Raw genomic sequence first — 115,343 nt, forward strand, 5'->3', positions numbered from 1 at the left:
TCTAATGAACGCTTTGAACCGCTTGTCATGAGTTGGATATAATCGATAATCAAGACATCTAGACCATGTTGTCGTTTGAGACGCCTTGCACGGGCGGCCAATTGTGCAAGGGATACACCCCCCGTTTGATCAATATAAAGAGGGATTGTTTGTAAGGAACGCATTGCGTAAATGATGTTGGTAAATTGCTCTTCTGAGATATTACCACGACGCATATCAGAAGAAGAAACCTTTATTTGTTCTGAGATAATACGAGTTGCAAGCTGTTCTGTTGACATCTCAAGTGAGAAGAAACCAACAATGCCCCCTTCATTTTCTTGGCTGTTATCATGACGCTTACAAGCATTGGCAATATTAAAAGCAATATTGGTCGCCAGAGAGGTTTTCCCCATTCCAGGGCGTCCAGCTATGATAATCAAATCGGATGGCTGTAGCCCTCCCATTTTCTCATCAAGGGTTTTGATATGGGTAGCTATCCCAGAAAGCTGTGAGGAACGCTTTTTTGCAGCGCTTGCCATGTTAAGTGCTTTTGCAATGGCTGTATCAAAGTTTTCAAACCCACCCCCATATTTCCCTTTTTCGGCGAGCTCAAATAACTGATTTTCAATCGTTTCAATTTGTTGGGTAGGCGTGAGCTCTACAGGAGCATCAAAAGCTGTATTGGCAACTTCATTGCCAAGATTAATCAAAGACCGGCGGATAAAAAGATCGTAAATAACGCGTCCATAATCTTCAGTGTTAATAATAGTGACTGCCTCTGTGGCTAAGCGAACAACATACTGGTATACAGTAATATCTCCAACTTTTTCTTCCATTTGGATATAGGGCTTGATTGTAATGGGGTTTGCAAGATGACCATTTTGAATAATTTGTAAGACAATCTCAAAGATCTTTTGGTGTAGCGTTTCAAAAAAATGTTCTGCTTTGAGAAAGTCTGAAACGCGATCGAGTGCATTATTATTAATCAGGATTGCTCCAAGTAATGCCTGTTCCGCTTCAATATTATGGGGAAGTTGACGAAAAGAAGAAGCAAAATTATCTCTTGGATTTTCTGTTTTTAGCATGTTCAATGTTCTCATTGCTTTCTTTTCCCTTGTTTGGTGCCTCGAGTGTGATTTCTGTTGTGTATCCGCTTTGTTTTTCATAGCGGTGGGTGACGGTTGCGGCTTTCCATGGTCCATTGATTTGCCCACGAAACCCTTGCAATAAAAGAGGTTGATCCGCCATGATTTCAGGGCGTCCCTCAAGGGTCAAAGAACCACTCCCTACAGCACGACACAACCTGTCCGACTCGGAAGCAGCAACAGCTCGTGCTTCCTCCTCACAAGTGTAACAAGTCCGTAAACGCCGCACGGGACCGCTAAACCCTGTCTGATGCTTGACTTGGCATTGCTGCCCTTTTGAGCGATCAAAATAAGAAGCTTCAATGGTGCCATATTGCGTGCGTGGCTCTAATGTGAATTCCCAGTTGGAACAGTCGTGCTTATGGATGTCGAGTGCTGGTAAATTGTCCCCGCTTAAAAATAAAAACTTATGGTCTTTGATTAAAAAACGTGCCTGCATGCGGTCAGCAAGGCGGGTTAAAAAATCAACAGCCGATTGATCTGTACGAATCACATAAGGCAAAGTTTGTTTGGTAAATTGGGGACTGACCTTTGCTTGATAGCCATGGCGTTTGGCAAGTGTCTCAACAATCTCACCAACAGTTTTGTGGTCAAAATGTTCACTCACCTGTTCTTTGAGCTCTTTACGCATGGAGGCGCTTTTGCCACAAAGGCGCAAGATTTCTCCATCACTGCCACCACAACTGACCACTGACTCCACAACAAAACACCCCATAAAGGCACTGATGCTGTTCTCATAACCAAAGATCACCTGTAGCGCACTGTTGCTTGAGGGAACCTCTAAATCATTGCCACTATCGTCAAACTCTGCTTCAAATGTATCGGCTTCATTACCGGCATGGTCCGTAATCGTTGCGGTTAAGAGACGCTGGTAAAAAACCTCATGAACAGGTTTGTCTCCCACCTTGACCACAATAAAAGGGTGTGTACGCATTAATCCCATAACCGCTTCACCATGCTTTGAGGATTAGACAACACAAATTCAGGCAGCATGACCTTTAAGCCCCGTGGTAAAAACACACCATATTTGGCAATCTCTGGATTGGCTTCCAGTGTGGCTTCTAAATAGCCGTTTAGTCCCCCAACTTGAGAACGGTCCCCTAACACAGCCATGACATGGTGAAAGCAAAGGAGATCGAGGCTCATATCCTCTAGCTCTACAACAACATGTTTTTCTGGTATCTTCATAGAGTTTGTCCCTCTTGGTAATACCCCATTTGATATTGTCCCTCTTGGTATTGTCCTTGTGGTTTTCCGCCATTAAAAAAGGGCAAGAGCGTAATGGAATAGCGGATGCGCTGGGATTGACCAGAGCGACTGATATAGTCGTGGTCTTTATTGATCGTGGTGATTACTACGGATCCATGGAGAAGGACACTATAGGTCGTATCATTGATCCAACGAAGCATCTGGACAGGCTTTGCTCTTCGAATAGTTGTAGTGATGGCATCTATCGCTACCCGATCACCAAATTCTTCTGGAAACCAAACTCCATGAATGGTCTTTGCATCATTGCCATAGCCGGTAAATTGCAAACTGGGTGCCTTTCCAAAACGCTCCATACAAACCCATGAGGCAGAAAACTCTTCTTCAAAGGATTGGAAATTTAGCCAATCCACATAAAATTGATGCGGTCCTAACATCATCAAAGGATCTCTCATAGGCTCCCTCCCCTCATTCTGTTCCCCCATGCAGCGCATTGGCACGTGCCCGTTGAATGGCATGGGCAACCGCACGACCAGTGGCCATGGGTTCACGCGCCCCATTAACATGCACTGTGACGTTTTGATTGTGTGTGATGGGGGAACGGTCTTTGTCTCTTTGCTCTCTCGCAGATGAATTTACAGGAGAAGCCCCCGCAAATTGCACGATGGGTTGAATGGCTGTTTTGCCACCAATATAAGAAACAGCGAATATAGTGGATCCGCTAGCTTTAATATCGCCTTGTAAAAGGTCTTTCCCTCTACTCTTTTTGCTATCAAATCCTGATTTTACAATTCCTTGCTCTCTTTTTTATACTCAAAATTGCCTCTAAAACAGGATAGATTAATCGTAAAAAATATATAAAAGAAGCAAATTATAACATTTTTTCTTATCCTTCTTAATACAAAATAACTGTTAAGCTACAATACGCTAACATTTATCAGTCATAAGTCCAAAACATCATATAATGACGAAACAAATTCATAGAGTGAAGATTTTTCACTATCAACCGTTGTATTAATCTTTCCATAATGCATAAAAATGATGAAGCGGCCCTCGCCCTTTCCCTACTTTTAAAGCATCTGAGGCAGTTAAAGCGCCATGCAAATAATCTTTTGCTTGTTTAACAGCGCAATCCAAAGGTTGGGTAGGTAACAGAGCTGCAATGGCAGCAGAAATGGTACACCCTGTCCCATGATCATGAGTGGTTGAAAGACGAGAGGCTTCAAGTATAACAAGGTTTTCACAATCACAATAAAGATCTGGACTAGAACAATCGTAATTTTCTGTACTATTTTTGGTCAGCGTATTCAAATGTCCCCCTTTTAACAAAACTGCATGACACCCTAGCGCCAAGAGTCGTGGAGCATATTGATACATAGTCTCTAAAGACCATTGCACTTCACATCCCAATAACAATGCAGCTTCAGGCAAATTTGGCGTGATCAAAGTTGACATCGGCACAAGAACATCACGCATAATTTCAATTGCATCAGACTTTAAAAGAACATCACCACTTTTTGCAACCATAACCGGATCAAAAACAATGAAACGCGCTTTATGATAAGCAAGACGTTCTGCAATAACCTGTGCAATCTGAGCATTTGCAACCATACCAATTTTAACGGCATCAACATGAATATCCTCAAAAACAGAATCAATTTGATCTGCAACAAAAGAAGCATCTAATGCCTGAAAAGAACGCACACCCTGAGTATTTTGTGCAACAACAGCTGTAACCACACTCATACCATAAGTTTTCATAGCTGAAAAAACCTTCAAATCCGCCTGCATTCCAGCGCCACCAGAAGGATCTGTTCCCGCAATAGATAAAATCCGTGGAATAAAAAGTTTATCTTTTTGTAATTCCATCAACCTCTTTCCTTCTGTTTTTAAATATCGGAAAATGAGTTACCGAAAAATAGATGCTTGAAAAAATATAAAGAAGATGTTTTCTCACGTGAATTATATTATATACGAAGTCTTCTTATAGATATAAAATGGAAAATGTAGTGCTTATCCTTCGTTCTATTCTTTTTACGTTCGCTTTTTATACATCAACTTTCATACAAATGATTCTTTACGCTCCCGTTTATTTTTTAATGCCCCGCAAAAAGGCATGGATTGTTCCTAAAACATGGGCGCGCGTTACACTCTTTTTGCAAAAATACATCGCAGGCACAAGTTATGAGATTGAAGGTTTAGAAAATCTTCCCAAAGGACCCTATATCATTGCTCCAAAGCATCAATCGGCTTGGGAAACTTTCAGTCTTGTTCCTTATTTTGATGATCCCACTCTCATTTTAAAACGTGAATTGATGTGGATTCCATTGTTTGGCTGGTATATGGCAAAAACGCAAATTATCCCCATTAACCGCACAACACCCATCAAAGCCTTAAAAATGATTATACAAAAAGCAAAAGAGAAAGTAAAACAAGGGCGCCAAATCTTGATTTTTCCCGAAGGAACACGCCGACAACCCGGTCAAGAACCAGATTATAAGTCAGGAATTGTCGCGCTCTATAATGAATTAGGACTTCAAGTTGTTCCTATTGCACATAATGCGGGTTTATATTGGCCACGCAATAATTTTCGCCGCTATCCCGGAACAATTCGTGTCCGTATTCTTCCCCCGATAGAGGCTGGTTTAAGCAAACGTGATTTTCTAGATCAACTTGTCCAAAAAACTGAAAAAGCGTGTGATGAACTGCTTCTCTTAGCAGCTCAAGACCCTACCCCTCCTCCTATGCCACCATACGCTGTTCAGAAACTTCAAAAACTAAATCAACATGAAACAATGCACTGATTGATAAGAATAATGCATAACTTTGTATATTGAGCGGAGTATAGGGAACAAAAATATAAGAAAGATACTTCAAACTTTCTAATTTAAAATTGTAAAACACTTGTACATGATAAGAAATGATCAATGTGTAAATTTTTTTGAAAAAGAATTCTTCCTCTCTTTAAAATCATTTAAATAACATACATCTCATTGATTTATAACGATGTTTTAGCGTTATTCAACTTGAATGAGAACCCTGAACACCGTAAGATTTTCTCATTTCAAATCTATTCTAGGTTGAATCAATTAGAATCATTTTCTTACACATTACAAGCGGGGATATCTGTGTGAATAAAACGATACAAGAAAAGATTAAAATGCTTTTTACGAACCGTCTCAAGTGCCAAGGGCTATCCTAACAGGAGAGCAAGAAAAATGCATGATTATGCAGATTCATTCCTTTCTGAGAAATTCAATCCCTCCAAGAACCTGAAATCTTGTACAATCTTCATTATTTAAAAAGTATTTCTTGAGATACTTAAGTCATCAAACCAAATTCAAGGGGAAAATAAAAATGAGAATTGGTTTTTATCCCACAGACACAACGGATACAGCAATTAACCATCTTTCCTTCCTATCCTAGACTTAAATGCTTTGTGTGCTACATTAAAACAATTCTAAATAACGAATAAGAGGGAACTAGATTTAAATTAATGCGACGTCTCTTCTATAATTTATTTTTTTCTGTGATTTTGAGTTTATCCAGCGCTGTTGCTCTAGCGCAGCCTTTTATTTCTGTTGATGTTACAACGAGGCGTATCTTAAAACATAATCAAGCTTTTGAGCGTTGGTATCCTGCTTCCTTGACAAAATTAATGACCGCTTATGTTATTTTTCGTGCCATGAGCCGAGGGGAAGTTTCACCAAACAAACATATCACCATCAGCGAATACGCCGCAAAAGCTCCCTCATATCGTTCAGGCTATAAAGCTGGTTCTGTACTCACACTTGATACAGCCTTAAGTATCACCATGGTTAAATCTACCAATGATTTAGCCATTGCCATGAGTGAAGCTGTTGCGGGTTCACAGAAAGATTTTGTACGTAAAATGAATAGCGAAGCTAAACGTTTAGGCATGTTTGGCACCCATTTTGCGAACGCAAGTGGTTTACCAGATCCTCAAAACTACTCCACGGCACGCGATATTGCTCTTTTAGCCGTTCAAATACGTCGAGAATTTCCACAATATGCTCATTATTTTTCTATTCCAGCCATTGATTTTGGTAATAATCGAAAAATCCAACATAACTCAAACAACCTCATTGGCCGTTTTTATGGGATAGACGGTATGAAAACAGGCTTTATTTGTGCCTCTGGTTTTAATCTTGTTGCCTCAGCCACCCGCAATAAACGTACAATTATTGCTGTCATTCTAGGTGCTAACAACATAAGTGAAAGAGAAGAAAAAGCTGCACAACTTCTTGAAATAGGATTTTTGCACCAAGGAAGCCCCCAATTAACACTAGCAACATTAAAACCTTATGGGAGCAACATAACACAAGCCAACAATATGAGACAACAAACATGCACACCTGAAGCCATAAAAATGCATGCAAATTCATATGATGATCAAGGAAATATTATTCTCACCTCACCTTTTATCACTGCTCCACCTTCTTTTTCTCATCCTTTATCAGTACACCTCATTCGTACGCCACAAACACCTAAAATGACAGTAAAACCACTAAGAAAACCCTATATTCCGTATAAAAGGCACGCAAACCATTCTATAAAAAGCCATAAATCATAATCTACAATTAATTATAATACTTTGATTTATAATCATAATTAATTATTTTGTACCTTATGTCAAAACCACAAGTATTGTAAGATTCTCTCATTTCAAATCTGTATTTGTTGAATCAATAAAACCAGTCTCTTGCGCGCCACAAGGTGGATGAACATGTAGATAAAATAATTAAAACAAGGAATAAAAGTCCTTTCAAGAACCAAGAATTATCATAACATTGACGCTAAAAGTGTATAATATACCCACGTGCACCTACCTTTATAAGCGTAAAGATAGTGGTACAATGGATTTCATGGGGGATTAACCATTATATCCCTCACGGACATCATTATAAATTGCTTAGACATACTGAGATATATTTTTTAAAAACAAAACTATGATTGATGATTAACATGAAAATAAAGCGCATCCCTCTCACGCTTATTACGGGTTTTTTAGGCTCTGGCAAAACAACTTTGCTCAACCGTATGCTACAAGACCCTCTTCTAACAGAATGTGCTGTTATCATCAATGAATTCGGCGAAATCAGTATTGACCACCTTCTGGTTGAAAAAACGACAGAAGGAATTATTGAGCTTGCCAATGGTTGCTTATGCTGTAATTTACGCAGTGATCTCATCGACACATTAATTGATTTAATAAATCGCGTTCAGACAGGACAGATCAAACAACTCCATCATATTATCATTGAAACCACAGGGATGGCTGATCCCGCCCCTATTTTACAAATACTTTTAAGCCACCCATTGTTTATTCAAACATTGTCCATAAATGCTGTTCTTGCAACATTTGATACATTAAGTCCACTTTCCATATGTAAGCGCTATCCTGAAATATATAAACAATTAATATTTGCTGATAAAATCATTCTCACCAAAACAGATCTTAGAGACCCACAAACGCTTTCAGATGCACTCCTTAGCACACTTAAAACAATGAATCCTACAGCACAAATCATTGACGCCCATTCTAAAGATTTCTGTTCAAATCTATTAATAAATAACACATTATGGGATGAAAAAGTAGAAAATACAAAACTTAAACAAAATCTTACGACTACCCCACATGATCATACCCCCCATAAAACCATTCGTACCTTTTCACTAAACTGTGAGGGTCCTGTTGATTACGCCACAATTGAAGCTTTTTTAGATCTCCTACAAGAGCGTTATGGTACAAAATTATTACGTATTAAAGCAATTATCGCATTGCGTGATGACCCTTATCGCCCACTTGTATTACATGGCGTACAAACATTTTTTCATCCTCCCATAAGATTGCCGGCATGGCCAAAAGGAATAAAACAAACACGTTTTGTCATCATTGCCGATGGTGTTGAAAAAGACGCAATACAAAAGCTCCTCAATGCTTTTTTTAATAAACCAGCAATAGATACTGCAGACAAAACAGCTCTCTTAGAAAATCCTCTGGTCATTCCAGGAATAAAATTTTAATTTTTTCTCCCCTTCAATGATATAATATTAAATTCATTGGCACCACCATCTTTATGCTTTTAAAGAAGCAAACCGGCACCATTACACACTTTGCTAATTCCCAATGTTGAAACAAGCCCTTGGTACTTGAGACGGTTTGTAAAAAGCATTTTAGTCTTTCTTGCACAGTTTCACCCACGCGGTTATCCCCGCTTGTAACGTGCAAGAAAATGGTTTTAATTTATTCAACATGGAACGGCTTTGAAATGAGAGAATCTTATGGTATTCAGGGTTCTAATTTAACTTGAATAACACTAAATTATCATTATAAATAAAATTGTTATGATAAAAAATTTAATATCCATCAATCTGCAAACAGATTGTTTTCTCTCTAAATGCGCTTCATCTGCAAACCACTTCATGTGATTCATTTCACAGACAGATTGACCAAATTCTTGGTTCTAAAATATTCTGCTCAACTCTATATTTATTCAAGCTAATTGAAATCAAAATCCCTGTTAAGAAAAAAACCAAAATCAGACAGAGGCAATATCGCATTTTAAAATATGTGAATGTGTCTTATATAACAGCACGACAAGACAATATTTTACAGCATAAAAGAATAAAACTCTTTGAAAGAAATAAAAAGAGAGGTGCATTTTATGTTAACTTACTCTTCACTAAAAACGAAGATTGACACCAGTGCCTATGTGCAAACAATCCAACTTCTTTGAGAAAATTCCTCTTGGCTTCCCACTTCATATGATTTACTTACATTAAGGCTCTATGAAAAAACTCTGCACTTTAAGACTATTGACCACTCACTTAAACACCTTGTGTGCAAAGTTTTTGCATATCCTGTATCGCCATTATTAAGTGATAGTGTTTACGGTGCTGTAAGATACAATAACACTTACTGCATTAGAGAAACTGAATTTTTATCAATATCGCGATTAAAAACGTAACGTTTTTCATAAACCTCAACAGTTGGAGGTTGACGATTTTTTTCAAAAAAATCATAACCTTTCTTAAGCATAACCCAGAATTGATAATGAGGATTCTTGCTATGACGTGACATATTATCCTCGGTCATGCGGAAAGGAAAAGCCTGCAACTGAAACTCTCTTTGTCCTCCTTTAAAAGCATCCCGTGCAAACGCATAAATCTGAGCCATGTTCTTATCACTCATAGAATAACAACCTGCGGAAAAGCAAGAACCATGCACCATAAGATTGCTTCCTGTGCGACCATTTTCCTGATCATAAAGGTTAGGAAATCCTATATTAAAAGAGAGATAATATTTTGAATAAGGATTCATTTGGTTTGCGCTAATAGTATAAAAACCCTCTGGTGTCTGAAGATCCCCTTCTTTATATTTAGGTCCAAGCTTACCAGACCATTTGCAAATGCCATAGCGAGCAACCAAGATAAAAGGTCCTGAACGAGATTGCTTCCAAACTTCAGCAAGATTTTCTTCCTTAAAAAACCGCATCATAATCGGTGCATAGGGATCTATATCATACAGAACCATTCTATTTTTGATTTCTTGCGGCAACGGCTGCTCAACTTTAGCGCGAATAGAGGCTGGTAATCTTCCTTCACATGCTGTCAATAGTCCCATTACAAACAACACACACACAGCAAGGAATCTGCTAAATGTCATCGAATAAAACTCCAATCCAACACCCCTCACAAAAAATAACCTATGTTAGAGATCGACCAATTTGAAGGTATTTTTCCCTTCGCTCTTGTTTAAGCACTTGACCATCTTTTCCAGCCATAGCTTTTAAAGCCTCTGAAATAACATCACCCGTTGCATCAATGACAATCTCTTTGCCACGATGCGCTCCCCCTAAAGGTTCCGAAATAATGCCATCAATAATCTTTAAGCGATACAAATCTTGAGCGGTAATACGCATATTCATTGCAGCATCTTTTGCACGAGCTGGATCACGCCATAAGATAGAAGCTGCTCCTTCTGGTGAAATAACAGAGTAAATTGCGTGCTCCAACATATAAACTTTGTTGGCAGCCGCGATTGCTATCGCCCCTCCAGAACCGCCTTCTCCAATAACAACAGAAACCACAGGAACTTTCAAACGCAAAGTTGTAGCTGTTGATTGAGCAATTGCTTCCGCTTGCCCACGTTCTTCAGCGCTTACCCCAGGATAAGCACCTGCTGTATCAATAAAAGTGAGGAGTGGCAAACCAAAGCGGTCAGCCATTTCCATAATACGTACAGCTTTACGATAGCCTTCTGGACGCGCAGAACCAAAATTATAGCGCAAACGTGTTTGCGTATCGTGACCTTTCTCTTGACCAATATAAGCAACGGCCTCACCTTTAAAGCGTGCAAACCCCGCTTGAATAGCCTCATCTTCAGCAAACTTTCGATCTCCGGCCAAAGGCGTAACGTCACTCAATAGGCGTTTAGAATAGTCCATAAAATGGGGACGATCCGGATGACGAGCGACTTGTGTTTTTTGCCACGGCGATAATTTTTTATAAATATCGCGCAACGCTGTTTGGGAACGCGTTTCAAGACGAGCAATCTCGTCACTCATATCAAGACTGCCTTTTTCCTGAGAAATTTTTTTTAATTCAAGAATTTTCCCATCAAGATCAGCAACTGGTTTTTCAAAATCAAGATAATTATACATTTGTGTCAACTCATTCAGTGTCACTTATACACTTATAATTTGCTTTATAAAGTCTTTTTCAAAAACATCACCTTTTCTTTAACGAGCCTTTTGCTCATCGGCAAGTGGATGATGCTCATTGACTAAACGATAAAGTCCCTCTTCCAACACATGGGTATAAATCTGAGTGGTAGCAATATCAGAATGACCTAACAAATGTTGAACGGCACGCAAATCAGCACCATTTTGCAAAAGATGACTAGCAAAAGCATGACGCAACACATGGGGAGAAAAGCTATCACTTCCTATCCCTGCTCTTCTAGCGAGATTTTTCAACTCTCGTGCAACGACTTGACGAGCAATATATCCTGTCTCGGAATGCGCAGGAAAAAGATAAGAACTCGTAGCGTCCTTTCCCTGATCACGCAAATTTAACCACTGTGAAAGAACTTGGCATGCTTTTTTTGATAACAGCACCATTCGTTCTTTTTTGCCCTTACCACGAACCAAAACGCTGTATTCATTCCTTCGAACAGACTGAACCGGCAGACTCACCAACTCACTAATACGTAACCCTGTTGCATAAAGCATTTCAATCAATAGCTGAAGACGCAGTGCACGGAAATAACCTTTGGACCCATAGTCTGCTTGATTGACTTCTAACTCCGCAAAATCAAGCAATTTTATCACTGCATCTTCACTCATGATTTTGGGCAAAGGACGCCTCTGACGAGGTGCATCAATATCATGAGAGGGATCATCTGCTCTCAACCCTTCAGCATAAAGGAATTGATAAAACTGACGCAAAGTTGATAAACGGCGCGCTTGCGACGATGCCGCAAAACCAAAAGTATGCATAAGTGACAAAAGAGTAATTAAATCTTCTTTTTGTGCTGAAAAAAGCGAAACAGAGTGTGAAGACAATTCGTCTTGTGCCCACTGCAAATCATGCTGATAAGCCGCAAGCGTATGAGACGAAGCCCCTCTCTCCGCACTCATCATCTCAAGAAAATGATCTATCACAGCACCACTTTTCATTTCATTGATTCGCTTCCGTAGAAAGATTCCATGAATCCAAGGGAACATCAATGTACATATCCACAGTTACTGGTTCAACCCAAACCACAAGAGCACCCATTATAATGAAAAGAACAGAAAGCAAAATGAAAAGAATCATCAAAAATCTAGTCAATGTTGGCATAAGACAATAACCTACCCAAAAATATTCTATCTCGTATTATGCCTCACAAAGATTAACAGGAATTGACTTTAAGATGGATAAATGCCGAAATAAAGTTATGAAAAGCAATCGACAAAAACGCGTCCCCATAACACAAATAAAGAATCAGCTCTTATCGTCCCTTGATAAAAGAGCACTTGTCCTTGTTGGTCTTATGGGGGCAGGCAAATCAGTGATCGGAAAACGCGTCGCCACCATGCTTCGTTTACCTTTTTATGATTCTGACCAAGAAATTGAAAAAGCTGCACAAATGACAATCACGGAACTCTTTGAAATTTATGGTGAATCCGAATTTCGTGCTCTTGAACAGCGTGTTATTCTAAACCTCATGAAAAAAAGTCCCCTTGTTTTAGCAACAGGTGGTGGTGCCTACATAAATGAAAATATCCGAAAAGCCATTCACAAAAATGGTATATCCATATGGCTAAAAGTCGATCTTGATATCCTCATGCAACGTGTCTCAAAGCACCCAACACGTCCCCTGCTTCAAACAGCCAATCCTAAAGAAACCATGCAAAAACTCATGGAACAGCGTTATCCTATCTATGCAAAGGCAAACTTAACAATTAACAGTCATAAAGAAAGCCGTCATACCGTAGCACAAAATGTTATACGATCCGTACAGCACTACCTATACACAGAAATTAACAATAGGGATAACCAGCATGCAAACCAAAACCGTCACTGTTAAACTGGACAAACACTGTTACGATATCATCATTGGTCCGGGTCTGATTACACAAGCTACTTCACAAATTAAACATGCTCTTAATAAAAAAGATCCTCATCAAACGCGCTTGGCACTTGTTACAGATACAAATGTTGCTTCCCTTCATTTGGAGATATTGCAAGCAGAATTAACAAAAAATAAAATTCATACTGTCCCTATTATTGTAGAAGCGGGAGAACAATCAAAATCATTTTCAACCCTGCAAGTTGTTATCGATCAAATTCTTGCTGCACGCTTAGAAAGAGGCGACTGTGTTATTGCTTTTGGCGGTGGTGTCATTGGTGATCTAGCAGGATTTGCGGCAAGTATAATCCGCCGTGGCATGAACTTCATTCAAATGCCCACAACGCTTCTTGCACAAATTGATTCTTCTGTTGGTGGAAAAACGGGAATCAATAGCCAATATGGCAAAAATCTTATTGGTGCCTTTTATCAACCACAATGCGTTATTGCTGACACGTGTCTTCTTGATACCCTGCCACCGCGTGAATTTCGCGCTGGCTACGCAGAAATAGTAAAATACGGTCTCATTAACCAACCTGACTTTTTTGAGTGGCTTGAAAAAAATGGGCAGAAAATTTTCTCTAATGGCCCTATGCGAACAGAGGCCATTGTTCGCTCATGCCAATTTAAAGCTGCCATTGTAGCACGTGATGAGTACGAAACGGGAGAGCGCGCACTCTTAAATCTCGGCCATACATTTGGACACATGCTTGAAACAGCAACCGCTTATGACTCCAACCGTTTAATCCATGGCGAAAGTGTAGCAATTGGGATAATTCTAGCTCATCAATTCTCTGCTCAATTAAATTTAATAAGCCCCACGCTTACACAACGCATTGAAGCGCACTTCAAATCTATAGGATTGCCTACACAATTAAAGGATATCCCAGGGTCTCTACCAGATGCTGAAACTTTAATGACTCTCATTGCCCAAGATAAAAAAGTTTCGCAAAACAATTTGACTTTCATATTAACACGCGGACTTGGCCAATCATTTATTGCAAAAAATGTTTCACCAGATGCAGTTTTATCCTTTTTGGAACAAAAATTAACAGAAATTCGTTAATTCATATTGAATATAATTGATTCGTTTTTATACTTCTATTAAAGATTAAATATGATGATGTCTGCGTAGCTCAGTAGGATAGAGCACAGGATTCCTAAAGAAATTGGGCACTTTGAGGAGAAATCCTCAAAGTGAATCTGCTCAAATTCGGGGAAAGCTTCATGGGCGACTATATGCCAATCCCGAGCCAAGTCTCTTTTCAAATGAGAGAAAGGTGTAGAGGCTGAACGGGCAGCACCTAAAGAGCAAAAGCTTCAAGGTGAAGAGACAGTCCAGACCACAAACAGCCGATAAGGCTGGCGGTGAAAATCGAAGTGGTATGAATCCTGGGGTCGCAGGTTCGAATCCTGCCGTAGACACCATCGTATCAGTCAAATTATTCTTTGTGCACAATATTAGGAATATAGGGAAGCATCATGAAAAAAACTTTGCACATTTTAGGATTTTTCACCGCTTTAAGTTTATCACTCTTCAGCTCAAACAATAGCTTAGCTGGTTCTTTAATCATTGAAGTACCAGACAATCCAGAGCCCAAAACAGAGACCATTACCTATCAGTGTGAAACTGGAGCAGGTAAAGAGCGCATTGAGGCAGTCTATCTTAATGCTGATAATATTTCGTTGGTTGATTTCAAATGGAACGGTGACCGTGTCATTGCTGCTAATGTCATCGCGGCAACAGGAGCAAAATTTGCAGGAGCTCAGTATATCTGGTGGGAGAAGAACAAAGAAGTCACGCTTTATGACCTTGCTCAGGATCCAGAAGAAAAAAAACCTATCCTCTGTAAAGATGAGTCAACATTATTATTTTAAATAACACGGGAAATATTATGAAAAAAATTTCTTTTACTAAACAATTTTTCATTACTTTAAGTGTGCTCCTCCTCGGTTCAATTAATGCATTAGCAAGTTCTTTAGTCATTGAAGTACCAGATGATCCAGAACCAACAACAGAGACCGTCTCCTATCAATGCGATATGGGAACAAGCAAAGAGTATGTTGAAGCAACTTATTATAATGCTGGCAATATTGCGCTTGTTGATTTAAAATGGAACGGTAAGCGCATCGTTGGTTCTAATGTAATTGCCGCTTCTGGAGGAAAATATGTGGGTGGACAATACATTTGGTGGATAACTAAAAATGAAGCCATATTTTACGATCTTATTAATGATCCAAAAGAAGAAAAGCCCATCCACTGTGTAGAAGAAAAAAGCACAGAATAAGGAAGATTCTTACATTTCAAGAACCGCGCTGGCTCTCATCTCGTGATGTTCCTTCTGATGTGGGTAGCTTTTCCTCCGTTTGGTGTAATAAAAGAGCCAGCGGTTTTTCTGATTGTTTTTCTGAATGATGTCGATAAGCTGCTGTATGTGAAAGCAACATAGAAGCTACCGGTGCTGTTAAAAACAAAAAAAACATCAGCAACACTTCATGAAAAACAAAATAATGGTCCACAAATATTGAATAAAGAAATGAAGAAATAAGAATACTACCAACGCCCCAACTCGTACATACTGAAAGCATATGCAAACGCTTATAAAAATTGGAAAAACGCACCAAACCTATCGTTGCGATCAATGTCAATCCAGACCCTAATATTAAGAAAACTGTGATAGCAATAGCAACCACAAGCGATATATCATCTTTCATTCAATAATCTCCCCCCGCATAAGAAATTTGGCCAAAGCGATGCTTGAGACAGATCCCAACAATCCAATAATGAGAGCTGCGACAAAATAAGTGGTTGTTCCTGAACGAATATCGAATGTAAGAAACAAAAGAATAGTGGTTATATAAAGGGCATCCAAACCAACAATTCTATCCTGCGCCCGTGGACCACGAATCAACCGAAACAGCGCGAAAATCACCGCTAAACTTAAAAAAAACTGTGAAAAGAAAAGCCCCCAATAAAGAATCACCATACTCATAAAAAAATCTCCAAAAGCAATTGCTCATACCGTTGTTTGATCAACTGTTTGTAATCATATCCATTTTTTAAATTTAAGACATGAAGCAAAAGTTCACCCTTTTTACTATTATAGGCAACCCAAGCAGTTCCAGGGGTTGCCGAAAGGATGCATGCTAAAATAGCCAAAGCAGTGCGATTATGAAGCAGAAGAGGTACTACAATAAAACCAGATTTCTGCACTCGAGACCTTTTTGTTAAAACAAACCAAGCCACCGAAACATTTGAGAATATAGAATCTATAAATACTCGAAAAACGAGACGAAAAACCGCACTCCAGCTTTTAATAACAACCTTCTCCGGCTCCAGAAGCCGTATCATCCAACCACAAAACAAAGCGGTTAAAATCCCTAAAAGCAATTGCCCTAAACTAAAACCATTTAAAATAAGCCACATAAGGACAATGACACCACTGAAAAAAGGGGAAGGACAAAAACAATTCATTTACTTATCTCCCTATTTTCGAGAGAAAAATCCGTTAAAACGCTCCCAATATAGTTTTGAGGTTCATACAAAGTCTTAGCAGTTTCAGACATATAATGACTAACAGGACTGGCTACAATTGTTATAAGAAAACACAAAGCAAGGAGAACGGCAATAGGCGCAAATTCTATCACTTGCACACGAGGAATACGCCCTTCAAGAGAAACCCAAAAAGTTCGGATACCCGTTCGTGTCAATGCAATCAAAGCCGCAAAACCAGAGAGAGTGACAAAAACTACAAAAAGCCAATCTTGGTAAACCGGAAGAGAAGCAGAAAAATCCTCTCTACTGTGGTTTAAAATTGCCATGAACATCATAAATTTAGCAACAAAACCAGAAAAAGGTGGCAATCCAATAATCAAAATGGCACAGATACCAAAACAAGCTCCAAGAATTGCCAAGGTTACTGGAAAATAGATGCCAACTTCATCTTCTTCCTCCTCTTCATCGTCACCATACACCTCCATTGTGACAGCAAGAACATTAGCAGCCACATCTTGACAGCGTTCTACCAACTCTACCAAAAGAAAAAAAGCTCCCAGTGCTAAAGTTGAAGAAACAATATAAAAAAGTGCGCCTGCTGTCAGTGCTGCATTGCCTATCCCGATCGCAGCCAACAATGTGCCAGAAGAGACAAGAACGCTATAAGCTGCCAAACGCACCAAAACTTGGCTCGCCAATACTCCAATAAAACCAATAATCATAGTGGCAAGCCCACCATAAAACAAAACCGTATGACCAAAATGGTTAAAATATTCACTTTCAGGACCAAACCATAGCAACGTTAAACGTAAAATAATATAAATACCAACCTTGCTCAAAAGTGCAAAAGAAGCTCCAACAGGCGCTGCTGCTGCACTGTAAGTTGGCACCAACCAAAAATTAAGCGGCCACATACCCGCTTTAAGCAAAAAAGCAATACCTAAAAGTGCAACACCTATTTCGAACAAAACAATATCTGTAGAAGATATATATTTTATTTTAACAGCCAAATCGGCCATATTAAGAGTACCAACGACTCCATAAATGAGCGCTATACCAACTAAAAAAAATAATGAAGCAACAAGATTAACCACAACATAATGCAACCCTGCACGCACGCGTGTCTGACCAGAACCATGCAAAGCAAGCCCATAGGAAGCCGTTAACATAACTTCAAAAAACACAAATAAATTAAATAAATCGCCAGTCAAAAAAGCACCATTTATCCCCACCATAAAAAATTGCATTAGTGACTGAAAATGAGAACCAGCTTTATACCAATGAGCCCGCGCAAAAACCAACACGCTAGTCACCAACAAGCTGGAAAGTAAAAGCATCATAGCGCTTAAGCGATCAAGGACTAAAACAATTCCAAAAGAAGACGGCCAATTACCAAGTCGATAAACATCGCAAGCCGGTGCTATTTCAAGAGTACGTATAATCAATAAAATGGCAGTAACGACCAACAGTCCCGCAGAAGAAAGACTGATGAATGATTTAAGTCTTGCACGACGTTCATCATAAAAAAGAAGAAGTGCTCCAGTGATTAACGGCAAAAGAATAGGCAAAATAAGGAGATGATGCACTCCTATTTCCATTATTGCACCTCACGTCCATCAACGTGATCAGAACCCGTTAAACCACGTGAAACCAACAAGATAACTAAAAATAAAGCTGTTGTTGCAAAACCAATCACAATCGCAGTTAAAACCAAGGCTTGTGGAAGAGGATCGACATAATTAGCTGGATTAATAACAGTGGTAGGATCAACAATTGGAGCAGCATTACTACGCGGTCTACTCATTGAAAATATAAAAAGATTAACACCATAGGAGATCAAGGACAAACCAAGAATGACTTGAAAAGTACGTGGACGCAAAACAAGCCAAATACCTGATCCGACAAAAACACCGATACCCAAAGAAAGAACAATTTCCATTAATTTTCCTTCTCTTTTAAAATAGGTTTCTTACCGATTCGGTAACTCCTAATTGACTGGTGTGCAAGTGCAATTAAAATGAGAACAGTTGCTCCTAACACAAGAGAAAGCACACCAAAATCAAACAAAAAAGCAGATGCCATGGGAACTTTCCCAATTAACGGAAGATGAATATATCGAAAAAAGGATGTTAAAAAAGGATATCCAAAAAACCAAGAGCCCATCCCCGTTACGACTGACAATAATAAACCAAAGCCTATCCAACGCAAAGGTAAAACTCTCAAATGCGTTTCCACCCACCGAATATCGCGTGCAAGATATTGTAAAATAAATCCTATAGCCAAAGTAATACCACCGACAAATCCACCTCCTGGCAGATCATGCCCTCGCATGAATAAATAAATAGCAAAAGCGATAATAATTGGAAAGAGCCAACCCATAATAACAGCAGGAACAGCTAAATAATTCAATACTGTATCTCCCACATTTCGATTAGGCTGTGCTATATCAAAGGCTTTCTGGATACGTTGTTGAAAAGGCGCATCAATACTCTCAGGCGCAGGACGAAAACGTCGTAAGAGTGCAAAAACAGTAAGGGAAACAACACCCAAAACCACAATTTCTCCCATGGTATCAAAACCACGGAAATCAACCAATAACACATTCACAACATTGCGACCACCAGCATCTGAGTAAGCATGCGTTAGAAAAAAATCAGAAATCGTTGTACCTTGGGGACGTGTCATCACTGCAAAAGAAAGCCATGCTACACCAGCACCTCCTACAAGGGATATGATGAAATCACGGAAACGACGCAAGCGAACCCAAAAATGAACAGCAGCTGGCCTAGAGTCATGCAAACGTTTAGGCAACCACCGTAAACCAAGCAATAATAAAACGACTGTAACAACCTCAACAACCAATTGTGTTATTGCTAAATCAGGAGCAGAAAGCCATAAAAAGGTTGCACAAGTCATCAAACCAGCTCCCCCTAAAAGCATAAGTGAAGCAAGACGATGAAACTTTGCTCGCCAAGCAACTAAAAGCGCACATAATCCGCCAACCAGCCAAAGAGCGAGAAAAGGAATATCAAGTGGAAAAAGCGGTAATGTCCCCACTGGAATGAAACCATCGCACCAAAGTAAAAGACCAACAAAGGCAAAACAGACCCAAAAAATCCAATGCAATTGGATCTGCAAACGGCGTGTTGACAAAGCAGACTCCACCGCACGGGCCCATTTCCAAGAAATAATTACGAGAATGCGTTCAAAAATACGCGGTCCTTTTAAGTGACGGAAAAAAGGAGCCCCATCATCACAGGATAAAAAATAACGATGCCCAACAGCATAGAGCAATCCGCCCCCTAATAATGCAACAAAGCTCATCACTAATGGAGTGTTAAACCCATGCCAAACAGCCAAACTATAAGGAATTGTCATTGGTCCTAAAACAGACACGACCGCATTATCTAAAATAGGTCCTATTGTTAAATTAGGAAAAATACCAACCGCTAAACAAATAAACACCAAAAGCTCCATTGGTAAACGCATGAAATGCGGTGGTTCATGGGGAGTCTTGGGTAAATTGTCAGGCTTTGGTCCTAAAAAAACGCCATGAATAAAGCGTATAGAATAGGTCACACTAAACAGACTAGCTAGCGTTGCCACATAAGGCGCAATCCAATCGAGCCATGATTCCATATGCGTTTCAACAGCTTCAGCAAAAAACATCTCTTTCGATAAAAAACCATTCAACAAAGGAACCCCAGCCATCGCTGCACTCGCAACTAAAGCAAGAGTTGCTGTGATAGGCATAGAACGATAAAGCCCTGACAGTTTACGCATATCACGTGTTCCCGTCTCGTGATCAATAATGCCAGCAGCCATAAATAAAGAAGCTTTAAAAGTAGCATGATTGGCCATATGAAAGATCGCCGCAACACATGCAAGTGGACTACCAAGACTTAAAAGTGTTGTAATTAATCCAAGATGACTAATAGTCGAGTAAGCAAGCAGTCCTTTCAAGTCTTGCTGAAACATGGAAAAATAGGCACCTAGAAGAAGAGTTGAGAGTCCTGAAAAGCCAACCAGCCAAAACCAAGATTCTGTTCCAGAGAGCACAGGCCATAAACGAACAAGCAAAAACAATCCCGCTTTTACCATTGTTGCCGAATGCAAATAAGCCGATACGGGAGTTGGAGCAGCCATCGCGTTAGGTAGCCAAAAATGAAAGGGAAATTGCGCGCTTTTTGTTAACCCTCCCAATAAAATACAAATAAGGATAGGACTATAAAGAGAACTTGACCGGATCATATCTCCAGACTGTAGCACCTTATCCAAATCAAAACTGCCAACAGTATACCCAATCAATAAAACTCCAATAAAAAGAGCAAAGCCGCCAAAACCTGTGATCGTTAGAGCCATACGCGCACCCTCACGCGCACTTGCATTATGGTACCAATAGCCGATCAGCAAAAAAGAAAAAATACTGGTAAGTTCCCAGAAAACAACCAAAAAGACGAGATTACCTGATAAAACTATTCCTATCATTGATCCCATAAAGGCCAAAAAAAAGGAAAAAAAACGCGGTACAGAATCCGCTGGATCTATGTAATAACGTGAATAAATGACAACAAGCAGCCCAATCCCTGTAATAAGCAAGCAAAAAAGCCACGACAAACCATCTATGCGGAGAATCAAATCGCTTCCCCATTCTGGAAGCCAAGAAATATCTAAACGCACTATGTGGTTTCCGCGAACTTCCGGATAAAGCATTATTGTAAAAATAAGACAGAAAAGTGCGACAACCCCAGCAAACCACGCTTCATTATTTTTTGCTGTCGAACGAAAAAAGCCAATGACAGCACTTCCACCAAAGGGAAGCAAAACGAGCAATACCAACATTGCTTCCCGTGTTGTCATTCTTTAAACTCCATTTTACCTTAATATTTTGTCATCGACAAAACAAAAACTTATATTCTCACCCCCATTCCACACTTAATGATAATAAGATTTAATAAAACTTAAAAGCATTTAAAATTTTTAAAAAAACAATGCTTGCATGAAAATACTGCGCACCACACAATTCTTCTCTTTATTGTAAGAACAATAACGCTCACGACAAGAAGCAATTAAAATTTTATTTAATTTCTACCCTTTAAAAAAGCGTGATAAACACTGCCTACGCCCCCCATGAAAAGGCTGAAAACTATTATCATTTTTATTATAAGAGCGATAACGCGCAAGGCAAGATTCAATATGTTGTTTAAGCATCCATGGCTCTTTTTTTTCTAATTTTTCCGAAGAAGACGTTAAAAACACTTTTTTAGCATCTGGTACAACTTTTAATGATGCGCCTTTTGTGCTTAAGTGCGGTGATGTAATAAATGCCACTTCAGGATACCACCAATTATCACTGTATTTACGATAACCACGCCGATAATGACGATAACCTTTAAAACCATTAAGTTCTCTACGCCCCGTAAAAATCAAAGGCACCGAACTATCTTGGAGAGAGGTCTGAGTAACCAGTTTGGCTTTAGCATCACTCCTATTTTGCCCCCAATTAACAAGAGTGGTTGTTATAATGAAAAAACTGCTAACAAATACAAAAACTAAAGCATAATATAATTTTTTTTTCATACTCATAACAAAAAACTCAACATAATAAACAACAGTAATCACAGAAAGCCTTTCTCTTGCTGGACAGAAACAGATTCTTTTCTTAAGATTCTTTTTTCTTGAGACATTCTGTTACTCTTTGTACTAAACGTTGATCTTGGTAATAAGATCCTACAAAAAAGAATGAATAAATGATGATAAAAACCCCCTACTATCTTATAGACAAATCGAAACTCATCAAAAACATGCAAACAATTTCTCGTTTACGGGAAATGTCCGGAGCTAAAATTTTACTTGCTTTGAAATGTTTTGCCACATGGAGTGTTTTTGATTTAATGTCTGAGTTCATGGATGGAACCACATCATCATCCCTTTATGAACTGCGTTTAGGAAGAGAAAAATTTGGCAAAGAAACCCATGCTTATTCAGTGGCTTGGGCAGATGATGAAATTGATGAAGCCTGTGGTTATGCAGATAAAATCATCTTTAATTCCATCCAACAGCTTCAACGCTTTTCTGATGCAACAAAAACCATTCAAAGAGGTTTAAGGTTAAACCCAGGAATGAGCGCATCAAATTTTGATCTTGCCAACCCCTCTCGCCCTTTTAGCCGCTTAGGAGAAACAAACCAAAGCGCTATCAAAGAAGTTCTGCCTCTTATCAACGGATTGATGATCCATAACAATTGTGAAAATGCTGATTTTAATCTTTTTAACCAAATGCTTGGGTATATGGAAGAAAAATTTGCAGAACTTTTTTCTGCTGTTGACTGGATAAGCCTTGGCGGCGGAATCCATTTTACGGCTGAAAATTATCCTCTAGAAGCTTTCGCAAAACGCTTAAAACAATTTTCTAAAACTCATGGTGTCACTCTTTTTCTAGAACCAGGAGAAGCTGCTATTACCAAAAGCACCACATTAGAAGTCAGTGTTCTTGACACATTGTATAATGAAAAGAATCTAGCCATCGTTGATAGCTCAATTGAAGCACATATGCTTGATCTTTTAATTTATCGTGAGAATGCCAAATTAGAACCCAATCAAGGTCCACACGAAATTATGATTTGTGGAAAATCTTGTCTTGCCGGCGATATTTTTGGAACATTTCAATTTCAAAAACCTCTTAAAATAGGCGATAGACTGTCTTTTCAGGATGCAGCAGGTTATACAATGGTCAAGAAAAACTGGTTTAATGGCGTTACAATGCCTGCTATTGTTCTCAAAGAGTGCGATGGTACATTAACACTTCAACGCCAATTCAGCTATAGCGACTATCAGGAAAGCCTTTCATAAAGATAAACCATAAAAAACGTCATACAACAGTATTAAAAAGGGAGATGGACCTACAATGAAAAAAAATGTTCTCATTATTGGTGCTGGAGGTGTTGCACAAGTTGTTGCACACAAATGTGCTCAAAACAATGATATTCTTGGTGAAATTCATATTGCGTCACGAACACTCAAAAAATGTGAGGCCATCATTGCTTCTATTAAAGAAAAAAACACAATGAAAGAGCAAGGTGTTCTCAAAAGCCATTCGCTCAATGCCATGAATGTAGAAGAAACTATAAAGCTCATCCAAAAGACCAAATGCGAAATTGTCATTAATGTTGGTTCTGCCTTTCTTAATATGTCTGTTCTTTCAGCTTGTATTGAAACCAAATGCGCTTATATCGATACCGCAATTCATGAAGACCCATTGAAAATTTGTGAAACACCTCCTTGGTATAGCAATTATGAATGGCCTCGACGTCAAGAATGTGAAAAAGCTGGTATAACCGCTATTTTAGGAGCAGGTTTTGACCCAGGTGTAGTGAATGCTTATGCAGCATTAGCGCGCGATGATTATTTTGATAAAATCACAGATATTGATATTATTGATATTAATGCCGGAAATCATGGACGTTGGTTTGCTACAAATTTTGATCCAGAAATTAACTTCCGTGAATTTACAGGACAAGTATGGTCATGGCAAAATAAAAAATGGACTTCCAATAAAATGTTTGAAATCAGCCATGAATGGGATCTTCCCGTTGTGGGAAAACAAAAAGCCTATATGACAGGACATGATGAAATTCATTCACTTTCCAAAAATCTTGATGTAGAGAATGTCCGTTTCTGGATGGGATTTAGTGATCGTTATATCACTGTTTTTACGGTTCTAAAAAACCTCGGACTCTTATCGGAACAACCAATTAAAACGGCAGAAGGTCAAGAAGTTGTGCCCTTGAAAGTCGTGAAGGCCGTCTTACCCGACCCTTCCTCTCTCGCCCCAGACTACACAGGAAAAACCTGTATCGGAGATCTTATTAAAGGCGAAAAAGATGGAAACTCGAGAGAAATTTTTATCTATAATATAGCCGATCACAAACAAGCTTTTCATGAAACTGGGGCACAAGGCATTTCCTATACAGCTGGCGTACCAGCAGCCGCAACAGCTCTTCTTATTGCCACAGGCGAATGGGATGTTAAAACTATGGTCAATGTAGAAGAATTACCACCCCACCCTTTCCTTAAATATCTTGATCATATGGGCCTTCCCACTTTTATAAGAGAACAACAAGAGGATAAAAAATTACAATTTTAATACCTGTAGAAAGCATATACTTGATTTTTAAGTTATCACAAAACTGCCCAATGAAAACAAACTTAATATTCTCGTGTAATTATGGTTTTCAAAAAAATTTTAGCTATTCGTTATATTTTGGCAACATTGCGATTTCTTAGCAATCCTAAAGAAGAGACATAGCATCTTTTTAAGACATAGCGAGCAATGATCAAGAAAAACAGAGAAGAAAAAACTAATTTAATCACACTGTATAACTTGTCATTATCATCAAAAAGATAGTGTCATAAACAAAAGATATAAAAATACCGCTCTTTTAAAGAAGAGCGGTATTTTGTAGAATATTCAATTCCTCCCCTCTTCATCTTAAATGACAAAGATCCTTAACCTACACCAATCATTAAACAATTCAATTTCTTTGGGTGAATTCCTTTTGACTTCCCTCTTCATATATAACGTTTTGATTTATAACAATAAATCATCATTTTCAACTTGATTCATAACGCTGAATACTGTAAAATTCTCTTAATCACAAACTCTCTTACATTGAAGCAATTAAAATCTTTTGTCTGCACATCACAAACAAAGCGAGCGTGTGAGGTAAAATGATAAAAGAACAGAATAAAAATTCTCTTATGAAAACTCTCAAATAATAAAGAGCTTTAGCAATATTGAGAACTGAAAAAGTGTATTATCAATGTCAGCGTGTATTTTTACTAAACATAAAGATGATGGTGCACAATAGATCTTATAACAGTTTGAATGAATTTCATATATTTCAAGAGAAACTTTTACAGCTATACCATTCACGAACACCCTCGCGAAGTAGATTTGAGCATTTTGAAAGATGTTTTCTTAACACAAAGCACGCAGATAGGTTCAGAATCCTATCTTAAATATTTTATAACTGTATAAAAACTACCCCATATATAAAACTTTACATAGACGAAACACCACCGCTCTAAACGATAGTGCACAACAGAATAATCAATCAAAACTGCACAACAGATATCTAAAACAGTAATTATCGAAAAGCATACAACAAATGGAACATTTCAATACAATTGGTTATATTTTTTTTAAAGTTTTAAAATGTTGTTGTATGCTTCACTAATATTTTCTGCCTCATGTGCCTTTTAAAATGTACTTTTTAAAAGCTTTTTAAATATGAAGTGGTTTAGCAAATGTTGCCAAAGCTGCCTCACGCACGGCTTCTGATAAGGTAGGATGTGCATGGCAACAACGTCCCAGATCTTCTGATGAACCACCAAATTCCATTAAAACTGCAATTTCATGGATCATTTCACCAGCACCAAATCCAAGAATATGCCCCCCTAATACCCGATCTGTTTTTTTATCAGAAAGGATTTTAACGAACCCATCACTCTTTTGCATTGCACGTGCACGACCATTAGCCATAAAAGGAAATTTGCCAACATTATATTCAATGCCAGCAGTTTTTAGCTCTTCTTCTGTCCTTCCTACACTCGCAATTTCCGGCTGTGTATAAACAACACTAGGAATAACATCAAAATTAACATGTCCTTTTTGACCTGCCAAAATTTCTGCCACAGCAACGCCTTCTTCCTCTGCTTTATGTGCTAACATTGGTCCTTTTACGACATCACCAATTGCATAAATTCCTGGAACATTCGTCTGCCAATGAGCATCAATTGCAATAAATCCGCGTTCATCTAACTGAACACCAGCCTCTTGTAAGCCAAGCCCCTCTGTATAGGGAGAACGTCCAGTAGCAATAAGCACAACATCAGCCTCTAAAGTTTCAGATTCACCACCTTTGACAGATTCAAAGCTCACCTGAGCAGTTGAGCCAGATTGTGTAACAGCTGTCACCTTAGCACCCGTTTTATATTCAATCCCCTGTTTTTCCATTAATTTCTGAAATTGCCGTGAAACTTCACCATCCATTGAGCCCAAAACTTTATTAAGATACTCAATAATGGTCACCTTAGCACCTAAACGGCTCCAAACTGATCCAAGTTCTGAACCAATGACACCAGCACCTACTACAATCATATGCGTTGGTACTTTTTCAAGTGAGAGAGCTCCCGTAGAAGAAACAATAGTCTTTTCATCAATTTCAACATTCACCCCTGGAATGCCTGAACTCTCTGAACCGGTAGCAATAATAATATTTTTTGTTTCAATTGTTTGTTTATTACCATCTCTGGCAACAACTTCCACATGACCCGCACTCAAAATTTTGGCTGTCCCAAAAAAAGTATCAACTTTATTTTTTTTCATCAAAAAAGAAACACCACTCGTATTGGCTGTTACCACAGCTTTCTTATGAACCATCATTTGTTCAAGGTTAAGCTTAGATTTACCAATAGAAATACCAAGCGTTTCAAAACCATGCTGGGTTTCAGAAAACACTTCTGAAGCATGCAACAACGCTTTAGAAGGAATACAACCAACGTTGAGACATGTTCCTCCTAATGTTGTACGCTTTTCAATAATCGCTACTTTAAGTCCCAGTTGTGCCGCCTTTATTGCTGCTACATAACCACCTGGACCCGCTCCGATCACAGCCACATCATAAGACATCCGTTTCTCCTTTCATCCTGAAAACTGTATTTTACAAATCAAGAACAAGGCGTTCCGGATCTTCTAAGCTTTCCTTAACACGCACAAGGAAAGTCACAGCTTCTTGCCCATCCACAATACGGTGATCATAAGAAAGCGCTAAATACATCATGGGACGAATCACAACTTGTCCCTCAACAACCATTGCTCGCTCTTTAATCGCATGCATTCCCAAAATACCAGATTGTGGTGCATTCAAAATCGGTGTTGACATCAACGATCCATACACACCACCATTTGTAATGGTAAAAGTTCCGCCCTGCATATCAGAAACGGCTAATTTTCCATCACGCGCAAGACGTCCCAAACGACCAATCTCTTTTTCAATCTCTGCCAATGACATTTGATCTGCATCTCGCACTACTGGAACAACAAGCCCTTTATCCGTTCCAACAGCAATTCCAACATTGACATAGTTTTTATAAACAATATCTGTCCCATCAATCTCTGCATTAACAGCAGGAAGTTCTTTTAATGCATGACAAACAGCCTTGGTAAAAAAACCCATAAAACCAAGCTTAACGCCATGTTTCTTTTCAAAAAGATCCTTATAACGCTTGCGCAAATCCATCACCGCTGACATATCAACCTCATTAAATGTGGTTAACATTGCTGCTACATTTTGTGCATCTTTAAGACGGCGAGCAATTGTTTGACGCAATTTCGTCATACGAACCCGCTCTTCACGTGTTTCTTGGACAGGAGGTGCCGAAGAACTCGCCGCAGAAGAAGAGGGTGTAGGGGCATTTGTACTTTGTTTTAATCCACCAAGAACATCTTCTTTAAGAATTTGTCCACGTTTTCCAGAACCTGAAATATCGCTTTTTGCAACATTATTTTCAGCCATCAATTTTGCTGCTGAAGGAGAAGGAGGCATTGCACTGCTCAAAGCAGGCTTCTCCGATTCAGATGAAGCCGCTGGAACAAGTGTAGCAGAAGGTGAAAGTGATTGGGAGATACCAGCTTCTCCAGCTTTCACCACTCCTAAAAGAGCATTTACTTCAACCGTATCGCCTTCTTTTGCAATGATTTCAGATAATTTCCCAGCAACAGGAGAAGGAACTTCAACAGTTACCTTATCAGTTTCTAATTCAACCAAAGGCTCATCCATAGCGACAGCTTCGCCAAGTTTTTTAAACCATTTGCCAACCGTTGCTTCGGTAACCGATTCGCCCAAAGTAGGAACACGAATTTCAGTAGTCATAATATTTTTCCATACATCAGAGTAGTAATAAATTAAGAACCTAACGCGTCTTTAAGAAACGCAGCCAGTTGTTCAAGGTGTTTCACCATCAACCCAGAGGCCGGTGACGCACTCGCGGGACGTCCTGCATAACGAGCACGTGAATATTGCGCATTAATATGCGTCAAAACCCATTCCAAATAAGGCTCAATAAATGACCAAGCCCCCATGTTTTTTGGTTCCTCTTGGCACCAAAAAACTTCCGCCTGCAAAAAGCGCGATAACACATTCACCAAAACTTTTGCAGGGAAAGGATAAAGCTGTTCAACACGAAGGAGGTAAACATCATCAATACCCCTTTTTTCACGTTCTTCATAAAGATCGTAATAAACCTTACCAGTACAAAGAACGACACGGCGAATCTTATTATCTTTTTGCAACTTAATGACAGAATCTTTGAGACATTCTGCATCATCAAGCAACACACGACAGAAACTTGTTTCTGGCCCCATTTCATTGAGAAGAGAAACAGCTCGCTTATGACGTAAAAGTGATTTCGGTGTCATCAAAATCAATGGCTTCCGGAAATCACGCTTAATTTGTCGACGCAAAATATGAAAATAATTTGCAGGGGTTGTACAATTAGCAACCTGCATATTATCTTCCGCACAAAGTTGAAGAAACCGTTCTAAACGTGCAGAAGAATGCTCCGGCCCTTGCCCTTCAAAACCATGAGGCAATAAACACACAAGACCAGACATACGAAGCCACTTACGCTCTGCAGATGAAATAAATTGATCAAAAATGACCTGTGCACCATTAGAGAAATCACCAAATTGTGCTTCCCAAAGTGTTAATCCTCGTGGTTCAGCAAGAGAATATCCATATTCAAAACCAAGAACAGCTTCTTCAGAAAGCATAGAATTAACAACGTCATAAAGCGCTTGCCCCTTTTGTAAATGATTCAAAGGAATATAACGCGCCTCATTTTCTTGGTCATAAAGAACTGAATGACGTTGTGAAAAAGTTCCCCGTTCAACATCTTCACCGGAAAGACGAACCGGTGCTCCTTCCAAACAAAGTGAACCAAAAGCTAAAGCTTCAGCAGTTGCCCAGTCAACACCCTCACCGGTTTCAAAAATTTTAGCACGATTATTTAAAAAACGTTGAATGGTTTTGTGAACGTGAAAATCTGCCGGAATTTCAACAATTTTCTGACCAATTTCCTTTAAAGTTTTTAATTCAACACCAGTTGTTCTAGAATGCTGCTCATCAGAACTACTAAAAGCTTTGAGTCCCGTCCAGCTTCCATCAAGCCAATCAGCCTTATTAGGTTTATAAGAAGCACTTGCTTCAAGTTCACCTTCAAGCTTATCGCGCCATAATTTTTTTTGTTGCTCAATTTCTTCTGAAGTAACCATTCCTTCTGCTACTAATTGGTCACTATAAAGTTGAAGTGTTGTTTTATGATTACGTATTGCTTTATACATAAGCGGCTGCGTAAAGGAAGGTTCATCACCTTCATTATGCCCATAACGGCGATAACAAAACATATCAATAACCACTGGTTTATGGAAAATTTGGCGAAACTCTGTTGCTATTTTGGCAACAAAAACAACCGCCTCAGGATCATCACCATTCACATGGAAAATTGGTGCGTCAATCATTTTTGCGACATCTGATGGATAAGGCGAAGAACGTGAAAAACGTGGAGATGTTGTAAAACCAATCTGGTTATTGATAATAACATGAAGTGAGCCTGCAACACGATAACCTTTAAGACCTGAAAGACCAAAAGTTTCTTGGATAACGCCTTGTCCTGCAAAAGCGGCATCACCATGAATAAGCAATGGCATCACTTTTGAACGCTCACTTAATGGGAGTAAATCAGTATGCGCAGGTCCCATAAGTTGATCTTGTTTAGCACGTGCTTTTCCCATAACAACCGGATCAACAATCTCAAGATGAGATGGATTGGCCAACAGTGATAAATGAACTTTTTTACCATCAAAGTCCAGATCAGCGGTAGTTCCCAAATGATATTTAACATCACCGGATCCCTCCACATCATCAGGCTTGTAAGATCCCCCTTTGAATTCATGAAAAATAGCCCTATGCGGTTTGGCAAGAACTTGTGAAAGAACATTTAAACGACCACGATGTGCCATTCCTAAAATAACTTCCCTAACCCCCAAAGCACTACCACATTTGATAATCTGTTCAAGAGCGGGAATCAGCGCCTCACCACCATCGAGTCCAAAACGCTTTGTACCTTTATATTTAGTGTCTAAAAACTGTTCGAATCCCTCTGCCTGAATAAGCTTATTCAGAATAGCTTTCTTGTCTTGTTGTGTGAAAGAATTTTTTTTATCTCGCCCTTCAATGCGTTCTTGAAGCCATACTTTCTGAACCGGATCAGAAACATGCATATATTCCACACCGATTGTTGAACAATAGGTACGATTGAGAATCTCAAGCATTTGCGGAATAGTTGCATATTCCAACCCTAAAACATTATCAATAAAAATGGGACGCTCGTAATCAGCTGGAGTAAAACCATAAGCTTCTGGAGAAAGTTCCTTATAATCTTCTTGTTTTTCGGCCAATTGAAGAGGGTCAAGCTGCGCATGAAGATGTCCCCGTTCTCGAAACGCACGAATCATCATAATTGCATGAACGGAATCACGTGTTGCACGAATAATATCTTGTTTACTGGAAGTTTTTCCCTTTTGTGCAGCACCTGTTATTGCTTTTTCCTTTAATTTATCGCCAAGATATTTTTCAAGAGAAGACCAATCACCATCAAGAGCAGAAACCAATTCACCCTCTGCTTTTAATGGCCAATGATCACGCTGCCATGTTGCTCCTTCAGCATTTTTAAGAACATCTTCTTTATTATCATGAAGTCCTTCAAAAAAAGCACGCCACTGTGAATCAACACTGGTAGGATCTTTTTCATATTGAGCATAAAGTTGATCTATATAATCCGCATTCCCACCATAAAGAAATGATGTCTGTGCAAAAAGGCTATTTATTTCGTCCTGCCTTGCCATATACTTCTCCGGAACATTTATTCCGTCTCCTTATATCTCTTTTTGACCTTTAAATGCTTACAAACAAGCAGTGATTCGAACATTCAAAAAAGTTTTACCTTTTTATACTCAAGCTTTTTCACCTGAATCTAAGAACCTTTTCTTATTCAGGTGAAACTTTCTTTTAGCCTTTCAAAACTGACATCAAAGTCTTACCTATCTGTGATGGCGAAGAAGACACACGAATCCCTGCTGATTCCATTGCCGCAATTTTATCTTCTGCTCCACCTTTACCACCAGAAATAACAGCACCAGCATGTCCCATTGTACGTCCTGGAGGAGCCGTACGGCCAGCAATAAAGCCAACAACTGGCTTTTTACGACCTTTTCTTGCTTCATCTTGCAAAAACTGTGCTGCTTCTTCTTCAGCAGAACCACCAATCTCACCAATCATAACAATAGACTCGGTTTCATCATCCGCTAAAAACATTTCCAACACATCAATAAATTCAGTGCCCTTAACAGGATCGCCACCAATCCCTATAGCAGTCGTTTGTCCGAGACCTTCCTGACTCGTTTGAAAAACGGCTTCATAAGTTAAAGTTCCCGACCTCGAGACAACCCCAACAGAACCTTTTCTAAAAATAGAACCAGGCATAATACCAATTTTACATTCATTTGGTGTAAGAATACCGGGACAATTAGGACCAATAAGACGAGACTTTGAGTTTTCTAATCGCGCCTTCACTTTAACCATATCCATAACGGGAATACCTTCCGTAATACAGATAATTAAACGAATTTCAGCTTCAATAGCCTCTATAATAGCTGCCGCAGCCCCTACAGGAGGAACATAAATAACGGAAGCATCCGCGCCTGTTTTTTCTTTTGCTTCTGCAACATTAGCAAAGATAGGAAGAGTTTCACCTTTTGAACCTTCCCATGTTTCTCCACCCTTTTTAGGATTAACGCCACCAACCATTTGCGTACCATGATAAGCAAGCGCCTGTTCTGTATGAAATGTTCCTGTTTTTCCTGTAAGCCCTTGAACTAGAACTTTTGTCTCTTTATTCACAAGAATCGACATAGCTTAAGCTCCCTTCACGGCTGCAACAATTTTTTGGGCAGCATCATCTAAATCATCAGCAGGAATAACATTCAAACCACTCTCATTAATAATTGCTTTACCCTGCTCAACATTAGTGCCTTCAAGACGAACAACCAAGGGAACTTTTAAACCAACCTCACGAACAGCAGCAACCACACCTTCAGCAATGACATCACAACGCATAATACCACCAAAAATGTTAACCAAAATGCCCTTAACATTTGGATCGGCCGTAATAATCTTAAAAGCAGCTGTCACCTTTTCTTTTGATGCTCCACCACCAACATCCAAAAAATTCGCTGGCTCTGCTCCATAAAGCTTAATGATATCCATTGTTGCCATAGCAAGCCCAGCACCATTAACCATGCAACCAATCGTACCCTCAAGAGCAACATAAGCAAGATCATGCTTTGATGCTTCTATTTCCTTTGGATCTTCCTCTGAAAGATCGCGCAATTCTAAAATATCTGGATGACGAAACAGAGCATTATTATCAAAAGAAACTTTCGCATCAAGAACACGCAAATGACCATCTTTCATCACAATAAGCGGATTGATTTCTAAAAGGCTCATATCTTTTTCACAAAATGCCTTATAGAGAATCGGAAAAAGTTTTTCACCATCTTCTCGCGCACTACTTTGTAGTTTCAACGCATCACAAAGTCTTGCACAATCAGCAGAAGTAACACCCTCTCCAGCATCAATGGGAAGCGTGAATATTTTTTCTGGTGTCTCTTCAGCAACCGTTTCAATATCCATTCCCCCTTCTGTTGAAACAACAAAAGCAATTCGACCAACGCTACGATCAACCAAAAGTGAAAGATAAAGCTCTCGTTCAATATCGGCACCATCCTCAATGTAAAGGCGGTTGACCTGCTTACCTTCTGGACCAGTTTGTTTAGTTACCAAAGTTTTTCCAAGCATTTCTTGAACATTTGCGACAACTTCTTCAACAGATTGTGCAAGCCGAACACCACCCTTTGCATCAGGACCAAGTTCTTTAAACTTACCCTTACCACGACCACCAGCGTGTATCTGACTTTTAACCACATAGAGAGGTCCGGGCAATTTTTCCGCCCATTTTTCAGCTTGCTCTACAGAATAAACAGCGACACCATTTGCAATTGGTGCTCCATATTCATGAAGCAGACGTTTGGCCTGATACTCATGGATATTCATGCATTTGTCCTTTTCTTTTATGGATCTTATTAATCCTAAAGTTTTAATATTCTATACTTATTTTAATGAATTAAACCTTGTTCAATTTACTTGAGACTAGGTACAAGAGCAATACAAGCTTCACAAAGCTTTTTAACCGCATTTACTGAATGATCAAAAGCACCTCTTTCTTCCTTATCAAGATCAATTTCAATGACTCGTTCAACACCACCTGCACCAAGTACAACAGGAACACCAACGTAGGTATCATTAACCCCATATTCTCCTGAAAGATAAGCTGCAACAGGCACAACACGCTTAGTGTCCTTTAGATAAGCCTCAGCCATAGAAACAGCAGAAGCTGCTGGTGCATAATAAGCAGAACCTGTTTTTAACAAACCAACAATTTCTGCACCGCCATCACGGGTACGCTGGATAATTTGATCAATTCTTTCCTGTGTTGTCCAGCCCATCTTTACAAGATCAGGCAAAGAAATACCACCAACCGTTGAATAACGCACGAGAGGAACCATTGTATCACCGTGGCCCCCTAAAACAAACGCTGTCACATCTTTAATAGAGACCTTAAATTCTTCAGATAAGAAATGACGAAAACGCGCTGAATCAAGAACACCAGCCATCCCAACCACTTTATGTGTAGGGAGACCTGAAAATTTCTGCAATGCCCACACCATCGCATCAAGGGGATTGGTAATACAAATAACAAACGCTGAAGAAGCGTATTTTTTAATTCCAGCTCCAACTTGTTCCATAACCTTTAAATTAATGCCCAAAAGTTCATCACGGCTCATACCAGGTTTTCGCGCAACGCCTGCTGTTACAATAACAACATCAGCACCTTCAATTGCTTCATAAGCATTAGCACCTTTTAGACTGATATCAAAACCATCAACGGGAGAAGATTCGGCTATATCTAGAGCCTTACCTTGTGGCACACCTTCTGTAATATCAAATAAGACCACATCAGCAAGCTCTTTAAGCCCAATAATATGTGCTAAAGTACCACCAATCATACCTGAACCAATGAGAGCTATTTTTTTCCGTGCCATTTTATTTTTTCCTAACTTTTAGATAATTCAGCGCACACCCATCAGCGTCCGTATACTGAATATTTTTGACTTCAACCATATTCAAACAATATCATAAAAAGGAGTAAAGAAATGAAATTTACAAATTTATCTCCTTACAGAAACAACAACCCTCCGCTGAAACAACTATTAGAAAATTATCACGATGTATCGATAAAGTGAATTTAAAAAAAATACAACAGAATTATTATATTTCTTTAATTTCAAAAAGTTATTGTTTTTACAGTTTACGTAAAGGTAAAAGTATAATCAATGCTTCTTCTTCAAAAGAAAATGTTCTTCCCAAAGTTTTAAATAATCGTAGCTTTGCATTTCGAAAAGACGTGATTGTGTTCTTTGAAATTCAAATGTTTCCGTAATCTGCGCATGCCCTTTATACAAATCCCCTACCCCTGCGGCTGCCGACATAAACAACCGTATATGCCGCTCATAAAGAATATCAATAAGCAAAATAAACCGTTTTGTTTCATTGCGACATGTATCATCCATGACCGGTACATTATCAATAAAAATCGTATGATAATGCTCTCCTAATAACAAATATTCAGCCGCGGCCAAAGGCTTTGCACATAAATCCCCATAATCAAAACGAGCACATCCTGCACCAAAGCGCGGAATAGGAATAAAGCGCCCTTTTATAGAAAGCTCATCAGACATCTCCTTATGTCCTTGCAATACAAGTGCCCATGCTTGATCCATATATTCATTTGCTTGGACCCCCAACGGCGATACATACATCTGTTGTAGATTTGATTTTTCAAGGCGATAATCTGTTTTTGCATCAAGATTAACAACACGAACATATGCTTTCAAAACTTGAATAAAAGGCAAAAAGAGCTCACGATTCAAACCGTTACAATAAAGGTTATCCGGCGCCACATTTGAAGTCGCAATAAAGAAAATTCCTTTATCAAACAGAGCAGAAATAAGCCGCCCCAATACCATAGCATCAGCAATATCCGTTACACTAAACTCATCAAAACAAAGTACTTTTGCTTCTCGTACAAGATCTTCAGCAACAGCTAAAATAGGATTATCTTGTTTAAATTTTGTACACCCAGATGCTTGACGATAAGAATTAATACGCTCATGCACATCAGCCATAAAATCATTAAAATGGGCACGCTTTTTATGACCTTTAGGCAAACAAGAAAAGAACAAATCCATCAGCATGGTTTTGCCCCGTCCTACTTCACCATAAATATACAGTCCCTGAAAAAAACCTGTTTCATCTCCTTGTTTTACAACGCAAGAAATATTTTGTTTTTTCCTTTTAAATATTCTGTTAAAGAAAGAGCAAAATATCCAAGGCAAAGAATGAGAGATATTTTGTTCCGCAATTTTTTTTAATAAATGATCAAAATATTCTGTTATAGCTAATTGAGCGGGATCAAAACAAACCTCTCCTTTAGCGACAAGCTCCTTATAACGTGTTGAAACGAGAATCATCCAAAAAGCCTTTTTCAAACTGATCTCAATGAAAAATACAAATACTTTTCAAGAATCTGTCCGTCTAGTTTAGTTTATCATAAACGATCAAAAATGATTTAACGACTTAAAATAACGGGATGATCATCAAGTGTACGTCCCTCAAAACGATCAACATTTGAAGAATAAAGAACGAGGATAACACGTCCAGAGTTATTATAAAAATATAATCTTTTTCCTTTAACAGCCCACGATCTCACTTGGGAAGCAATTCCTGGACAGTGTAAAGGACCAGCACGGTACCCTTGTCCAAACTTTGTTTGTGGAGTTGCAATCCGGCAAACTTTTCCTCCCATAGAAAGATTCCATACCCCAGCAACACTTGCAGGAAATAAATCAGTGGCATTACTTGGCAATTCGAGACTAGCCATTCGTCCATCGCTCTGAGAATCTCCTTTTTCATACATCGTAGCATTTGCATCTTCAGATATCGACGAAGAAGTAGACGACAGATCAGACGCTTCTAATATTGTCATTTGTTGAGATGGATAAAAAACTTCTAATGCGTTACCATCGTCATTACCATCAAACCGTGTTGTTGAACATCCCCCTAAAAACATTACAGTTGATAGTGCAACGAAAAACGAAACTTTTGAAAACGCCATGTCTGTACTCTCTCCCACGACAATAAATAAGTTCACAAAAAAATTAAGCGAATATTTGTTATAGTTACAAAGATAAATTAACAAATTAAAAAAAACAGGTTAAAATCACTTATTTTAAAAGAAATAATTTATGTACCCAATTTTATATTTATTAAACACTAGAAATTTATAATATTTTCAGTCATATATCTTTTTATAAGTAATCATTAGAAATAGAGAAGTTTCATGAAAACGCCATTTAGCAAAATGGACGGTCTTGGAAATCAAATTATTGTTGTTGATATGCGTGAAAGCACATACGCTCTTACACCACAAGCAATCCTTGCTTTGTCGGCAGATCCTGAAATGCATTTTGATCAAATCATGGCTATCCACACACCAACCCAGAAAAAAACCGACTTCCGCATAGAAATATGGAATGCCGACGGATCAATGGCTAAAGCTTGTGGCAATGGTACCCGCTGTGTCATCGCATGGCTTAAAGATCACAATTTTGGTGAAAAATTTCATTTAGAAACTCCCGCTGGAATTATTGAAGGAAAATACCAAACCGATAATCTCATTTCTGTTGATATGGGATGCCCAAATTTCAGTGCAAAAGAGATGCCTGTTTCACGTGAAATAGTTGATACCAATCACGTAGAAATTATGGCTGGTCCCCTAAAAGACGCTTGTCTCATATCCATTGGCAATCTCCATGCTATCTTTTTTGTTGAAAATGATATTCAACATATTCCATTAGAAAAATATGGGCCAAAACTTGAACATGATCCCCTGTTTCCCGAACGGTGCAATATTTCCATTGCTTGCATAACGTCAAAGAAAAGTCTAAATTTACGTACATGGGAGCGAGGGGCAGGATTAACACAAGCATGTGGGAGTGCTGCTTGTGCAAGTGCAGTGGCCGCTTATCGTCGTGGACTTACAGAGCGCCATGTTGATGTAAATTTACCAAAGGGAACACTTAATATTTTTTACCGAGAAGACGATCATATTATCATGACAGGACCAATTAAATATCACTTTAGTGGTTTTTTAAGCCCTTTAACAGGGTGCTACAAAAAGGATCACTCCTGATGGCAATAGAAATTGTAACTTTTGGTTGTCGACTTAATAGCTACGAATCGGAAATCATTCGCAAAGAAAGTACTTCTTCAGGGCTAGATCAACTTAAAGATGGTGCTATTATCTTTAATACCTGTGCTGTCACTGCCGAAGCCGTACGACAAGCAAAACAAGCTATCCGCAAAGCAAGACGTGAAAATCCTCATGCGCGTATCATTGTAACAGGGTGTGCAGCCCAAACAGAAGCACAAAATTTTGCCTCAATGACAGAAGTAGATCTTGTTTTAGGAAACGAAGATAAACTTCACGCTCATTCTTATCGTCAACTTCCTGATTTTGGTATTAATCATTCTGAAAAGATGCATATCAATGACATTATGGAAGTACAAAAAATTGCTCCACATATGGTCAGTGCAATGCAAGAGCGCACCCGCGCTTTTGTACAGGTACAAAACGGATGCGATCACCGCTGTACATTTTGCATTATTCCTTATGGACGAGGACCATCTCGTTCAGTTCCCATGGGTGCTGTCATAGAACAAATTAAAAAGCTGATAGGTGGGGGTATCCAAGAAGTGGTCCTTACAGGTGTTGACCTTACAAGTTATGGCCACGATCTTCCTGGAAAAGCTACTCTAGGAAAATTAACTTCAGCTATTTTGCATCATGTCCCTGACTTAGCCCGATTACGCCTCTCATCTATTGACTCTATTGAAGCAGACGAAGAACTCATAAATCTTTTAGCTTATGAAACAAGAATCATGCCCTATTTGCATTTATCTTTGCAAGCAGGTGATAATATGATTTTAAAACGGATGAAACGGCGTCATCTGCGCGAACATGCCATTCAATTTTGCCAAGAGTTGCGTGCCAAACGTTCTACAATGGTTTATGGTGCCGACTTAATTGCTGGTTTTCCTACAGAAACAGAAGAGATGTTTCAAAATAGTCTTTCCTTAATCAAAGATTGTAATTTAACCCATCTCCATGTCTTTCCCTTTAGTCCAAGAGAAGGAACACCTGCCGCACGTATGCCACAAATCAACCGTAAAATAATTAAGCTGCGTGCTGAAAAATTGCGTAAAGTAGGTGATATGGCTTACAAAAAGCATCTTGCTCATTTACAAAACAGTCTACAAACAATTCTCGTTGAAAAAGATGAAATCGGACGAACAGAAGATTATACTCTTGTACAAGTTAAAGGTGCAAAAGCAGGAACAATTGTTCAAGCCCTTATCGTTGATCATGATGGCGATAAATTGATTGCTGTCCCTCCAAAATTAAACGCTGCTTGAGCAGGAGAATTCTTATGACTAAATCTTTTATAAAAAAAATATTCTCTTTTAACAAATCTCAAGAGCAAGAAATTGAACAACAGATTTCTATTCCTGATAAAAGCGATATAATAGAAGAAAATAAAGACAAAAATGAAAAGACAAAAAATAATCAAATCTCTATAAACACAGAAAAAGAAGAACAAACAAAAAATCCAGAGTCAATACTTACAAAATATGATGAAAAATCTCCATTTCTAGAATCCCATTCTGATAAAATTCCCTTTTCTGGTAAAATTATTGTCACAGACAACATCCGTGAAAAAAAGAATGAAGAAATTTTATCTGAACCTTCTGTTGAACAAAAAAAAACAGCGTGGTTTGGGCGCCTTAAAAAAGGCCTATCCCTTTCTTCACAACGCCTAAGCGGATCAATTGGCGATCTCTTTGTTAAAAGAAAACTTGATGAAGATACATTGCAAGAGCTCGAAGATATTCTTATCCAAGCTGACATAGGTGTAGAGACGGCAACACGCATCACAAATACTTTAGCTTCCAGTCGTTACGGAAAAAACCTCTCCCCAGATGATATTCATACTATTGTAGCTGATGAGGTCAAAAAAGTTCTGGAACCTGTTGCAATACCATTAGAACTTGATCTCAGCCATAAACCTCATGTTATTTTGCTGGTAGGTGTAAATGGCACTGGAAAAACGACAACTATTGGAAAACTTTCAGCCAAATTAACAGAAGGGGGATTAAAAGTTATGCTGGCAGCAGGTGATACTTTCCGAGCCGCTGCTATTGAGCAACTACACATTTGGGGTGAACGTACCAATTCTCCTGTTATTTCGACAAAATTGGGTGCAGATGCCGCCAGCTTAGCATTTGATGCTTATGAAAAAGCAAAAAAAACAAACAGTGATGTATTAATTATTGATACAGCAGGGCGTTTACAAAATAAATCTGAATTAATGGATGAGTTGGCAAAAATTATTCGTGTTTTAAAAAAACACACCCCCCAAGCACCCCACACAATCCTTCAAACTCTTGATGCAACAACCGGACAAAATGCACTCAACCAAGTGGACATTTTCCGTGATATTGCTGGTGTTAATGGTTTAGTTATGACAAAGCTAGATGGGACTGCACGAGGAGGAATTCTTGTCGCTATCGCAGCAAAATATAAATTACCCGTTTATTTTATCGGTATAGGAGAAGATATTGAAGACCTTCAACCCTTTTCTGCTTCTGACTTTGCCGAAACTATTGCAGGAAAACACGCATGAAACAGCCTTTATCTAATCCTAATTTACACAATAATTCTGAAAAAAAGATGAATAACAATAAAAAAAATTCTCTCTCACCAACACTTAAGTTTCTTTTGGAAATGGGTCCATTGGTTGCCTTCTTTTTTGCCAATTATAAGGGAGGATGGCTGATAAAAAACATTGGATTTTTTCAAAATTTTAGTAAGCCTATTTTCCCTGCAACAGCTATTTTTATGGTAGCTATTATTATTTCCCTAAGCTTATCATGGATCCTTGCAAGACAAATTCCTATTATGCCTCTTATTTCAGGAATATTTGTTTTAGTTTTTGGCTTTCTAACTCTCTGGCTTCATAATGAAACTTTCATAAAAATGAAACCAACAATCATTAATAGCTTATTTGCTTTTATACTTTTTGGTGGGATGTTTTTTAAAAAACCACTTTTACGTTATGCTCTTGATTCTACCTTAAAACTTGATGATTTAGGTTGGCAAAAACTTACCTATCGTTGGGCGTTTTTTTTCATTTTTCTTGCCATTTTGAATGAAATAATTTGGCGTAATTTTAGCGATAATTTCTGGACAAGTTTCAAAGTATTTGGCGTCATGCCTATAACAGTCCTTTTCATGCTTACCCAAATGCCTATAATTATAAAACATTCAAAAGGACTTTTTACAGAAGAGGACAAATCTGATTCTTAAAAAAATCATCACTACCGATTATTTTATAGATTCATCGCCAAACACTGTTCGGGAGAAAAAATATGTTGATTGAACAGTTTATTTGTCGAGAAAACAATTTCGGTGTACTCCTTCATGATGAAAAAAGTGGTATGACAGCTGCAATAGATGCTCCTGAAGGCAAAGCGATTCACAACGCCTTAAAGCGCCACAATTGGACACTTAACACTATTTTTGTAACTCATCATCATCACGACCATGTAGAAGCCCTATCAGAATTAAAACAAGTTTACAACACTACGGTTATCGGACCAGAAGCAGAAAAAGAAAAGATTGATCATCTTGATAAAACACTTCAACCTGATGAAAGTTTTTCTTTTGGCTCACACCTTCTTTTAGCTCTTTCAACACCTGGTCATACTCTAGGCGCATTATCTTACTATTTTCCTGAAAAGAATTTACTCTTTGCTGGAGATACACTTTTTTCATTGGGCTGTGGACGTCTTTTCGAAGGAACACCAGCACAAATGCTGAATTCTTTAAAAAAACTTCGTAAACTTCCTGATGAAACACTTCTTTATTGTGGACATGAATATACAAAAAATAACGCTCTTTTCGCACTAACAATTGACCCACATAATAAAAAACTCCACCAAAGAATAGAGGAAGTTTTTTTGCTACGTGCAAAAAACGCTATGACTTTACCAGTAACCTTAGGGCAAGAAAAAGCCACCAATCCCTTTCTCCGCTGGGATGATAGTGTATTGCGAAGAAACCTTGTAATGGAAGAAGAAACAGATGAAGAAGTTTTTGCTGAAATTCGAAGAAGAAAGGACAATTTTTAACCATGCGTAAGTTCGTATTACGTTTGTTCCTCCTTTTTCTTTTCGTGATACATATTCAACTAACAAGGGCAGAGGAAAAGGAAACAGATAATTCTTCTCTTATATCATCTCTCATTGCAAATTATCCCTTAACAGAAGATTTTCTTTTAAAGCTGGAAAAAATTGAAAAAGAATGTAAAAACTTACTTCCAGAAACAAAAAATAATCTTATAACTTATGATTCTAGTATCCACTCTAGTATTGAAAATTACACTACCTATATTTCTAGTAAACCAAAACTTGTAAATATTTTAAAAGAAAATAATATAACACCGAAAGATTTTGCTTCAGGAACCTTAGCTCTTAAAGAAATATCAGCGCTTCTCATATTTGTACCTGAAAAGGAATATTCTACTGAGAAAAATACTATATTTCTAAACAATCTTGAATTTGTTAAAAAACATTTTTACAAAGCGACAATTCTTTTAGATAGCTGTGAAAAACTCATTTTGAGCAACTAATCAGCTATGAGACATTAAAAAATATCATCCCATTAATCTAATAAAAAAGTACGTGCATTAAAAAAACACCGTGTTTTTACCATTCCTAATAATTGTTTTTATTTCGATTATATTTACAAATGTTTTTCTAAAAATAAAGAATAACAGACGGAAAAATATTTATTGAAATTCAAAAAAGAAAGGATAATTTTTCGTCATGTTTAAACTTCTATTGTGTTTTTTCTTCATTTTTCCTTTTGTATCATACGCTCAAGAAAAAAAACAAGAAATAGATGATCCTTCTTTTATACCGCCTTTCATTGCAAATTATCCCTTAACAGAAGATATTCTTTTAAAGCTGGAAAAAATCAAAGCAGAATGTAGAAATTTATCTTCAGAACCAGAACAAACAAATACAAAAAGTGATCTCAGTACTTATGATGATAATATTGAAAAATACGCTTCCTATATTTTTAATAATCCAAAACTTGTAAATATTTTAAAAGAAAATAATATAACACCGAAAGATTTTGTTGTTGCTCACCTAGCACTTCAAGCGACATTGTATGTACTTACTGATGAAGAAAATTCTACTTATGAAAAAAACTCTTTACCTGCAAGAAATATAGAATTTGCTAAAGAGCATATGTATAGAATAATAAAAATTTTAAAAGATAACTGTTAAAAAAATCTTTTTAGAACAATTGATTAACTTTGTAAACGCCGACAAATTTCATCTAATTGTTCTAATGAAGAGTAATGTATTTTTAAATCTCCACCTTTTTTACCATGTCGAATAATAACTTTCATTCCTATCACATCTGCAAGTAATTTTTCTAAAGATTTTGTTTCAGCATCTTTCTCCGTATTGGTACGCTTTTTAGTTTTAGGATTAGCTTGCTCATATGCAAGTATTTCTGTTTGACGTACTGAAAGCCCTTCACAAATAATTTTCTCAGCTAAATTTTGTGGATCATCAACGGTTATAAGACAACGTGCATGACCTGCAGAAAGTTGTCCATCAGTTAAGAATTGTTGTACTTTTTCTGGAAGTTTTAACAAACGAAGCGTATTTGCAACATGACTACGACTTTTTCCTATAACTTGCGCTAAATCTACTTGCGTATAATCATGTTCATTTAGAAGCATCTCATATCCCTTTGCTTCTTCGATAGGATTAAGATCTGCACGTTGAACATTTTCAATAATTGCCAATTCCAAAGCCGTTTTATCGTCCACATCACGAATAATAACGGGTAATTGACTTAAATTTGCACGTTGTGCTGCACGCCAGCGCCGTTCACCCGCAATCAATTCAAACCGATGAGGATGATCTCTTAAAGGCCTCACAATAACCGGTTGAACCACACCGTGTTGACGAATTGATTGTGTCAAATTATCAAGCTCTGTTTCAGTAAAATGACGCCGAGGATTGTGAGGATTACATGAAATAGATTCAATAGAAATAAATCGCTCAGAAAGACTACCGGATTCATTTAATTTATCAAAGCTTGATGAACGTGCAATATTGTTGTTTAAATTGATATCTCCAATCAATGCCGCTAATCCACGTCCTAGTCTTTTTTTTGATAGATCATCGTTCATAATTTTGCTCTTTGAGTTTTCTTACAAAAAATTTTACATTTTTAAGCAGCAGCACGTGCTTGTTTTTCACGTTGAATCATTTCTGATGCTAGACGCAAATAAGCTTGGCTCCCAGCACATTTAAGATCATAAAGCAATACAGGTTTGCCAAAAGAAGGCGCTTCTGATACTCTTACATTTCGTGGAATAACAGTACGATAAACTTTATCTCCCATAAAAGAACGTACATCTTCAACAACTTGATTTGAAAGGTTATTACGTCCATCATACATTGTTAGAACAATACCTTGGATCTCTAAAGATGGATTAAGTACGGATCGCACTTGTTTTACTGTTTCAAGTAATTGACTTAAACCTTCAAGTGCTAAAAATTCACACTGCATAGGCACTAAAACAGAATCCGCAGCCCCCATAGCATTAAGTGTTAAAAGATTAAGGGAGGGAGGACAATCAATTAAAATATAATTGAATTTTTTTTCCATTTCCGGATCATCATAGAGAGCTTTACGTAAGCGTTGTATGCGATCTTTTGATGAAGAAATTTCCATTTCCACACCTAAGAGATCAAGTGTAGAGGGAACTATATAAAGATTGGGTACGGCTGTTTTTAAAGCCGCCTGTGTAATTGAAACGCCCGAAACCAAAACATCATAAGAAGATAAAGGACGGCTATTACGATCAATCCCTAAACCTGTACTAGCATTACCTTGTGGATCAACATCCATAATAAGGACATTTTCACCAATAGCCGCTAAAGCTGTAGCAAGATTAATTGCTGTGGTTGTTTTTCCGACTCCACCCTTTTGGTTTGCAATAGCGATAATTCGTGTTTCGCTCATTTTGCTCTACCCTCTATATGATCGAATATGAGAAATTTCCAAAATAACAGAATTTTCATCAACTTTACTTTTATGTTTTAACAGATCAAAGTGCCAATTGGCAGAGGCATTTTTTATTTCTGTAGCGTAATCCCGACCTTTTTGCAAAAGAGCTATTGTTTTTTCTGTTAATAAAGGAAAAATGAGTTGTAAAAGAGTATCAAGCGGCGCTAATCCCCGTGCTGTTATAATATCAGATATGGGAATTTTTTGATATATATCTTCAATTCTAGCGTGATAAACCGTTGCTGGAAGATTAAGTTGAGCAATAACTGTTCGCAAAAAAGCAACTTTTTTCCCATTACTTTCAACAAGATTAATATGTCCTGCTTTTTTTTCTTTCAAAAAGATAGCAATCACAATTGCAGGAAAACCTCCTCCTGATCCTAAATCACACCAATGTAAAGAATGAGCATACAAAGGAAAAATTTGTGCTGAATCTAGAATATGTCGTGTCCATAGATCTGGTATAGTTGTAGCAGATATCAAATTAATATGTGCATTCCACTGAAGTATTAAAGACTCAAACTGAATTAAATTTTCCATCGTTTCACGTGAAACAGAAGGAACAATATTTAATAATTGTTGATATTTTTTTTCTGTAGAAAAATTCATTAAGCTGTTTTAGCCTTTTCACGTCGTTGACGTTGAATATGTGTAATAATAAGCGATAACGCGGCGGGTGTCATGCCATCAATTTTTTGTGCATCAGCAATTGAACGCGGCGACACTTCTTGAATTTTTGATTTAAGTTCATTTGAAAGACCTGAAATTGCCTGAACATCGAGAGAAGAAGGAATTTCTAAACGCTCATCTCTCTGAAGAGAGGCAATATCTTGTGCTTGTTTATCTAAATAAACCGCATATTGTGCTTCAATTTCTAAAGATTCTGCTGTTTTAGAATCAATTGTTTTTAATTGTGGCCAAAAATCTGAAAGACGCTCTAAGGTCATATGAGGATAAGCAAGAAAATCATAAGCCGAACGCCGAATTCCATCATGATTAACATGTAATCCATGAGCAGAAGCTTCATTGGGTGTTAAAAAAAGATTTTGACATATTGATCGTGCTTGATCAAGCCGTTGTTGTTTTTTCTGATAACATTCCCAACGTATTTTACTTACAATACCCCATTTTTGTGCCAAAGGTGTTAAACGCGTATCAGCATTATCAGATCGTAAAGATAAACGAAATTCAGCACGTGATGTAAACATCCTATAAGGTTCACAAACACCACGTGAAACCAAATCATCAATCATAACACCAATATAAGCAGTAGAACGACTTATAAGTATTTCATCTAATTTACCTACTTTACGTGCAGCATTTAATCCAGCTAAAAGTCCTTGTGCTGCTGCTTCCTCATATCCTGTTGTACCATTAATTTGGCCTGCTAAAAATAAACCTGGTAAAGAGCGTAATTCTAAGCTTCTCGTTAATTGTTGTGGATTAACAAAATCATATTCAATAGCATAACCAGGTTGCAAAACTATAGCATTTTCCAATCCTTCAATGGTTTTCAATAGAGAAATTTGTACATTTTCAGGAAGAGAAGTAGAAAGACCATTTGGATAAACAGTATTATCATTTAATCCTTCTGGTTCCAGAAAGATCTGATGTCCATCACGTTCTCCAAATTTCACAATTTTATCTTCAACAGAAGGACAATAACGTGGTCCTAACCCTTCAATATTTCCAGAATATAAAGCAGAGCGATAAATATTCTCGCGAATAATTTGATGTGTTTTCTCATTTGTACGTGTTATTGCACATTCAATTTGTGGTTGTTCAATTTTCTCTGTTAAAAGAGAAAAGGGTATGGGATTTTCATCTGCTTGTTGTTTTTGGAGAGCTTCCCAAGCAATTGTTTTTTTACTCAAACGAGCAGGGGTTCCTGTTTTTAATCGTCCAAGTTTTATATGATATTTTTTCAAATGTTCAGCAAGTTTTACACTTGACTGATCTCCCATACGACCAGCAGCCCATGTTTTATTACCAATATGAATAAAGCCATTTAAAAACGTACCTGTTGTTAAAACAACAGCACCAGAAAAAATTGTTCCTTGTTTTTTTAAAATAACACCTGATACACAATTATCTTTAACAACCAGATCAATAACTTCATCCTCAATAAGAGTAAGATTTTCTTGTTCTTTTAATAATTTTTGAATTGCTTTTTTATAAAGTTGTCTATCTGCCTGTGTCCGTGGTCCTCTTACTGCCGGTCCTTTACGTCTATTAAGTAGTCTAAACTGAATTCCAGCAGCATCCGCTGCTCTTCCCATAAGACCATCTAACGCATCTATTTCACGAACTAGATGCCCTTTTCCAAGTCCACCAATAGCAGGATTACACGACATTGTTCCCAGTGCTGATATTTTATGTGTAACAAGCGCTGTTTTGGCTCCTACACGTGCTGAAGCTGAAGCCGCTTCACAGCCAGCATGACCACCACCAACAATAACAACATCATATGATTGCATTTAATTCATTCCGTAGAAAATATTCTAAGGTTTCACGTGAAACAGGATATAAATTACATAATCTTTATAATCTGTCTATGAAATAATCAATGTTTCACGTGAATCATTATTTACCAACACAAAATTCTGAAAAAATAATATCAAGCAAATCTTCAACATCAATATCTCCTGTAATTTTCCCAAGAAAATCACTTGCACAACGGAGATGTTCTGCACGTAAACTGAGATCAAGGGAATGATAATTAAGAGAAAATTCAATCTCTTTAACAGCCTCCTTTAATAATTGAAGTTGCCTTTTACGTGCTGGAACAATATTTCCAATTTCAGAAGCACGATGATGACAAAATAATTCAAGTTCTTTTATAAAATAATCAAAATTTAAACCAGTTAATGCGGAAAATTGTATAGACCAACGCTGATCATTTTTTTCATAAAGATCAAGCTTATTGCCAACACACCATATTTCAGCCGATGTTTCTGGTAAATCAACTTGCTTAGGATTTCCTATATCATAAACCAAAATAACCAAATCAGCTTCCCTAACATGCTGTTTAGCAATTTCTATTCCCATCTGTTCTATTTTATTTTCTGTTTTTCTAAAACCAGCAGTATCGGTTAAAAAAACAGGTAAACCACCAAGAATAATTCTCATTTCTAAAGCATCACGGGTTGTTCCTGCTTCTTCCGTTACAATAGCAACAGATCTTCCTGAAAGACGATTCATAATGCTTGATTTTCCAGAATTTGGAGCACCAGCAATAACAATTTTTAATCCATCACGTAAAATACTCGCACGTTCTCCTTTAGTAATATATTCCCGAATAGAAGTACAAAGATCCTGAACATCTTTCCAAACTTTATCAGATATTGCGTTGGGAATATCTGCTTCATCAACAAAATCAAGTTCTGCCTCAATAAAAGCACGCGCCTTCATAAGCTTATGACGCCAATCACGATAAAGCGTCGTTAAATGTCCACTTGTACCCATAACAGCTAAACGCCGTTGGCTTTCCGTTTCTGCTTCTATTAAATCAGCAAGACCTTCTGCTTGAACAAGATCTAATTTTCCTTCCATAAAAGCACGACGTGAAAATTCACCTGCTTCTGCAATACGGCATCCAGAAAATGTCGACAATTCATCGAGAAAACGATTAACGACTGCTTTTCCTCCATGTAAATGGAATTCTGCACAATCTTCCCCCGTAAAACTATGAGGAGCAGGAAAAAAAACAGTTAAACCAGAATCTAAAAAACTACCATCACGAGCAGTAAGATTTCCATAATGCATAAAACGTGCTTTAGGTAAACGACCACAAAGCGTTTTAACTATATCCACAACATGAGGACCAGAAAGCCGAATGACTGCAACCCCTGAAGGTAACAATCCACTCGAAACAGCAAAGATTGTATCCACAGGTTTTATCCTAATAAAAACTTTAATGACTCTACGTATTCATTGAATCAAAAAATTCACTATTATTTTTTGTTTGCTTTAATTTATCAATCAAAAATTCAATTGCATCTGTTACATTCATAGATGCTAAAATACGACGAAGAACAAAAATTTTGTGTAAATCTTGTCGTTCTACCAGAAGTTCTTCCTTACGCGTTCCTGACTTTAAAATATCCATAGCAGGGAAAATACGTTTATCAGCAACTTTTCGATCAAGAACAATTTCCGAATTACCTGTTCCTTTAAATTCTTCAAAAATAACCTCATCCATACGACTTCCTGTATCAATCAAAGCCGTTGCAATAATGGTTAAAGATCCGCCTTCTTCAATATTACGTGCTGCACCAAAAAAACGCTTTGGACGCTGGAGGGCATTTGCATCCACACCACCTGTTAAAACTTTACCTGAAGAAGGAACAACTGTATTATATGCACGCCCAAGACGTGTAATAGAATCGAGAAGAATAACAACATCACGCCCATATTCAACAAGACGTTTGGCTTTTTCAATAACCATTTCTGCCACTTGTACGTGACGTATTGCAGGTTCATCAAAAGTAGAAGAAACCACTTCTCCTTTTACTGAACGCTGCATATCAGTAACTTCTTCTGGTCGTTCATCAATTAAAAGAACAATGAGATAACATTCAGGATGATTAGTGGTAATAGAATGAGCAATATTTTGAAGTAAAACTGTTTTTCCCGTCCGAGGAGGAGCTACAATTAACCCTCTTTGTCCTTTTCCCAATGGAGATATCAAATCAATCACGCGTGATGACATATCTTTCTCTGTAGGATCTTGTATTTCCATTTGGAAACGTTCATTTGAATAAAGAGGAGTAAGATTATCAAAGTGGATTTTATAACGAATCTTTTCAGGTTTTTCGAAATTAATTGTATTAATTTTAAGGAGAGCAAAATAACGTTCTCCCTCTTTTGGACTGCGTATGGGACCTTCAATTGTATCGCCTGTTTTTAAAGAAAACGACTGTATTTGTGCAGGTGAAAGATAAATATCATCAGGACCAGGAAGATAATTAGCATCAGCAGATCTCAAAAATCCAAATCCGTCTTGTAAAACTTCAACAACACCTTCTCCTATAATTTCAACGTCTTGTAGAGCAAGTTTTTTCAAGATAGCAAACATTAATTCTTGTTTGCGCATAAGGGAGGCATTTTCAACTTCTAATGTTTCAGCAAAAGAAACAAGCTCAACGGGATTTTTGCTTTTAAGTTCTTGTAGTTTCATTTTTTGCATGAAATATGCTCTTTGTAATTAAGGAGAAGATTGTTCTAAATAATTTATGGAAATTTATGAGTGAAATATTATTAAGAAAAAATATCCTACACTCAATTTTTTTAATCTGCAAGTACCATTTATATGAAATTTGTTCCTGTAATATTAAGTAATTATATGAAAAACTTGAAAAAATATAAAATCCAAATAGTATTTAATTATTTTAATAACAAAAATGTGAGTTAAGATTATAGCATTAATGAAATGCTATTCAAAAGTATTTTTTACAGAAATTTATATTAATAAATTTATATTAAAGAAAGGATTATTCTTATTTATAACTGTGTTTAGTGTGGATTATTATTTATCCTCAATTTTATCCACAAAAGGAACTGAAAAAAGAATAAAAATATCACTATCTTAAAGATATTATCCCCTCTTTTTTTATAAGAGGGATTAAATTATCACAAGCATTTAATTTGTGCATAAAAAAGGAGAATTTTTCATAAATTTTAGTTTTATAAAAAACGGTGAGGATATATACACATGTCTTAACAAGGAGTTAAAATTTTTGTGACAAAAGAAAAAAAATTCTTTCATTTACACATGCTTTCTGATGCAACAGGAGAAACATTAATTTCTGTTGGAAGAGCTGTAGCATCGCAATATGCAATGATTCAGGCAACAGAGCATATCTATCCTATGATTCGTAATAGAATACAGTTACAAAAAGCTCTTGATGAAATACAACAAGAACCAGGTATTGTTCTTTACACAATGATTGATGAAGAATTTAAACTTCTCCTTCAAAAAATGTGTAAAAAAATAAAAGTTCCCTGTATTGATATATTACATCCTGTTTTAAATGCTTTTCAGTCTTACCTTGGAATGCCAACACATTTACGTGCGAGCGCACAACATGATCTTAATGCGGATTATTTTCGCCGTATTGAGGCACTGGATTTTACAATAGAGCATGATGATGGACAGTCTTCCAGTAGCTTATCCGAAGCAGATGTGATTCTTGTGGGAATTTCAAGAACCTCTAAAACGCCAACAAGTATCTATTTAGCAAATCGCGGAATAAAAACGGCTAATATTCCTCTTATTCCTAATATTGATTTGCCAGAATCCCTTTTAGAGGCAAAAAATTCTTTAATTATTGGTTTAATTGCTTCAGCTGAAAGAATCTCACATATCCGCCAAAATCGAGATTTGGGAGAAAGTTTTGCTCTTGATAATTATACAAATCGTATCAACATAGCTGAAGAATTAATCCATGCAAAACGCATTTGCGAACGTTTTGGTTGGCCTATTATTGATGTCACAAGACGTTCTATTGAAGAAACTGCTGCTGCAATATTTGAACTGTTATCACGATTTCGTGAAGGAAATGAGAGAAAATTCTCATGAACGCAGATACGTTAATATTAGCATCTCTTAGTTTTTATCGTGCAAAATTATTAAAAAAAGCAGGCTTAAATTTTTCCATTGAAGGAGCTTCTTTTGATGAAAGAGAAGTAGAAAAAAAAGCAAAAGAAAAAACACCTAAAGAACTCAGCTGTTTTCTTGCGAGCGCAAAAGCAAAAAATGTTTCAGACCGTTTTCCTGATGCTTTCGTTATTGGTTGTGATCAAGTTCTTGATTTTGAAGGTCAAGTTTTTCACAAAGCAACAAATATAAAAGAAGCACATCAACGTTTATGTGAATTATCAGGAAAAACCCATTCTCTTCATAGTGCGGTAGCTTTATTTAAAAATGGTCAAAAAATTTGGGTTGAAGCTTTTAGTGCACATATGTCCGTCCGTTTACTCTCATCAGAATTTATTGAACGTTATTTAGCACGCGTAGGAAAAGATGTTTTAAACAGCGTGGGAGTATATCAAATTGAAGGAGAAGGAATTCATCTCTTTGAAAAAATTGAAGGAGATTTTTTTACCATTGTTGGTTTACCTTTACTGCCTCTACTCATAAAACTGCGTCACTTAGGAATTATTGATGGTTGACTTAACAATAAAAAAAACAAATTATCCGCGTGCTTTTGTTGTTGGTTCTCCAATTCATCATTCAAAATCGCCAAAAATTCACAATTTTTGGCTTAAACAATATGGTTTACAAGGAGAATATATTGCACAAGAAGTAACATCTGAAGAATTCAGTCATTTTATTGCGTCTTTACAAAAAATAGGCTTTTGTGGAGGAAATGTTACTTTGCCTTATAAACAGGAAGCTTTTCGTTTAGCAGATTATAAAGATGAGAGAGCAACAATGATTGGTGCTGTTAATACACTTTGGTATGAAGGAGATAAGCTTTGTGCCACGAATAGTGATGCCTATGGTTTTAGCGCTAATCTTGATGATTTTGCATCTGATTGGGGAGGGGAAACAGCTCTTGTTTTTGGAGCAGGTGGTGCCGCACGCGCTATCATATATGCCTTAAAAAAACGCGGATTTGAACAGATTTATCTGATTAACCGTACAAAACAACGTGCTGATAATTTAGCTCAGCATTTTGGAAAAATCATTAAAGTTTACGATTGGCATAAAATCCATGAAATACTTCATCAAGTTGATTTGATTGTTAATACAACCTCTATTGGTATAAAAAGTCCAGAAGAAAAAAGTGATTCTTTTTTTTGCGATTTTCATAAAGCAAAAAAAACGGCGTTAGTAACAGATATTATTTATACACCATTGATAACTCCTTTTTTACAACAGGCAAAGGCTTGTGATCTCAAGACGGTTGATGGGCTTGGGATGCTTCTACATCAGGCTGTTATAGGGTTTGAACAGTGGTTTGGAATAAGACCACAGGTAACAAAAGCTTTACGGACAGCTATTTTAGAGGATATGAGTGAAAAAAGAGAATGAAGATCATAGGATTAACGGGATCAATTGCTATGGGAAAATCAACAGTTGCTGATTTTTTCAAGCAAGCGGGTATTTCTGTTTTTAGTGCTGATGAAGCAGTAAAACAGCTTTATAAAAGTGAGCCAGCTTTGTCATTCATAGAGCGTATTTTTCCTGGTGTTGTTGAAAACGGTGAAGTTAACCGTTTGAAACTTTCTGAAATTTTGATTGATGATAAAGAAAAATTACAAACATTAGAAAAAATAATTCATCCTTTGGTGCAAGAAAAAGAAAGGGAATTTATTGATATAGCGCGTGAACAAGGGAAAAAATTCGTTATTCTTGATATTCCACTTTTGTTTGAAAAAAATGGTGAAAGTCGTGTGGATAGCGTTATTGTTGTTTCTGCTCCACCAGAAATACAAAAAGAACGTGTCATGATTCGCCAAGGTATGAATGAGAAAAAATTTGCCTTTATCAATGCTCAACAAATGCCAGATGAAAAAAAACGAGAACGTGCTGATTTTATTATTGATACAGGGAAAGATTTAGAGAATACACGTCAACAGGTTTTTGATGTAATAAAAAAACTAAAGAATTGAAGTTATGCGGGAAATTATTTTTGATACAGAAACAACAGGTTTAGATAAAGAAAAAGATCGCATAATCGAAATTGGTTGTGTAGAAATGGTTGATCGTTATCTCACAGGACGCCAATTTCATGTTTATTTAAACCCTGAAGGCGTTATTATTCCTGATGAAGTTGTAGCAATTCACGGATTAACCAATGAACGCCTAAAAAACGAGAAAAGTTTTAGTGATATTGTTGATGAGTTTTTAGAATTTATCAAAGACGCGACAATGATTGCGCATAATGCGAGTTTTGATATTGGTTTTATTAATGCAGAATTAAAACGTGTCAACAAACCGCTTATCAGTGTTGATAATATTCTTGATACACTGGCTATGGCGCGGCGTAAATTTCCTATGGGTCCTAATTCTCTTGATATTTTATGCAAACGTTTTGGAATTGATAACAGCCATCGTGTTCTTCATGGTGCTTTGCTTGATGCAGAGATTCTAGCCGATGTTTATATTGAGCTTATCGGTGGAAAACAAGGTGTATTGGGTTTTGATAACAGAAGGGGTGTTGATGAACATATCCAGAATGATAAAGATACATCTTATGCCGTTAAAATTCGCCCACAGGCTTTACCTTCAAGATTGAGTACGCAAGAAAAAAAGTTACACGCTGATTTTATCTACAAAATGGGTGAAAAAGCTCTGTGGAATAATTTCAAAATTCATGAATAACATCATCTTTTCTCTAAAAAAGTCACGATTGAAATTAAAGAATATAGATGTCAAAAAAAACGGTCGTTGTGGGGAGGGGAACACCACAACGACCCTGTCGCTACATCGTACCTCAGCTATCATAGGAGGAGCAAAATGAAAGCTATTAATCCTGTAACAGCAAAGAAAAGCTCTAGGTACTTAATATAAAGTGCAACGACTTCATGTCTTATGAAAAGAAAAAATGGCTTTTTAGAGGCAAAGTGAAAAAATATATAAGGACAAATTGTTTTTTTAGCTGAAATGGAGAAAAAATTGTAATGAAAGCAACAGATCATCTTTTTTTGGTTGACGGATCAGGCTATGTTTTTCGTGCTTATTATGCTTTGCCGCCTTTAAAACGTAAAAAGGATGGACTTCCTGTAGGAGCAGTAGCTGGTTTTTGCAATATGTTATGGAAATTACTATGTGATGCTCGTAATACAGCTACGGGTGTTGTTCCAACACATTTTGCTGTTATTTTTGATTATTCATCTGATACTTTTCGGAAACAAATTTATCCTGAATATAAAGCGAATCGCGCTGAACCTCCTGAAGATCTAATTCCTCAATTCGCGCTAATACGCCAAGCAACGAAGGCTTTTAATTTGCCTTGTATTGAAAAGGAAGGCTTTGAAGCGGATGATTTAATTGCTACCTATGCAAAATTTGCAACAAAGGTTGGGGCAAAAACAACCATTATTTCTTCTGATAAGGATCTTATGCAACTCGTAAATACGCATGTATCTTTGTATGATGGAATGAAAGATAAGCATATAGGTATCTCAGAAGTTATAGAAAAATGGGGTGTTGCGCCTGAAAAAATGATTGATTTACAAGCATTAATTGGAGATTCAACAGATAATGTACCGGGTATTCCAGGCATTGGTCCAAAAACTGCAGCTCAGTTATTAAATGAATTTGGTTCTCTTGATCTTTTATTGCAACGCGTAACAGAAATTAAACAAACAAAACGGCGTGAAAACATTCAAGCTTATAGAGAACAAGTTAAAATGTCTCGTGAACTTGTCAGGCTTAAAACAGATGTTCCTATAGATAATGATTTAGATGATTTTGTTTTGGAGCCACAAGATGGTCCACGTTTAATTTCTTTTTTGAAAGCGATGGAGTTTTCAACATTAACGCGTCGCGTGGCAGAGGCAACGTCATGCGATGCAGCTGTTATTGACGCACTTGATATAGATGTTGAATGGGAAAAACTAAGCCCCAGGCATGATTCTGAGATCAAGAATACTGAGCACGCATCTCTTCATAGTTTTTCTGAAAATTCTCCACAAGTTTTTGCACAAAAACGTAAAGATCAAGCGCTGACTCAAAAAATTACAAGAGCTACTTATACAACAATTCTTGATGAGAAAATTTTAAAAGAGTGGTTATCACAAGCACAGGAGCAGGGTTTTTTCGCTTTTGATACTAAAACAACATCTCTTGATCCGATGCAAGCAAAGCTTGTTGGTTTTTCACTCGCATTACAGCCGGAAAAAGCAGCTTATATACCTCTTGAACATTTTGATGAAGGAGAAGAGGACCTTTTGAGGGGCGGGCGCATTGCCTCACAGATTGAGGCCCGAAAAGCTTTAGCACTTTTAAAACCGATATTAGAAGATTCAGCGGTGTTAAAAATTGGTCATAATATAAAATATGATTGGTTGGTGATGAAGCAATACGACATTATGATAAGCTCTTTTGACGACACCATGCTTTTATCATATGCTTTTGATGCTGGAACTTTAACCCATAATATGGATGATTTGTCTGAACGTTGGCTTGAGCATAAACCAATTGCCTATAAAGATTTAACGCATAACGGAAAAAAAATTACTTCTTTTGCACAAGTAGATTTAAAACAAGCAACCCTTTATGCGGCGGAAGATGCTGATATAAAGCTGCGCCTTTGGCAAGTATTGAAACCGCAACTTGTTGCTCGTGGGATGACAAAAATTTATGAGCGTCTTGATCGACCCCTTGTAAAAGTTCTTGCAAGAATGGAAGAACGGGGGATTCTTATTGATCGGCAGATTTTATTGCGTCTTTCTGGAGAGTTGGCACAAGCTGCTTTGATTCTAGAAGAGGAAATTTATAAACAAGCTGATGAAAAGTTTAATCTTGCTTCGCCAAAGCAATTAGGTGATATCCTTTTTGGCAAAATGGGATTGCTCGGAGGTGTTAAGACCAAGGGTGGTCAATGGTCAACTTCTGCACAAACCTTAGAAGAGTTGGCTGCTGAAGGTCATATTTTACCGCGTAAAATTATTGAGTGGCGTCAACTTGCAAAGCTAAAATCTACCTATACAGACGCTTTGCCTTCTTATATTTTTCCAAAAACAGGGCGTGTTCATACGAATTATTCTTTGGCAATAACATCAACAGGTCGGTTATCATCATCAGAGCCAAATTTGCAAAATATTCCAGTGCGAACTGCTGAAGGACGTAAAATTCGAACAGCTTTTATTGCTCCCAAAGGACATGTATTGCTTTCTGCTGATTATAGTCAGATTGAATTGCGCATTCTTGCACATATTGCGGATATAAAAGCATTAAAAGAAGCTTTTGCTAAAGGGCATGATATTCACGCTATAACGGCATCACAAATGTTTGGCGTTGCAATAGAGGGAATGCATTCGGATATACGACGGCGTGCAAAAGCGATTAATTTTGGTATTATTTATGGTATTTCAGCTTTTGGATTAGCCAATCAATTGGGAATTTCACGCCAAGAAGCGGGTCGTTATATTCAACTGTATTTTGAAAGATTTCCAGGAATTAAAGATTATATGGAGAAAACTAAAATCTTTGCACGTGAAAATGGTTATGTAGAAACAATTTTTGGACGTCGTATCCATTATCCAGAAATAAAAGCAAAGAATGTAAAAATTCGTTCTCTTAATGAGCGAGCAGCTATCAATGCTCCAATTCAAGGTTCTGCGGCCGATATCATTCGCCGCGCTATGATACATATGGAAGATGCTTTAAAAGAAGAAAAACTATCAGCAAAAATGTTGCTGCAAGTGCATGATGAACTGATTTTTGAAGTACCAGAAGAAGAAAGTAAAAAAACCATGACTGTTGTTAAAAATGTTATGGAAAATGCTACAATACCGGTTCTATCTTTATCTGTACCGCTTGAAGTAAAAGTCATGACGGCTCAAAATTGGGATGAGGCACATTAATTTTTTTATTTATTTTTAAGAATGTTGATTGCGTTAGAAAGATTAAGATAGGCTTTGATAGGCAAATGATCTGAAGCAATGCGTGCAAGTGGTGAATAATGATTTTCAATACTTGTTACCAATTGGTGGGGAAAAGAAAAAACTCTATCAAGGGCTAACAAAGGAAAACGAGAGGGAAAGCTTGGTACAACTTCAAAAGTGCTATCAAAATAGGGAGAAAAATGATTTAAAGATGAGCCTTTTCCCATTCGCCATTCATTAAAATCTCCTATGAGGAGTGTAGGCATAAGGGGGCGTTTTTGGAAAATTTCAAGGAGCATTTTTGTTTGTTGTTTACGAGAGTAACGTAATAAGCCAAAATGAGCCGCAATAATACGAATAGGGCCTGCTTCCATTTCCAACTCTACAACTACAGCCCCACGTGGTTCAATACTAGGAAGAGTGACTTGTAAAGTATCACGTACATATCCCTTTCGCAAAAAAAGAGCATTCCCATGCCAACCATGGCCATGAGGTGACATAGTATTAAGAGGTACAGGAATCAAACCGGTTTCAGCTTTTAATAGCTGAAGATTAATCAAACCGATGCGTTCCCCAAAACGTTTATCTGCTTCTTGAAGAGCAAGAATATCAACTTGTAATTCAGTAATAACACGGACAATTCTTGTAGGATTAAAAACTTTATCAACACCTACACATTTATGCACATTATAGGAAGCAACGGTCAGATCATAATTACTATTTTGATTGACAATGTTTGATTGATGATGAGAGCGGCTATGAATTGTATTTAAAAAGGAGCTATGGAGTTTTTGTTGGATAAAACCGGTAAACCAAGGGAATTTTTGCTTATAAGGGATTTTTGTCATTTTGCGAAAAGAATAGTTTCTAAGAAGCAGAGGGTAAAGATTTACACTAAAAACAAAAGAACCTTGTTTCTTTTAGAAACAAGGTTCTTTAATTAAGTAATGATTTTTGCAATCAATCACGGTTTGAGCCAAGAAACTGTAGCAAGAAGACAAACATATTGATGAAATCAAGATAAAGATTCAGCGCGCCCATAATAACTTTACGTCCTCTGGTATCGCTTTCATCTCCTTCATAATACATCAACTTAATGCTCTGGGTGTCGTAGGCTGTTAAACCAGCAAAGATAAAAACACCAATCACAGAGATAGCAAACTGCAAAGCGCTTGATCCAAGAAAAATGTTCACAATCATGGAAAGCAACAAGCCGATCAATCCAATGAATAAGAATGAACCGATTGCTGTGAGATCACGCTTTGTTGTGTATCCATAAAGTGAAAGAGCTCCAAAAGTTGCGGCGGAAATGACAAAGGTTTGCACAACACTTTCTGTCGTATAGCGCAAAACGATTGAAGACAGTGAAAGACCAACCAGAGCAGCATAACCAAAAAAGAGACTACGAGCAGCATTTGTGCTCAATGTATTAATTTTAAAACTGAGAAATAAGACTGCTATGAGTGGTGCAAACATAACAATATAAGAGAATGGCGATGTATAAAATGTTACTCCAAATGGTGTTAGATAAACACTGCTATTGATTTGAGCTGCTGCTTGGCTCATATCTGTTGTCGTTGCTAATGATACAATTGCATAAGCGGCAGCAGCTGTAATAAGCAAACCAATGGCCATTGCATTGTAGACACCCAACATATAGTCGCGTAATCCCTGATCAATTGATGCATCGGCATGAGAAGCAGGTGCCGAACGTAAATCTTTAAAATTAGCCATAATATAAAATCCTTTAGCATATGTTCTGTCAGGTATAGGGCTTTAAAGGTGTCTCTGTCATTACACAGATAAGCTTGGTATAAGCCTTAATTGGGCAAATACAAAAACCCTTAAGAATCACTGACAGAATTCCAGCATATATGCTCTTATTATGGAGATTTATTTAAAAATTACAAGAGATTTATATGAAGAAGGAACCTTACAAATTGGTAAGGAAATAGTTCATTTTAATAAAAAATATTTCCATTTTTTGCCATATTTTTGCAAGATAAAAAGACTATACTTAAAAACTTTTCTATTTTCACAGAAACTATGTAATACAATCCCTTATAAAATATTCACTATTTTTGCGTTTATGAGAAGAGCGGCAAGTATCATCACACTATTTCAACCTCCAATATTGCATCTGTTTTGCACGGTTATAAGAGCTATTGAATTGGATTTTTTATAATATATTGATGTATAATGATAAATTGTCTTTTTGAATGCTAAATGATACTCCGAATATCGCAAGATTCTCTGGTTGAAAATCTGTTCATATTAAATCAATCAAGATTATTGATTTGCTTGTGTCTTGCAAGAGACATGGTTTTAATGGATTCAACATGAACAGATTCCAAATAAAAGAGATTTAGAATAGTAAGGGCTTTTATTCAATATGAAAAACGGTAATTTATATTTATAATCAATATGTTGCTTTAACAAGACACCATTGAAAATAGTTGAAAAAATGTTTTTTATTAAACAATATATAAAATAAAAAAGGAGAGTTTTTAAACGAAGCACTTAAGAAAGGCTCTGTAAAATCGATATCTGTAAAAACTAAAAAACATACGAAAAGCAATTGTTCTAATCAAATAAACAGAACTTCGAATGCTGTGAAATGTCTCCTCAAAAATTGTGATGTAGGACACATGGATAAAAAATATTGATTCTATTTGAGTTCATTTCTTTTGCACTAACTAAGTGTAGAAATGTAAAGTTGAAAAGAAAGTAAGATCTTATAGTCCCATGAAGAGAAACACGTGAAATGACGAGCAACAAGAATTGATTAAGAGAAATCAATGCGTAATCAGACTTGTGATGGTCAATAATCTCTGTTTTCTAAGGCACTGAACATATCAGTGAGAAGATGTACTATTGGAATGACGCCTTGCTTTCATCCAAGTACGCAATTCTTCAATAAGGATGGCAATAACACCGAGAGTGATAAAACTATCTGCAAGGTTGAAAATAGCAAAATAAAAAATATCATCAATATGAAAAAGTATATAATCAGTGACATGATGAAAGCGAATACGATCAATGAGATTGCCGATGGCTCCCCCAATAATAAGAATAAGGCCAAAGCGCATTAAAGACTTATTATATTCAGTATTTTTCCATAACCATAGAAGAAAGATAATCACAATGATCGTGATGGCGATGATTCCCCACTGAGAAAAGGAAGAAAAAAACGAAAATGCAATGCCAGAATTGCGCACATGATAAAGGGAAAGAAAAGGAATAAGCGAAATTTCTGTTCCTAAAGGCATATTGTGCATAACCCAGTATTTGACAGCTTGATCAAGTACTACTGTAAAAGCCAAGCCCAAGAGAAGAAAAGGGAGTGATTTACGAATCATGTTTTTCCTCACATGGTTCCAGTATTAAATAGGGGCGACGGATTTCATAAAGCATAACAGCTGTTGCTACAGCTAGATTAAGCGAGTCTGCTCGTCCGCTTTGTGGAATACGCGTAAGTTTATCACACCGATTCGTAAGAAGATCTGATAATCCCTGTTTTTCATTCCCCATTAAAAGGATAATAGGGCCATTTTTGAAGTCAAGTGTGCGATAATCCAGAGAACCTTTGAGGTGTGTTCCAACAATCATACCTTTAAAGTGAGAAGACCAGTTTAAAAAGCCGTTTTCATCAAAACGATAAAGTGGTACAGAGAAAATAGATCCCATGGTTGCGCGGACTGTTTCAGGCGAGAAAGGGTCTGTTGTCTCGCCAATTAAAATAACACCTTTAGCACCTACAGCATCAGCGGTTCGAATAATGGTACCAAGGTTTCCAGGATCACGTACACGATCAAGCGCGATGTAAACATCTTTAATCTGCCCTTTTATCATTTCAAAAGAGTGCCATTTTTGCTTGAAAATACCAATAACTGTTTGTGGATTATCGCGTCGGGTAAGTGATTCCATAACCTTTTGTGAGGCTTTAATAACAAAACCACCGTTGGCTACAGCACGTGCGGCAGTATTTTCGATAGTAGCATTACCGATTTCACTTTTAGAAAAAATAAGCGTCTGTATTGTCCAGCCAAGATTGAGAGCATCAATGACCAATTTCAATCCTTCTGCCATGAAAAGACCTTCTCTATTACGGTTTTTCTTTTGGCTAAGTGCTTTAAGATTTTTTATGATGGGGTTGCTAAGAGAGGTAATTTCTTTCACTCTACCAGTTTTGGGTCTACACATATTCAAGCAATCCAACGGCTAAAAAGAGAAGTAGAAAGAGCACGTCCTGCAACTTCTTCACGCAAAATGAGTTCTCCTGATTCGACCGTACCACCAAGATTTACAAATGCATCACGCATTAAAGCATGAAGTGCAAAGAAGGAAGCACGAATAGAATAAGCTGTAAGGACAACAGAGAGCGGTTTATCAGAGAGAAGTTTACGACAATTTGTGATCATGGCGGGTAAATGATCAAACAGTTGCCAAATTTCACCATGGGGTCCACGCCCATAAGCAGGGGGATCAAGAAGAATCATATCATAGCTTTTTTTACGACGCAGTTCACGCTCGACAAATTTCATAGCATCATCGCAAATCCAGCGAATAGAATGATCTGGTAATCCTGCTCTTTCTTGATTAGCTTTTGCCCACGCAATGGCTTTTTTAGAAGCATCAACATGGGTAACATTCGCACCCGCTCGTGCTCCAATCAAAGAGGCAATACCTGTATAGCCAAAAAGATTCAACAATTTTATAGGGCGTTCGGCTTTAACAATTTGTTCTTCCATAGAGCGCCAATGGGCATCTTGTTCAGGAAAAACCCCCACATGACGAAAGGAAGTAAAACGGCCTAGAAAAGACAATCCATTCCAAGCAAGAACCCATGTTTCATCAAGTGGCTTTTTAGGAAAATGCCAACGCCCAACCCCTTCTTCATCAAGGTTTCCTGTGAAAATAGCATCAACATCAGCCCATTGTTTTTGTGGTAAAGCGGGTTTCCATAGTGCTTGACCTTCTGGTCGAATAATGCGGTAAGCTCCATAACGTTCTAATTTTTGTCCATGACCAGAATCAATGAGAGCATAGTTTTCGCTTATACCCGTTTCTAAAATAAGGGGCAGCTTTTCCTGCGGATATCTATTGTTATGGGAGAATTGAAAGCATTGTGCAGGCATGTTTTGTATCACGGTATATGAGGTATAAAAATATATTATAAAGCTCTTAAATGTTTCGTAAAAGTGCAAAAAAGCTAAAGTCAATTAAAACAATGTATAAAAAAAAAGAAAAAGAGCACTTTTAACTCTGTACTGAATATAGAATACAGAGAGAAAAGATTTCATTTAAATACCATTACACCAAATTTGTGATAGATGTTTTCAATTTTTCAATCTCGGCTTTACTTTTTTTGAGAGCTTTTTTGTATTTGTGATAGGAAAACCAACTGATCAGATTTCCTAATAAAATACCAAAACCAAAGAAAATAAAGAGCCATATAAAGAGGGGAGCATGATAAGTAAAACTTTCAGGATTTGCTCGAAAAGGATCAAGGGTTAACGGAACCATTTGACGATTAGCCACGATAAAAACAATCAAAACCGCTGCGAGAATCACACCGATACTTGTTAGAAGAATACGTTTAATTATCATAAGTTTCTCACTGATTAAGACGGTCGCGTAAATCCTTGCCAGTTTTAAAAAAAGGAATCCACTTTTCTTCAACAGAAACGGCTTCACCTGTTCGTGGGTTACGTCCATTACGGGCTGAACGGCTTTTTACAGAAAAAGCTCCAAATCCACGAAGTTCAACGCGATTGCCATTTGCAAGTGCTGTTGCAATTTCCTCAAAAATAGCGTTTACAATATTCTCCACATCCCGTTGAAAAAGATGCGGGTTATGACGAGCGATAATTTGTACAAGCTCTGATTTTACCACAATAGCCTCACTTTCACACAAAAAAATTTTGTAATTGTGCACTCCATGCATATTACAATATATAAACGGATAAAAGCAAAATAAAATCAAGAAAAAACAAATTGCAAGAAACAAAATTTGAAAATACCTTCTATAAAGGGTATACAGATTAAAAATGCGGAGGATTTAAGAGATCAGGAGAGTATGTCCGTACACAATCATTATAAAGCCTTTTCAACGCAATCATCTTTTGGAGATGTTTTAAAAAAAGCATCCCGTCATTCGCGTCGCATTAGCATATTAAAAATTTTTTTACCTCTCTTAGCGTTGATTTCAGCGCTGGTTTTTTGCTGGTTTACGTTTTTCTTGGTTCCCGTTACTTCTGATTCTATGCCTTTGAATAATGGAGAAAGTGGCGTGATGAATTTGACGATGCTCAATCCAAAATTAGAAGGGTATACGCGTGCTCATGAACCTTATTGGCTTAAAGCAGAAAAGGCATTTCAAGATCATACCCACGCTGGAATGATTGGGTTGCAAAACATTACAGCTAGAGCATTTATGGGCCAACAAAGACAGGTTTTTCTCGTCGCACAAGGGGGGGTTTACGATAACATTAATGGTTTTTTACAGTTGGATAAGCCATTCACGATTACGACGAATGATGGGATGATGGTACAATTTATGTCAGCTAGTATTAACTTATCCGAGGGACAGTTAAAAACAGATCAACGTGTTAATATTCAGCAAGCCGGTTTGAATCTTGCCGCAAACGCCTTACAAATTCGAGAAAAAGGAAAAAACATATATTTCCATGGTGGTGTGCATTTAGTGCTTCAAAAGCAATAACGCAATATCAATACAAATCTTTAAAGGATATTTATAAAGAGAAGTATGTGTATATACAAACAGAAGAATTGAAATAATGAAATCGTACAAAAGATGGATAGGTGTGATGTTAGCTTTTAGCATGGGAATGTTAGGAGAAGGAGCAGTTTTAGGATATGCTGAAGTGGCTCATTTTGGAATAAGTCTATCAAGCGATAAAGAACCGGTAGAACTTCATGCAGATTCTTTGGAAATACGTGATAAAGAAGGGATAGCGCTTTTTAAGGGTGATGTTTCAGTGGTACAAGGTAAACGTCTTTTAAAAACGGCAGAATTAGTTGTTTACTACGATAAAGCATATAAAGAAATTGATAAAAACAAGGAAGATACAAAGGCATCATCTGTTTCTTTATTTGGTTCGTCGAGTATACAAAAAATGGAAGCTTTAGGAAAAGTTTATATAAAAATTGCTACGCAAGTTGCTACGGGTGATAAAGGCGTTTTTGATGGAAAGTCAAAAATGATGAGTTTGACAGGGAATCATGTTGTGTTAACTGATGGTGACAATGTGGCAACGGGGTGCAAACTAACGGCAAATATGGAAAGCGGAAAGGCTTTTTTAGAAGGTTGTGAGACGCCTAAGAAAAAAGGTCGTGTTTCTATTATTTTAAAACAAAATCAAAAGAATGGCCATTAAGATTTCATGTTTGGAATCAAAAGAAAAAAACAGACCGATAGGTATAATCTTGAAAGTGAAGCTTCAAAAAATCCCTTAAAAGGGACCTTGATTGCCAGTAATTTGATTAAAGTTTATCGAGGAAGACGAACTGTTAATGGTGTTTCTTTTGGCATTCGTACGGGAGAAGCCGTTGGCATTTTAGGGCCCAATGGGGCAGGTAAAACAACTTGTTTTTATATGGTGACAGGGCTTATAAAATCTGATGGAGGATCCATTAAAATTGATGGATTTGATATTACGCATCTTCCGATGTATCGACGTGCGCGTTTAGGTATTGGATATCTTCCACAGGAAGCGTCTATTTTTCGTGGTCTTTCAGTAGAAAATAACATTAAAGCTGTTTTAGAGGTCGTTGAAAAAGATCGCCTTAAACAACGTGAAGAGTTAGATAGCCTTTTACATGAATTTAAAATTGATCATTTACGTAAAATGTCTGCACTTTCGTTATCTGGAGGTGAACGTCGGCGACTTGAAATTGCGCGCGCTTTAGCTTCTCGTCCCCATTTTATGTTACTTGATGAACCATTTGCAGGAATTGATCCTATCGCTATTTTCGATATTCAACAACTTATTCGTCATTTAACGAGGCGTGGCATTGGTGTTTTAATAACGGATCATAATGTGCGTGAGACATTAGGGCTTGTCGATCGCGCTTATATTATTCATACAGGGCGGGTGTTAGTTCACGGTTGTCCTAACGATATTATCAACAACGTTGATGTACGCAGAATTTATTTGGGAAATCAGTTTTCTCTTTGATTTTACAGCTTTCACGAGTTTCCATTTAAGTTTAACCAAACATTATTACTGAAAATTTCCTTATTTATGCCAAAACTTCTTTTATGACTATAACCTTAATGTTGTTATTGAGTGGTGAAAAAGGCTTCATCATTAGAGGTTAGTTTGTTGTTTTATAAGTTTAGCTTACTCATAATTGTATCATAGAAAAGATATCACTAGATTAACGTGATAATGAGTGATAAACGAAGCTCTCAATAAATGCGTGTGTTATTGAAAGGTAAGAGATATTTATCATATTTTTCTCTGTCGAATCAAAAAATATATCGATGATGCTGTTTTAGGTATTTTGATGGGAGCACCGGTTTATATATTGCGGTTATTCAATAGGAGTTGTCGTATTTTATTGGTTTATATCGCCTATTTGAAAATAGGAGCTTGGCTACAGATATCAGGCTAAATCTATAAATCTTTTAAAATAATCATTAAATTTCTAAAAATCTTTATATTCTTGTTATAAGTCGATGTTCAAGCTATACAGTAATTTTCAAAGTAAAGGTCCATTTTGCTCAGTATGCTTTTCATCTTAATTTAAGGGCTCATTGTTTAAAGAAAGAAAAACTCTGATGGCGGATTATACATCAACTCTTATGACAAGTTTAATAAGTTTATGAATAATGGCCTTTTCTAGAGTCGTAAGGAAATTAACTTTATGAACAACTTCATTTGTTTGGTTTCTCATGCCGTTAATGATGATCCGAATACTATTTATTATTGTTTTAGAAGTGATATGAGATGTATTGAGCCATCACCCATTATAAATTGAAAAGTAAAAACACATGCGATGTTGCGAAAAGTGAAAGAACATTAAGTATCTATAGCGTTTATAGGTTTATTGATGAGCATTTTAGCGTGTAAGAGGAAAATTAAAGTATGAATTTGAGTGAGTTAATAGCACCGGAAGCGATCATTCCGGCTCTTAAGGCTAATTCGAAAAAACAGGTTCTGCAAATTTTAGCCGAAAAAGCTTCCAAGCTAACAGGTCTTAGTGAGCATGTGATTTTTGATGTTGTTTTACAACGCGAGAAGCTTGGTTCAACGGGTTTGGGTGGAGGTATTGCGATTCCTCATGGAAAATTACCTGATATTAATCGGATCATTGGTATATTTGCACGTCTTGAAAGTCCTGTTGATTTTGAAGCTCTTGACGACGAACCTATAGATCTCGTTTTTCTCCTTTTAGCACCTGAAAATGCTGGTGCAGATCACTTAAAAGCTTTATCACAGATCGCACGTGTTTTGCGTCACACTGATGTTGTACAAAAGTTGCGCAGTACGCATAATGCCAATGCGCTTTATGCTTTATTGATTCAAACTTCAGAATCAAATGCAGCTTAAAAGTTATTATGAGCGTATAAATTGCGAGGTATGCACTACAGAGCGTAGGAAATAATATAATTTGCATCTTAAGACTAATAACAAAAGGTTATGTCATGAGATTTAAGAAAATTACTTCTAATTGAACCTTCTTTTTAAAGAGCAACCAACAAAAACGAAGGGCTTTTCCTTTCTTGTTCTCGTATATTAAAGCATCTAATTATTATGTTCGTGGATTCTTTTATCCTGTTATACTGTAAAAACACTATCATTTGAGATATGGTGAGATAAATTCTGTAAGTCTTCTTAATATATTAAGTGCTTTTAGAGTGCGTGGTAAATATTTTTAAACAGGACTTGTCTGTAGAGCCTTTAGTTAAGTGAATCACATGAGTGGGAAGAAAAGAGGAGATTGCTCGACAAGAATCCAAACTTTTTCAGTCCAGATTGGATTAAGAATCTTCGTCCTTTGAAAGCGGGAAAGAAATCAACAGAAAAGTTTATTTGTGCATTGAATTTTTTTGTAAGTTGAGTTTGAGTGTTTAGGGATAATATTTTAATGCTCAAGAAGAAATAAGAGATATATTGTATCTTCAGTATAGCAAGATATTGATTTTAAATATAATTCACTATTTCGCATGTTAGATGAGAGATCCGAATATTGTAAAATTCTCTCATTCCAAACTTGCTTATGTTGAATCAATCAAAACCATTTCCTTGCACGTTGTAAACGGAATTAGCGTGTGGATAAAAACTGTACAAGAAAGGGGTAAAAATGCTTCCTATGAATCGTCTCAAGTATCGAGAGTTGTAGCAAAACATTGGGAGCTGGAAAATAGTGTTATGGTGCCAGCTTTCTTCTTCACAAGTGGAGAGATCAACTATTTTATAGATATGATTTAGATGTCTGCTGTTGTATAGAGCTCATGCTAAAGAACAATTTTGTACGGTAAGAATGAAAATTATACCTTTAGGTTGGGTGAAAGAGTTTTTATGCATAGGAAGATTTATTTAAGTGTCTTTAATTGATTAAAATATTTCTTAAAAAACGGTAATGTTAGAACTGCTATAGAAAAAAGTTTTATATTTCTTTTTATAAATTACTTAGAAATAAGATAAGGAGACTTTCCCAAAGAATTCTTAAGAAGTTTTTTATAACAGAAAGAAAAATATCGTCTAATACATTAAAATAATACGATTAAGCTATTATAAGCTACTAAAATCATTTTAGAAATTAATAATTGGAGATGAAATATATAGGGAAATAAGATCAAAAGAAACAAAATTGTATGTGATTATTGAGATAGAATCTAAATTCTTTATGTTTTATTATTAATATCTTGATAATATTTTATTATTTTTACAAGGTCTTTTGAAGATTGAGAAAAAGTGTTATCGGGACGATATTGAATACGAAATATGAATGCACTATAATGAGTAAAAGATGGAGTATTCTGCGAACATAAATGTATTGAATGCATAAAGTCGAGAAGTGATATTCGTAAGGCGATTAAGCTTTTTTGCGGGGAGTCTGGGGTGTATTTTCAAAATTTTGCATCAGATTGCTTGTGATATAAAGAGTATGGTTTATTTCTTAACAGAGTGATGGTATATTTTCATCTCGTTTTGAAGTTCTATAGCTTAAAGAAATCGTTTTTTATACAAAAACGAAATAAGTAGCGCAAAATGAAGATATTATTTTTTAATGTGGTTATTGAATAAGAAGTTTATGTTTTGGTAACGATTAAAAGGTCACAATGAAACGTAGAAATCTATTTTGATTAGTGTGAAAATATTTCGCTTATTGAAGGAATTAGGACAATAATACATGAATATCGAGGAGTTTTTGTTGAATTTTTCCAATGAAGAAAATCTTGTTAGAGACTAAAGAAGTGAGCTAAATGAAGATGTTTGAAAAGACTGTTATTGCTGCATCTGTAATGGTTCTTGTTACAGCGGGAGTGGCATATGCACAAACGCCAAGCCGTTTAAATCAATTTGAAGCGTGGGGAGCCTATTCTTATAAATCGCCCAAAAATACGATTTGCTATGTGTTATCGGTACCTTTGAAGGCTCTTCCAACGACAGTTAATCATGGTGATAACTTTTTCTTGGTTACCAAGCGTTCTCATTCACCTATTTCGTTTGAACCGCAGTTTATGGCTGGTTATACCCTTCAAGAAGGGTCGAGAGTGACAGTGACCATTGGAGGTAAGGACTTTGATTTTTTCACGAAAGATTCCTCAGCTTGGCTGGCGTCATCAGAGCTAGAAAAGCAGCTTGTTTCTGCTATGCGTGCTGGAAGCAATATGACAGTGCAAGCGATATCAAAACGAGGAACGCATACCACTTATACTTATTCCTTAAAAGGGGTCACTGCTGCATTAAATGCAGCTCAAAAGTGCCATTAAGGTTTCGATAACTCTAAAATAGTGATGTGAATTGGAAAGCAATGGCCATTTCCTATGACCTTAGACCAGTTAGTTCATGTTTTGCACGAAAAACAGATAATGTGGTCGTGAAGGAGAGTTCTAAGCTCTCTTTAATTGGTTTGTCGCAAGATGAAATGATGCAAGCTTTAAAGACAGTTGGTGTACCAGAGCATCAAACGCGTATGCGTGTGCGTCAGCTTTGGCATTGGCTTTATGTGCGTGGTGTTTCAAATTTTGATGATATGCTGAATATTTCTAAAGCAATGCAAGAAACACTTAAGTGTCATTTCTCCATTGCGCGCCCAGAAATTGTTGGAGAACAAATATCAAAAGATGGTACGCGTAAATGGCTCTTACGTTTTCCTGCACGTGGAGCTGGAAGGCCTGTTGAAATTGAAACGGTTTATATCCCTGAAGAAGGACGTGGTACTTTATGTCTTTCGTCGCAAGTAGGGTGTACGTTAACCTGCTCTTTTTGTCATACGGGAACGCAGATACTTGTTCGCAATCTGACTGCAGAAGAAATTTTGGCACAGTTATTGGTTGCGCGTGATTGTTTGGGTGATTTTCCTGATAAGAATACTCCTGATGGGGCAATTGTTCCCATTGAAGGGCGCAAAATTACCAATATTGTTATGATGGGAATGGGAGAACCTCTTTATAATTTTGAAGCTGTTAAAAAAGCTTTATTGATTGCCTCTGATGGCGATGGACTTTCTTTATCAAAACGTCGAATTACGCTTTCAACTAGTGGAGTTGTTCCTGGAATTATCCGAACTGGAGAAGAAATTGGTGTTATGTTAGCAATTTCACTCCACGCAGTACACGATACACTAAGGGATATGCTTGTTCCCATTAATAAAAAATATCCGCTTGCTTTACTAATGGAGGCTTGCCGTAATTATCCTGGTCTTTCCAATGCAAAACGAATCACATTTGAATATGTTATGCTAAAAGATATCAATGATAGTTTAGATGATGCAAAGCGATTGATTCAGCTATTGAAAGGGATTCCTGCTAAGATCAATTTAATTCCTTTTAATCCGTGGCCAGGGAGTAACTATCAGTGTTCTGATTGGGATCAAATCGAGCGTTTTGCTGATGTCGTTAATCAAGCGGGTTATGCTTCTCCTATTCGGATACCGCGTGGACGCGATATTTTAGCTGCATGTGGACAGCTTAAATCGGCTTCAGAGCGCTTACGGAAATCTGAACGTTTACGACTTGAAAATGCCATTGGTCATTAGGTAACGCAATTTTCAGCGATATCGAGGCCTATACTTTTTTGTTTGTAATTTAATATCCAAACTTCATGCGATGGCATATGTGAGACAGAGATTAAGATGGATAAGTGCTAGACGAACAGTTTCAGCGTTTATATGCTAAATGGGGTAAGAGATTGTCTATAGTCTGTTTACATAATCTCTGAAATAAGAAGGAAACCTAATTTAGAGGGAATATGAGGTCTTAAGGATTATAACTAATTTCTACCTTATTATCATACTCGTTAATTCGGTTTTATGTCTTTTAAAAGCATCTACGGTAATATCTTTTAAAAAGTGGAGATTGTGCACTGCCTCATGCTTTTGTTTATTATTTTCTTAAATAAGATCACGCATCACAAGCAAAACAGAGGATCTAAAATATAAATACCATTGAGTTATCCATTGATATGTTTTTTAAGTATCTCTTAGTACACTCTTCATATCACGATAATGCTTGTGAGGAGTATAACAAAAAGCTTCTGTAAATGTATTGTACTCCTACACCTTTATGTTTAATAAAGGTGTAAATTGGTACCACCATTCTATTTTTCAGCTCCCAATGTTGTAACAGCTTTTAGTACTTGAGATAGTTTATAAGAGGTGTTTTTATTCTTTTCTTAGATAGTTTTTATCCATACAAAAACTCCAGCTTCTCTTGTGATGTACAAAGGAAAGGTATTGTTTTATTCAAAATAAACAGGTTTGAAATGAAAAAATCTTATAATATTTGTTTTTTTATTTAAATTAAAAGCGATACATTACACTTATAAATCAATGTTTTGTAACCACAAGGAGATGGAGGGCAAAGCTGGTAAAAGTACCTGCAATAAGCCAATCGAGAAAGCGAAGATAAAGAGGGTTCTGTTTAAGGATTTTGGTAAGTTTATGCGCTGTAAAAACGACTGAAATTGTAATGGGGAAAGAAATAGGAATATAAGAGAGTCCTAAAAAGAGCAGCTTTTGTGTTGCCATAGGATCATTTGCATTGATAAATTGTGGTAAGAATGTTGCGTTAAAGAGTATGACTTTAGGATTGAGAAGATTAATTCCAATACCAGCAAGATAGTTACGTTTAGAGCTTTGAGGTTTAGAAGATGTTGGTTCAAAGGAAAGTGTCGGGTTTCTCCTTAATGCTTGAAAGGCAAACCATAAAAGATAAAAGGCGCCAACAATTTTCAGAAAAACAAAAGCGTGTGGCGCAGCAAAAATAAGCGCTGATAAACCAAGTACTACAGCGGTAACCTGAATGGCAAATCCTGTTGCACTTCCCAAGGCGCACATAATTCCAGCTTTTTTGCTTTGTGTAATGGTTCGTCCTACAGAAAGCATCATATCAGGTCCTGGAATAAGTGCTAAAATCAACGATGCTAAAGCAAATTGTACAACAATAGACCACTCCGGTAGAAATGACACGTCAATCTCCTCTTATTTTTAAGTAATGTTCATTATTTATACTTTGAGGCGTCTTTATTTATGCTTTTTGAGTCTTTTTAATGTTGTTTAAAGAGAATTTATTTTTATATTTCTTGTGTCGTTTTAATTTTTTAGAAAAAAAGAACAATTCGTATAGAGCTTTAGAATGAAAAAGTGGAAAAGTATTAGAAAAGTTGTTTTGGCTTATTCGGGGGGATTGGATACGTCAATTATTCTCAAATGGTTACAAAGTACGCTAGGCGTTGAAGTTGTGACTTTTACAGCAGATTTGGGGCAGGGGGAAGAATTAGAGCTTGCTCGTCGTAAAGCTGAAATGCTAGGTGTTAAAGAAATCTACATTGAAGATTTGCGTGAAGAATTTGTGCGTGATTTTGTTTTTCCGATGTTTCGAGCCAATACCGTTTATGAAGGGACTTATCTTTTAGGAACATCAATTGCACGTCCACTTATTTCAAAACGTCTTATTGAAATTGCTAAGGAAACAGGGGCAGATGCCATTGCTCATGGAGCAACGGGCAAAGGCAATGATCAGGTACGCTTTGAACTTTCTGCTTATGCACTTAATCCTAATATAAAGATTATTGCTCCGTGGCGTGATTGGGATTTTAAGAGTCGGACAGATCTGTTTGAATTTGCGCGTATGCATCAAATTCCTGTAGAAAAAGATAAGCAAGGCGAAGCTCCTTTTTCAGTGGATGCAAATTTATTACATTCTTCATCAGAAGGAAAGATTTTAGAAAATCCAGCACTTCCTGCTCCTGAATATGTCCATATGCGTACTCTTTCGCCGGAAGATGCTCCAGATCAAGCAACCAGAATCACTCTTGGCTTTAAAAAAGGTGATGCTGTTTCAATCAATGGAAAAAATTTATCTCCTGCAACTTTACTTGCAGAACTAAATCATTATGGGCGGGATAATGGTATTGGTCGGTTGGATCTGGTAGAAAATCGCTTTGTAGGTATGAAATCGCGGGGTATTTATGAAACACCAGGGGGAACCATTCTTTTGACGGCTCACAGAGCGATAGAATCTTTAACGTTAGATCGTGGTGCAGCGCATTTGAAAGATGAATTGATGCCACGTTATGCAGAACTCATTTATTATGGATTTTGGTTTTCGCCGGAACGTAAGATGTTGCAGGCAGCGATTGATTTATCTCAAGAACATGTTGAAGGTGAAGTCACGTTAAAGCTTTATAAGGGGAATGTGATTGTTGAAGGGCGCCAAAGTAAAAAATCACTTTATTCTAGTGAGTTGGTAACTTTCGAGGATGATCAAGGTGTTTATGATCAAAGAGATGCGACTGGTTTTATTAAATTAAATGCTCTACGTTTGCGTACATTAGCAATGCGTCATCAAGGTGATAAAGAAAAGAAATAGAAAATTACGGTGACAAGTGTAATATGGATTAGTGCTTTTGTATGAAATGCCTAGTTTAAGCATTTTTCTGTCGGTTTTTACCGTTCTTTCGTTCAATACTAGAAGCTTATCTTCTGCGCTAATAAATATAATAAGCAAAACCCATGATAATAATAGCAAATGAAGGCTTCGATAATCAAAACAGGTCAATTTTGATTTATAATATTGAATGTTTTTGATTTTTATCAGAACAAAATATGTTTATAACGAGGGCGGTTTTTGTATAGTGACTTAAGAGTATAAAGAAATTTTCATCTTTTTGCTTGCTATTATTGACGAATAAATTCAAGAACCATACACCCTATTTTGAAAGAGTGTAATTTTTAGGATAAATAATGATGCGTGATCAGTGTGATACCCTCAACCTTACGCCTGAATTAAAAGATGCAGCTTCTCAATCGAGAACTTGGCCATTTGAAGAAGCACGTAAGATTATCAAACGGTATGAAAAAACGGGTTATCCAGACAGTGTGATATTTGAAACAGGTTATGGCCCTTCTGGTTTACCGCATATTGGAACTTTTGGGGAAGTTGCACGTACAACCATGGTGCGTCATGCATTTCATATTCTCACGGAGAATAAAGTAAAAACAAAATTACTTTGTTTTTCTGATGATATGGATGGTTTGCGCAAGGTTCCTGAGAATGTGCCTGATCGCGAGAGGATGGAACATTATCTTGGTCAACCGTTGAGCCGTGTACCCGACCCTTTTGGAGATGATTATCCTTCTTTTGGAGCGGCAAATAATGCGCGGTTACGGGCTTTCCTTGATCGTTTTGGTTTTGATTATGAATTTGCAAGTGCTACGGATTATTACAATTCCGGTCGTTTTGATGAAACACTTTTGAAAATCCTTGCCTGTTATGACAAGGTTATGGCAATTATTTTACCAACATTAGGTGAAGAACGGCAAGCGACCTATTCACTCTTTCTACCGATTTCTCCCTTTTCTGGAAAAGTATTACAGGTACCGATGATTGCGCGTAATGTTGAAAAAGGGACTGTCACTTATATTGAACCTGAAACAGGAGAAACCATAGAAACAGAGGTTACGGGGGGCAAAGTTAAGTGTCAGTGGAAGGTAGATTGGGCAATGCGTTGGACAGCACTTAGCATTGATTATGAAATGGCCGGAAAAGACCTTATCGATTCCACAAATCTTTCTTCTAAAATTTGTAAAATATTAGGTAGAACCCCCCCAGAAGGATTCAACTATGAGCTCTTTTTAGATGAGAAAGGGCAGAAAATTTCCAAATCCAAGGGAAATGGCTTAACCATTGATGAATGGCTTACTTATGCCCCAACAGAGAGTTTAGGGCTTTATATGTTTTCAAAACCTAAAACAGCAAAAAGGCTTTATTTTGATGTTATTCCTAAAGCTGTAGATGAATATTATGCTCATCTTTCTGCTTATGGTCGTCAAAAATGGCAAGAACGGCTCAGTAATCCTGTATGGCATATTCATAATGGTTGTCCACCGCAGGTTGATTTGCCTGTATCCTTTGCGATGCTTTTAAATTTGGTAAGTGCTTCAAATGCAGAGAATGCAGAAGTTCTTTGGGGTTTTATTTCTCGTTACGCTAAAGAAGCAAATGCACAAACTTATCCAGAACTTGATCAATTGGTGAAGTTTGCCATTAAATATTTTGATGTTTTTGTTAAACCAAACAAGAAATTTCGTATACCAGATGATAGCGAACGAGCAACATTAGCACAAATTGATGAAAAATTAGCTCATTTACCTGAAACTGTTGATGGCAACATATTACAAAATATGCTTCTTGATGTTGCAAGGTTAACGGAACGCTATCAAGATCATAGCAAAAAAAGCCCTGAAGGTGGGCCTGGTGTTTCTAATGTTTTTTTTCAAATGTTGTATGAAGTCCTTCTTGGACAAGAGCGAGGTCCACGATGGGGATCATTTATAGCGCTTTATGGGATTAATGAAATGCGTGCACTGATTGCTGAAACACTTGCACGTCCTGTGGAGGAATAATGGAACGAAGAGTGCAGGAAGTAAAGCGACGCCGTACATTTGCAATTATTGCTCACCCAGATGCGGGGAAAACAACATTAACAGAAAAGCTTTTATTGTTTGGTGGTGCTATTCAACTTGCAGGAGAAGTAAAAGCCAAAAAAGATCGTATTCAAACCCGTTCTGATTGGATGAAGATTGAGCGTGATCGTGGTATTTCCGTTGTGACTTCGGTGATGACGTTTGAATATGAAAATCATATTTTTAATCTCCTAGATACTCCAGGACATGAGGACTTTGCGGATGATACGTATCGCACTCTCACAGCTGTTGATAGTGCTGTTATGGTGTTGGATGGGGCCCGCGGGATTGAGCCTAGAACATTAAAATTGTTTGAAGTGTGTCGGATGCGGGATATTCCTATTGTTACTTTTATCAATAAAATGGATCGTGAGGCACGTGATCCTATAGAGCTTTTAGATGAAATTGAAGAAAAGCTTGCTCTTGATACCGCCCCCATAACATGGCCCATTGGGTCGGGTAAAGATTTTGTTGGGACCTATGACCTTCATCATAACCGTTTTCGCCAAAAAGATGATGAGATAACACAGCGGATCGTTTCAAATCCCAGTGAGGTTGTCCATTTACTTCCCCAATATCAACGTTCCACTTTTCTTGAAGGAGTAGAACTCGCTCAAAGTGTTTGCAAGAATTTTGATCTTCAAGCTTTCCGTGAAGGTCATATGACACCGGTTTATTTTGGTTCAGCTTTGCGAAATTTTGGTGTTCGTGATTTGATCAATGCGCTTATAGATTTTGGTCAAAGTCCTCGTGATCAAAGTGCAGATCAGCGCAATGTCATAGCAACTGAACCTAAAATGACGGGATTTGTTTTTAAAATTCAAGCGAATATGGACCCTAATCATCGTGATCGTATTGCATTTTTTCGGGTATGCTCGGGAACACTTGAACGTGGTATGAAAACAAAGTTGGTCCGAACAGGAAAACCGATGACACTTTCGGCTCCACAATTTTTCTTTGCGCGTTCGCGCCAAATTGCTGATCAAGCCTATGCTGGTGATATCGTAGGGATCCCTAATCATGGAACATTGCGTATCGGCGATACTTTGACTGAAGGAGAAGATATCCTCTTTAAGGGAGTACCAAATTTTGCACCAGAGATTTTGCGTCGTGTTTGTTTAGGCGATCCAATGAAAGCAAAAAAGCTCAAAGAAGCTTTGCAACAAATGGCTGAAGAAGGGGTTGTACAATTGTTTATTCCTGATGATGGGTCGCCTTCTCTCATTGGTGTTATTGGTGCTTTGCAAATTGATGTCTTAAAAGAACGATTAAAAATAGAATATTCTTTGCCAGTGAATTTTGAGTCTGCGCGCTTTAATTTATGCCGTTGGATTTCAGCGCAGAGCAAAGATGAGTTGCAAAAGTTTCTCAGCAATCACCGCTCTGCTATTGCGTATGATTTAGAAGGTGATCCAGTTTTTTTAGCGGAGAACCATTTTTCATTAAATTATGAAGCAGAAAGAGCTCCTAAAATAAAATTTTCTGTTTTTAAAGATTATCAAGTACGCTCTTAAAATAAAGAAGAATTTTTTATGTAACAATTTGGTTGATAATGATTTTTCATATTGAGTTGGGGATCTGAATATTGTTATTTTTTCTGAAAACAAAAGGAGTATGTAAAGAACACTTTCAGATTGCACTGTATAAAGAATACGGTAAATTTATTTTATAATATTCAATAAGTTATAATATATTTGTAATTGTAACGTCTTTTAAAATTTTGATATATTTTTTCACAATAGCCTAAGACAAGGTCATATATTTCAGTATTTTGAATGTCAGCTAAAAATCTCCTGTATAAATAGAGCTTTTCAGTTTTTTCTTGTATGAAAATTGTATACAGTCAAAATAAAGCAAATAATCAATAAGATGAAATTTGTTATTCCCAATATGAGATCATATGACTTATAAACCACGTGTCTTTTCTATATCTTCTGGAATGGCTTTTTTGCCTCACTTTGTTGAGGCACTGCTCTCCGGTACCCTTATTGATAATTTCGCTCCCAATGGAGACATTCAAACTGCCCTTGCCGATAGCCTTATTTATGTTCCGACACGTCGTGCTGCTCGCGCTTTACGTTTAGCCTTTGTTGAAAGAAGCGATACACAATCAACTTTCTTACCAACCATTCGTGCTCTAGGAGATGTCGATGAAGACAGTTTCCTTTTTGTTGAAAATCATACCAGCACTCTGAATCCACCCATTGGAAAAAGTGAACGCTTACTGCTTTTAGCGCGCCTTATTCGCCCATGGCGTGAAAATTTACCTGCGCATCTGCGTGCCATGTTTGGTACAGAAGATGTACTTATTCCGGCTCATAGTGCTGATGCAATTTGGCTTGCTCAGGATTTAGCGCATTTGATGGACGAAATTGAAACAGAAGGAGCAGATTGGTCGAAACTTAAAGATATTGCACCTGATATGGTCGCTGAATGGTGGCAAATAACGCTCGACTTTCTGACTATTGTTACGCAAAATTGGCCACAAATCTTGACCGAAAGGCAACGAAGCAATCCCGCGGAATGGCGTAATCAAGCACTCACAATGCATGCAGAGACTTTACGATGCACGCAGCCTGATAAACCTATCATTGCTGCTGGTGTGTCAGGTTCTATGCCCGCAGTTTCTCATCTTTTAAAGGTTATAGCTTCTCTGCCCAAAGGGGCTGTTGTTCTTCCTGGCCTTGATCTTCATATGGATGAAGAACAATGGAATGCACTAAGCACAAGCAATAAAGAAAAAACAGCTTGTGATTTTTTTGATCCTGCAGAAAATGTTTTTAGCCATCCTCAATATCATTTAAAAAAACTTCTAACTCTCATGGAGTGTCAACGTCATCATGTTTGCGAAATTGGCCAACAAAGTATAACAAAGAAAAAACGAATGGCTCTTTTATCAGAAGCACTCCGACCTGCTTCTACAACAGATAAATGGATACAAATTATCCGTGATGATTATGAAAATCTTTGTGCAGATTGGTCATTTATTGAAGCTATAAATGAACGTGAAGAAGCTCTTGCGATAGCTGTTACCTTACGCAAAGCTATTGAAGAACCTCAAAAAACTGCAGCCCTTATTACAAATGACCGTAATTTAGCACGCCGTGTTGCTGTGGAATTACAGCGATTTGGAATTGAAGCAAATGATTCAGGCGGAATACCACTTGCACAAACATTGCCTGTAACTCTCTTACGACTTATTTTAGAAAATGTATTGCAAGATGATGATCCCATAGCTTTTCTTTCTCTTCTTAAACATCCCCTTACAACACTCCAACAAAACCGTCATCGTTTACGGGAAATGGCAGAAAATTTTGAACTTTTTGTTCTTCGAGGGAATACAGGGCGCATCAATCTTTGCGAGTGTGATCAATTTCTTGAAAAATGGATTGATACATCCTTTCATAATAGTTCTGAAATCAACACCCTTGATCAGCAGAAATGTGAAGAAGCACGTCTCCTTTGTCATCTTTTGAAAAAAGCTGTTGAACCTTTAACATCTCTTATGAAACAAGAGAAAGAATGCACCATCAATGAGGCTGCAATAGCAACTGTTGAGGTTTTTGAAAATTTTGGTCGCAATGAGGATAATTCTCTTGCACATCTTTATCAACACGAAGCAGGACAAGCCCTATCAAATTTTTTGCGTGAATTGGTCAGTGATCAATCGGGATTAACATTTCATCTTTGTGAATGGCCCGCTATGTTTTCTGCCATAATAGCAACCCGTTCCGTCGCACCTTCGCCTGGAGGACATCCACGTTTATTCATCTGGGGTACTTTGGAATCGCGTTTGCAAACGGTTGATACAGTGGTCATCGGCGGTCTTAATGAAGGGTCATGGCCGATATCAACCCGAAATGATGCTTTTTTATCGCGACCGATGAAAATGATGTTAACTCTGGAACCACCAGAGCAGCGTATTGGTATTTCTGCGCATGATTTTCAATGGGCGATGGGAATGGAAAAAGTGGTGATGAGTCGCGCATTGCGCGTTAATCATACGCCTTCCATTCCTTCACGCTGGCTACAACGCATGGAAACAGTTGTAGGAAAACAGGTTTGGGAACAAATCCGTGAACGAGGTGAAATACTACGCCATTGGGCAAAGATGCTTGATCATACAAGCATAACTTCTGAGGTGGAACGTCCTTGCCCTGCTCCGCCTCTTGATATACGCCCGCGTCATTTTTCAGTTACTGAAATAGAAACATTGCGATATGATCCCTATGCTATTTATGCTAAAAAAATCTTAAGGCTCAAACCACTTAAAGAACTTATTCATGATCCTAGCGCTTCAGAACGAGGAACACTTTATCACGCTATTCTTGCAGCTTTTTGCACACAAATGAAAAATCCAAATGCTGCAAATGCACTCAATGTACTGCTTGCTATTGGGCGTAAAGAGTTTGATAAATTCAATTTTCCACCCGATATTGAAGTAATTTGGTGGAATAGTTTTGAAAACCTTGCTCCACGCTTTATTCAATGGGAACAAAATTTAGGACTGCGAGAGCGATATTCGGAAGTGGTATCACAAAAAATTCCTATAGGAACAACAGGAGTAACCCTTTCAGGACGTGCTGATCGTCTTGATGTTTTGCCAGATAAAACGGTTGAAATTCTAGATTTCAAAACCGGAACCCATCCTTCATCAAAACAAGTTCGTGAATTATTATTTCCGCAATTGGCTTTAGAAACAGCTTTACTCATACAAGGGGGCTTCCCAGATTTTCAAGATTTTACCCCCTCAAATTTATTTTACATTCCTCTTAACAAAAAAGGTGAAATTAAATCCCAATCAATTCTTTTAAAGAAAAAAGACGGAAAAACTCATCTAAGTGCTGTTGATCTTGCTGACAATGCATGGGAAAATCTTATCGCACTCATAACTTATTATCAAAATCCACAACAAGGCTATCTCTCACATGCTGTCCCCATGTCAAAACGATATGAAGGTGACTACGACCATTTGGCTCGGTTGTGGGAATGGTCAAGTGGTTTTCATAAAGAAGAGTAATCATGACGTTTTTTTCTATTCCTGAAGCCGCTCTTGATGCACAAGCAACAGCAACACATCCCCAAAAAAACGTGTGGGTTTCTGCAAATGCTGGATCTGGAAAAACCCACGTTTTAAGCGAACGTGTTATCCGTTTGCTTTTAAACGGCACGCCTCCAGCACGTATTTTATGCCTTACTTATACAAGAGCTGCTGCTGCTGTTATGCAATCACGAATTTTTCGCACGCTTTCCAGTTGGAATGAGCTCGATGATGCACAGCTGCAAGAAACCTTAACACGGTTTGAAAAAAAGCCTGTTAATGCGCAAAAACTAACTTATGCACGACAACTCTTTGCGCGTGCCCTCGAAACGCCTGGTGGCTTAAAAATTCAAACGATTCATGCTTTTTGTGAAGCTCTCTTACATCAATTTATGTTAGAAGCCAATATTGCAGGGCATTTTGAATTTCCCGATGATATCGGTCGAAAAAAATTACAACAAGAATCCCGTCGCGAACTTTTAGCCCGTCGTGATGTACAACCTGCTTTGCAACAGTTACTTCAAGTTATTAGCGAACATACTTTTAACCAATTGCTCTATGAAGCAGTTGAAAAGCAACATAAATTGTCTGATTTTTTATCTTCTCTTTTATCTGAAAATGGAGAAGAAAAATTGCGCGCGCTTTTTAACTTAGCGCCCAATGAAACAAATCAATATCTGCTGGAACAAATTAAACAAACAGCGCGCCTTCCTCTTTATGCTCTTAAGCATTGTGAAACCAATGGTAATCAAAGCTTTAAGGATATGGTGGCAAAACTTTCCCAATTAGAAAAGGTGCATGATGAGAAAAATATTCTCAATATTATTTCTGATATTTATTTTACAATCAAAGGTGAGCCGCGTAATTTTTCAAATTTATCTCGTAAAAAATCAGACGAAATTTGGCCTTTTATTCAACAAATGCTTGAAGATAAACAAAACAAGCTTTCTGTTTTTTTAGAAAAATATCAATGCGCAAAGGTTGCCACTCTCAATATGGCTGCTTTTCAGCTCTGTGCTATTTATCTCAAAATTTATAAGAATCTAAAAAAGTCCAATGGCTTCTTAGACTTTGATGATCTTATTGAGCGTACACTTCATTTGTTACAGCGCAAAGGTGCAAGCCAATGGGTGCACTATAAACTTGATCAGGGACTTGATCATATTCTACTTGATGAAGCACAAGACACCAACCCTGAGCAATGGCAAATTATTCAACTGTTGGCACAGGAATTTTTTTCAGGGTATAGCCAACGAACAAACATACGCACTCTTTTTGCTGTTGGAGATGAAAAGCAATCTATTTATTCTTTTCAAGGCGCTGCTCCAGAAAATTTTGCTGCAAATGGACGAATTATTCAAAAAAAAGTGCAACAAACAAATCAGCAATTTGAAAAAATACAACTGCATTATTCTTTTCGCTCTACAGCAGATGTTCTTAAAAGCGTTGATCTTGTTTTTGAAACACCAGAAAACTATAAAGGCCTTTCGGCAGAAAATACAAAAACGGTGCATGAAGCTATCCGTGTTCATAGTCCGGGTGAAGTTATTATATGGGATGCCATTTCAAAAGAAACGAGTGAGTTTCCTCAAGATTGGCATGCAACTGTTAATCATTTAGATACACCTGAAGTCCGTTTAGCAGAAAAAATTGCTGAAACGATTGCCGACTGGTTACAAAAAGGCGAAATGCTTCCAGCAAAAGGACGCTTAATACGTGCAAGTGATATTATGATCTTGGTCCGTAAACGTGATCAATTTGTCTCAGCTCTTTCCCGTGCTCTTAAACACCGTAATATTCCCGTAGCAGGGGCTGATCGTTTACAGCTTACCAAACATATTAGTATCCGTGATTTAATGGCGCTTGCGCGTTTTGTTTTGCAGCCACAAGATGATCTTTCTCTTGCTTGTGTTTTAAAAAGCCCACTTTTTGCTCTTAGTGAAGAGGAACTCTATCAGCTTGCTGTACACCGCACCGGCTCTCTTTGGCAAAGTCTGTGTGCGCATACATCATCGCAGGTATCTGTTAAAGATGCTTTTGAGAAGCTAAACCATTATCGCGCTTTAGTGGATAAAATACCGGTTTTCGAGTTTTATAGCCATATTTTGAACAATGATAAGGGACGACAAAAAATTCTGTCTCGTTTAGGATCTGAAGCAAATGATGTGCTCGATGCTTTTATGGATTATACGCTCACTATTCAAAAAACAGGATTACCAGGATTACAAGCTTTTTTAGAAACATTAAGTGTCAGTGAACCAGAAATTAAACGTGAGTTTGACCAAAATCATGAAGAAATTCGCATCATGACTGTTCACGCCGCAAAAGGACTGGAGGCTGCTGTTGTATTTTTAGTTGATCCCGGTAGTGCGATTTGGCATCCCCAGCATTCACCTCACTTGCTTGAAGTTCCCTTGAACAATGCATATTTGAGTGACCAACAAGCTTTTATCTGGCGCCCTAATGCAGAATTCGATACAATGCCTTCTAAACAAGCAATTTTGCGTTTAAAAGAGCGTGCTGAAGAGGAGTATAGGCGCCTTCTTTATGTAGGAATGACACGCGCTGAAGATCGCTTGTTTGTTTGCGGGTATAAAGGTCCGAAAACGCCATCTCATACATGGTTACAACTGGTAAAGAGAGCTCTCGAACCACATGCGGTAGCTATAAAAGGTCCTGCGGAAGATATTGCAGCTTGGCGTTATTGCATTACACCGCCTTCTTCTACTTCTATAAACCAAAAAATTTCTTCCGTTGAGTGCCAAACACTTCCACCTCTACCAGACTTTTTCTCCCATAAAGTCCCAGCAGAACCGGTGCTCCCAAAACCGTTAAAACCGTCAGTGGCGAGCCTTTCCATTGAAGCTGATACAGAGCTATTCTCAAATCCAAAACAGTTTACCACTTCACCTGTTTTAGGAGCCATGAACACAAACAGAGCTTTTTCCATTGAATATGGTAATCTCGTTCACCGATTGTTACAGTATTTGCCCGATTGTCCCCCACAAAAACGTCGAGATTATGCTCGAAACTATCTCAATATCAAAGCCTCTCATTGGCATGAGAGCCAAAGAGAAGATGCTCTTTGCCATATTTGGAAAATATTAGATCATGTTTATCTCAAACCCCTTTTCTCTGAGCATTCACGTGCTGAGGTCTCCTTAATGGGTATTGTGAAAATTCGTGGAAAAGAACAAGCAATCTCTGGTCAAATTGACCGTCTCTACATCACGCAAAACAGCGTTATCTTTGCAGATTTTAAAACAGGAACCCCGCCAGAAAATGAAGCTGCTATTGCTTCCCATCATTGGTTGCAAATGGCTCTTTATCGAAAATTATTGCAAGCTATTCATCCCAATAAAGATATACAGGCTCTGCTTATCTACAGTAAAGAAGCCAAAATTTTTAAACTTCCTCCAGAAAAACTTGAGGCATTTCTTAGTGAAGTTGCCTTATAAGTTAGTCTTTTCCCTGCAAAGCATTTTTACACTTTATTTACTTTCATAAAATCGCTCAAACAAACACAACGCACAATCCCTGGTATAAAAAAGTCCTTTAATAATTTATCTTTGCAATAACTTGATATGAATTGTTATTATACCAATCTATAAAAGGTGAATATAAAGGATAAATCAATGACGTGTATAAAAGTTGATAAGGACAATTTCGAAAGTGAAGTTCTAACCTCTTCCACCCCTGTTGTGGTTGATTTTTGGGCAGAATGGTGTGGCCCTTGCAAAGTGATTGCTCCAATTTTGGATGAAATTTCAATAGAAATGCAAAATCAAGTTAAAATTGCTAAGGTAAATATTGATGAAAATCCGGAACTGGCTACCCAATACGGAGTACGTTCTATCCCTACATTACTAATGTTTAAAAATGGAAATATTTCATCGAATATGGTTGGCGCTACCTCTAAAGGACGTCTTTCTGAATGGATAAAAGATGGGCTTAGTTAATTCCACATATAATCACTATAAAGGAGAGAAATTTTGTCTCTCCTTTTGACTTTTTTAAAATATTCTTTTTTGCATTATATTATAATGAAAAGACAATAAAAATCAAAATTTTAAATGAATTTAAGAATTCGTGCTTTTATGCATGATTCAATTGACCATTTTTTATAAAAAATTGCTTTGTATGAAGAATATATGCAATTCTTTCCTTATAGGCGCGTTAAAAATATTGGGTGAATGATAATTTCATTAAAGGTATTTCTTCTTAGATAAGACTATTGAGATAGATAGTATTTTCAACACATAAAGGGAGATTTTAAGCAAAAACTTTGCAAATTACTTTTCTGAAGCTCACAATTTTTAAGCAGAAAGAGACAAGCAATTCACTACAGGTTATATAATGCTCTTATAAAGGGTTATCACTTCAATTTAAAATTCTCTTATACTATTCTCTAAAATCAAAATTGTAGGTATCAGATTCTCTAAAATAAATTGATGAATTTCTATAAATTAACGGCTGTCCTTTGCAATTTATGTCATTGTTATATAAAAGAGTCAGCATTTCGTTTCATCTTCCATGGTTGGTGCCTCCATGAAGCCTTCTTTATGTTGTCCATCATCTCAGATTTCATAGGTAGTACTGAGGTATTATCAAATTAAAAAATGATGATGTTCATGTTTTTTTAAAATGTACGAATTGTAAAAGACTGTTGCAAACATTCAATGGAATGTTGCGCTGATCTAACTGTTACATGACGCCCATGTTCTTTATAGTGTAAGGTGAGTGCAAAAGTGGCGAGTTCTAAAAGAGCTGTATTTCTTTCTGGCCATTCAACAAGTAAAATATTTTTCTCACGAGCTTCATGAAGCCCTAATTCATCAATTTCTTCTGCCATAGAAAGGCGATAAAGATCAGCATGAATAATTTCAAACTTTGGAAGTTGATAGCTTTGCACAAGAGTAAAAGTAGGGCTTGGAACATCTATAGTGTTATCGTTCGCAAGTGTTTGAATGATTGTACGTGCAATGGTTGATTTTCCAGTTCCAAGATCTCCTTGCAGCGTTACAAGATCTCCTGGCTTTAAAGAAAGAGCTAAATTTTGTGCAAAAAGCTTTGTTGCCTCTTCATTTTCAAGAAAAAAACTAAAATTCATTAAAAGTTCCATGAAATGGATGAAAAATTTTTGTTATCATAAAGGTTAAAATTAAAAAATCGTATCTCCTTTGGAGAGTGGGAAAAAACATTTAACTGTTGTTCCTTTTCCAGAACCGGTAAGAATTTCAACATGTCCACCGTGTAGTTCAACGAAACTTTTTACAAGGGAAAGGCCAAGACCCGCTCCCGCACGCCCACCATGGTGTGAATGGGAAGAAAAACGTTTAAAAATACGATCAAGAACGTCTTCTGGGATGTCAGAGCCCTGATTGTGAACGCTAAAGACAATGTTATCATCTTGTTCATCGACGCAAAATTCAATAGTACTCGCCTCCGTTGCAAAATTAATAGCATTACTCAGTACATTCACAAAAATTTGATGCAAGCGCTTTTCATCAGCAGAAATAGAATTTAAGGAAGGAGAAATTTGTTGTAAAAGCGTAATATGCCGTCCATTAAGGCGATCTTCTACACGTGCTACTGCTTGTATCATAGCATCGGCAATGTTAACCGATTTTATGTCCAACTCCATAATGCCTGCATCAAGGGTAGCAAGATCAAGAATATCGTTAACAATATTTAAAAGAGTTCCTGATTCTGAATGAATGTGTTCAAGATATTCTTGTTGACGTTCATTGATAGAGCCGAAAATTTGATCACGTAAAATATCCGAAAATCCAATAATATTGGTGAGAGGTGTGCGTAATTCATAAGAAACATGTTGGACAAATTCATTACGCAAACGATCAGCACTTTCTAATGCTTCATTTTTTTCTTGAAGAGCACGCGCAACATGGACAGTGTCCGTAACATTCACAAAAGTAAGCATCGTTTGTCCATTAGGAAGAGGGACCAGAGTATAGTCAATAATCATATCATTTTTAAGATCTATACGACCTGAAAATGTTTCACGTTTTTCAGCAAAACCGGTAATGAACTTGGTAAATTGATCCCATTCTTGCCCCAAGGTTAAGGCTGAACAATGGCTTTGTAACTGTGTAATATGGGTTCCTTCTACCAGTAAATTATAAGGAAGAGACCACAATTTCGACAAGGCAGGATTCGATAAGCGAAGGCGTCCATCAGTACCAAAAACGACCACACCTTCAGAAAGTTTATCAAGTGTTTCACCTTGTATTTTAATAAGTGTATTATAACGGCGCTCAAGATCAATTTTTTCAGTAAGGTTTTCGTAAAGCCAAGTGACACCTCCTTGTGGATGAGGGTTCGAGACAACACGCACTGTACGCCCATCTGGAAGATTCCAAATTTGTTGGTTCGATTCTGTTTGCCAATAGGCTTTTAAAAGTTCTTCTTTCCATGCGCGCCAATCAGGGTGTTCAGCAATGAGCCCCTTTTCACGTAAACGTTCAAGAAACAATGTATGGCTTGGTTCACTTTCTAAAAAAGAACTCTCCAACGGCCATAAAATTTTGAAAGCGTGATTACAGAATTTTAATTTTTGGTTTGTATCAAAAATGGCTACAGCTGTTGAAATTTGGTCAAGTGTTTCACAATGACTTTGAAGAACATATCTTAATTCATGAGCAAGATTTTCATAGGCGCTGTCATCACGTGCAAAAGCTGCCATCCCTTCAGCTGTTGTAATACGTGTGAGATGAAAACGGTGCCGTTCTCCACCAATAACCGTATGAACATGTTCTTGAAAAATTGTTTCTGTTTCATCTGTTTTGCGTTGTGTATTTTCATTGAAAAGATCCCCCACGTCATCACTGTCTTCACGAAAGTCTGTCATTTCTCTAAAGGCGCGATTGATAAAACAAACTTTTCCTTCACAATCTTTTATCCATACGGGCTCTTGAATAAGATCAAGAAGATTACGCTGCATTCTCAGTTCAGTAAGAAGGCGGGCGATATCTTTCTGTAAACGAGCATTTTCACTCTGTTGTTTTGAGATATCTTGAAAACGAGCAATGGCGACTGTTCCTGCGATGACTCCTGTAACTTGTAGCAGTACATTGTTTGTGGTGGTGATAGAAAGATCAAAAGGGTGACATTTACAACGGAGTTGAGTCAATGCATAATCAAGTTCTCGCAGAGAATTTTCTTCAACCCAGAGCTCAAAACGCTGAAAATCTTTCTGATCGATTCCTATTTTTTGCAATGCGGAAAGAGCACCAACAACATGGGGTAAGGTTGTTGGATTTTCCCAAATAAGAAGGAATTGCTCGGTTTCTTCCAGAAGCCATTCATAATATTTAAGTTTTTCAGAAAAATTTGCCTGAATTATCTTCAAAGGCTTCTGTGCAGTTTTTTTTGCACGCACGGTAACAGCTAGGCACGTGAGAAGTGAAGCACAAGAAATTCCTCCACACAGCGCTAAAAGCAGCCATGGACCATTCGGCAAAGTGAAGAAAAATGGTAAATAACCTTCCAATGACTGAGAAAAAGCGCATGTTGGAGAAAAAAAGAAAAAAAGGCAAAGTATATACGTATAGATTCGGATCTCTTTTTGAGTTTTTTCTTTGGGGTTATAGTCACCAAAGCTGAGCACGACATCTTTCCCTTTTTTAACCCAAGGAAACGTATTAGTAACGGTAATGGTTTGGTTTATAAGGTCCTTGTGGTGAGACTCCAATATAAGCGGCTTGTTCTTCTGATAAAACACTTAATTTTATTCCTAACCGATCCAGATGTAGACGTGCAACCTTTTCATCAAGATGTTTAGGCAAAACAGTGACTTCATTTGTATAGTGTTCTGTACGGGTAAAAAGTTCAATTTGCGCTAAAACTTGATTGGTAAACGAAGCTGACATGACAAAAGAAGGATGCCCCGTCGCATTGCCGAGGTTTAACAATCGTCCTTCAGAGAGCAAAATGATGCGTTTTCCATCGGGAAAGGTGATCATATCAACTTGTGGTTTAATATTCGTCCATGGCAAATTTCTAAGGGCAGCGACTTGGATTTCGTTATCAAAATGACCAATATTTCCAAGAATACACATATCCTTTACTTGTCGCATATGATCTAAACGAACAACATCTTTATTGCCTGTTGTCGTGATGATAATATCAGCACTGGAAGCAGCATCATCCAAATTAACAACTTCATAGCCATCCATAGCGGCTTGAAGAGCGCAGATAGGATCAATTTCTGTTACTTTAACACGAGCCCCAGCACCAGAAAGAGATGCTGCTGAACCTTTTCCTACATCACCATAACCACAGACAATGGCAGTTTTACCAGCGATCATCACATCTGTTCCACGTCGAATACCATCGACCAATGATTCTTTACATCCATATTTATTATCAAACTTTGATTTAGTGACGCTATCATTAACATTAATAGCAGGAAAAGGTAGAAGTCCTTCTTTTTGTAACTGATAAAGACGGTTTACACCTGTTGTGGTTTCTTCGCTTACACCTTTAATTGCTGCGCGCTGTTGTGTAAAAAAACCTGGCGTTGCATCCATACGCTTTTGTATTTGTTTGAAAAAAATTTCTTCTTCTTCTGTTTTGGGATGCGATAAAATATCTTTATTTTGTTCTGCACGACTTCCCATTAAAATATAGTTTGTGGCGTCAGCTCCATCATCTAAAATAAGATTGGAAGGATTACCATCTGGCCATTGGAAGATTGCATCTATATAAGTCCAATATTCTTCCAATGTTTCACCCTTAACGGCAAATACAGGAATGCCAGTTGCGGCGATAGCTGCTGCTGCATGGTCTTGCGTAGAAAAAATATTGCTAGAGCTCCACCGTATATCGGCGCCAATTGCTTTTAATGTTTCAATTAAAACAGCTGTTTGAATTGTCATATGCAATGAGCCAGAAATACGCGCTCCGCGCAAAGGTTGGCTGGAAGAAAACTCCTTACGACAAGCCATCAAACCAGGCATTTCAGTTTCAGCAATATCAAGTTCTTTACGACCATAAGCGGCAAGTGCAATATCTTTGACAACAAAATCTTGAGCTGCCATTCTTCATTCCTTTAAAATAATTTTTTCCAAGACGGTAGGAGAAATTAAAAAAAAATGCAAGACAAGAAGAGGACTTCTTTATGTGAAAAAGCTCTTTTAAAATCTCCATAAATTTGTGCAACAAATATGCATTTATGGATCTGAGTAGTGATGTTACTGACGGAGTAGGAGATCTTCATGATAAGTTTTATTATATAAACAAAATTCTATCCTTTTCACGTAACTTTAAAGCTTTTAAAAGTCTCCAGAGGGAATACCTTTTAAATAATAAAAATGGTGCATTGCTTTACAGTTTTTATATTGATTTTTATGGGATAATATCGAAAGTAGTATACTCGTATTCTACTCACTTATGCGGTTGTTGAAAAAGGAAGAATTACTTTAATCTCATTATTAAGCTTTTTAGCAAAATAATATAAATGCAAAGCCATAGGCTATCATGTTTATGAATAGGCAATTCAGAATCGGTTCTTTAGGATTCCAATGTTGCATCTGCTCTTGGATAAAGACAGTTTATAAGAAGTGCTTTTCTCTTGTTTTCAACGATTTTTATCAAAAGATTATAGATATACGATTAAACATTTTTTGTGATACTGAATAGAGTATTTAAAATGTAAAAACATCACTCTATTGAACACTCTGATTTTAAAACTGCTAACAACGAGCGATGAATTATAAATCAAATAATTAACTCAGTTTTAGAAGAATTTATTCTAAACGAATAGGTTTTGGGAAAATTGACCATGTGGACGAAATCGCCAAAGATAACTTGGCAAGAATGCTGCCATTGCTCTGGGGGTAATTCCCACACCTTCTAGAGTATATCCATTCTCTATAGCTTCTTTAGAAACAATGTTATCCATTTGCAAAAAACGTATCTGATTGGCTGTTACGAGTGTTGGTACAAAAGGCAATTTACCGACTGTTCCCAAAACTCCTCCAATCAATAGACCAGCAGAAAGGGGCATGGATAGGATTGTTTTTTTACGGTGAATAATTTTGAGTATATTTTCAAGAGTATTTTGGAAGGTGATAATCTGGGGACCACCAAGATCATAATTTTTTCCCCAAGCAACTTGTCCATCTAAAGCGCGCGCGATAAACTCAGCAACATCACCAACATACACGGGTTGCAATTTGCTTTTCCCACCTCCAAAAAGAGGCATAATTGGTAAAAAACGTGACAAATCTGCCAAGGTGTTAAAGAAACAGTCCTCTGGTCCAAAGATAACGGATGGACGGATAATAATTGCTTGAGGATGCTTGTTATGAATGATTTGTTCACCCATAAACTTAACACGTGCATAAAGACATGAAGCATTCTCGTTAGCCACAAGTGTTGACATATAGATTAGCGGAATACCAGTTTCTGCTGTTAATTCAGCAACATTGTAAACACCATCAATTTGTGTTTTTTTAAAATTCGATTGATTTGCTTGTTTTAAGCTACCAGGCAAAAACACTGCCGCATCAGCTCCAAGCAATGCGCGTGCAACAGAAGCACGATGCTTGATATCTGTTTTAAGCATTTGGGTTTGTCCTACTTCTCCTATTTGGAGCATGTAATAAGCTTTTTGTGGACAACGAACAGCGATACGAACGCGATATCCCCGCTTAGTCAAAGTTTCAACGACATGTCGTCCTACAAAACCGGATCCGCCAAAAACAGTAATGAGTTTAGGATGTTGATAAAGTGCACAATCAAGTTGCATGATTAAAAAGTCTATCTTTCAAAGCTTTAAAAATAGCTAATTATCTAGCACGGTGGTGTTTTATTGTCACGCAAAATATCACCCGCAAGATAAAGAGAACCACTAATAAGGACAATAGCCTCTTTATATTCCATTTTAATTTTATGCAAAGCATCTTGTAGGTGCGCTTTTGGGGCAGCAGGGATTCCTACTTTTTGGGCTGATTCAGCTAAGTCTGTTGGAGAGATACTGGCATTATTGTCAAGCAGCGGTATCGTATATACTTTATCGACAAGGTTAGCTAAAGGACGAAAATAACCGACAGCATCTTTGGTATTAAGCATGCCAGCAATCATAATAATGGGGCGATCTGTTTTTTTTCTCCATTGTGTAAGTTCTGCCGCAATAACTTTTCCTGCAGCAGGATTGTGACCACCATCTAACCATAAATCAATATCAGGAGATAGTTGATCAACCAAAAGTCCTTGGGTAAGATGCTGCATTCGTGCGGGCCAATAAATATTTTTTAAAGCGTCATTTATGGTTTGTTCTGAAAGTTGAAAACCCGCTTGATAAACTGCTTCAAGAGATGCACCAGCATTGGCAACTTGGTGGTCTCCAATAAGGTTAGGAAGGGGAAGATCCATGAGACCTTGATTGTTTTGAAAAACCATACGTCCATGTTCTTTATAACTTTGATAATCTTGATCAAAGAGAGCATAAAATGCTTTATTTTTATTAGCAAGGGGTATTAAAGTAGCAAGAGTTTCTTCATAATTTTGCTTCCCAATGACTACAGGAACGTTTGGTTTGATAATCCCTCCTTTTTGAAAAGCGATTTGAGCAATTGTATTTCCAAGAAAGCTCTCATGATCATAATCAATGGGCATAATAAGCGATACAGCTGGTTTGTTAACGACATTGGTAGCATCAAAACGTCCTCCCAATCCAACTTCTAAAATGACAACATCAGCTGGATGTATACTAAACAACATAAAGGCAGCGGCTGTAAAAATTTCAAAAATAGTAATCGGCTCTTGACGATTTACTTTTATAATTTCACGGATTGTCTCAGCCAATTGGTTTTCTGTAACAAGTTGACCACCTCCTTTTTGACCTAACCGGCAGCGTTCATTCCAGTTGACGAGATGAGGTGAGCTATAAACATGAACGCGGTATCCTGCATTTTCCAAAAGAGCACGGCAAATTGCTGAAGCAGATCCTTTGCCATTTGTTCCAGCGATGTGAATAACAGGGGCAAGTTTTAAATGTGGGTTACCAAGACGCTCTAAAAGGTGAACAATACGCTCTAAGGAAAGATCAAATTTTTTCGGATAATTTTTTAGTAAATCATCCACCACCCTTTGTATTTGACTTTGTTGCATAAACTTAAGCTGCTTTTGTCCTAGAAAGCGATGTTTGAGAGTCTGTTGGGGATGGATCGGAAGGGTTAAAAACAGCAGGGCGTTTCATCATCAAGCGTAAAATACGCGCAATTGTTGTTTTCATTTCTAAACGCGATACAACCATATCAATCATACCATGTTCAAGCAGATATTCACTACTTTGAAAACCTTCTGGTAGAGTTTCGCGTATAGTTTGTTGAATCACACGTGGACCAGCAAAACCAATCATAGCGCCAGGCTCGGCAATGTGAATATCACCAAGCATGGCGTAAGAAGCAGTAACACCACCGGTGGTTGGATTAGTCAGCACAACAATATAGGGAAGCTTTGCTTCTTTCAACATTTCAATCGCTACTGTTGTACGGGGCATTTGCATCAACGAGAGTGTTCCTTCTTGCATGCGTGCACCACCAGAAGCAGCAAAAAGAACCAGCGGACGCCTTTCAGCAATGGCAGTATCAAAAGCTTTGATAATAGCTTCTCCTGAAGCCATACCAAGTGATCCACCCATAAAGGCGAAATCTTGAACAGTTGCAATAATTGGCAAACCCTCAATCGTACCACGTGCACTTAAAATATTGTCATCAACCCCAAGTTTAGAACGATAATCTTTTAACCGGTCAATATAGCGTTTTTCGTCACGAAATTTTAAAGGATCTGTTACAACTTTTGGATTTTCAAGAGCTGTATAAACACCATCATCAAAAAAATGCATGAGACGATTTTTAGCACTGATACGCATATGATGACCAGAATTGGGAGCTACAAATTGATTAGCTTCCAGATCTTTATGGAAGACCATTTCACCACTGGTAGGATCTTTAATCCATAGATTTTCTGGAATTTCACGGCGCCCCAATATAGAGTTAATTTTAGGACGAACATAATTTGTAATCCAGTTCATCTTTATAACCTTCCTTTAAATATTGTGCATCTTTTGCATGATTTGAAAGAATATAGAACTTAAGCAGTCACATTTGCTTTACCGGTTGAACAAAGGAGTCTATTTAATACTTTTATCAGTGTACGTATAGCTTGTTTTTTAATTTTTAATTTTTCCCATATTATAACAATCATATGCATCATGAAGAGTATTCCCTATAATAAATTTCTCATAAGTTTTAAGAACTTACATGTTTGTATTTTTTACTTTGGTGTTAAAATTTACTCCTTGCGATGGTTAACAAACGCCTTATTTTTTAATAAAAATGAATATCCAATTAATCATTCGTATCAACAGTTTTGAAGAAAAGAAACCTTATAATATAAGGCGCTAACAAGGCTAAAATAATCCATTAAAGATAATGAATACAATAACGCTATATTAGCGAAACGCTAACATCAGAGCAAGATTTTTTTCAAAAGGTTTCTTTAAAGCGCACGCTTTTTACAATTAAAATAGAATACGCTCAAAATACCATTATATTACTCATTTACGTGCTTGTTTTACACAGATATCTTTCAATAATTTCCAAAACTCTCTTATGAAGAATATACACTCTCCATGAATGGTATAAAAGACATTATGCTATCCGTTTTTACTGAAATAGAAGGTACAAAGCGGCACCATCATACTCTTTTTCAGTTTTCAATACGACGATAATGTTTGCATTAAGAGGATTCATATAAAGATATTTCACGCCTTTTTGAAAGTACTTTTATCCGCACACCACCTCCGTTTATGATATATTAACAAACGATTTCAATTGATCCAATATGAATAGGATTAAAATGAGAAACCCTCATAATATTTAGGTTTTTCACTCATGTTGTGAAACGATAAGTTATCATTATAAATCAATATATTGCTTTAATAAAAGATAAAGCATAAAATTTTATATTATGCTTTCTTTGGCTGGCAAGTTTTATTAACCTTAAAGTCAAGGAACACTATTTTTGTGTAATGCGTGCTATGGTCTTTTGGGAAAGCATTTTGTGTAAATGTGTCATAAAGGCGGCGGCAAAAAGCGGTGTTGCTAGATTAATAATAGGAATCGAAACAAAAAGCGCTATCAATAATCCTGCGCCAAAAACTGTTGTGTAATGAGTATGTAAAAAAGCACGCGCATTTTGCTCTGTTCGAAAACGGTAAGCCGCAAACAAGAAATATTCATGACCGAGCAAATAACCATTAATAAGATAAAAAGCAATTAAATTAATACCTGGTATGAAGAATAAAATAAAAGCAATTCCATTACCAAGAAGGCTTAAAATAACAAATTTAAAGGAAATGATAAGAGAACGCTGAAACGGCAAGGCTTGTCCAATAGGCTCGTTTGGGTAATCCTCCTTTTCAATGATTTCAGCAGCAGAGTCAATGAAAAAACCACCAATCATAGCTGTGATGGGTGCAATCAAAAAAGCCAACAAAAGAGCCAACCCAAGATTAAAGATGATAAGCATGCTAAAACCAATCCATCCCGCCCAACTAGGGAGTCCAGGAAGAAATTGAGCAATCCAGGGCCAAAAGTAAGACACAAAAAGTTGGTGCACACATAACCATAAAATGGTGAGAATGAAAAAAGTAACCCCCAATGCTTTCAGTATCATAATACGATATTGCGAGGTCAGAAGACGTTGTAAAGCACGATAAGCAGCAGTAAAAATCATAGATTAATAAACTAAGGAAAGAAGCAAAAAAAACAAGAAATATATTTAAAGTATGTACAGTGTAATTTTTTCTTTCTTTGAATTACAAGATTTTTTTCAAGAACATTATAAAAAACGGTTAAGGTTTCTTTGTTAAAAATAAAGTTTGAATAAATAGAAATTTTGATTTTTAAAAACAAAGAAGAATTTAAAAAGTAGCTGTTGTAGAAGAAATTTTTAGTATTTTTGTACATAGTGTAGATTATTGCGTTTATATGATATATGTAAAAAATTAAGGAATAAGAACTATTTGGGAGAAAAGTTGTTTATTTCTATTTATTCAGTAGAGTTATCTAACTTCGTTTATCTAAATGTTTAATTGTTTTGCACAATTCCTAAAATTCTGTACTTTTCTACTATTTGGCGGCATGCTTTTGCCTCTCGCTTTCAAAAAAATATTGAGTTCAATGGAATAGGGGTAACGTAGTAGCTCCGTAGATATTCTAATTTTGGGCAACAGAATGATTAATATGATAGAAGTGGAAAAAATAAGCTTAGGCGATTGACTGTCAGATCCCATAGAAGAGCAGTTTTTTGAGAAGAAGCAAAGAAAGGGAGAAACCACGGATGCTTAAAAATGATGAGATTTTGAATTTTAAAAGCCATAAGTGCAATGAAGTAAGCATTCATTGAAGCACTTTTCATACAAGTGGTGCACTGTATCAAATAATTTTTAGATAATAACACCACTAATTTATCGAAGAGAATTGATCATTTTCAACTTGAATAAAATCCCAAATATAGAAATATTCTTTAATTTCAAAGACTCTATTCAACATCAAAAAATTATTTACGTACACATTATAGGCGAGACCAATGTATGGATACAAAGCTTTCGATAAAGGAATAAAAATGCTTCTCATGAAACATCACAATGTGAAGATATCATGGATAAAATTCTAGTCTTTGTGGTCTTGGTATTCTGGAGAGAGGACACAGACATTTAATCTTAAAGACCGATCACTGAGGAAAATAATAAAGGCTTCAGTTTCATAAACTTATAGACAGTGGTACAATGAATTTTGTCTACATTCTTTATGAGCGTCAGCATGAAGTATGCTTAAAATTGCATTGAGATGTTATAATATTATTGATTTATACATTATTTTTCATAGCGAATAAGAGCTCAAAATAAAGTTGTCATATTTTCTCATTAGCTGCTCTCATCATGAAACAATCAAAATCATTTATTTGCATATCATAAATATGACCAATATGTGGATAAAAACATTGAAGAAAGAAAATGCTTTTTATAAATTTTATCCATTACAAGAGCTTTGTCAAAATTGATGGTAGCCAAAGTGAATGATAGCTTGTTTTTTTATAAGCTGGCGAGACAGTGGTGCAATAGATCCTGCTTTTATGAAGGCTAGGGTGAGATAGGATTTTTTAAAAAAACATTTCCCAACGCTCATCACACCCATTTCGCAACAGCGTTTGTGAATGGTATATGGGTAAAGCTCTCGTGAATAATATAAAACTTATAGGGCATCACTAACTTTACGCTTAATAAAAAGAGCACGCTGGCACCATCATCCTCAGTGTTGTCCGAGACAAGCCCTTGGTTCTTGAGACGGTCCATTATAAGCGCTTTTAGTTCTTTCTGAAACGTTTTGTATTCATACAGTTATCCTTGTTTACAACGTGCAAGAAAATGATTTTTATTGATTCAACATGAGAGAGATTAGGAATGAGAGAATCTTATGATATCTGGGATTCTAATTTAATATGAACAATGCGATATTATCATTATAAACCAGAAATATTATATACTAATTGAGATGGATAGACACATATTGTCAGTTCTATTTTATAAGGTGTTTTAATATCAACGCGTTTGAAGAGTTCTTATTTGCAAAGGGGTATATTTTCCTCATGAGGAGTAGGTGTTTGGGGGGCAAAAAATGATACAATCACGTTTGCTAATTTTTGCGCTACGTGTTGTTTACTCATATGGGGCCATTGTTCAACTTTTTTTCTACTTACGAGATAAACTTGATTTGTATCAGCACCCATGACACTTGTACCATCTAGTTGAAGAGAAATATCATTAGCAAGAATGAAATCAGCTCCTTTTTCAACACATTTCTTTTGCGCATTAGCAATAATATCGCATGTTTCAGCAGCAAAACCAATGACCAATGAGGGGCGATTTGGAGCGTGTCCAATCGTTGCTAAAATGTCAGGATTTTCAACCATGTGAAGGGATGGTGGTGTTTTATGAGCATCCTTTTTAATTTTGTGTAAAGATTGGGTTTGACTACGCCAGTCACAAACAGCGGCAACAAAGATGGCACCATCAGCAGGCAATGCGGTTTGAACGGCTTTTAACATCTGTTGTGCTGTTTCAACATGAATGGTTTTTACTTCTTGTGGGTCTGCAAGATGAACAGGTCCACAAATAAGTGTTACTTTTGCACCCAAATGTGCAAGAGCGGTTGCAATGGCATGACCTTGTTTACCTGAGGACCGATTAGCAAGATAACGTACTGGATCAATTGGTTCATGGGTAGGGCCAGAGGTAACAATGAAATGGCGGCCAAAGAGAGGTTTTTCATGCACATTCAAAAGATTCTCTATAGCAGCGACAATGGTTAAAGGTTCGCTCATACGTCCATATCCAATCTCGTCACGTTCAGCCATCTTTCCGATTTCTGGTCCGATGATATGAACGCCATCTGCGTGCAATTGTGCAACATTACGAATAGTTGCTGGATGCACCCACATGGCTGGATTCATGGCGGGTGCAATCAAGAGTGGACAGCGTGCTGCTAAAAGGACACAATCAGCCAGATCATCTCCTATGCCATGGGCTATTTTTGCAATGCGGTTGGCTGTAGCAGGAGCTAAAATAATCAGGTCAGCATCACGTGCTAATCGGATATGTCCAATATCGTGTTCTTCTTCACGTGAAAATAAATCAGTATATACAGTACCACCGCTTAAAGCTTCAGCGGCTAAAGGCGTAATAAATTTTTGCGCTGCTTTTGTCATCACGACTTTTAAGTGTGCTCCACGTTCTTGTAAGCGGCGAATCAAATCAAGTGCTTTATAGGATGCAATACTTCCACCAATAATAAGAAGAAGTGATTTTGATTTCAATGATTGCGCTTCAACAGCGCTAGTATGAAGGGGTTGTGTGGTGAGAGGAGTGGGATTGCTTAAAAGGCGTCGAACTTCTTCTTCCATAGAAATACCATTTTGCGCGGCGCGTATGCGTAAAGCTTCTTTGGTTTCAGGAGACAGGTTACGAATGGTAATACTGGCCATAAAATACCTCCAAGAAATAAAATGATTGCAATGATTTCATTGTTGATATTTTTAGCATATTAAGGAGATTAGAAAAGGTGAAAAAAGTAAAAAGTAAGACAAGCGCAACAAAGTGCAATGATGAAAAGACTATAACGACCATAACGGTTTCTGTGACTTTGTTCTACAGCAAGTTGTTTGAGGGTAGCAGGAGAAAGATTAAAACCTGTTTTTCTCATTTGATTGAAATCTTCTTCTATTTGTTGGAAATTTTGAACCAATTGTGGTGTTTTGCGTGCCAGCGAAAGGAGAGCTTGTGCTCCTTCACTAAAGTCTTTTACAACGCCTACGGGTCCTAAATTTTTACTAATCCATTCTTTGACAATGGGTTCAGAAGCTTTCCACATATTAAAAGTGGGGTCTAATGTGCGGGCAACACCTTCCACGACAACCATCGTTTTTTGCAGCAATAAAAGTTCAGGTCGCGTTTGCATGTCAAATAATTCAGTGACTTCAAACAATAAAGTGAGCAATTTAGCCATGGAAATGCTTTGTGCTGATTGTCCGTGAATTGGTTCGCCAATAGCGCGGTTGGCTTGCGCAAAGCTTTCGATATTATGGTGTGAAGGAACATAGCCGGCCTCAAAATGGGCACGTGCAACTCGATGGTAATCGCGGGTAATAAAGCCGTAAAGAATTTCAGCAAGGAAATGCTTTTCTTTTTTGCCAAGCCTTCCTGTAATGCCTAGATCAACAGCAACAATACATCCTTTTTCATCTACAAATAAATTACCAGGATGCATATCGGCGTGAAAAAAACCATCACGCAGTGTATGACGAAGAAAAGATTGAATAAGCGTAATAGCAAGCGCCTTCAAATCAAAACCTGCTTCTTTGAGTTTGGAAGTTTCGGATATTCTTATACCATCAATCCATTCCATTGTAAGAACATTACGTCCTGTCCGTTCCCAGTCAATACGTGGAACCCGAAAGCCTGTATCATGTTGAATATTTTCAGCCATTTCAGATATAGCTGCTGCTTCTAAGCGTAAATCCATTTCAAGTCGTGTTGTTTGTGCTAAAGTATCCACCACACAAACAGGACGAAGCCTTCGAGAGGCAGGGATATAGCGCTCTTGTAAATGAGCAATGAGATAGAATCCTCTAAGATCTTTAGAAAAACGTGCTCTGATATTGGGACGAATAACTTTTACAGCACATTTTTTCTTATGGCCAGTTTCATCACTGTATTCAGCTGGATGAACTTGAGCAATAGACGCGGCGGCAATGGGGGGATAAAAATTTACGAATAAATCATCAATAGAGCGACCAAGAGAACTTTCAATTTGAGCAATAGCGGCAGTGCAAGAAAATGTTTGGACGCGATCTTGTAGCTGTGACAAATCTTCCGCAATATCACGCCCAACAATATCAGGTCTTGTGGCAAGAAATTGACCAAGTTTTATGTAAGAGGGTCCAAGCTTATTAATGGCATATGAAATATTTTCAGATCGTTGTTTCTTTTTTGTTTTGCGTCGTGCTAATGCACTCGCTATACGATGACATAGCGCTGGAAATCCTTGAAGATCATCATGAGGAAGAGCACTTAAAACACCTTCACGTGTTAAAACCCATCCTGCACGCATCAATTGAAAGTAAGGGGAAATTTGCACCATTTTTAAATTTTCCAACCTGAATGCAGCGCTGCAATCGCACCGGTGAGATTGCGGTACGATACCCGCGAAAACCCCGCATGCTTGATCATATGGGCAAAATCATCTTGCTTAGGAAATTTGCGGATAGATTCAACCAAATAACGATAAGCATCGCCATCATTTGCGATAAATTGACCTAGCTTAGGGATAGCATGGAAAGACCAAAGATCATAAATTTTATCGAGCCAAGGCATCTCGACATTTGAAAATTCTAAACATAAGAAACGTCCACCGAGCTTTAAAACACGAAAAGCTTCTCTAAGAGCTTGATCAATATGAGGAACATTGCGAATTCCAAAAGCAATCGTGTAAGCGTCAAAGCTTTGATCTTCAAAAGGTAGATTTTCTGCATTGGCTTCAACAAAATCAATCAGAGGGGCAAGACCATTTTTTTGTGCGCGTTTTTTGCCAACGCTGAGCATTGAGCCATTAATATCAAGCACTGTAGCATGGGCTTTTTGGCGTGAAGCATTAAGAATACGAAAAGCAATATCACCTGTACCGCCAGCGACATCAAGAACTTTCCAATGAGAAAGTGCTGGTGGGGAAAGCCAAGCAATCATGGAATTTTTCCACACACGGTGTAGCCCTAAGGATAAGATATCATTCATCTTGTCATAATTTTCAGCAACAGAATGAAACACACCATCCACCATGGATTGTTTTTGTGTTTCATCTACTATTGTAAAACCAAAAGAGTGCTCCATGCCACCCTTGGTTCCTACACGTTCTGTTTCAATTGCCATGTATATGATCTTCCTTATTTTTCTTTTATCGTAAATGAAATAGAGAGGGAATGTTCAACTACGAAAAAACAACGTATAAAACTACGACGTTTACACAGCCAAAAACAGAAGAGTACCTTTAGATATCAAGATTGGCAACGCTTAAGGCATTGTCTTGAATAAAAATACGTCTAGGTTCAACTTCATCACCCATGAGACGAGAAAAGAGTGAATCTGCATCGGTTGCATCATTAATCTTTACTTGTAAAAGAGAACGTGCATTGGGATCAAGCGTTGTTTCCCAAAGTTGTTCAGCATTCATTTCCCCAAGACCTTTATAACGTTGAAGAGTAACACCTTTTTTACCGTTTGTAAAAATGCTCTCTAAAAGGCTCATAGGACCAAAAATACGCTCTGTTTTATCTTTGCGACGTAAAAGAACAGGAGGATGATATATGTCGATAAAATTTTGAGAAATGCGATCAATTTGGCGTGCGTCAGTTGAATTTATAAGTCCCACATCAAGCGTAACAACATCTTTAACACCACGCAAAATACGCTCAAAACATAAACTTCCATCTGCTGTATATTGTCCACTCCAACCTTGTTCCATATCATCAGCAATCAGATTAAGGCGGTGTGCTGTAGTATCTGCTATTTTTTGCGCTTTTTCTTGTGTTGCAAAGACTTCAAGATTAAAAGCGCCAGCAATTGCTGCTTGTTCAACAATATTACGGTCATAACGGGTATGAAGACCATTTAAAAGTTGACGTAATATACGAGCATCTTTAGCGAGTTGATACAAATCAGCCCCTGCACGAACTTCTCCCGTTGAAAGCTCAAGCGTTGTTTCTTCTAATCCAGTATCGATCAAGAATTCTTCAAACGCTGCTTCATTTTTAATATATTGGGAAGATTTTCCACGCGATACTTTATAAAGAGGAGGCTGAGCAATATAAAGATGTCCACGTTCAATCAACTCGGGCATTTGTCTAAAAAAGAAAGTGAGCAGCAGAGTACGAATATGGGCTCCATCAACGTCCGCATCCGTCATGATAATAATCTTATGATAACGTAATTTATCCGGCGAAAATTCATCCTTACCGATAGACGTTCCAAGAGCTGTAATAAGTGTTCCAATCATATCAGATGAGAGCATGCGGTCGAAACGTGCTCGTTCAACATTGAGGATTTTACCACGAAGGGGTAAAATTGCTTGATTTTGACGTGAGCGCCCACTTTTTGCTGAACCGCCAGCCGAATCCCCCTCGACAATAAAGATTTCTGATTTTGCGGGATCTCGTTCTTGGCAATCGGCAAGCTTTCCTGGTAGAGAAGTGATATCAAGTGCCCCTTTTCGTCTTGTAAGTTCACGTGCTTTGCGTGCTGCTTCACGTGCTGTTGCAGCTTCTACCACTTTACTAATGAGAAGTTTTGCTTCATGAGGATGTTCTTCCAGCCATATTGAAAGACCTTCATTGACCAAACTTTCAACAATAGGGCGCACTTCAGAAGAGACTAACTTATCCTTTGTTTGTGAAGAAAATTTTGGATCAGGAACTTTGACAGAAAGAATAGCTGTTAATCCTTCACGGCAGTCATCACCGGTTAAGTTCACTTTTTCTTTTTTAGCAATACCTGAAGATTCAGCATAGCCATTAATTTGGCGTGTAAGGGCACTTCTGAAACCTATCAAATGCGTTCCACCGTCACGCTGAGGGATATTATTGGTAAAACACAAGACCTTCTCATGATAGGAATCATTCCACCACAGGGCAACATCAACGCTCATACCATCCTTTTCACTTGCAATATAAATAGGAGTATCAAGCAGAGCTTTTTTTGATTGATCAATATATTTCACAAACTCTATTAATCCACCTTCATAATGCAATTCAACGGATTTAATATCAGCATGACGCTCGTCAACAAGAAGAATATAAACCCCAGAATTTAGAAAAGCTAATTCCCGTAAACGACGCTCTAAAGTTTCAAAATCAAACTCAACCATAGTAAAGGTTTCAGAGCTTGGTAAAAATCTAATTTCTGTTCCACTTTCTTGATCGCAATCGCCAACAACTTTTAATGGAGCATCAGCTACCCCGTGGGTAAATGATATTTCATGAATTTTACCATTGCGTTTGATTTGCAATTTAAGCCAAACGGATAATGCATTCACAACAGAGACGCCAACACCGTGTAATCCGCCTGAAACTTTATAAGAGTTTTGATCAAACTTTCCACCGGCATGAAGCTGTGTCATAATAACTTCAGCGGCAGAAATACCTTCTGTTGGATGGATATCTGTCGGAATTCCACGTCCATTATCACGAACAGAACAAGAACCATCAGCATGGAGTGTGACGTTTACAAGAGTTGCATGACCGGCTAAAGCTTCATCGATAGCATTGTCTACAACTTCATAGACCATATGGTGTAACCCCGATCCATCATCAGTGTCACCGATATACATACCAGGACGTTTGCGTACAGCATCAAGACCTTTGAGAACTTTGATAGAAGCGGCATCATAGTTATTGCTTTGTGCTGGTGAGGTTATTTCATCACTCATAAGTTAGTCCATTCCTGTGTTCAATTTACAATATTTTATCCGCTTTTTTTAAAGCTCAATGTTCTGATCAGTTATTTATGGAATAACCACATTAAATATTTACCGTATATCAGATCTAGATTCAATATCTGTCGATATATAATGGAGAGAATGATAAAATGATAGTGTACTGCTATGCTGTAAAACACTAGGGCGGTGATATAAGGCGAATAAACACTTATGACTTATACAAAAAGCTGTTTCATAAACGATGCTATTTACTTTGTTTATTTTTGCATATGCGTAATGTTTCAGAATTAGTTATGCATTTTTGTGTTACACTAATAAAGGTCTCACTTGTTTTATCCATAAATCAATTTTTCAATCCTAATTCTACCATATATTTAAAACAAAGGTTGCGAGCTCTCTAAGCAGTTCAAACTTTTGTATGTTAGATTGAGGCGAAAATATTGTGTATATTGGTTTGTGTCATCTTTAAAATGTGAAAAAAGCTTCATTTGAGGAAAATATAAATGCGTAAATGTAAAAACACGTTTCCACGATCATCTTTTATATTCAACTTTACAATTTAAAAAAACGTCTACGGTGATATTTTTGAATAATGAGGGTAATAACGAATTATCTTACGCTTTTGTTTCTTGCATTCTCGTGAGGTTGCATCGCTCATTCAAAACAAAACGCCATTGTACTGTTTATTCACGCGCTTTTTTAAGGAGCATCTCTCAATGTTCCCAAACTCATTTTACAACGATGTTTGAATAGTATAACGCAAAATACCCTGTGAATACTACAAGATTTATGTCCCCCATCTTTCCCATCGTGACAATAAAGTGCAAATCAGAATCATCATTTTATTTTTCAGCTCTTAAATGTTGATGCAACCTTAATGTTGAGAAAACCCTCGGCATTTGAGGGGTATTTTTACTCTTTTCTTCAATAGTATCTATATACTTCCCAAGTTGTGATACGCAAGGAAATGGTCTTAATATTTTAAGATACGCAATAAAGTATATACAGCTTATTTCTTATATTAAAAAATTAAATCGCTTTTCTCTAAAATTACTTTTTATATATTCATTTTGGAAAATTAACATCAGAAATCTAAGCATTTTCAATGGTTTCAAAAATAGCAAGAATTTTATTTATTAAACGCCAGATATTTTGGTGAAGTGCGTTAGATAATAGTTAAGAAGTGGTGCATCTTAGTTTTGAAAAATGGGGGAGAGATTTTGAAAATAAAAAAATCTATATATGTGAAACATCTTCAATTGCGTTTACAGTACTTTTTATTCAATAATCCATACAATATTTTTATTCGTATTTTATTTGTAGCGGGGGGGGTTCTATTTTCCTCTTACGCAGAAGCTGAAAGGTTGCCTTCTTTTTTTGATTCGCATGAACATTTGGTACAACCTGATACAACGGATATCTTTCGTTTGCGTTTTGTAACAACTTTTGATTTTCCTCCTTTTAATTTTATTGATCAATCGGGGTATCTTGCAGGTTATAATATCGATTTATTGCGTGCTATTTGCTCAAAATTAAAATTAGAGAAGCTTTGTGAAATAGAAGTGATTCCTTGGAAAGAGCTTTTAGAACATGTTAAAAATGGTGGTGCAGAAGTCATTATTGCGGGTTTAAAAGAAACAAGTAAAACCCAGCAAGATCTTGTTTTTACAAAGTCATATTTGCGCTTTCCAGCGCGATTTGTTGCTTCTCGACGTTTAAATCTCGATGAGCCAATAAGCGATCAATTGATACATTTAACCAGTGGTGTTTTGTCTAAAAGTGTTCACGAAAAACTCTTTCAATATTATTTTCCTAAAGCCAAATGGCAAGGGTTTAAAAAGAGAGAAGAGCTCTATAAAGCATTACAAGAGCGTAAAATTGACCTTATTTTTGATGATGGATTTGCTTTATCATTATGGTTCAAAAAACAAAAATCTGTTGATTGCTGCCATTTTGTTGGGGGGGCATATATGGCGCCACAGTTATTGGGGCAAGGAATGCAGCTTGCTGTTGCAAAAAAGAATGAAAAATTGGTTGATATACTCAATTATGCGCTGAAATCTCTAGAAGAGGATGGTAAACTTACAGAACTTTATTTGCGTTATTTTCCAATAAGTTTTTTTTGATGAGTAGTTTTTTAATTAAGGGCTGTTAATCTTTCTGCGCCTAGTCGATAGGAAATAGCTTCTGCGAGATGATAGCGTGAAAGAGTATCTGATCCGTCAAGATCAGCAATTGTGCGTGCAACTTTGAGAATGCGATGATAAGCGCGTGCGGAGAGGTGCATTTTTTCACTCACATCTCGTAAGAGTATGGTCGCACTTTTATCAGGAATGGCAATCTGTTCTATAATTTTGGCAGGGCAATCGCCATTGGTACGAATATGATCAAACCCCATTGTTGAAAAACGTTTAGCTTGAATGGTACGGCACCGTGCGACGCGTTTGGCAACGTCGCAGCTTTTTTCTGATTGTTCTGGTTGCATAAGGTCCATAGCCGTCAAAGCAGGGACATCAATCCGTAAATCAATTCGGTCAAGCAGAGGACCAGAAATACGGGACTGATAATCGATTTGACAGCGTATCCCTTTAGGGCAAACATGGTCTTTTTCGCCTGCCATACCACAACGGCAAGGATTCATTGCGGCAATAAGTTGGAAGCGAGCAGGATAGCTAATATGGTGATTAGCGCGGGCGATAACTGACTCCCCACTTTCTAAAGGTTGACGAAGAGAATCAAGAACCTGTGGAGAAAATTCAGGCAATTCATCAAGGAATAACACACCATTATGAGCAAGGGAGACCTCTCCCGGTCGTCCTTTAAGCCCTCCACCAATCATTGCGGCCATGGAAGCAGAATGATGTGGGGAACGAAAGGGGCAATGAAGTGAAATGGTATTATGAACCGTTTCTCCTGTAATAGAAGCAATCAGAGAGACATCTAAAAGCTCACGGCTATCAAGAGGTGGCAAAATGGAAGGTAAGCGTTGCGCTAGCATAGATTTTCCAGCACCAGGGGGACCTACAAACAAAAGGTTATGGCGTCCAGCAGCACAAACTTCTAAGGCACGTTTGGCTGTTTTTTGTCCTTTGATTTCGCAAAGATCTGGAAGTTCAGTTTCGATAGTATATTGGCGCGGTTGTGGACGTTTTTGAATTTGGGTTCCTTTGAAATGGTTGACTATAGTGAGCAGAGTCTCTGGGGCAAGAATATTTATTTCTGCATTTGCCCATGCTGCTTCAGGTCCACATTGGAAGGGACAAATCAGTCCTTTATCGAGTGATAAAGCTGTCATGGCAGCTGGTAAAACACCATTAACGGCGGTAAGTGAACCATCCAGTGATAATTCTCCTAAAATGACATAGTCTTGAGCTACTTCGGGAGGGAGGATTCCCATAGCAAGCATTAAGCCTACGGCGATTGGCAAATCATAATGCGATCCCTCTTTAGGCAAATCAGCTGGTGCAAGATTAATCGTAATTCGTTTAGTAGGCATAGAAAGTCCACAAGCGTGGAGGGCTGCTTGTACACGTTCACGGCTTTCTGCAACTGCTTTATCAGCTAATCCAACAATAGCCATTCCTATTTTACCAGACGAAATCATAACCTGTACATCGACAGGGACTGCTTCTAGACCGCGAAAAGCAACAGTTGTAATACGTGCGATCATTTATTTATTTTCCCCCTTTAGACTTGGTAGAGACAATCATATCTATTTATAAAAATCAAGAAGCATCTCTATAGCTTTTTTTATAGAGAGAACTATATACGTGGGCAGTTTTTTAGCATTCCCATGGAAAGTCATTTGTACAAATTTAACCATGATGATATGGGACGCAATAAAACATTTATAATAAGCTAAATAAATATGTTAAGAAAAAAAGAATGAGGCTGTTCGTGTTATACAACAGTGCAAAATTTTATGAAAATATAAGGGGAGGATAACGTTATGTATCGCAGAGTGTTATTTGATGTGATAAAACGTGTAAAATGTGCAAAGTAATTATATTTACCTTTCTTATTTTTATATTATTTAAAGCGTAGTAGATGCAAAGTGTATTATAAGGTATCTGATTTTATGGTATACCAGACAAGAATTTTGTTAAAATCAGGGACTGTGCGCTGTGTATTTATAGGCTTGTGTTTTACTTTTTCTTTTCCACAGCCACTTGCTGCATTTGATTTTTTCGGCATCCCTTTTTTTGGTCAAAAGAAAACAAATTCTTCTTCACATTATACCAAAAGTACAGAGAAATTTTATAAAGTTGATGTTGTTGCACCGCCAGGTGCACCATTAGAAGGTATAAAAATAGTTAAATCTGTTTCTTCTCTTGTTGCTGATAAAGAGAAAGCATCCGCCAGTTCTTCTGGTTTGCTCGCCAAGGCGCGTTCAGATTATCGAGCAATTCTTTCTGCTCTTTATGCTGATGGACGCTATGGTGGTGTTATTAGTATTAAAATTAATGGCTTAGAAGTCGCTGATTTAAGTCCGGTAACTCAACTTCCAGCACAATCGAATATCGTTATTACAATTAATGCTGGTCCACAATATGTTTTTAGTATTGCCAATATTGATAAAGTAGCTCCGTTTGAAAAACGTAAAGCGCATAAAATGCCCACAATTGAAGAATTGGGCTATAAATTTGGGGCTATTGCTAAATCTGAAACCATTTTGAAAGCAGAAAAATGGGCGATAGAAGGATGGCGGCAACAAGGTTATGCTAAAGCTAAAATTATGAAGAGTGAAGTCGTGGCTGACCATGCTGCGTTGCGTGTTGAAGGACGGATTGTTGTTGCTCCTGGACAAAAGGCTTATTATGGTCCTTTAAGTGTGCGTAATATAAGTAAGAAACCACGTGTAGATTCAGCTTATATCGCGTGGATGACCGGATTGAAACCAGGGCAGATATACGATTCTGATGCGTTAGCTAAGGCAAATGAACGTCTTGCGCGCCTTGGTGTTTTTCGTGCTATCAATATACGTGAGGCTGATACTATTAATCTAGATGGTAGTTTACCGCTTGCACTTGTTGTACAAGAACGTAAACCGCGTCGTTTTGGTGTAGGCGGTAGCTATTCAACTTTAGACGGTGCTGGTTTTGAGACTTATTGGATGCATAACAATCTTTTGGGTCATGCAGAGACTCTTAAAATTGAAACAAAAATAAGTGGTGTTGGTAGCAATAAAAAGCAATCATATAATTTTAAAAATTTTGATTATCTTTTCGGTGCTACATTTGTAAAGCCCGGTGTACTCACGCCAGATACAGATTTCAGATCAGAATTAAAAATACAACAAGATGTTTTAGAAAATTATACGACAAAAGCCATCAAAGGAAAATTAGGTATTACGCATATTTTTAATGGTAATCTATCGGGACAGGCTGCTGTAGAAGTTTCAAATGGTTATTCACGTGATATCTATTTTGGGAGCCGTAATTTTACAACAATCGGTTTCCCTAGCGGCTTGATTTACGATAGTCGTAATAATAAGTTTAATGCAACAAAAGGTTTATATGGTGAAGTTTTCATTGAGCCTTTTTATGAGATGCGTTTTAGCAACTTTGTTGCAAAAGTAACAGCAGAAGGTCGTTCTTATTGGGCGTTGGATGAAGGGGATCGTTTTGTTGTTGCTGCGCGGGCAAAGCTTGGTACAATTCTTGGGAATGATACAGCACAAGTACCCGCAAATACGCTTTTTTTTGCTGGTGGTGGGGGCTCTGTTCGTGGTTATGCTTACCGTAATATTGGTATCAAAACAGAAAATGATGGGGTTGTTGGTGGACGGGCGCTTATTGAGGGGTCAGCAGAATTGCGTGTTTCTTTAAATGATAAAATAGGGTTTGTCAGTTTTCTTGATGGAGGTTTAGTAGGGAAAAAGGCGAATTTTGATTTTTCTCAAAAAATTAAATGGGGAGCCGGTATAGGAGGTCGTTATATGACGGGTCTTGGTCCTTTACGCGTTGATTTAGCCTTTCCTTTAAAGAGAGAGAAGGGTGACCCTCGCATTGGTTTTTATGTGGGTATAGGGCAAGCATTTTAATGAAAAAAGGTGTACGTTTATCAGCTTTCTTCTTTGTATTTTTGTTTTTTGGGGTGGGTGGTTTTGTTTTTGCGCAAAGAGGAGACATTCTTCCCTCTAGCGAAATGAAAACAGATGATCGCTCATGGTTTGTTTCTTTAATTGAACGAAAGCTTTCAGCGCCTAATCGTCAAGTTCGTTTACACAATATGCAAGGGACACTGTCTTCTCAAACATCAATTGATACTATTACTGTCAGTGATAAAAAAGGGGTTTGGCTTAAAATTACCAATGCTAAAATGGATTGGAATCGTCTAGCGTTGCTGAGAGGGCGGATGGATATTAACCAGCTTTCGGCAGAACAGGTTACATTTTTACGCAAACCGCAAGGCAATTCTTCTTTTGTTTCTTCCCTTGAGACTGGTAAATTCTCTTTACCAAAATTACCGCTTGCTCTTTCTATCAATACGCTTACAGCTCAACATGTGACATTTGAACAGAATCTTTTTGGTTTTTCTGCTGATATGTCCTTAAAAGGCAATTTCACCTTGGCTGGTGGTAATTTTGATGTCGATATAGCGGCGCATCGTTTAGATGCACCGGGTTCTTTTTCTGTTCTCACCAAGATATCTGATAGTAATCGTACAGCTCAAATTGATATTTCTGCTAACGAACCACAAAATGGTATTTTGGCGAATATTTTTAACATTGAACAACGTCCAGCATTAAGTCTCGTCGTGAAAGGTGATGGTACTTTTGATGATTTGGTTATCAAACTTTCTTTAGAGTCCGATCATCATTCTATTTTAGATGGTAATGTTATTCTTGCAAGTGTTCCAGAAGGACAGAGTTTTTCTACGAAATTAGAGGGAACACTGAGCCCTTTAATACCTGTTCAATATCGTAGTCTCTTCGAATCTGATATAACATTAAAAGCAAAGGCAAGAAGAACAAAAGAAGGTGTGACACACCTTGATCAGATGGTTATTCAGAACAAAGCAATGAATGTTATAGCCAATGCTGAAATAACCGCTGATGGATTCTTGCGACGGCTTTTTGTTGATGGCAAAATGGCTCTTGATAACGAAAAGGAGTCTATTCATTTACCTATATCAGAAGTGCCAAAACCTGCGAATACTCTTGCTTTGAACATTGACTATGGTCGCGAAGGTCAACAATCTTGGAATGGGCGGTTGGTTGTAAATCATTTAAGCAATAAAAATATTTATATTCGCGATGCAATTTTTGATATGGGAGGAGTAAGCGAAAATCTTGATAATGCAGCTTCTCGTCATGTTGGTGTTCAGGTTAAAGGGACGCTTCAAGGGGTTAAAAAGATTAAGGGAGCGTTAGTAGAAAATTTAAGCCAAGCGGTTCATGTGCATTTAGATACGGATATTGTTTCGAACAAACCAATTTTGATTCATGATCTGAGTGTTACGGCTCAGGGTTTTTCTTCTTGGTTAAAAGGGACAATGGAGAATTTTGTTTTTAAAGGCGATCTCGGTTTAAAAGCTCAAACATTAACTCCTTTGGAAGTGTTCAGTAAACAATCACTTTCTGGTAATGCAGATATTAAAGCCAAAGGAACGATCAGTTTATTGAGTGGCATTTTTGATCTCCAATTATCAGGAATGGCTGACGATATGAAAATAGGCGTGCAGTCTTTTGATCGTTTATTCAAAGGAAATACTACTCTTTCAGGTGGCACTGCTCGAAATACAAAGGGCTTCACTTTACGTCATTTTAATTTGAAAAATCAATATACAAATATAGAGGCTAATGGTTATTTTTCAGATGAAAGCGCTAAAATGGATCTATCTGCTCAAATATCTGATTTGTCCAAATTAGACTCAAAGATAAGCGGTGCACTTACAATTCAAAGTACGGCGAGAGGGCGCAATAGCCATATAAAACTAAATACGCGTGCCCATATTTCTGAAGCATTAATTGTAGGGAAGAAACTTCAAAACACAACATTTAACATAGATGCATTTGTAGATAATACAGCACCAGTTACTTCTTTAACAGGGGTGGTAAAGGGTGAAGGAATTTTTGCTAAGAAACCTTTGCATTTATCGGCCTCTTTTGAAGATTCTCATAAAATTCGAAAACTTGAAAATATCGATATTAGAGGGGGAAGTGCAAAAATAACGGGTGATCTTTCTCAACAACTTGGCGGTTTTTTGAAAGGAGCGCTGCATATTGATGCCGATGATATTTCCGTACTTTCAGCGTTATTTTTGCAGGATGGTAGTGGAAAAGTAAAAGGAGATTTTATTTTTGATGAACAAAATGGCAGACAAAAAACCAATGTGAAGGCGCATGTTAACCATTTGAATTTTTCCAAGAATAAAATAAAAAAATTGGCAATAGATGCTGACATATTCGATCCTTTTGGCATGACTCAGTTTGAAGGAGTTATCAATGCAGAACATATTCAAACACCTTTGGTAATGGTCAATCGTTTAAATGCTCACGCTGATAGGAATAATGGACAAACGGTTTTTACTGTCCAGGCGATGTTGCATGATACTCTCAATGCAAGGCTTTCTGGTCGTTTAATGGTTGAGGAACTTCCAGAAAGTATAAAACGAGAAGTGCAAATTGAAGCTGTGGACTTAAAACAACATACTTTTCATGCAACATTGCCGAAGCCATCTATAATTTCTTTTGATAAAGATGGAATGACAATCAATGAATTAGGAATTGCAATAAATGGAGGCAACATCATTTTAGCAGGAAATATTCAAGATACCCTGAATTTACAACTTACAATGAATGCGCTTCCTGCTGCTTTAGTCAATTTGTGGAAATCCGATCTTGGAGCAGCAGGGAGTGTAACAGGGCAGGTTATGATTCGTGGTCATTTAAAAAAACCTGATATAACTTACGATATAAAAGGTGAGGGACTGACAACCGTTGCTTTTCAAGATAAAAAAATTATGCCTTTTTCTCTTTCTGCTACGGGAAACACTGTAGATCAAAATCTTACTTTGAATGCAAATTTAACAGGAGAAGGAGTACAAGCACAAGCTCAGGGGCGTGTATCTCTAGAGAAAAATGCGCTTGATCTTCATATTAATTTGCAAAATTTATCTGCACGTTTGGCGAATGGTTTTATTGCAGGACAAGCGCTTGATGGGACAGTGATAGGTAAAGTTGATATTGGTGGAACAATGAAGGATCCATCTGCTCATTTTGAGCTTTCTAGTCAAAATTTAACCGCTATGACGCATAAAGGACCGATGTCAATCAATATAAATGCTCGTGGTTCTTATAAAAAATCGACATTTCATATTGAAAATATGATAGCTACTGGAGATAAAGGATTAGATCTTTCCATCCATGGGCCTGTATCTCTTAATGGTTCAGAGGCAAAATTAAACGTTAAAGGGATAATGCCTCTTGATTTTGTTAATCTCTTATTAGCTAAGCGTGGTGCACATATAACGGGTACAGCAAGAATTGATACAGCTCTTAATGGGTCATTATCAAAGCCACAATTAATAGGAAATATTTCTATAGGCGACGGTAGCTTTTTTGATTCACAAACAAATGTAGGATTAAATAATATAACGATTGAAGGCAAATTGAAAGGTGATCATATCCTTATAGAAAAAGCTTCAGCTTCTTCGTTTGAGGGGGGAGGAATTTCTGCTTCAGGTCGTATCTCTAATGGTCTAGAGACAGATTTGATATTTCATCTTGATAATGCCAATTATAATGATGGTTCTATGATTCTGGCAACATTATCAGGTGAGATGACAATGACAGGTCATTTTTTAAATAGTCTTGTTCTTGGTGGTGATATCATCGTTGAAAAAGCTGAAGTTTTTGTTCCTGATCATTTTAAAAATGCCAAGTTTCTTGATGTTAGAAATAAGAATTTAACTAAATCGATTCAAACAACACTTGAACGTGCTGATGTTAAGAACACGAACAAAAGCAAAAGCCGTATAGTTACACAAGAATCTTCATCTGTCGTGCTATCAAATATGCGTATTACAGCACGCAATCAATTTTTTGTACGCGGAAAAGGCTTAGATGCTGAACTGGGAGGACGCATTAATCTAGCAGGTCCATTGAATGATGTGCATCCAGTTGGTGAATTTAGAATGATTCGTGGACGTTTTGATATCTTGTCGCAACGTCTTAATTTTGATCAAGGACAAGCGAGTTTTAGTGGTAATCTTAATCCTACGGTTTATTTTGTAACCAACAATAACAGTGGTGATATTCGCGTCACTGTAACTGTAAGTGGGACGGTTGATAATCTTGATATTAATTTTTCATCACAACCAAATTTGCCTCAGGATGAGATTTTGGCGCGTTTGATTTTTAAACGCTCTCTTAATGAATTATCACCATTTCAGATTGCTCAACTTGCAGCAGCAGCGGCTGATCTTGCAGGTAGTTCTAATACATCTTTGTTGAATACTTTACGAACTAAAATTGGACTTGATGATCTTGATGTTATCGTTAATGAGAAAGGGAATACAGGCTTACGTATTGGACGCTACATACACAATAATATTTATTTGGGCTTTGAAGCAGGGTCTGATGGAACGACGAAAGGGACAATTAATTTAGATATTTCGCGTCATCTCAAAGCTAAAGGTGCCATAGGAAATGAACAAAATTCTAGTATAGGTCTCTTTTATGAAAGAGATTATTAAAGATTGAATTTTAAAAAAACAATTTCTTTGTTTTTTGTCTCTCATTTCTAAATCTGAGGAAGGAGGCATAGACTAGAAATCCTATAAAAGAAGAAGCTTTTTGTTGAGGCGTGAAGAGATATATCTGAAATATTTGATTTTTGTTATGCTATTCTCTAAAGGGACAAAATCTTCACGAAAGATAGTATGTTATTTTGCTGCTATATATTTATTTTAGAGAAATACCTTACCTTGTTTTCAAGCCCATATCGTGCTGTTGCCTAAAGAATGTAGTGTGTGCAATATATTGATTTATAAAGATAATTTATTGTTATTCAACTTGAATTAGAACTTTGAATATCGTACGAATCTCTTTCGTATTGAATCAATCAAAATCATTCGGCTTGTATGCTACAAGCGGAGAATCCTGTGTGGATAAAACTATTAAGAAATAACTAAAAATGCCTCTTATGAATCATCTCGAGAGCTAAGAGCTGTCGCAACATTAGGGACTGGCAGAATAGTGTGAGTGGTGTCGGCTTGTTACTCCATAAGCGTAAAGATAGAGGGGGTTAATGGATTTATCGTTATACAATTCACGAATGTTATTGCGAATGGGCTTAGGGAAGACTTTGAGAGAGGTCTCTTTAAAACAAGTACGTGAATTTGCAACACAATGGCATTCTGTTTTTACGTGAAGGACATGATTCCATTAAAGACCGTCAAAAACGTGAGGCAAGCAGAGAATTCATAAGATATCGATTTTATTGTCAAACGCATTTAAAGCAATATTTTTTAATAATAAAAATTACCTATTATTTTAGATTTTGTTTATTGTG

Annotated in this window: 88 protein-coding genes; 38 read left to right on the forward strand and 50 right to left on the reverse strand. The window is 37.3% G+C overall.

The features are described 5' to 3' along the window. The 6 genes from ACFIM6_RS01180 to thiD all read right to left on the reverse strand — a co-directional run. On the reverse strand, nucleotides 1-1,079 hold a 1,079-nt coding region (locus ACFIM6_RS01180; RefSeq protein ID WP_375611303.1), incomplete at its 3' end, for a DnaB-like helicase C-terminal domain-containing protein. After that, nucleotides 1,036-2,058, reverse strand: coding sequence for a phage late control D family protein (locus tag ACFIM6_RS01185; protein WP_375611462.1), 1,023 nt, complete (start codon nucleotides 2,056-2,058; stop codon nucleotides 1,036-1,038). The genes ACFIM6_RS01185 and ACFIM6_RS01180, both read right to left, overlap by 44 nt. Then, complete coding sequence (locus ACFIM6_RS01190; RefSeq protein WP_375611304.1) at nucleotides 2,058-2,312, reverse strand: tail protein X; 255 nt, start codon at nucleotides 2,310-2,312, stop codon at nucleotides 2,058-2,060. The genes ACFIM6_RS01185 and ACFIM6_RS01190 overlap by 1 nt, the downstream gene beginning before the upstream one ends. Further along, entirely contained in the window at nucleotides 2,309-2,785 is a 477-nt protein-coding gene (locus ACFIM6_RS01195; protein WP_375611305.1) for a phage tail protein, read from the reverse strand. The genes ACFIM6_RS01190 and ACFIM6_RS01195 overlap by 4 nt, the downstream gene beginning before the upstream one ends. Nucleotides 2,786-2,798: 13 nt before the next feature. Further along, nucleotides 2,799-2,993, reverse strand: a complete 195-nt coding sequence (locus ACFIM6_RS01200; protein WP_375611306.1) for a hypothetical protein — start codon at nucleotides 2,991-2,993, stop codon at nucleotides 2,799-2,801. 351 nt (nucleotides 2,994-3,344) lie between these two features. Further along, a complete protein-coding gene (gene thiD, locus ACFIM6_RS01205; protein ID WP_375611307.1) occupies nucleotides 3,345-4,199 on the reverse strand; it encodes a bifunctional hydroxymethylpyrimidine kinase/phosphomethylpyrimidine kinase in 855 nt (284 codons plus the stop codon). A gap of 128 nt (nucleotides 4,200-4,327) precedes the next feature. Between thiD and ACFIM6_RS01210 the strand changes: the two genes are divergently transcribed. The 3 genes from ACFIM6_RS01210 to ACFIM6_RS01220 all read left to right on the forward strand — a co-directional run bounded on the left by ACFIM6_RS01210 (nucleotide 4,328) and on the right by ACFIM6_RS01220 (nucleotide 8,378). Then, nucleotides 4,328-5,134 carry a lysophospholipid acyltransferase family protein gene (locus ACFIM6_RS01210; protein ID WP_375611308.1) on the forward strand — a complete coding sequence of 269 codons (807 nt, stop codon included), beginning with the start codon at nucleotides 4,328-4,330 and terminating at the stop codon, nucleotides 5,132-5,134. Between the two features lie 692 nt (nucleotides 5,135-5,826). Then, nucleotides 5,827-6,924 carry a D-alanyl-D-alanine carboxypeptidase family protein gene (locus ACFIM6_RS01215; RefSeq protein ID WP_375611309.1) on the forward strand — a complete coding sequence of 366 codons (1,098 nt, stop codon included), beginning with the start codon at nucleotides 5,827-5,829 and terminating at the stop codon, nucleotides 6,922-6,924. Between the two features lie 392 nt (nucleotides 6,925-7,316). Beyond that, nucleotides 7,317-8,378: a CobW family GTP-binding protein gene (locus ACFIM6_RS01220; RefSeq protein WP_375611310.1), complete on the forward strand. Its 1,062-nt coding sequence runs from the start codon at nucleotides 7,317-7,319 to the stop codon at nucleotides 8,376-8,378. 892 nt (nucleotides 8,379-9,270) lie between these two features. Here ACFIM6_RS01220 and ACFIM6_RS01225 read toward each other — a convergent pair. From ACFIM6_RS01225 to ACFIM6_RS01235, 3 genes are all read right to left on the reverse strand, one after another. Beyond that, on the reverse strand, nucleotides 9,271-10,020 hold the full coding sequence (locus ACFIM6_RS01225) for a L,D-transpeptidase family protein (RefSeq protein ID WP_375611311.1): 750 nt from the start codon (nucleotides 10,018-10,020) through the stop codon (nucleotides 9,271-9,273). Nucleotides 10,021-10,060: 40 nt separating this feature from the next. Further along, on the reverse strand, nucleotides 10,061-11,017 hold the full coding sequence (locus ACFIM6_RS01230; RefSeq protein ID WP_375611312.1) for an acetyl-CoA carboxylase carboxyltransferase subunit alpha: 957 nt from the start codon (nucleotides 11,015-11,017) through the stop codon (nucleotides 10,061-10,063). Nucleotides 11,018-11,095: 78 nt separating this feature from the next. Continuing rightward, on the reverse strand, nucleotides 11,096-12,034 hold the full coding sequence (locus ACFIM6_RS01235) for a site-specific tyrosine recombinase XerD (protein WP_375611313.1): 939 nt from the start codon (nucleotides 12,032-12,034) through the stop codon (nucleotides 11,096-11,098). A 260-nt stretch (nucleotides 12,035-12,294) separates the two neighbouring features. On the opposite strand from ACFIM6_RS01235, the gene ACFIM6_RS01240 reads away from it, so the two are divergent. The 4 genes from ACFIM6_RS01240 to ACFIM6_RS01255 all read left to right on the forward strand — a co-directional run bounded on the left by ACFIM6_RS01240 (nucleotide 12,295) and on the right by ACFIM6_RS01255 (nucleotide 15,257). After that, complete coding sequence (locus tag ACFIM6_RS01240) at nucleotides 12,295-12,927, forward strand: shikimate kinase (protein ID WP_375611463.1); 633 nt, start codon at nucleotides 12,295-12,297, stop codon at nucleotides 12,925-12,927. Then, the gene (aroB, locus tag ACFIM6_RS01245; protein ID WP_375611314.1) at nucleotides 12,902-14,035 is read left to right on the forward strand and encodes a 3-dehydroquinate synthase; all 1,134 of its coding nucleotides are present in this window, start codon (nucleotides 12,902-12,904) and stop codon (nucleotides 14,033-14,035) included. Before ACFIM6_RS01240 ends, aroB begins: the two co-directional genes overlap by 26 nt. A 416-nt stretch (nucleotides 14,036-14,451) precedes the next feature. Then, nucleotides 14,452-14,847 (forward strand): MliC family protein, encoded by a 396-nt coding sequence (locus ACFIM6_RS01250; protein WP_375611315.1) that lies wholly within the window; start codon nucleotides 14,452-14,454, stop codon nucleotides 14,845-14,847. A 17-nt stretch (nucleotides 14,848-14,864) separates the two neighbouring features. Continuing rightward, nucleotides 14,865-15,257 carry an MliC family protein gene (locus ACFIM6_RS01255; protein WP_375611316.1) on the forward strand — a complete coding sequence of 131 codons (393 nt, stop codon included), beginning with the start codon at nucleotides 14,865-14,867 and terminating at the stop codon, nucleotides 15,255-15,257. A gap of 16 nt (nucleotides 15,258-15,273) precedes the next feature. Here the strand turns inward: ACFIM6_RS01255 and mnhG are convergent, their stop codons facing one another. The 7 genes from mnhG to ACFIM6_RS01290 all read right to left on the reverse strand — a co-directional run bounded on the left by mnhG (nucleotide 15,274) and on the right by ACFIM6_RS01290 (nucleotide 22,051). After that, a complete protein-coding gene (mnhG, locus tag ACFIM6_RS01260; RefSeq protein WP_375611317.1) occupies nucleotides 15,274-15,684 on the reverse strand; it encodes a monovalent cation/H(+) antiporter subunit G in 411 nt (136 codons plus the stop codon). Beyond that, nucleotides 15,681-15,962, reverse strand: a complete 282-nt coding sequence (locus tag ACFIM6_RS01265; protein ID WP_375606068.1) for a K+/H+ antiporter subunit F — start codon at nucleotides 15,960-15,962, stop codon at nucleotides 15,681-15,683. Before ACFIM6_RS01265 ends, mnhG begins: the two co-directional genes overlap by 4 nt. Further along, on the reverse strand, nucleotides 15,959-16,444 hold the full coding sequence (locus tag ACFIM6_RS01270) for a Na+/H+ antiporter subunit E (RefSeq protein WP_375611318.1): 486 nt from the start codon (nucleotides 16,442-16,444) through the stop codon (nucleotides 15,959-15,961). Before ACFIM6_RS01270 ends, ACFIM6_RS01265 begins: the two co-directional genes overlap by 4 nt. Continuing rightward, the gene (locus ACFIM6_RS01275) at nucleotides 16,441-18,063 is read right to left on the reverse strand and encodes a monovalent cation/H+ antiporter subunit D (RefSeq protein ID WP_375611319.1); all 1,623 of its coding nucleotides are present in this window, start codon (nucleotides 18,061-18,063) and stop codon (nucleotides 16,441-16,443) included. Before ACFIM6_RS01275 ends, ACFIM6_RS01270 begins: the two co-directional genes overlap by 4 nt. Beyond that, on the reverse strand, nucleotides 18,063-18,404 hold the full coding sequence (locus ACFIM6_RS01280) for a Na+/H+ antiporter subunit C (protein ID WP_273790150.1): 342 nt from the start codon (nucleotides 18,402-18,404) through the stop codon (nucleotides 18,063-18,065). The genes ACFIM6_RS01275 and ACFIM6_RS01280 overlap by 1 nt, the downstream gene beginning before the upstream one ends. Next, entirely contained in the window at nucleotides 18,404-21,325 is a 2,922-nt protein-coding gene (locus ACFIM6_RS01285) for a monovalent cation/H+ antiporter subunit A (protein ID WP_375611320.1), read from the reverse strand. The genes ACFIM6_RS01280 and ACFIM6_RS01285 overlap by 1 nt, the downstream gene beginning before the upstream one ends. A gap of 228 nt (nucleotides 21,326-21,553) precedes the next feature. Further along, complete coding sequence (locus tag ACFIM6_RS01290; RefSeq protein ID WP_375611321.1) at nucleotides 21,554-22,051, reverse strand: BA14K family protein; 498 nt, start codon at nucleotides 22,049-22,051, stop codon at nucleotides 21,554-21,556. Nucleotides 22,052-22,218: 167 nt separating this feature from the next. On the opposite strand from ACFIM6_RS01290, the gene ACFIM6_RS01295 reads away from it, so the two are divergent. Further along, on the forward strand, nucleotides 22,219-23,316 hold the full coding sequence (locus ACFIM6_RS01295) for a carboxynorspermidine decarboxylase (protein WP_375611464.1): 1,098 nt from the start codon (nucleotides 22,219-22,221) through the stop codon (nucleotides 23,314-23,316). A gap of 55 nt (nucleotides 23,317-23,371) precedes the next feature. Then, nucleotides 23,372-24,610, forward strand: coding sequence for a saccharopine dehydrogenase NADP-binding domain-containing protein (locus ACFIM6_RS01300; protein WP_375611322.1), 1,239 nt, complete (start codon nucleotides 23,372-23,374; stop codon nucleotides 24,608-24,610). Between the two features lie 1,140 nt (nucleotides 24,611-25,750). Here the strand turns inward: ACFIM6_RS01300 and lpdA are convergent. The 8 genes from lpdA to ACFIM6_RS01340 form a co-directional block, all read right to left on the reverse strand. Then, nucleotides 25,751-27,157, reverse strand: a complete 1,407-nt coding sequence (lpdA, locus tag ACFIM6_RS01305) for a dihydrolipoyl dehydrogenase (RefSeq protein WP_375611323.1) — start codon at nucleotides 27,155-27,157, stop codon at nucleotides 25,751-25,753. Between the two features lie 31 nt (nucleotides 27,158-27,188). Beyond that, nucleotides 27,189-28,400 (reverse strand): 2-oxoglutarate dehydrogenase complex dihydrolipoyllysine-residue succinyltransferase, encoded by a 1,212-nt coding sequence (gene odhB / locus ACFIM6_RS01310; RefSeq protein ID WP_375611324.1) that lies wholly within the window; start codon nucleotides 28,398-28,400, stop codon nucleotides 27,189-27,191. A gap of 32 nt (nucleotides 28,401-28,432) precedes the next feature. Next, nucleotides 28,433-31,432, reverse strand: a complete 3,000-nt coding sequence (locus tag ACFIM6_RS01315) for a 2-oxoglutarate dehydrogenase E1 component (protein ID WP_375611325.1) — start codon at nucleotides 31,430-31,432, stop codon at nucleotides 28,433-28,435. Between the two features lie 163 nt (nucleotides 31,433-31,595). After that, entirely contained in the window at nucleotides 31,596-32,498 is a 903-nt protein-coding gene (gene sucD, locus ACFIM6_RS01320) for a succinate--CoA ligase subunit alpha (protein WP_375611326.1), read from the reverse strand. 3 nt (nucleotides 32,499-32,501) lie between these two features. Further along, nucleotides 32,502-33,698 carry an ADP-forming succinate--CoA ligase subunit beta gene (sucC, locus tag ACFIM6_RS01325; RefSeq protein ID WP_375611327.1) on the reverse strand — a complete coding sequence of 399 codons (1,197 nt, stop codon included), beginning with the start codon at nucleotides 33,696-33,698 and terminating at the stop codon, nucleotides 32,502-32,504. 86 nt (nucleotides 33,699-33,784) lie between these two features. Beyond that, on the reverse strand, nucleotides 33,785-34,747 hold the full coding sequence (gene mdh, locus ACFIM6_RS01330) for a malate dehydrogenase (RefSeq protein WP_375611328.1): 963 nt from the start codon (nucleotides 34,745-34,747) through the stop codon (nucleotides 33,785-33,787). A 288-nt stretch (nucleotides 34,748-35,035) separates the two neighbouring features. Further along, nucleotides 35,036-36,235 (reverse strand): cell division protein ZapE, encoded by a 1,200-nt coding sequence (gene zapE / locus ACFIM6_RS01335; RefSeq protein WP_375611329.1) that lies wholly within the window; start codon nucleotides 36,233-36,235, stop codon nucleotides 35,036-35,038. 98 nt (nucleotides 36,236-36,333) lie between these two features. Continuing rightward, nucleotides 36,334-36,879: an AprI/Inh family metalloprotease inhibitor gene (locus ACFIM6_RS01340; protein ID WP_375611330.1), complete on the reverse strand. Its 546-nt coding sequence runs from the start codon at nucleotides 36,877-36,879 to the stop codon at nucleotides 36,334-36,336. 225 nt (nucleotides 36,880-37,104) lie between these two features. Between ACFIM6_RS01340 and dapF the strand changes: the two genes are divergently transcribed. The 7 genes from dapF to ACFIM6_RS01375 all read left to right on the forward strand — a co-directional run bounded on the left by dapF (nucleotide 37,105) and on the right by ACFIM6_RS01375 (nucleotide 43,178). After that, nucleotides 37,105-37,956 carry a diaminopimelate epimerase gene (gene dapF / locus ACFIM6_RS01345; protein WP_375611331.1) on the forward strand — a complete coding sequence of 284 codons (852 nt, stop codon included), beginning with the start codon at nucleotides 37,105-37,107 and terminating at the stop codon, nucleotides 37,954-37,956. Further along, the gene (gene mtaB / locus ACFIM6_RS01350) at nucleotides 37,956-39,239 is read left to right on the forward strand and encodes a tRNA (N(6)-L-threonylcarbamoyladenosine(37)-C(2))-methylthiotransferase MtaB (protein WP_375611332.1); all 1,284 of its coding nucleotides are present in this window, start codon (nucleotides 37,956-37,958) and stop codon (nucleotides 39,237-39,239) included. The genes dapF and mtaB overlap by 1 nt, the downstream gene beginning before the upstream one ends. Before the next feature lie 14 nt (nucleotides 39,240-39,253). Further along, nucleotides 39,254-40,507: a signal recognition particle-docking protein FtsY gene (ftsY, locus tag ACFIM6_RS01355; RefSeq protein ID WP_375611333.1), complete on the forward strand. Its 1,254-nt coding sequence runs from the start codon at nucleotides 39,254-39,256 to the stop codon at nucleotides 40,505-40,507. Then, on the forward strand, nucleotides 40,504-41,190 hold the full coding sequence (locus tag ACFIM6_RS01360) for a septation protein A (protein WP_375611334.1): 687 nt from the start codon (nucleotides 40,504-40,506) through the stop codon (nucleotides 41,188-41,190). The genes ftsY and ACFIM6_RS01360 overlap by 4 nt, the downstream gene beginning before the upstream one ends. Before the next feature lie 62 nt (nucleotides 41,191-41,252). Beyond that, complete coding sequence (gloB, locus tag ACFIM6_RS01365; protein WP_375611335.1) at nucleotides 41,253-42,014, forward strand: hydroxyacylglutathione hydrolase; 762 nt, start codon at nucleotides 41,253-41,255, stop codon at nucleotides 42,012-42,014. 2 nt (nucleotides 42,015-42,016) lie between these two features. Next, entirely contained in the window at nucleotides 42,017-42,514 is a 498-nt protein-coding gene (locus ACFIM6_RS01370; protein WP_375611336.1) for a hypothetical protein, read from the forward strand. A gap of 196 nt (nucleotides 42,515-42,710) precedes the next feature. Then, on the forward strand, nucleotides 42,711-43,178 hold the full coding sequence (locus tag ACFIM6_RS01375) for a hypothetical protein (protein ID WP_375611337.1): 468 nt from the start codon (nucleotides 42,711-42,713) through the stop codon (nucleotides 43,176-43,178). A 23-nt stretch (nucleotides 43,179-43,201) separates the two neighbouring features. Here ACFIM6_RS01375 and ACFIM6_RS01380 read toward each other — a convergent pair whose 3' ends face one another. From ACFIM6_RS01380 to rho, 6 genes are all read right to left on the reverse strand, one after another. Next, nucleotides 43,202-44,098: a ParB/RepB/Spo0J family partition protein gene (locus ACFIM6_RS01380; RefSeq protein ID WP_375611338.1), complete on the reverse strand. Its 897-nt coding sequence runs from the start codon at nucleotides 44,096-44,098 to the stop codon at nucleotides 43,202-43,204. Between the two features lie 41 nt (nucleotides 44,099-44,139). Beyond that, entirely contained in the window at nucleotides 44,140-44,937 is a 798-nt protein-coding gene (locus ACFIM6_RS01385; RefSeq protein WP_273790170.1) for a ParA family protein, read from the reverse strand. Nucleotides 44,938-44,943: 6 nt separating this feature from the next. Continuing rightward, nucleotides 44,944-45,591 carry a 16S rRNA (guanine(527)-N(7))-methyltransferase RsmG gene (rsmG, locus tag ACFIM6_RS01390; protein ID WP_375611339.1) on the reverse strand — a complete coding sequence of 216 codons (648 nt, stop codon included), beginning with the start codon at nucleotides 45,589-45,591 and terminating at the stop codon, nucleotides 44,944-44,946. Then, a complete protein-coding gene (gene mnmG, locus ACFIM6_RS01395) occupies nucleotides 45,591-47,459 on the reverse strand; it encodes a tRNA uridine-5-carboxymethylaminomethyl(34) synthesis enzyme MnmG (RefSeq protein ID WP_375611340.1) in 1,869 nt (622 codons plus the stop codon). The genes rsmG and mnmG overlap by 1 nt, the downstream gene beginning before the upstream one ends. Before the next feature lie 106 nt (nucleotides 47,460-47,565). Beyond that, nucleotides 47,566-48,873, reverse strand: coding sequence for a tRNA uridine-5-carboxymethylaminomethyl(34) synthesis GTPase MnmE (gene mnmE / locus ACFIM6_RS01400; protein ID WP_375611341.1), 1,308 nt, complete (start codon nucleotides 48,871-48,873; stop codon nucleotides 47,566-47,568). Nucleotides 48,874-48,904: 31 nt separating this feature from the next. Then, nucleotides 48,905-50,170 carry a transcription termination factor Rho gene (gene rho, locus ACFIM6_RS01405; protein WP_015857121.1) on the reverse strand — a complete coding sequence of 422 codons (1,266 nt, stop codon included), beginning with the start codon at nucleotides 50,168-50,170 and terminating at the stop codon, nucleotides 48,905-48,907. 552 nt (nucleotides 50,171-50,722) lie between these two features. On the opposite strand from rho, the gene ACFIM6_RS01410 reads away from it, so the two are divergent. The 6 genes from ACFIM6_RS01410 (at nucleotide 50,723) to polA (ending at nucleotide 57,522) form a co-directional block, all read left to right on the forward strand. Beyond that, on the forward strand, nucleotides 50,723-51,562 hold the full coding sequence (locus ACFIM6_RS01410) for a pyruvate, water dikinase regulatory protein (RefSeq protein ID WP_375611342.1): 840 nt from the start codon (nucleotides 50,723-50,725) through the stop codon (nucleotides 51,560-51,562). Continuing rightward, the gene (locus ACFIM6_RS01415; RefSeq protein WP_375611343.1) at nucleotides 51,559-52,155 is read left to right on the forward strand and encodes a Maf family nucleotide pyrophosphatase; all 597 of its coding nucleotides are present in this window, start codon (nucleotides 51,559-51,561) and stop codon (nucleotides 52,153-52,155) included. The genes ACFIM6_RS01410 and ACFIM6_RS01415 overlap by 4 nt, the downstream gene beginning before the upstream one ends. Beyond that, complete coding sequence (locus ACFIM6_RS01420; RefSeq protein WP_375611344.1) at nucleotides 52,148-53,020, forward strand: shikimate dehydrogenase; 873 nt, start codon at nucleotides 52,148-52,150, stop codon at nucleotides 53,018-53,020. The genes ACFIM6_RS01415 and ACFIM6_RS01420 overlap by 8 nt, the downstream gene beginning before the upstream one ends. Beyond that, the gene (gene coaE / locus ACFIM6_RS01425; RefSeq protein ID WP_273790177.1) at nucleotides 53,017-53,601 is read left to right on the forward strand and encodes a dephospho-CoA kinase; all 585 of its coding nucleotides are present in this window, start codon (nucleotides 53,017-53,019) and stop codon (nucleotides 53,599-53,601) included. The genes ACFIM6_RS01420 and coaE overlap by 4 nt, the downstream gene beginning before the upstream one ends. A 4-nt stretch (nucleotides 53,602-53,605) precedes the next feature. Continuing rightward, entirely contained in the window at nucleotides 53,606-54,313 is a 708-nt protein-coding gene (gene dnaQ, locus ACFIM6_RS01430; RefSeq protein ID WP_273790178.1) for a DNA polymerase III subunit epsilon, read from the forward strand. Nucleotides 54,314-54,612: 299 nt separating this feature from the next. Then, entirely contained in the window at nucleotides 54,613-57,522 is a 2,910-nt protein-coding gene (gene polA, locus ACFIM6_RS01435) for a DNA polymerase I (RefSeq protein ID WP_375611345.1), read from the forward strand. 5 nt (nucleotides 57,523-57,527) lie between these two features. On the opposite strand, the gene ACFIM6_RS01440 is transcribed toward polA, so the two are convergent. From ACFIM6_RS01440 to ihfB, 7 genes are all read right to left on the reverse strand, one after another. After that, the gene (locus ACFIM6_RS01440) at nucleotides 57,528-58,391 is read right to left on the reverse strand and encodes an endonuclease/exonuclease/phosphatase family protein (RefSeq protein ID WP_375611346.1); all 864 of its coding nucleotides are present in this window, start codon (nucleotides 58,389-58,391) and stop codon (nucleotides 57,528-57,530) included. A 112-nt stretch (nucleotides 58,392-58,503) separates the two neighbouring features. Then, the gene (locus tag ACFIM6_RS01445; protein WP_375611347.1) at nucleotides 58,504-59,277 is read right to left on the reverse strand and encodes a Bax inhibitor-1/YccA family protein; all 774 of its coding nucleotides are present in this window, start codon (nucleotides 59,275-59,277) and stop codon (nucleotides 58,504-58,506) included. A 1,121-nt stretch (nucleotides 59,278-60,398) separates the two neighbouring features. Next, nucleotides 60,399-60,902: a signal peptidase II gene (gene lspA, locus ACFIM6_RS01450; protein WP_375611348.1), complete on the reverse strand. Its 504-nt coding sequence runs from the start codon at nucleotides 60,900-60,902 to the stop codon at nucleotides 60,399-60,401. Then, nucleotides 60,892-61,746, reverse strand: coding sequence for a TrmH family RNA methyltransferase (locus tag ACFIM6_RS01455; protein ID WP_375611349.1), 855 nt, complete (start codon nucleotides 61,744-61,746; stop codon nucleotides 60,892-60,894). The genes lspA and ACFIM6_RS01455 overlap by 11 nt, the downstream gene beginning before the upstream one ends. A 2-nt stretch (nucleotides 61,747-61,748) precedes the next feature. Continuing rightward, nucleotides 61,749-62,681: a class I SAM-dependent methyltransferase gene (locus tag ACFIM6_RS01460; protein WP_375611350.1), complete on the reverse strand. Its 933-nt coding sequence runs from the start codon at nucleotides 62,679-62,681 to the stop codon at nucleotides 61,749-61,751. A 175-nt stretch (nucleotides 62,682-62,856) separates the two neighbouring features. Next, nucleotides 62,857-63,153 (reverse strand): lipopolysaccharide assembly protein LapA domain-containing protein, encoded by a 297-nt coding sequence (locus tag ACFIM6_RS01465; protein WP_273790185.1) that lies wholly within the window; start codon nucleotides 63,151-63,153, stop codon nucleotides 62,857-62,859. A 7-nt stretch (nucleotides 63,154-63,160) separates the two neighbouring features. Continuing rightward, the gene (ihfB, locus tag ACFIM6_RS01470; protein WP_273790186.1) at nucleotides 63,161-63,439 is read right to left on the reverse strand and encodes an integration host factor subunit beta; all 279 of its coding nucleotides are present in this window, start codon (nucleotides 63,437-63,439) and stop codon (nucleotides 63,161-63,163) included. Between the two features lie 183 nt (nucleotides 63,440-63,622). On the opposite strand from ihfB, the gene lptC reads away from it, so the two are divergent. The 6 genes from lptC to rlmN all read left to right on the forward strand — a co-directional run bounded on the left by lptC (nucleotide 63,623) and on the right by rlmN (nucleotide 70,779). Further along, nucleotides 63,623-64,267 carry an LPS export ABC transporter periplasmic protein LptC gene (gene lptC / locus ACFIM6_RS01475; RefSeq protein WP_375611351.1) on the forward strand — a complete coding sequence of 215 codons (645 nt, stop codon included), beginning with the start codon at nucleotides 63,623-63,625 and terminating at the stop codon, nucleotides 64,265-64,267. A 76-nt stretch (nucleotides 64,268-64,343) separates the two neighbouring features. Beyond that, the gene (locus ACFIM6_RS01480; RefSeq protein WP_375611352.1) at nucleotides 64,344-64,943 is read left to right on the forward strand and encodes an LptA/OstA family protein; all 600 of its coding nucleotides are present in this window, start codon (nucleotides 64,344-64,346) and stop codon (nucleotides 64,941-64,943) included. A 6-nt stretch (nucleotides 64,944-64,949) separates the two neighbouring features. Next, nucleotides 64,950-65,744, forward strand: coding sequence for an LPS export ABC transporter ATP-binding protein (gene lptB, locus ACFIM6_RS01485; RefSeq protein ID WP_012754448.1), 795 nt, complete (start codon nucleotides 64,950-64,952; stop codon nucleotides 65,742-65,744). Nucleotides 65,745-66,656: 912 nt separating this feature from the next. Beyond that, nucleotides 66,657-67,121, forward strand: coding sequence for a PTS IIA-like nitrogen regulatory protein PtsN (gene ptsN, locus ACFIM6_RS01490; RefSeq protein WP_375611353.1), 465 nt, complete (start codon nucleotides 66,657-66,659; stop codon nucleotides 67,119-67,121). Nucleotides 67,122-69,007: 1,886 nt separating this feature from the next. Continuing rightward, nucleotides 69,008-69,511 (forward strand): invasion associated locus B family protein, encoded by a 504-nt coding sequence (locus tag ACFIM6_RS01495; protein WP_375611465.1) that lies wholly within the window; start codon nucleotides 69,008-69,010, stop codon nucleotides 69,509-69,511. Between the two features lie 41 nt (nucleotides 69,512-69,552). Continuing rightward, a complete protein-coding gene (gene rlmN / locus ACFIM6_RS01500; protein ID WP_375611354.1) occupies nucleotides 69,553-70,779 on the forward strand; it encodes a 23S rRNA (adenine(2503)-C(2))-methyltransferase RlmN in 1,227 nt (408 codons plus the stop codon). A gap of 789 nt (nucleotides 70,780-71,568) precedes the next feature. On the opposite strand, the gene ACFIM6_RS01505 is transcribed toward rlmN, so the two are convergent. Continuing rightward, nucleotides 71,569-72,210 (reverse strand): LysE family translocator, encoded by a 642-nt coding sequence (locus ACFIM6_RS01505; RefSeq protein WP_375611355.1) that lies wholly within the window; start codon nucleotides 72,208-72,210, stop codon nucleotides 71,569-71,571. Nucleotides 72,211-72,376: 166 nt separating this feature from the next. Here ACFIM6_RS01505 and ACFIM6_RS01510 point away from each other — a divergent pair, with 166 nt between their 5' ends. From ACFIM6_RS01510 to trxA, 6 genes are all read left to right on the forward strand, one after another. Further along, complete coding sequence (locus tag ACFIM6_RS01510; protein ID WP_375611356.1) at nucleotides 72,377-73,612, forward strand: argininosuccinate synthase; 1,236 nt, start codon at nucleotides 72,377-72,379, stop codon at nucleotides 73,610-73,612. A gap of 374 nt (nucleotides 73,613-73,986) precedes the next feature. Continuing rightward, nucleotides 73,987-75,648, forward strand: a complete 1,662-nt coding sequence (locus ACFIM6_RS01515; RefSeq protein WP_375611357.1) for a lysine--tRNA ligase — start codon at nucleotides 73,987-73,989, stop codon at nucleotides 75,646-75,648. After that, complete coding sequence (locus ACFIM6_RS01520) at nucleotides 75,648-77,222, forward strand: peptide chain release factor 3 (protein WP_375611358.1); 1,575 nt, start codon at nucleotides 75,648-75,650, stop codon at nucleotides 77,220-77,222. Before ACFIM6_RS01515 ends, ACFIM6_RS01520 begins: the two co-directional genes overlap by 1 nt. A 386-nt stretch (nucleotides 77,223-77,608) precedes the next feature. Next, nucleotides 77,609-80,728, forward strand: coding sequence for a double-strand break repair protein AddB (gene addB, locus ACFIM6_RS01525; protein ID WP_375611359.1), 3,120 nt, complete (start codon nucleotides 77,609-77,611; stop codon nucleotides 80,726-80,728). Nucleotides 80,729-80,730: 2 nt separating this feature from the next. After that, nucleotides 80,731-84,207: a double-strand break repair helicase AddA gene (gene addA / locus ACFIM6_RS01530; RefSeq protein ID WP_375611360.1), complete on the forward strand. Its 3,477-nt coding sequence runs from the start codon at nucleotides 80,731-80,733 to the stop codon at nucleotides 84,205-84,207. A gap of 177 nt (nucleotides 84,208-84,384) precedes the next feature. Continuing rightward, nucleotides 84,385-84,708 (forward strand): thioredoxin, encoded by a 324-nt coding sequence (gene trxA / locus ACFIM6_RS01535; RefSeq protein WP_375611361.1) that lies wholly within the window; start codon nucleotides 84,385-84,387, stop codon nucleotides 84,706-84,708. A 680-nt stretch (nucleotides 84,709-85,388) separates the two neighbouring features. Here the strand turns inward: trxA and tsaE are convergent. The 11 genes from tsaE to gyrB form a co-directional block, all read right to left on the reverse strand. After that, nucleotides 85,389-85,859, reverse strand: a complete 471-nt coding sequence (tsaE, locus tag ACFIM6_RS01540) for a tRNA (adenosine(37)-N6)-threonylcarbamoyltransferase complex ATPase subunit type 1 TsaE (protein ID WP_375611362.1) — start codon at nucleotides 85,857-85,859, stop codon at nucleotides 85,389-85,391. Between the two features lie 51 nt (nucleotides 85,860-85,910). Then, a complete protein-coding gene (locus tag ACFIM6_RS01545) occupies nucleotides 85,911-88,376 on the reverse strand; it encodes an ATP-binding protein (RefSeq protein WP_375611363.1) in 2,466 nt (821 codons plus the stop codon). Between the two features lie 34 nt (nucleotides 88,377-88,410). Next, the gene (ahcY, locus tag ACFIM6_RS01550; RefSeq protein WP_375606120.1) at nucleotides 88,411-89,808 is read right to left on the reverse strand and encodes an adenosylhomocysteinase; all 1,398 of its coding nucleotides are present in this window, start codon (nucleotides 89,806-89,808) and stop codon (nucleotides 88,411-88,413) included. A gap of 713 nt (nucleotides 89,809-90,521) precedes the next feature. Next, a complete protein-coding gene (locus ACFIM6_RS01555; RefSeq protein ID WP_375611364.1) occupies nucleotides 90,522-91,520 on the reverse strand; it encodes a complex I NDUFA9 subunit family protein in 999 nt (332 codons plus the stop codon). 44 nt (nucleotides 91,521-91,564) lie between these two features. Continuing rightward, complete coding sequence (locus ACFIM6_RS01560; RefSeq protein WP_375611365.1) at nucleotides 91,565-92,884, reverse strand: bifunctional folylpolyglutamate synthase/dihydrofolate synthase; 1,320 nt, start codon at nucleotides 92,882-92,884, stop codon at nucleotides 91,565-91,567. 4 nt (nucleotides 92,885-92,888) lie between these two features. Next, nucleotides 92,889-93,809 (reverse strand): acetyl-CoA carboxylase, carboxyltransferase subunit beta, encoded by a 921-nt coding sequence (accD, locus tag ACFIM6_RS01565; RefSeq protein WP_375611366.1) that lies wholly within the window; start codon nucleotides 93,807-93,809, stop codon nucleotides 92,889-92,891. A 986-nt stretch (nucleotides 93,810-94,795) separates the two neighbouring features. Then, the gene (locus ACFIM6_RS01570) at nucleotides 94,796-95,515 is read right to left on the reverse strand and encodes a sulfate transporter family protein (protein ID WP_375611367.1); all 720 of its coding nucleotides are present in this window, start codon (nucleotides 95,513-95,515) and stop codon (nucleotides 94,796-94,798) included. A 1,887-nt stretch (nucleotides 95,516-97,402) separates the two neighbouring features. Further along, complete coding sequence (gene coaBC, locus ACFIM6_RS01575; protein WP_375611368.1) at nucleotides 97,403-98,824, reverse strand: bifunctional phosphopantothenoylcysteine decarboxylase/phosphopantothenate--cysteine ligase CoaBC; 1,422 nt, start codon at nucleotides 98,822-98,824, stop codon at nucleotides 97,403-97,405. A gap of 68 nt (nucleotides 98,825-98,892) precedes the next feature. Next, nucleotides 98,893-100,479: a 2-polyprenylphenol 6-hydroxylase gene (gene ubiB / locus ACFIM6_RS01580; protein WP_375611369.1), complete on the reverse strand. Its 1,587-nt coding sequence runs from the start codon at nucleotides 100,477-100,479 to the stop codon at nucleotides 98,893-98,895. Nucleotides 100,480-100,481: 2 nt separating this feature from the next. Beyond that, complete coding sequence (gene ubiE / locus ACFIM6_RS01585; RefSeq protein ID WP_375611370.1) at nucleotides 100,482-101,264, reverse strand: bifunctional demethylmenaquinone methyltransferase/2-methoxy-6-polyprenyl-1,4-benzoquinol methylase UbiE; 783 nt, start codon at nucleotides 101,262-101,264, stop codon at nucleotides 100,482-100,484. Between the two features lie 118 nt (nucleotides 101,265-101,382). Further along, nucleotides 101,383-103,815 (reverse strand): DNA topoisomerase (ATP-hydrolyzing) subunit B, encoded by a 2,433-nt coding sequence (gyrB, locus tag ACFIM6_RS01590; RefSeq protein WP_375611371.1) that lies wholly within the window; start codon nucleotides 103,813-103,815, stop codon nucleotides 101,383-101,385. Nucleotides 103,816-105,044: 1,229 nt separating this feature from the next. On the opposite strand from gyrB, the gene ACFIM6_RS01595 reads away from it, so the two are divergent. Beyond that, the gene (locus tag ACFIM6_RS01595; RefSeq protein WP_375611372.1) at nucleotides 105,045-105,950 is read left to right on the forward strand and encodes a transporter substrate-binding domain-containing protein; all 906 of its coding nucleotides are present in this window, start codon (nucleotides 105,045-105,047) and stop codon (nucleotides 105,948-105,950) included. Nucleotides 105,951-105,961: 11 nt separating this feature from the next. Here the strand turns inward: ACFIM6_RS01595 and ACFIM6_RS01600 are convergent, their stop codons facing one another. Beyond that, nucleotides 105,962-107,494, reverse strand: a complete 1,533-nt coding sequence (locus tag ACFIM6_RS01600) for a YifB family Mg chelatase-like AAA ATPase (RefSeq protein WP_375611373.1) — start codon at nucleotides 107,492-107,494, stop codon at nucleotides 105,962-105,964. Nucleotides 107,495-107,902: 408 nt separating this feature from the next. Between ACFIM6_RS01600 and ACFIM6_RS01605 the strand changes: the two genes are divergently transcribed. The 3 genes from ACFIM6_RS01605 to ACFIM6_RS01615 all read left to right on the forward strand — a co-directional run bounded on the left by ACFIM6_RS01605 (nucleotide 107,903) and on the right by ACFIM6_RS01615 (nucleotide 115,202). Continuing rightward, a complete protein-coding gene (locus ACFIM6_RS01605) occupies nucleotides 107,903-109,867 on the forward strand; it encodes an autotransporter assembly complex family protein (RefSeq protein WP_375611374.1) in 1,965 nt (654 codons plus the stop codon). Next, nucleotides 109,867-114,525 (forward strand): translocation/assembly module TamB domain-containing protein, encoded by a 4,659-nt coding sequence (locus ACFIM6_RS01610; RefSeq protein WP_375611375.1) that lies wholly within the window; start codon nucleotides 109,867-109,869, stop codon nucleotides 114,523-114,525. Before ACFIM6_RS01605 ends, ACFIM6_RS01610 begins: the two co-directional genes overlap by 1 nt. A 554-nt stretch (nucleotides 114,526-115,079) precedes the next feature. Further along, nucleotides 115,080-115,202, forward strand: a complete 123-nt coding sequence (locus ACFIM6_RS01615) for a hypothetical protein (protein ID WP_375611376.1) — start codon at nucleotides 115,080-115,082, stop codon at nucleotides 115,200-115,202. Nucleotides 115,203-115,343 lie beyond the last annotated feature (141 nt).

Source organism: Bartonella sp. AA9NXGY, assembly GCF_042196845.1.
GTDB lineage: Bacteria > Pseudomonadota > Alphaproteobacteria > Rhizobiales > Rhizobiaceae > Bartonella.

Excerpts from the sequence above, each read along its gene's own strand:
- ACFIM6_RS01185 (WP_375611462.1), bottom strand. The coding sequence starts at position 2,058 with ATGCGTACACACCCTTTTATTGTGGTCAAGGTGGGAGACAAACCTGTT.
- ACFIM6_RS01190 (WP_375611304.1), bottom strand. The coding sequence starts at position 2,312 with ATGAAGATACCAGAAAAACATGTTGTTGTAGAGCTAGAGGATATGAGC.
- ACFIM6_RS01195 (WP_375611305.1), bottom strand. The coding sequence starts at position 2,785 with ATGAGAGATCCTTTGATGATGTTAGGACCGCATCAATTTTATGTGGAT.
- thiD (WP_375611307.1), bottom strand. The coding sequence starts at position 4,199 with ATGGAATTACAAAAAGATAAACTTTTTATTCCACGGATTTTATCTATT.
- ACFIM6_RS01210 (WP_375611308.1), top strand. The coding sequence starts at position 4,328 with ATGGAAAATGTAGTGCTTATCCTTCGTTCTATTCTTTTTACGTTCGCT.
- ACFIM6_RS01215 (WP_375611309.1), top strand. The coding sequence starts at position 5,827 with ATGCGACGTCTCTTCTATAATTTATTTTTTTCTGTGATTTTGAGTTTA.
- ACFIM6_RS01220 (WP_375611310.1), top strand. The coding sequence starts at position 7,317 with ATGAAAATAAAGCGCATCCCTCTCACGCTTATTACGGGTTTTTTAGGC.
- ACFIM6_RS01225 (WP_375611311.1), bottom strand. The coding sequence starts at position 10,020 with ATGACATTTAGCAGATTCCTTGCTGTGTGTGTGTTGTTTGTAATGGGA.
- ACFIM6_RS01230 (WP_375611312.1), bottom strand. The coding sequence starts at position 11,017 with ATGTATAATTATCTTGATTTTGAAAAACCAGTTGCTGATCTTGATGGG.
- ACFIM6_RS01235 (WP_375611313.1), bottom strand. The coding sequence starts at position 12,034 with ATGAAAAGTGGTGCTGTGATAGATCATTTTCTTGAGATGATGAGTGCG.
- ACFIM6_RS01240 (WP_375611463.1), top strand. The coding sequence starts at position 12,295 with ATGAAAAGCAATCGACAAAAACGCGTCCCCATAACACAAATAAAGAAT.
- aroB (WP_375611314.1), top strand. The coding sequence starts at position 12,902 with ATGCAAACCAAAACCGTCACTGTTAAACTGGACAAACACTGTTACGAT.
- ACFIM6_RS01250 (WP_375611315.1), top strand. The coding sequence starts at position 14,452 with ATGAAAAAAACTTTGCACATTTTAGGATTTTTCACCGCTTTAAGTTTA.
- ACFIM6_RS01255 (WP_375611316.1), top strand. The coding sequence starts at position 14,865 with ATGAAAAAAATTTCTTTTACTAAACAATTTTTCATTACTTTAAGTGTG.
- mnhG (WP_375611317.1), bottom strand. The coding sequence starts at position 15,684 with ATGAAAGATGATATATCGCTTGTGGTTGCTATTGCTATCACAGTTTTC.
- ACFIM6_RS01265 (WP_375606068.1), bottom strand. The coding sequence starts at position 15,962 with ATGAGTATGGTGATTCTTTATTGGGGGCTTTTCTTTTCACAGTTTTTT.
- ACFIM6_RS01270 (WP_375611318.1), bottom strand. The coding sequence starts at position 16,444 with ATGAATTGTTTTTGTCCTTCCCCTTTTTTCAGTGGTGTCATTGTCCTT.
- ACFIM6_RS01275 (WP_375611319.1), bottom strand. The coding sequence starts at position 18,063 with ATGGAAATAGGAGTGCATCATCTCCTTATTTTGCCTATTCTTTTGCCG.
- ACFIM6_RS01280 (WP_273790150.1), bottom strand. The coding sequence starts at position 18,404 with ATGGAAATTGTTCTTTCTTTGGGTATCGGTGTTTTTGTCGGATCAGGT.
- ACFIM6_RS01285 (WP_375611320.1), bottom strand. The coding sequence starts at position 21,325 with ATGACAACACGGGAAGCAATGTTGGTATTGCTCGTTTTGCTTCCCTTT.
- ACFIM6_RS01290 (WP_375611321.1), bottom strand. The coding sequence starts at position 22,051 with ATGAGTATGAAAAAAAAATTATATTATGCTTTAGTTTTTGTATTTGTT.
- ACFIM6_RS01295 (WP_375611464.1), top strand. The coding sequence starts at position 22,219 with ATGATAAAAACCCCCTACTATCTTATAGACAAATCGAAACTCATCAAA.
- ACFIM6_RS01300 (WP_375611322.1), top strand. The coding sequence starts at position 23,372 with ATGAAAAAAAATGTTCTCATTATTGGTGCTGGAGGTGTTGCACAAGTT.
- lpdA (WP_375611323.1), bottom strand. The coding sequence starts at position 27,157 with ATGTCTTATGATGTGGCTGTGATCGGAGCGGGTCCAGGTGGTTATGTA.
- odhB (WP_375611324.1), bottom strand. The coding sequence starts at position 28,400 with ATGACTACTGAAATTCGTGTTCCTACTTTGGGCGAATCGGTTACCGAA.
- ACFIM6_RS01315 (WP_375611325.1), bottom strand. The coding sequence starts at position 31,432 with ATGGCAAGGCAGGACGAAATAAATAGCCTTTTTGCACAGACATCATTT.
- sucD (WP_375611326.1), bottom strand. The coding sequence starts at position 32,498 with ATGTCGATTCTTGTGAATAAAGAGACAAAAGTTCTAGTTCAAGGGCTT.
- sucC (WP_375611327.1), bottom strand. The coding sequence starts at position 33,698 with ATGAATATCCATGAGTATCAGGCCAAACGTCTGCTTCATGAATATGGA.
- mdh (WP_375611328.1), bottom strand. The coding sequence starts at position 34,747 with ATGGCACGGAAAAAAATAGCTCTCATTGGTTCAGGTATGATTGGTGGT.
- zapE (WP_375611329.1), bottom strand. The coding sequence starts at position 36,235 with ATGATTCTCGTTTCAACACGTTATAAGGAGCTTGTCGCTAAAGGAGAG.
- ACFIM6_RS01340 (WP_375611330.1), bottom strand. The coding sequence starts at position 36,879 with ATGGCGTTTTCAAAAGTTTCGTTTTTCGTTGCACTATCAACTGTAATG.
- dapF (WP_375611331.1), top strand. The coding sequence starts at position 37,105 with ATGAAAACGCCATTTAGCAAAATGGACGGTCTTGGAAATCAAATTATT.
- mtaB (WP_375611332.1), top strand. The coding sequence starts at position 37,956 with ATGGCAATAGAAATTGTAACTTTTGGTTGTCGACTTAATAGCTACGAA.
- ftsY (WP_375611333.1), top strand. The coding sequence starts at position 39,254 with ATGACTAAATCTTTTATAAAAAAAATATTCTCTTTTAACAAATCTCAA.
- ACFIM6_RS01360 (WP_375611334.1), top strand. The coding sequence starts at position 40,504 with ATGAAACAGCCTTTATCTAATCCTAATTTACACAATAATTCTGAAAAA.
- gloB (WP_375611335.1), top strand. The coding sequence starts at position 41,253 with ATGTTGATTGAACAGTTTATTTGTCGAGAAAACAATTTCGGTGTACTC.
- ACFIM6_RS01370 (WP_375611336.1), top strand. The coding sequence starts at position 42,017 with ATGCGTAAGTTCGTATTACGTTTGTTCCTCCTTTTTCTTTTCGTGATA.
- ACFIM6_RS01375 (WP_375611337.1), top strand. The coding sequence starts at position 42,711 with ATGTTTAAACTTCTATTGTGTTTTTTCTTCATTTTTCCTTTTGTATCA.
- ACFIM6_RS01380 (WP_375611338.1), bottom strand. The coding sequence starts at position 44,098 with ATGAACGATGATCTATCAAAAAAAAGACTAGGACGTGGATTAGCGGCA.
- ACFIM6_RS01385 (WP_273790170.1), bottom strand. The coding sequence starts at position 44,937 with ATGAGCGAAACACGAATTATCGCTATTGCAAACCAAAAGGGTGGAGTC.
- rsmG (WP_375611339.1), bottom strand. The coding sequence starts at position 45,591 with ATGAATTTTTCTACAGAAAAAAAATATCAACAATTATTAAATATTGTT.
- mnmG (WP_375611340.1), bottom strand. The coding sequence starts at position 47,459 with ATGCAATCATATGATGTTGTTATTGTTGGTGGTGGTCATGCTGGCTGT.
- rho (WP_015857121.1), bottom strand. The coding sequence starts at position 50,170 with ATGCAAAAAATGAAACTACAAGAACTTAAAAGCAAAAATCCCGTTGAG.
- ACFIM6_RS01415 (WP_375611343.1), top strand. The coding sequence starts at position 51,559 with ATGAACGCAGATACGTTAATATTAGCATCTCTTAGTTTTTATCGTGCA.
- ACFIM6_RS01420 (WP_375611344.1), top strand. The coding sequence starts at position 52,148 with ATGGTTGACTTAACAATAAAAAAAACAAATTATCCGCGTGCTTTTGTT.
- coaE (WP_273790177.1), top strand. The coding sequence starts at position 53,017 with ATGAAGATCATAGGATTAACGGGATCAATTGCTATGGGAAAATCAACA.
- dnaQ (WP_273790178.1), top strand. The coding sequence starts at position 53,606 with ATGCGGGAAATTATTTTTGATACAGAAACAACAGGTTTAGATAAAGAA.
- polA (WP_375611345.1), top strand. The coding sequence starts at position 54,613 with ATGAAAGCAACAGATCATCTTTTTTTGGTTGACGGATCAGGCTATGTT.
- ACFIM6_RS01440 (WP_375611346.1), bottom strand. The coding sequence starts at position 58,391 with ATGACAAAAATCCCTTATAAGCAAAAATTCCCTTGGTTTACCGGTTTT.
- ACFIM6_RS01445 (WP_375611347.1), bottom strand. The coding sequence starts at position 59,277 with ATGGCTAATTTTAAAGATTTACGTTCGGCACCTGCTTCTCATGCCGAT.
- lspA (WP_375611348.1), bottom strand. The coding sequence starts at position 60,902 with ATGATTCGTAAATCACTCCCTTTTCTTCTCTTGGGCTTGGCTTTTACA.
- ACFIM6_RS01455 (WP_375611349.1), bottom strand. The coding sequence starts at position 61,746 with ATGTGTAGACCCAAAACTGGTAGAGTGAAAGAAATTACCTCTCTTAGC.
- ACFIM6_RS01460 (WP_375611350.1), bottom strand. The coding sequence starts at position 62,681 with ATGCCTGCACAATGCTTTCAATTCTCCCATAACAATAGATATCCGCAG.
- ACFIM6_RS01465 (WP_273790185.1), bottom strand. The coding sequence starts at position 63,153 with ATGATAATTAAACGTATTCTTCTAACAAGTATCGGTGTGATTCTCGCA.
- lptC (WP_375611351.1), top strand. The coding sequence starts at position 63,623 with ATGTCCGTACACAATCATTATAAAGCCTTTTCAACGCAATCATCTTTT.
- ACFIM6_RS01480 (WP_375611352.1), top strand. The coding sequence starts at position 64,344 with ATGAAATCGTACAAAAGATGGATAGGTGTGATGTTAGCTTTTAGCATG.
- lptB (WP_012754448.1), top strand. The coding sequence starts at position 64,950 with ATGTTTGGAATCAAAAGAAAAAAACAGACCGATAGGTATAATCTTGAA.
- ptsN (WP_375611353.1), top strand. The coding sequence starts at position 66,657 with ATGAATTTGAGTGAGTTAATAGCACCGGAAGCGATCATTCCGGCTCTT.
- ACFIM6_RS01495 (WP_375611465.1), top strand. The coding sequence starts at position 69,008 with ATGTTTGAAAAGACTGTTATTGCTGCATCTGTAATGGTTCTTGTTACA.
- rlmN (WP_375611354.1), top strand. The coding sequence starts at position 69,553 with ATGGCCATTTCCTATGACCTTAGACCAGTTAGTTCATGTTTTGCACGA.
- ACFIM6_RS01510 (WP_375611356.1), top strand. The coding sequence starts at position 72,377 with ATGAAAAAGTGGAAAAGTATTAGAAAAGTTGTTTTGGCTTATTCGGGG.
- ACFIM6_RS01515 (WP_375611357.1), top strand. The coding sequence starts at position 73,987 with ATGATGCGTGATCAGTGTGATACCCTCAACCTTACGCCTGAATTAAAA.
- ACFIM6_RS01520 (WP_375611358.1), top strand. The coding sequence starts at position 75,648 with ATGGAACGAAGAGTGCAGGAAGTAAAGCGACGCCGTACATTTGCAATT.
- addB (WP_375611359.1), top strand. The coding sequence starts at position 77,609 with ATGACTTATAAACCACGTGTCTTTTCTATATCTTCTGGAATGGCTTTT.
- addA (WP_375611360.1), top strand. The coding sequence starts at position 80,731 with ATGACGTTTTTTTCTATTCCTGAAGCCGCTCTTGATGCACAAGCAACA.
- trxA (WP_375611361.1), top strand. The coding sequence starts at position 84,385 with ATGACGTGTATAAAAGTTGATAAGGACAATTTCGAAAGTGAAGTTCTA.
- tsaE (WP_375611362.1), bottom strand. The coding sequence starts at position 85,859 with ATGAATTTTAGTTTTTTTCTTGAAAATGAAGAGGCAACAAAGCTTTTT.
- ahcY (WP_375606120.1), bottom strand. The coding sequence starts at position 89,808 with ATGGCAGCTCAAGATTTTGTTGTCAAAGATATTGCACTTGCCGCTTAT.
- ACFIM6_RS01555 (WP_375611364.1), bottom strand. The coding sequence starts at position 91,520 with ATGCAACTTGATTGTGCACTTTATCAACATCCTAAACTCATTACTGTT.
- ACFIM6_RS01560 (WP_375611365.1), bottom strand. The coding sequence starts at position 92,884 with ATGCAACAAAGTCAAATACAAAGGGTGGTGGATGATTTACTAAAAAAT.
- accD (WP_375611366.1), bottom strand. The coding sequence starts at position 93,809 with ATGAACTGGATTACAAATTATGTTCGTCCTAAAATTAACTCTATATTG.
- ACFIM6_RS01570 (WP_375611367.1), bottom strand. The coding sequence starts at position 95,515 with ATGATTTTTACTGCTGCTTATCGTGCTTTACAACGTCTTCTGACCTCG.
- coaBC (WP_375611368.1), bottom strand. The coding sequence starts at position 98,824 with ATGGCCAGTATTACCATTCGTAACCTGTCTCCTGAAACCAAAGAAGCT.
- ubiB (WP_375611369.1), bottom strand. The coding sequence starts at position 100,479 with ATGGTGCAAATTTCCCCTTACTTTCAATTGATGCGTGCAGGATGGGTT.
- ubiE (WP_375611370.1), bottom strand. The coding sequence starts at position 101,264 with ATGGCAATTGAAACAGAACGTGTAGGAACCAAGGGTGGCATGGAGCAC.
- gyrB (WP_375611371.1), bottom strand. The coding sequence starts at position 103,815 with ATGAGTGATGAAATAACCTCACCAGCACAAAGCAATAACTATGATGCC.
- ACFIM6_RS01600 (WP_375611373.1), bottom strand. The coding sequence starts at position 107,494 with ATGATCGCACGTATTACAACTGTTGCTTTTCGCGGTCTAGAAGCAGTC.
- ACFIM6_RS01605 (WP_375611374.1), top strand. The coding sequence starts at position 107,903 with ATGGTATACCAGACAAGAATTTTGTTAAAATCAGGGACTGTGCGCTGT.
- ACFIM6_RS01610 (WP_375611375.1), top strand. The coding sequence starts at position 109,867 with ATGAAAAAAGGTGTACGTTTATCAGCTTTCTTCTTTGTATTTTTGTTT.
- ACFIM6_RS01615 (WP_375611376.1), top strand. The coding sequence starts at position 115,080 with ATGGATTTATCGTTATACAATTCACGAATGTTATTGCGAATGGGCTTA.